Annotated in this window: 103 protein-coding genes, 2 tRNA genes, 1 other RNA gene, 1 pseudogene and 1 other annotated feature (1 of these 108 running past the window's edge); of the genes and pseudogenes, 18 read left to right on the top strand and 89 right to left on the bottom strand. The window is 28.6% G+C overall.

From position 1 onward, the window contains the following. Positions 1-390, bottom strand: the 5' portion of a protein-coding gene (locus ACRCYC_RS07765; RefSeq protein ID WP_438618574.1) for a DUF2156 domain-containing protein. Its footprint begins 516 nt before the window's first position; 390 of the gene's 906 nt are visible here — the first part of the coding sequence; it begins with the start codon at positions 388-390; its stop codon lies off the left edge, out of view. 171 nt (positions 391-561) lie between these two features. Between ACRCYC_RS07765 and ACRCYC_RS07760 the strand changes: the two genes are divergently transcribed. Then, a complete protein-coding gene (locus ACRCYC_RS07760; RefSeq protein WP_438618573.1) occupies positions 562-1,389 on the top strand; it encodes a ComEC/Rec2 family competence protein in 828 nt (275 codons plus the stop codon). Positions 1,390-1,540: 151 nt separating this feature from the next. On the opposite strand, the gene ACRCYC_RS07755 is transcribed toward ACRCYC_RS07760, so the two are convergent. Further along, on the bottom strand, positions 1,541-2,245 hold the full coding sequence (locus ACRCYC_RS07755) for a tRNA threonylcarbamoyladenosine dehydratase (RefSeq protein ID WP_438618572.1): 705 nt from the start codon (positions 2,243-2,245) through the stop codon (positions 1,541-1,543). 78 nt (positions 2,246-2,323) lie between these two features. Here ACRCYC_RS07755 and ACRCYC_RS07750 point away from each other — a divergent pair, with 78 nt between their 5' ends. Continuing rightward, the gene (locus tag ACRCYC_RS07750) at positions 2,324-3,043 is read left to right on the top strand and encodes a hypothetical protein (protein ID WP_438618571.1); all 720 of its coding nucleotides are present in this window, start codon (positions 2,324-2,326) and stop codon (positions 3,041-3,043) included. Between the two features lie 38 nt (positions 3,044-3,081). On the opposite strand, the gene ACRCYC_RS07745 is transcribed toward ACRCYC_RS07750, so the two are convergent. The 4 genes from ACRCYC_RS07745 to ACRCYC_RS07730 all read right to left on the bottom strand — a co-directional run bounded on the left by ACRCYC_RS07745 (position 3,082) and on the right by ACRCYC_RS07730 (position 4,467). Then, a tRNA-Sec gene (locus ACRCYC_RS07745) sits at positions 3,082-3,178 on the bottom strand. A 102-nt stretch (positions 3,179-3,280) separates the two neighbouring features. Beyond that, entirely contained in the window at positions 3,281-3,409 is a 129-nt protein-coding gene (locus ACRCYC_RS07740; RefSeq protein WP_438618570.1) for a hypothetical protein, read from the bottom strand. 3 nt (positions 3,410-3,412) lie between these two features. Beyond that, positions 3,413-4,087: a uracil-DNA glycosylase gene (locus ACRCYC_RS07735; RefSeq protein ID WP_438618569.1), complete on the bottom strand. Its 675-nt coding sequence runs from the start codon at positions 4,085-4,087 to the stop codon at positions 3,413-3,415. Positions 4,088-4,101: 14 nt separating this feature from the next. After that, the gene (locus ACRCYC_RS07730; RefSeq protein WP_438618568.1) at positions 4,102-4,467 is read right to left on the bottom strand and encodes a NusG domain II-containing protein; all 366 of its coding nucleotides are present in this window, start codon (positions 4,465-4,467) and stop codon (positions 4,102-4,104) included. A 60-nt stretch (positions 4,468-4,527) separates the two neighbouring features. Here ACRCYC_RS07730 and ACRCYC_RS07725 point away from each other — a divergent pair, with 60 nt between their 5' ends. Next, positions 4,528-5,574, top strand: coding sequence for an FAD:protein FMN transferase (locus ACRCYC_RS07725; RefSeq protein WP_438618566.1), 1,047 nt, complete (start codon positions 4,528-4,530; stop codon positions 5,572-5,574). Positions 5,575-5,697: 123 nt separating this feature from the next. On the opposite strand, the gene selB is transcribed toward ACRCYC_RS07725, so the two are convergent. The 4 genes from selB to ACRCYC_RS07705 all read right to left on the bottom strand — a co-directional run bounded on the left by selB (position 5,698) and on the right by ACRCYC_RS07705 (position 10,862). Further along, the gene (selB, locus tag ACRCYC_RS07720) at positions 5,698-7,581 is read right to left on the bottom strand and encodes a selenocysteine-specific translation elongation factor (RefSeq protein WP_438618565.1); all 1,884 of its coding nucleotides are present in this window, start codon (positions 7,579-7,581) and stop codon (positions 5,698-5,700) included. A gap of 2 nt (positions 7,582-7,583) precedes the next feature. Further along, entirely contained in the window at positions 7,584-8,993 is a 1,410-nt protein-coding gene (gene selA, locus ACRCYC_RS07715; protein WP_438618564.1) for an L-seryl-tRNA(Sec) selenium transferase, read from the bottom strand. Between the two features lie 26 nt (positions 8,994-9,019). Continuing rightward, positions 9,020-10,066 (bottom strand): selenide, water dikinase SelD, encoded by a 1,047-nt coding sequence (gene selD / locus ACRCYC_RS07710; protein WP_438618563.1) that lies wholly within the window; start codon positions 10,064-10,066, stop codon positions 9,020-9,022. Between the two features lie 61 nt (positions 10,067-10,127). Further along, the gene (locus ACRCYC_RS07705; protein ID WP_438618562.1) at positions 10,128-10,862 is read right to left on the bottom strand and encodes a helix-hairpin-helix domain-containing protein; all 735 of its coding nucleotides are present in this window, start codon (positions 10,860-10,862) and stop codon (positions 10,128-10,130) included. 77 nt (positions 10,863-10,939) lie between these two features. On the opposite strand from ACRCYC_RS07705, the gene ACRCYC_RS07700 reads away from it, so the two are divergent. Next, entirely contained in the window at positions 10,940-12,331 is a 1,392-nt protein-coding gene (locus tag ACRCYC_RS07700; RefSeq protein ID WP_438618560.1) for a D-alanyl-D-alanine carboxypeptidase family protein, read from the top strand. Positions 12,332-12,360: 29 nt separating this feature from the next. Here ACRCYC_RS07700 and sdaAA read toward each other — a convergent pair whose 3' ends face one another. The 6 genes from sdaAA to ACRCYC_RS07670 form a co-directional block, all read right to left on the bottom strand. Next, on the bottom strand, positions 12,361-13,239 hold the full coding sequence (gene sdaAA / locus ACRCYC_RS07695) for an L-serine ammonia-lyase, iron-sulfur-dependent, subunit alpha (protein WP_438618559.1): 879 nt from the start codon (positions 13,237-13,239) through the stop codon (positions 12,361-12,363). A 23-nt stretch (positions 13,240-13,262) separates the two neighbouring features. Next, positions 13,263-13,937 (bottom strand): L-serine ammonia-lyase, iron-sulfur-dependent subunit beta, encoded by a 675-nt coding sequence (gene sdaAB, locus ACRCYC_RS07690; RefSeq protein ID WP_438618557.1) that lies wholly within the window; start codon positions 13,935-13,937, stop codon positions 13,263-13,265. 120 nt (positions 13,938-14,057) lie between these two features. Further along, a complete protein-coding gene (locus ACRCYC_RS07685; protein WP_438618555.1) occupies positions 14,058-14,438 on the bottom strand; it encodes a RidA family protein in 381 nt (126 codons plus the stop codon). 167 nt (positions 14,439-14,605) lie between these two features. Further along, on the bottom strand, positions 14,606-15,817 hold the full coding sequence (gene ilvA / locus ACRCYC_RS07680; protein WP_438618554.1) for a threonine ammonia-lyase: 1,212 nt from the start codon (positions 15,815-15,817) through the stop codon (positions 14,606-14,608). A gap of 277 nt (positions 15,818-16,094) precedes the next feature. After that, entirely contained in the window at positions 16,095-18,668 is a 2,574-nt protein-coding gene (locus ACRCYC_RS07675; protein WP_438618553.1) for an FAD-dependent oxidoreductase, read from the bottom strand. Between the two features lie 118 nt (positions 18,669-18,786). Then, positions 18,787-19,758: a DMT family transporter gene (locus tag ACRCYC_RS07670; protein ID WP_438618551.1), complete on the bottom strand. Its 972-nt coding sequence runs from the start codon at positions 19,756-19,758 to the stop codon at positions 18,787-18,789. A 382-nt stretch (positions 19,759-20,140) separates the two neighbouring features. Here ACRCYC_RS07670 and ACRCYC_RS07665 point away from each other — a divergent pair, with 382 nt between their 5' ends. Beyond that, positions 20,141-21,160 (top strand): sigma-54 interaction domain-containing protein, encoded by a 1,020-nt coding sequence (locus ACRCYC_RS07665; protein WP_438618550.1) that lies wholly within the window; start codon positions 20,141-20,143, stop codon positions 21,158-21,160. Positions 21,161-21,203: 43 nt separating this feature from the next. On the opposite strand, the gene leuS is transcribed toward ACRCYC_RS07665, so the two are convergent. The 4 genes from leuS to nadD all read right to left on the bottom strand — a co-directional run bounded on the left by leuS (position 21,204) and on the right by nadD (position 25,883). Continuing rightward, positions 21,204-23,624, bottom strand: a complete 2,421-nt coding sequence (gene leuS / locus ACRCYC_RS07660; protein WP_438618549.1) for a leucine--tRNA ligase — start codon at positions 23,622-23,624, stop codon at positions 21,204-21,206. Positions 23,625-23,794: 170 nt separating this feature from the next. Beyond that, positions 23,795-23,990: a binding site (T-box leader), on the bottom strand. A gap of 30 nt (positions 23,991-24,020) precedes the next feature. After that, positions 24,021-24,374 (bottom strand): ribosome silencing factor, encoded by a 354-nt coding sequence (gene rsfS / locus ACRCYC_RS07655; protein WP_438618548.1) that lies wholly within the window; start codon positions 24,372-24,374, stop codon positions 24,021-24,023. Positions 24,375-24,622: 248 nt separating this feature from the next. Beyond that, on the bottom strand, positions 24,623-25,228 hold the full coding sequence (gene yqeK / locus ACRCYC_RS07650) for a bis(5'-nucleosyl)-tetraphosphatase (symmetrical) YqeK (protein ID WP_438618546.1): 606 nt from the start codon (positions 25,226-25,228) through the stop codon (positions 24,623-24,625). Continuing rightward, positions 25,194-25,883, bottom strand: a complete 690-nt coding sequence (gene nadD, locus ACRCYC_RS07645; RefSeq protein WP_438618545.1) for a nicotinate-nucleotide adenylyltransferase — start codon at positions 25,881-25,883, stop codon at positions 25,194-25,196. The genes yqeK and nadD overlap by 35 nt, the downstream gene beginning before the upstream one ends. Positions 25,884-26,029: 146 nt before the next feature. Between nadD and recX the strand changes: the two genes are divergently transcribed. Beyond that, positions 26,030-26,668 carry a recombination regulator RecX gene (gene recX / locus ACRCYC_RS07640; protein ID WP_438618544.1) on the top strand — a complete coding sequence of 213 codons (639 nt, stop codon included), beginning with the start codon at positions 26,030-26,032 and terminating at the stop codon, positions 26,666-26,668. A gap of 131 nt (positions 26,669-26,799) precedes the next feature. Here recX and ACRCYC_RS07635 read toward each other — a convergent pair whose 3' ends face one another. From ACRCYC_RS07635 to ACRCYC_RS07565, 15 genes are all read right to left on the bottom strand, one after another. Then, positions 26,800-29,184 carry an ABC transporter permease gene (locus ACRCYC_RS07635; RefSeq protein ID WP_438618543.1) on the bottom strand — a complete coding sequence of 795 codons (2,385 nt, stop codon included), beginning with the start codon at positions 29,182-29,184 and terminating at the stop codon, positions 26,800-26,802. Continuing rightward, positions 29,177-29,860, bottom strand: a complete 684-nt coding sequence (locus ACRCYC_RS07630; protein WP_438618542.1) for an ABC transporter ATP-binding protein — start codon at positions 29,858-29,860, stop codon at positions 29,177-29,179. Before ACRCYC_RS07630 ends, ACRCYC_RS07635 begins: the two co-directional genes overlap by 8 nt. 74 nt (positions 29,861-29,934) lie before the next feature. Beyond that, positions 29,935-31,176 carry a sensor histidine kinase gene (locus ACRCYC_RS07625; RefSeq protein ID WP_438618540.1) on the bottom strand — a complete coding sequence of 414 codons (1,242 nt, stop codon included), beginning with the start codon at positions 31,174-31,176 and terminating at the stop codon, positions 29,935-29,937. Next, entirely contained in the window at positions 31,173-31,865 is a 693-nt protein-coding gene (locus ACRCYC_RS07620; protein ID WP_438618539.1) for a response regulator transcription factor, read from the bottom strand. The genes ACRCYC_RS07625 and ACRCYC_RS07620 overlap by 4 nt, the downstream gene beginning before the upstream one ends. Before the next feature lie 187 nt (positions 31,866-32,052). Beyond that, complete coding sequence (locus tag ACRCYC_RS07615) at positions 32,053-33,996, bottom strand: KUP/HAK/KT family potassium transporter (RefSeq protein ID WP_438618538.1); 1,944 nt, start codon at positions 33,994-33,996, stop codon at positions 32,053-32,055. A gap of 228 nt (positions 33,997-34,224) precedes the next feature. Further along, positions 34,225-34,983: a MerR family transcriptional regulator gene (locus tag ACRCYC_RS07610; RefSeq protein ID WP_438618537.1), complete on the bottom strand. Its 759-nt coding sequence runs from the start codon at positions 34,981-34,983 to the stop codon at positions 34,225-34,227. Positions 34,984-35,090: 107 nt separating this feature from the next. Next, positions 35,091-36,425, bottom strand: a complete 1,335-nt coding sequence (locus ACRCYC_RS07605) for a CoA-disulfide reductase (protein ID WP_438618536.1) — start codon at positions 36,423-36,425, stop codon at positions 35,091-35,093. Positions 36,426-36,651: 226 nt separating this feature from the next. Next, positions 36,652-37,026: a YhbY family RNA-binding protein gene (locus tag ACRCYC_RS07600; RefSeq protein ID WP_438618535.1), complete on the bottom strand. Its 375-nt coding sequence runs from the start codon at positions 37,024-37,026 to the stop codon at positions 36,652-36,654. A gap of 30 nt (positions 37,027-37,056) precedes the next feature. After that, the gene (gene obgE, locus ACRCYC_RS07595) at positions 37,057-38,334 is read right to left on the bottom strand and encodes a GTPase ObgE (RefSeq protein WP_438618534.1); all 1,278 of its coding nucleotides are present in this window, start codon (positions 38,332-38,334) and stop codon (positions 37,057-37,059) included. A 189-nt stretch (positions 38,335-38,523) separates the two neighbouring features. Continuing rightward, complete coding sequence (gene rpmA, locus ACRCYC_RS07590; protein ID WP_021428632.1) at positions 38,524-38,808, bottom strand: 50S ribosomal protein L27; 285 nt, start codon at positions 38,806-38,808, stop codon at positions 38,524-38,526. Positions 38,809-38,822: 14 nt separating this feature from the next. Next, positions 38,823-39,140 (bottom strand): ribosomal-processing cysteine protease Prp, encoded by a 318-nt coding sequence (locus ACRCYC_RS07585; protein ID WP_438618533.1) that lies wholly within the window; start codon positions 39,138-39,140, stop codon positions 38,823-38,825. Positions 39,141-39,151: 11 nt separating this feature from the next. Beyond that, on the bottom strand, positions 39,152-39,463 hold the full coding sequence (rplU, locus tag ACRCYC_RS07580; RefSeq protein ID WP_438618532.1) for a 50S ribosomal protein L21: 312 nt from the start codon (positions 39,461-39,463) through the stop codon (positions 39,152-39,154). Between the two features lie 117 nt (positions 39,464-39,580). Continuing rightward, positions 39,581-40,984, bottom strand: a complete 1,404-nt coding sequence (locus ACRCYC_RS07575) for an Rne/Rng family ribonuclease (RefSeq protein ID WP_438618531.1) — start codon at positions 40,982-40,984, stop codon at positions 39,581-39,583. Positions 40,985-41,167: 183 nt separating this feature from the next. Continuing rightward, a complete protein-coding gene (locus tag ACRCYC_RS07570) occupies positions 41,168-41,866 on the bottom strand; it encodes a TIGR03936 family radical SAM-associated protein (protein WP_438618530.1) in 699 nt (232 codons plus the stop codon). Positions 41,867-41,868: 2 nt separating this feature from the next. Continuing rightward, positions 41,869-43,716, bottom strand: a complete 1,848-nt coding sequence (locus ACRCYC_RS07565) for a TIGR03960 family B12-binding radical SAM protein (RefSeq protein WP_438618529.1) — start codon at positions 43,714-43,716, stop codon at positions 41,869-41,871. Between the two features lie 278 nt (positions 43,717-43,994). On the opposite strand from ACRCYC_RS07565, the gene ACRCYC_RS07560 reads away from it, so the two are divergent. Further along, positions 43,995-45,188, top strand: coding sequence for an FprA family A-type flavoprotein (locus ACRCYC_RS07560; RefSeq protein WP_438618528.1), 1,194 nt, complete (start codon positions 43,995-43,997; stop codon positions 45,186-45,188). A 48-nt stretch (positions 45,189-45,236) separates the two neighbouring features. On the opposite strand, the gene mgsA is transcribed toward ACRCYC_RS07560, so the two are convergent. From mgsA to ACRCYC_RS07460, 20 genes are all read right to left on the bottom strand, one after another. Beyond that, positions 45,237-45,650 carry a methylglyoxal synthase gene (gene mgsA / locus ACRCYC_RS07555; RefSeq protein WP_438618527.1) on the bottom strand — a complete coding sequence of 138 codons (414 nt, stop codon included), beginning with the start codon at positions 45,648-45,650 and terminating at the stop codon, positions 45,237-45,239. A 19-nt stretch (positions 45,651-45,669) separates the two neighbouring features. Then, positions 45,670-46,788: a rod shape-determining protein RodA gene (rodA, locus tag ACRCYC_RS07550; protein WP_438618526.1), complete on the bottom strand. Its 1,119-nt coding sequence runs from the start codon at positions 46,786-46,788 to the stop codon at positions 45,670-45,672. 89 nt (positions 46,789-46,877) lie between these two features. Then, positions 46,878-47,162, bottom strand: a complete 285-nt coding sequence (minE, locus tag ACRCYC_RS07545; protein ID WP_438618525.1) for a cell division topological specificity factor MinE — start codon at positions 47,160-47,162, stop codon at positions 46,878-46,880. Positions 47,163-47,179: 17 nt separating this feature from the next. After that, entirely contained in the window at positions 47,180-47,977 is a 798-nt protein-coding gene (gene minD, locus ACRCYC_RS07540; protein ID WP_438618523.1) for a septum site-determining protein MinD, read from the bottom strand. Positions 47,978-48,003: 26 nt separating this feature from the next. Further along, complete coding sequence (locus tag ACRCYC_RS07535; RefSeq protein ID WP_438618522.1) at positions 48,004-48,684, bottom strand: septum site-determining protein MinC; 681 nt, start codon at positions 48,682-48,684, stop codon at positions 48,004-48,006. A gap of 59 nt (positions 48,685-48,743) precedes the next feature. Next, complete coding sequence (locus tag ACRCYC_RS07530) at positions 48,744-51,758, bottom strand: penicillin-binding transpeptidase domain-containing protein (protein WP_438618520.1); 3,015 nt, start codon at positions 51,756-51,758, stop codon at positions 48,744-48,746. A 10-nt stretch (positions 51,759-51,768) separates the two neighbouring features. After that, positions 51,769-52,257: a rod shape-determining protein MreD gene (gene mreD / locus ACRCYC_RS07525; protein WP_438618519.1), complete on the bottom strand. Its 489-nt coding sequence runs from the start codon at positions 52,255-52,257 to the stop codon at positions 51,769-51,771. 15 nt (positions 52,258-52,272) lie between these two features. Then, positions 52,273-53,154 (bottom strand): rod shape-determining protein MreC, encoded by an 882-nt coding sequence (gene mreC / locus ACRCYC_RS07520; protein WP_438618518.1) that lies wholly within the window; start codon positions 53,152-53,154, stop codon positions 52,273-52,275. A gap of 18 nt (positions 53,155-53,172) precedes the next feature. Next, the gene (locus tag ACRCYC_RS07515) at positions 53,173-54,243 is read right to left on the bottom strand and encodes a rod shape-determining protein (protein ID WP_438618517.1); all 1,071 of its coding nucleotides are present in this window, start codon (positions 54,241-54,243) and stop codon (positions 53,173-53,175) included. 28 nt (positions 54,244-54,271) lie between these two features. Next, on the bottom strand, positions 54,272-54,931 hold the full coding sequence (gene radC, locus ACRCYC_RS07510) for a RadC family protein (RefSeq protein WP_438618578.1): 660 nt from the start codon (positions 54,929-54,931) through the stop codon (positions 54,272-54,274). A 42-nt stretch (positions 54,932-54,973) separates the two neighbouring features. Beyond that, on the bottom strand, positions 54,974-55,567 hold the full coding sequence (locus tag ACRCYC_RS07505) for a Maf family protein (protein ID WP_438618516.1): 594 nt from the start codon (positions 55,565-55,567) through the stop codon (positions 54,974-54,976). A 157-nt stretch (positions 55,568-55,724) separates the two neighbouring features. Continuing rightward, positions 55,725-56,696 carry an RnfABCDGE type electron transport complex subunit B gene (locus ACRCYC_RS07500; RefSeq protein WP_438618515.1) on the bottom strand — a complete coding sequence of 324 codons (972 nt, stop codon included), beginning with the start codon at positions 56,694-56,696 and terminating at the stop codon, positions 55,725-55,727. A 16-nt stretch (positions 56,697-56,712) separates the two neighbouring features. Continuing rightward, the gene (gene rsxA / locus ACRCYC_RS07495) at positions 56,713-57,288 is read right to left on the bottom strand and encodes an electron transport complex subunit RsxA (RefSeq protein ID WP_021125019.1); all 576 of its coding nucleotides are present in this window, start codon (positions 57,286-57,288) and stop codon (positions 56,713-56,715) included. Between the two features lie 11 nt (positions 57,289-57,299). Beyond that, positions 57,300-57,896 (bottom strand): electron transport complex subunit RsxE, encoded by a 597-nt coding sequence (gene rsxE / locus ACRCYC_RS07490; RefSeq protein WP_438618514.1) that lies wholly within the window; start codon positions 57,894-57,896, stop codon positions 57,300-57,302. A 3-nt stretch (positions 57,897-57,899) separates the two neighbouring features. Beyond that, positions 57,900-58,550, bottom strand: a complete 651-nt coding sequence (locus tag ACRCYC_RS07485) for an RnfABCDGE type electron transport complex subunit G (RefSeq protein ID WP_438618513.1) — start codon at positions 58,548-58,550, stop codon at positions 57,900-57,902. Continuing rightward, positions 58,551-59,531: an RnfABCDGE type electron transport complex subunit D gene (locus tag ACRCYC_RS07480; protein WP_438618512.1), complete on the bottom strand. Its 981-nt coding sequence runs from the start codon at positions 59,529-59,531 to the stop codon at positions 58,551-58,553. Between the two features lie 21 nt (positions 59,532-59,552). Then, the gene (gene rsxC / locus ACRCYC_RS07475) at positions 59,553-60,890 is read right to left on the bottom strand and encodes an electron transport complex subunit RsxC (protein ID WP_438618511.1); all 1,338 of its coding nucleotides are present in this window, start codon (positions 60,888-60,890) and stop codon (positions 59,553-59,555) included. A gap of 174 nt (positions 60,891-61,064) precedes the next feature. Beyond that, complete coding sequence (locus tag ACRCYC_RS07470; RefSeq protein ID WP_438618510.1) at positions 61,065-61,958, bottom strand: hypothetical protein; 894 nt, start codon at positions 61,956-61,958, stop codon at positions 61,065-61,067. A gap of 66 nt (positions 61,959-62,024) precedes the next feature. After that, positions 62,025-62,777: an endonuclease/exonuclease/phosphatase family protein gene (locus ACRCYC_RS07465; RefSeq protein ID WP_438618509.1), complete on the bottom strand. Its 753-nt coding sequence runs from the start codon at positions 62,775-62,777 to the stop codon at positions 62,025-62,027. Positions 62,778-62,849: 72 nt separating this feature from the next. Next, positions 62,850-63,458, bottom strand: coding sequence for a hypothetical protein (locus ACRCYC_RS07460; protein ID WP_438618508.1), 609 nt, complete (start codon positions 63,456-63,458; stop codon positions 62,850-62,852). Between the two features lie 340 nt (positions 63,459-63,798). Between ACRCYC_RS07460 and rocF the strand changes: the two genes are divergently transcribed. Next, entirely contained in the window at positions 63,799-64,701 is a 903-nt protein-coding gene (rocF, locus tag ACRCYC_RS07455; RefSeq protein WP_438618506.1) for an arginase, read from the top strand. A gap of 41 nt (positions 64,702-64,742) precedes the next feature. Here the strand turns inward: rocF and ACRCYC_RS07450 are convergent, their stop codons facing one another. Genes ACRCYC_RS07450 through polA form a run of 5 tightly spaced genes read right to left on the bottom strand, consistent with a single transcriptional unit; the run spans position 64,743 to position 70,466 of the window. Continuing rightward, positions 64,743-64,955, bottom strand: coding sequence for a heavy-metal-associated domain-containing protein (locus ACRCYC_RS07450; RefSeq protein ID WP_438618505.1), 213 nt, complete (start codon positions 64,953-64,955; stop codon positions 64,743-64,745). A gap of 17 nt (positions 64,956-64,972) precedes the next feature. Next, positions 64,973-66,664 carry an ABC transporter substrate-binding protein gene (locus ACRCYC_RS07445; protein ID WP_438618504.1) on the bottom strand — a complete coding sequence of 564 codons (1,692 nt, stop codon included), beginning with the start codon at positions 66,662-66,664 and terminating at the stop codon, positions 64,973-64,975. Beyond that, positions 66,651-67,220 carry a lytic transglycosylase domain-containing protein gene (locus ACRCYC_RS07440; RefSeq protein WP_438618503.1) on the bottom strand — a complete coding sequence of 190 codons (570 nt, stop codon included), beginning with the start codon at positions 67,218-67,220 and terminating at the stop codon, positions 66,651-66,653. Before ACRCYC_RS07440 ends, ACRCYC_RS07445 begins: the two co-directional genes overlap by 14 nt. After that, the gene (gene coaE / locus ACRCYC_RS07435; RefSeq protein WP_438618502.1) at positions 67,213-67,815 is read right to left on the bottom strand and encodes a dephospho-CoA kinase; all 603 of its coding nucleotides are present in this window, start codon (positions 67,813-67,815) and stop codon (positions 67,213-67,215) included. The genes ACRCYC_RS07440 and coaE overlap by 8 nt, the downstream gene beginning before the upstream one ends. A gap of 8 nt (positions 67,816-67,823) precedes the next feature. Further along, positions 67,824-70,466, bottom strand: coding sequence for a DNA polymerase I (gene polA, locus ACRCYC_RS07430; protein WP_438618501.1), 2,643 nt, complete (start codon positions 70,464-70,466; stop codon positions 67,824-67,826). A gap of 138 nt (positions 70,467-70,604) precedes the next feature. Between polA and ACRCYC_RS07425 the strand changes: the two genes are divergently transcribed. Continuing rightward, a tRNA-Leu gene (locus ACRCYC_RS07425) sits at positions 70,605-70,691 on the top strand. A 42-nt stretch (positions 70,692-70,733) separates the two neighbouring features. On the opposite strand, the gene nifJ is transcribed toward ACRCYC_RS07425, so the two are convergent. Next, on the bottom strand, positions 70,734-74,264 hold the full coding sequence (gene nifJ / locus ACRCYC_RS07420; protein WP_438618500.1) for a pyruvate:ferredoxin (flavodoxin) oxidoreductase: 3,531 nt from the start codon (positions 74,262-74,264) through the stop codon (positions 70,734-70,736). A gap of 141 nt (positions 74,265-74,405) precedes the next feature. Beyond that, positions 74,406-75,134 (bottom strand): hypothetical protein, encoded by a 729-nt coding sequence (locus ACRCYC_RS07415; RefSeq protein WP_438618499.1) that lies wholly within the window; start codon positions 75,132-75,134, stop codon positions 74,406-74,408. A gap of 190 nt (positions 75,135-75,324) precedes the next feature. Here ACRCYC_RS07415 and ACRCYC_RS07410 point away from each other — a divergent pair, with 190 nt between their 5' ends. Continuing rightward, a complete protein-coding gene (locus tag ACRCYC_RS07410) occupies positions 75,325-76,245 on the top strand; it encodes a selenium metabolism-associated LysR family transcriptional regulator (RefSeq protein ID WP_438618498.1) in 921 nt (306 codons plus the stop codon). 20 nt (positions 76,246-76,265) lie between these two features. Here the strand turns inward: ACRCYC_RS07410 and ACRCYC_RS07405 are convergent, their stop codons facing one another. The 3 genes from ACRCYC_RS07405 to ACRCYC_RS07395 all read right to left on the bottom strand — a co-directional run bounded on the left by ACRCYC_RS07405 (position 76,266) and on the right by ACRCYC_RS07395 (position 79,393). Then, positions 76,266-77,660, bottom strand: coding sequence for an aminopeptidase (locus ACRCYC_RS07405; RefSeq protein ID WP_438618497.1), 1,395 nt, complete (start codon positions 77,658-77,660; stop codon positions 76,266-76,268). A gap of 76 nt (positions 77,661-77,736) precedes the next feature. After that, on the bottom strand, positions 77,737-77,955 hold the full coding sequence (locus ACRCYC_RS07400) for a DUF896 domain-containing protein (RefSeq protein ID WP_438618496.1): 219 nt from the start codon (positions 77,953-77,955) through the stop codon (positions 77,737-77,739). A gap of 13 nt (positions 77,956-77,968) precedes the next feature. Further along, entirely contained in the window at positions 77,969-79,393 is a 1,425-nt protein-coding gene (locus ACRCYC_RS07395; RefSeq protein ID WP_438618494.1) for a PLP-dependent aminotransferase family protein, read from the bottom strand. A gap of 116 nt (positions 79,394-79,509) precedes the next feature. Here ACRCYC_RS07395 and ACRCYC_RS07390 point away from each other — a divergent pair, with 116 nt between their 5' ends. The 3 genes from ACRCYC_RS07390 (at position 79,510) to ACRCYC_RS07380 (ending at position 82,341) form a co-directional block, all read left to right on the top strand. Further along, positions 79,510-80,316 (top strand): histidinol-phosphatase HisJ family protein, encoded by an 807-nt coding sequence (locus ACRCYC_RS07390; protein ID WP_438618493.1) that lies wholly within the window; start codon positions 79,510-79,512, stop codon positions 80,314-80,316. 92 nt (positions 80,317-80,408) lie between these two features. Beyond that, positions 80,409-81,731 (top strand): oligosaccharide flippase family protein, encoded by a 1,323-nt coding sequence (locus tag ACRCYC_RS07385; protein WP_438618492.1) that lies wholly within the window; start codon positions 80,409-80,411, stop codon positions 81,729-81,731. Between the two features lie 13 nt (positions 81,732-81,744). Continuing rightward, the gene (locus tag ACRCYC_RS07380; RefSeq protein WP_438618491.1) at positions 81,745-82,341 is read left to right on the top strand and encodes a hypothetical protein; all 597 of its coding nucleotides are present in this window, start codon (positions 81,745-81,747) and stop codon (positions 82,339-82,341) included. 67 nt (positions 82,342-82,408) lie between these two features. On the opposite strand, the gene ACRCYC_RS07375 is transcribed toward ACRCYC_RS07380, so the two are convergent. Further along, complete coding sequence (locus ACRCYC_RS07375) at positions 82,409-83,581, bottom strand: exosporium morphogenetic protein CdeC (RefSeq protein ID WP_438618490.1); 1,173 nt, start codon at positions 83,579-83,581, stop codon at positions 82,409-82,411. A gap of 183 nt (positions 83,582-83,764) precedes the next feature. On the opposite strand from ACRCYC_RS07375, the gene ACRCYC_RS07370 reads away from it, so the two are divergent. Beyond that, positions 83,765-84,778 (top strand): hypothetical protein, encoded by a 1,014-nt coding sequence (locus ACRCYC_RS07370; protein ID WP_438618489.1) that lies wholly within the window; start codon positions 83,765-83,767, stop codon positions 84,776-84,778. Positions 84,779-84,810: 32 nt separating this feature from the next. Here the strand turns inward: ACRCYC_RS07370 and ssrS are convergent. Both ssrS and ACRCYC_RS07360 read right to left on the bottom strand, forming a co-directional pair. After that, positions 84,811-84,997: non-coding RNA, 6S RNA (ssrS, locus tag ACRCYC_RS07365), on the bottom strand. A gap of 85 nt (positions 84,998-85,082) precedes the next feature. Further along, complete coding sequence (locus ACRCYC_RS07360) at positions 85,083-85,985, bottom strand: hypothetical protein (protein ID WP_438618488.1); 903 nt, start codon at positions 85,983-85,985, stop codon at positions 85,083-85,085. A 202-nt stretch (positions 85,986-86,187) separates the two neighbouring features. Here ACRCYC_RS07360 and ACRCYC_RS07355 point away from each other — a divergent pair, with 202 nt between their 5' ends. Beyond that, entirely contained in the window at positions 86,188-86,634 is a 447-nt protein-coding gene (locus ACRCYC_RS07355) for a hypothetical protein (protein WP_438618487.1), read from the top strand. A 45-nt stretch (positions 86,635-86,679) separates the two neighbouring features. On the opposite strand, the gene ACRCYC_RS07350 is transcribed toward ACRCYC_RS07355, so the two are convergent. From ACRCYC_RS07350 to ACRCYC_RS07295, 12 genes are all read right to left on the bottom strand, one after another. Next, positions 86,680-87,333, bottom strand: a complete 654-nt coding sequence (locus ACRCYC_RS07350) for a cyclodeaminase/cyclohydrolase family protein (protein WP_438618486.1) — start codon at positions 87,331-87,333, stop codon at positions 86,680-86,682. Positions 87,334-87,425: 92 nt separating this feature from the next. After that, on the bottom strand, positions 87,426-88,715 hold the full coding sequence (gene hutI / locus ACRCYC_RS07345) for an imidazolonepropionase (RefSeq protein ID WP_438618485.1): 1,290 nt from the start codon (positions 88,713-88,715) through the stop codon (positions 87,426-87,428). A 5-nt stretch (positions 88,716-88,720) separates the two neighbouring features. Further along, complete coding sequence (ftcD, locus tag ACRCYC_RS07340) at positions 88,721-89,614, bottom strand: glutamate formimidoyltransferase (RefSeq protein ID WP_438618484.1); 894 nt, start codon at positions 89,612-89,614, stop codon at positions 88,721-88,723. A gap of 36 nt (positions 89,615-89,650) precedes the next feature. Then, entirely contained in the window at positions 89,651-91,696 is a 2,046-nt protein-coding gene (locus tag ACRCYC_RS07335) for a urocanate hydratase (protein ID WP_438618483.1), read from the bottom strand. Positions 91,697-91,719: 23 nt separating this feature from the next. Then, complete coding sequence (gene hutH / locus ACRCYC_RS07330; RefSeq protein ID WP_438618481.1) at positions 91,720-93,285, bottom strand: histidine ammonia-lyase; 1,566 nt, start codon at positions 93,283-93,285, stop codon at positions 91,720-91,722. A gap of 206 nt (positions 93,286-93,491) precedes the next feature. Next, entirely contained in the window at positions 93,492-94,505 is a 1,014-nt protein-coding gene (locus tag ACRCYC_RS07325) for a LacI family DNA-binding transcriptional regulator (protein ID WP_438618480.1), read from the bottom strand. A gap of 173 nt (positions 94,506-94,678) precedes the next feature. Next, on the bottom strand, positions 94,679-94,879 hold the full coding sequence (locus ACRCYC_RS07320; protein ID WP_438618479.1) for a hypothetical protein: 201 nt from the start codon (positions 94,877-94,879) through the stop codon (positions 94,679-94,681). Positions 94,880-95,019: 140 nt separating this feature from the next. After that, entirely contained in the window at positions 95,020-95,205 is a 186-nt protein-coding gene (locus tag ACRCYC_RS07315) for a hypothetical protein (protein ID WP_438618478.1), read from the bottom strand. Between the two features lie 46 nt (positions 95,206-95,251). After that, positions 95,252-95,428 carry a hypothetical protein gene (locus ACRCYC_RS07310; RefSeq protein WP_021125081.1) on the bottom strand — a complete coding sequence of 59 codons (177 nt, stop codon included), beginning with the start codon at positions 95,426-95,428 and terminating at the stop codon, positions 95,252-95,254. Between the two features lie 311 nt (positions 95,429-95,739). Continuing rightward, the gene (locus ACRCYC_RS07305; RefSeq protein WP_438618477.1) at positions 95,740-95,949 is read right to left on the bottom strand and encodes a hypothetical protein; all 210 of its coding nucleotides are present in this window, start codon (positions 95,947-95,949) and stop codon (positions 95,740-95,742) included. 217 nt (positions 95,950-96,166) lie between these two features. Further along, on the bottom strand, positions 96,167-96,373 hold the full coding sequence (locus ACRCYC_RS07300; RefSeq protein WP_438618476.1) for a hypothetical protein: 207 nt from the start codon (positions 96,371-96,373) through the stop codon (positions 96,167-96,169). Positions 96,374-96,418: 45 nt separating this feature from the next. Continuing rightward, on the bottom strand, positions 96,419-96,850 hold the full coding sequence (locus ACRCYC_RS07295; protein ID WP_438618475.1) for a hypothetical protein: 432 nt from the start codon (positions 96,848-96,850) through the stop codon (positions 96,419-96,421). 143 nt (positions 96,851-96,993) lie between these two features. Between ACRCYC_RS07295 and acpP the strand changes: the two genes are divergently transcribed. Further along, positions 96,994-97,221: an acyl carrier protein gene (gene acpP, locus ACRCYC_RS07290; protein WP_438618474.1), complete on the top strand. Its 228-nt coding sequence runs from the start codon at positions 96,994-96,996 to the stop codon at positions 97,219-97,221. A 28-nt stretch (positions 97,222-97,249) separates the two neighbouring features. Here acpP and ACRCYC_RS07285 read toward each other — a convergent pair whose 3' ends face one another. Together ACRCYC_RS07285 and ACRCYC_RS07280 are read right to left on the bottom strand one after the other, a co-directional pair. Continuing rightward, positions 97,250-98,254: a nucleoid-associated protein gene (locus ACRCYC_RS07285; RefSeq protein ID WP_438618473.1), complete on the bottom strand. Its 1,005-nt coding sequence runs from the start codon at positions 98,252-98,254 to the stop codon at positions 97,250-97,252. A 10-nt stretch (positions 98,255-98,264) separates the two neighbouring features. After that, positions 98,265-99,167 carry an RluA family pseudouridine synthase gene (locus ACRCYC_RS07280; protein WP_438618472.1) on the bottom strand — a complete coding sequence of 301 codons (903 nt, stop codon included), beginning with the start codon at positions 99,165-99,167 and terminating at the stop codon, positions 98,265-98,267. Positions 99,168-99,316: 149 nt separating this feature from the next. Between ACRCYC_RS07280 and ACRCYC_RS07275 the strand changes: the two genes are divergently transcribed. Beyond that, the gene (locus ACRCYC_RS07275; RefSeq protein WP_438618471.1) at positions 99,317-100,117 is read left to right on the top strand and encodes an NAD(+)/NADH kinase; all 801 of its coding nucleotides are present in this window, start codon (positions 99,317-99,319) and stop codon (positions 100,115-100,117) included. Positions 100,118-100,135: 18 nt separating this feature from the next. Then, positions 100,136-100,693: a phosphodiesterase gene (yfcE, locus tag ACRCYC_RS07270; protein ID WP_438618470.1), complete on the top strand. Its 558-nt coding sequence runs from the start codon at positions 100,136-100,138 to the stop codon at positions 100,691-100,693. 38 nt (positions 100,694-100,731) lie between these two features. Here yfcE and pepT read toward each other — a convergent pair whose 3' ends face one another. The 7 genes and pseudogenes from pepT to ACRCYC_RS07235 all read right to left on the bottom strand — a co-directional run. After that, on the bottom strand, positions 100,732-101,958 hold the full coding sequence (gene pepT / locus ACRCYC_RS07265; RefSeq protein WP_438618469.1) for a peptidase T: 1,227 nt from the start codon (positions 101,956-101,958) through the stop codon (positions 100,732-100,734). Positions 101,959-102,144: 186 nt separating this feature from the next. Beyond that, complete coding sequence (locus ACRCYC_RS07260; protein ID WP_438618468.1) at positions 102,145-103,404, bottom strand: HlyC/CorC family transporter; 1,260 nt, start codon at positions 103,402-103,404, stop codon at positions 102,145-102,147. 612 nt (positions 103,405-104,016) lie between these two features. Then, a complete protein-coding gene (gene addA, locus ACRCYC_RS07255; protein WP_438618467.1) occupies positions 104,017-107,760 on the bottom strand; it encodes a helicase-exonuclease AddAB subunit AddA in 3,744 nt (1,247 codons plus the stop codon). Then, the gene (addB, locus tag ACRCYC_RS07250) at positions 107,761-111,207 is read right to left on the bottom strand and encodes a helicase-exonuclease AddAB subunit AddB (protein ID WP_438618466.1); all 3,447 of its coding nucleotides are present in this window, start codon (positions 111,205-111,207) and stop codon (positions 107,761-107,763) included. It lies immediately after the preceding gene. Then, entirely contained in the window at positions 111,197-111,958 is a 762-nt protein-coding gene (locus tag ACRCYC_RS07245; RefSeq protein WP_438618465.1) for a PD-(D/E)XK nuclease family protein, read from the bottom strand. The genes addB and ACRCYC_RS07245 overlap by 11 nt, the downstream gene beginning before the upstream one ends. Further along, a complete protein-coding gene (locus ACRCYC_RS07240) occupies positions 111,951-114,164 on the bottom strand; it encodes an ATP-dependent helicase (protein ID WP_438618464.1) in 2,214 nt (737 codons plus the stop codon). The genes ACRCYC_RS07245 and ACRCYC_RS07240 overlap by 8 nt, the downstream gene beginning before the upstream one ends. Next, positions 114,157-115,343: pseudogene (locus ACRCYC_RS07235) on the bottom strand (hypothetical protein); the annotation flags it as partial. The gene ACRCYC_RS07240 and the pseudogene ACRCYC_RS07235, both read right to left, overlap by 8 nt.

The following is a 115,343-nucleotide window of genomic DNA, read 5'->3' as shown; positions in this document are numbered from 1 at the left end:
TAATGCTTCTGCATCATATACATAGTCAAAGTAATCTCTTTCTTCTATATATTTAAACTTTCCTGGATAATCAGTTTGTAAAAGTTCAACTACTTCTTTAGTTACAGCTCTTAAATATATTTGATGATCTTCATTTTTAAAATACTCTAACATAAAAGCTAAAGCTTTATGTATTTTATCTTTTTTCGCAAGTGGTAATACTGAGAATCTATCTCCTTCATATTCTCCAACTATTATAGCAAAATCATCTTCTATATAATAACTAGTTTTATACATATCTCTCCACATATATAAGGTCGTAAAACAGTACTCGCAAGCTTCATAATCTACAGAATTAAAAAACGGTCTTAATTCTTCATATGAATTTATGTCAATCTCTTTAAAAATCATAGTAAATTCTCCTTTTAAATCTTTTTATATATTACATTTCACACTTTATTTAATTACCCTATATTATTTGAATTAAGTTTTAAATAAAAGTCTAAACTATTAAATAAATCTTTTATTAATTAATATTGTCCTTATAAGTACAATATAAACAGGTAATGATTGGAGCGTAAAATGAAAAAAATCATATTTTTAACATTTATTATAATAACACTTTTGGTAGGCTGTGGCAAAAACCCATTACTATCAATCCATATCATAGATATAGGACAAGGTGATAGTATTTTAATACAAACTCCAAATGACAAAAACATATTAGTCGATGGAGGCCACGAAGACAGTTCACTTATCATAAAAAAATTTCTCAAAGCTAAAAAAGTAAAAAACATAGATTTTATAATAGCAACACATCCAGATACTGATCACATAGGTAGTTTAGATGAAATTATAGATAAATTTAAAGTTTCAAAACTTTATCTTCCAAACAAAAAAACTAATAGTGATGCATACTATAACTTAATACAATCTTGCAATAAGAAAAATATCAAACCTCAATATCTATCTAGAGGCGATAAATTTAATTTAGATGATAATATAAAATTAACCGTTCTAAATCCTTCTTATACCCATATAGATAATAACTCAAACTCTATAGTATTCAAATTAGACTATGAAAATAAATCATTTTTGTTTACAGGAGATGCTACTTCAGAAAATGAAATGGATATAATTAACAACTTCAACCTAAAAGACATAGACTTTTTAAAAGTAGCTCACCATGGAAGTAAAAACTCCTCAAGTGAAGAATTTTTAAAGTCAATAACTCCAGATGTAGCTGCAATATCTAGCGGATACAACAACACCTATGGTCATCCTCACAAAGACACACTATTGAGGCTAACTCAAACAGATACAAAAGTCTACCGAACTGACAAACAAGGCCATATATCCTTTTACAGCGACGGAAACACCATAACAACTACCGCTCCACCTAAAAAATAAAATAAATTACATTAAAAATGGGGCCCCGTATTGTCTAGCAAAATATTAATATATAATTTAGCCCACATTTACAGACCGCCTTATCAGCCTGTATGGATGTAAATTTCATATTAATACTAAGCGCCAACCAGGGTCACCCATTTTTATCAACTTATTTTATTAAATCATTTACGACTACAGAAGCTATTATTAGTCCGCCAACTGAAGGTACAAAAGATATGCTTCCAGGAGTTATCTTCTTCCCATTCATAATTTTTTCTTTTAACTCAACAGGTTGCTCCGTTGAATAAACAACTTTTAATTTCTTTATTTTTCTATCCCTTAACTCTTTTCTCATAACTTTAGCTAATGGACACATCTGAGTTTTATGAATATCAGTAACAACAATCTTAGTAGGATCTAATTTATTCCCCATACCCATAGAACTTATTATTCTTAAATTTTTCTTAACACAACTTTCAATTAAATGAATCTTTGAAGTTACCATATCTATAGCATCAACCACATAATCATAATTCTCACATAACAATTCATCACTATTGTCTGAAGTATACTTAGCTTTTACTGCACGTATATCTATATCTGGATTTATATCTAAAATTCTTTCCTTCATAACATCTACCTTATCTCTTCCAACCGTTGAATGTAGTGCTGGTAATTGTCTATTTATATTAGTTATATCAACATCATCAAAATCTACAATAGTCATTTTACCAACCCCAGCTCTTGCTATAGCCTCAGCTGCAAAACTTCCTACTCCTCCAACTCCAAATACTATAACATTTGAATTTTTTAATTTATCTAGCCCTTCATTTCCAACTATAAGACCCGTTCTAGTTCTAAAATTTTTATCCATGCTTATTGTTTCTCCTTATGTAATTTTTTTTATGTATACGAATATAATTTAATATCAGCTTAAAATAGGGGTGATACTTTGAAAAAATTAGTAACTTTTCTATTATACATTTTAATGGTAAATATGCTAGTTTCATTATTATTAATTATAGATCTCAACTCTACTAATGGAAATATAGAAGAGTCAGCTATAATAGAGGCTATATCTAACAATGATAATTATAATTTAATCGTTCAAATTTTAAAAGATACTCATAAAGAAGATTTTATAAAATATATAGATTATATGCAACTTGAAATTCATAAAACAATCGAGAATGATAAAAATAATTTCATAGCCTTTACTATAACATTGCCTCAAAACAAATGTTTTATAGCTTTTTATAAAAAAAATAGCGACAGCACTTATTCTTTCAATTGTATAGTTGATAATTTAGATTATGTTGATGATTTCTATTTTTACAAAGATTTTTTAGTAGTTGAACAAAATTCACAGGATAGAGATAATTATTTAAATAATAAAAAGTTTATAGAAATATTTCATAAAGAAAAGTTTACATACGTATCTAAGTTAAAAAAAGATTTATATGTAGAAATAGTAAATCTAGAAAACAATAATAAAAATATATTATCTGGTAGTGTAGATTTTTTAGATGATAATCCTCCTAAAATACTTTATGTAGCTACTACTTCAAATCAAGAAAATCAATTTAACAAAGAAATTTCAAAAGAAATATATACCTGGGATGAAGCTTTAAATCAATTTACAATGAAAGAAAATAGTAATTTATGCAAATAAAAAAGTAACTTCAAAAATGAAGTTACTTTTTTGTTTATTGGCGGGAGTGCGTGGGAATCGAACCCACCCAAGAAGCTCTTAACCCCTCATACTAGTTTTGAAGACTAGAGGGCACACCAGCACCCATCCACCCCCATATGGGATGTCCTCTTACTTATGAATTTATATTATCATATCTATAAAATTTTTTCAACTATTTTTAGCAAACATTTTCACATTTTTACATTAAATTTTAAGTTATGCTTCAAAAATATTTTTTCTGTGATTTTTTGACATGAAAATCCATCCAAAAATCATTATAACTATAATAAATCTATGAACTTTAAGTATGCACTTAACTTTAAGTTCATAGATTATTTGAATCATATTTTATATATTAGGAATTTGCCAATCTATAGGAGCTTTACCTAAACTAACTAATATTTCATTAGTCTTTGAAAAAGGTTTCGATCCAAAGAATCCACGGCTTGCAGATAAAGGGCTTGGATGGGCTGACTCTATTATATAATGTTTTTCTGTATCAATTAACTTCTTCTTATTTCTTGCATTATTACCCCAAAGAACAAATATAACAGGTTCATTTCTTAAATTTAATAATTTTATTATATTATCAGTAAATATCTCCCACCCTTTGCCTTTATGAGAATTAGCTTCATGAGCTCTAACTGTAAGTGCTGTATTTAATAATAATACGCCTTGCTTAGTCCAAGGAACTAAATAACCATTGTTTGGTATACAATAGTCGTACTCAGTTTTTAATTCTTTATACATATTAAGTAAAGATGGTGGCGTTTTAACTCCAGGCTTTACAGAGAAAGCAAGTCCATGTGCTTGATTTTCTCCATGATATGGATCTTGTCCTAAAATTAAAACCTTAGTGTCTTTATATGAAGTGTATTTTAATGCATTAAATATATCATCCATATCAGGAAATATAGTTTGTGTGCTATACTCATTTTTTAAAAACTCTCTTAACTCTAAATAATAAGGCTTTTCAAATTCGCCTTCTAAAATTTCGTCCCAGTCATTTCCTATCTTAACCATAATTTCACCTACTCTTAATTTGATATTATATCTATATCATTTTTTTCATCACTAATTATTTTTATACTAACTTTATTAGGTATGCAAACAATACTTTTGTTAGATTTATTTATAAATCCAGTTTTTACACATACTTCATCTGGACATGAAGCTTGTGTAACTTCTACACCTTTGTCATGTATCTTGACTTTATTATATCCATTTTCAGTTTTTATAGTTAGTTCCTCATTTTTATCTAGAGGTACTTCCTTATAAACTTTATTATCTACATATATAACAACCTTATCAGCTTTACCTGATTCTTTAAAATGATTAAAAACTAAAAATGCACATACAACGACAATTATAGATAAAATAAGAAAAAAATCGTTTTTCTTCATTTTTCTCCTCCAAACATTTATAATATAATTAAATATATCATAAATACAAAGGGGAACACCATGAAAAATAAAAAACTTATATTTTGTATAGCTATAATAATATTATTAGCTGTATCCATTTTTTTCATATTTAGCAAAAAAGTCAATACCTATTCTAAAACCATGTATTACCTAGGAACTGTTAATGAAGTTACACTATATACTAAATTTGATGAAAAAAAAGCCGAAGAAATATTATCTAAGTGTGAAGAAATGGTAAAAGACATAGATAATAAAATGAATCCATCTACCTTATCTAGTGATATTTATAAAATCAATGAAAATGCAGGTAAATCTTTTACAAAAGTATCAAAAGATACCTTTGATGTTATAAAAACATCTATCCATTTTTCCCATGTATCCGGTGGCAACTTTGATGTTTCAATTGGTTCTTTAGTACAGCTTTGGAATATTGGAAATGAAAAAGCAAAAGTTCCTACACAATCAGAAATTAATGAAGTTTTACCAACTATAAATTATAAAAATATAGTTTTAGATGATAAAAATACTAGCATTATGTTAAAACACAAGGGCACTAAATTAGACTTAGGTGGAATAGGTAAAGGATATGCAGCAGATAAAGTAGTTTCATATCTAAAAGAACAAAAAATTGAAGGCGCTATTGTAAACCTTGGAGGTAACATATATACATTAGGAACAAAAGACGGTAAAAATAAGTTCAATATAGGAATACAAGATCCAACTAAACCTAGAGGTAACTCTATAGGTAGTTTAAGTACAACAAACAACTCAGTAGTTACATCAGGAATATACGAACGATATATAGAAAAAGACGGCAAGATTTATCACCACATTTTAAGCCCTAAAACAGGTTATCCTGTAGAAAACGAACTTAGCAGTGTAACAATAATCTCAGACAACTCCATGAACTGTGATGCACTATCTACAACAACATTTTCACTAGGAACAAAAGAAGGACTTAAATTAATAGAATCAATGCCAAACACAGAGGCAATATTTATAACTAAAAACAAAGAAATATACCTAACTCCAGGACTTAAAGATTCATTTAATCTTTCAGATCCAACATTCACCATCAAAAACTAAAAAAGTGAGTATATAGGCTAAGTTAGAGTTAATAGTTGTTGACGCAACACTTAAAGTACCTCTTTACCGTACTTTGTGTGAAGGAAACAACTATAACTCTAACGAGCCACCCACTACTCACTTCTAAAATAACACTCTTTTATTTTCAACTCTCTTAGTTACTTTATTTCTATCAAAGTCTTCAAGTATTATCATACAGTTCTTTCTACTTGAATTAACTAAATCCCTATAATCACCTAAAGTTATCTCTTTATTCTCTTTTAGATACTTAATAAGTTTATTCTTAGCATCCTCATAAACCGTAGCAGCCATTATATAGTTATCTTCAAGTCTAACTACAGTATTACCTAATAAAGACTCAAAAACCTCTTCATACTCTTTTTTATTGTTAGTTATATCTTCAATAGTATATATATTATTAAGCCCAGCTGAAGTTAATGTTTTTTCTATTTCATTTTTTATCTTTAATTGTTTCTCATTTAAAACTACATTAAATTCCTTTAAAGAAACAATATTTCCATCAACCTTTATAAGCCCATCATTTACAAACATATCTAATAAAACATCAAACTCCCTAGTTTTAAACTTAATTTCTATTTTAGACCTTACTTCTTCTTTTAACATACCTTTTCTAAGTCTAAACTTTTTATGATATGCTTTTAATTCAGTTTCTGAATTTTCTTTTAACAAGTTATATTGATTTATATGCATATACATATTATTTACACATACAACTTTATTGGCTTCAATAAGCTTTTCTAGTGCTTTTTTTATGTTTTCTTCACTATCACCACTATAACTCATTATTTCTTTGAAGTTAGGATAATTTCTAGAATTATTTTTTAAATACTCTTCAAGTATATCTGTAAGCTCGCCTTTTTCTTTAACCTTTAGAGCAGATATTATAGTCTCATCAAATCTCTTATGTTTTCTTGGATTAGTATCTATTACAATACCCCCACCTATAGTTTCCATAGGAGAATATCTTCTAACAACAAACTTATCACCTTTTTTAGCAACTATGCTTTCTTCAAGTCTAAGTTGTACTAGTCCACTTTCTCCAGGATTTATTTCCTCAACTTCTAGAGGAACTGCTCTACAAAGTATTTCTCTAGTCCCATGATACAGTCTTAATCTATCCCAGTGCTTAAGACCTGAGTCCATATGCTTAACTATACTTAATCTAACATCTAACATCATAGCTTCTTCTAATGAATGTATAGATGCTAATACATCACCTCTATCAATTTCATCAACTTTAACATTAGATATATTTATAGCCGTTCTTTGCCCTGCATAAGCAGTATCTACACTTTCACCATGAACTTGTATACTTCTTATCTTAGTTTTAAGTTCCTTTGGATATATAACTAAATCATCATCTATACTTATCTTACCTTCTATTAAAGTTCCTGTTACAACCGTACCAAATCCTTTTATAGAAAATACTCTATCTATATTAAGTCTAGCTGGAGCTTCTAAATTTTTATCTTCTATTTCATCTGTCATTTTATCTATCTTAGCTATAAGTTCATCCATACCACGTTTTGATATAGAATCAACTTCTATAATTTCTGCATCTTCTAAAAAAGTTCCTTGAACTTTCTCACGTACATCTTCTTTCACTAACTCTCTAAAATCATCATCAACAGTATCACTCTTAGTTAAAACAATCATACCTTTTTTTATATTTAAGAAAGTTAATATATCCATATGTTCAACAGTTTGAGGCATAACTCCCTCATCAGCAGCCACAACTAATAAAACCATATCAAGTCCAGATGCTCCTGCAAGCATATTTTTTATAAACTTTTCATGCCCAGGTACATCAACTATCCCAGCCCTTTTATTGCTTGGCAAGTCAAAGTAAGTAAATCCTAAATTTATCGAAATACCTCTTTTCTTTTCTTCTGCTAAGGTATCTGTTTCTCTTCCTGTAAGAGCTTTTATAAGAGTTGTTTTACCATGGTCTATATGTCCAGCTGTTCCTATTATTACATTTTTCATGATTAACCTCCTATTAAAGCTTTTTCTAATTCATTTTTAACTATTTCAAATTCATCTTCAAAAATAGTTCTAGTATCTAATACATATTTATCATCATATACTCTTGCTATTATATGAGCATCACTTAATCTTAATTTCTTTTCTAACATAGCAACATTCATATCATTTGGAGTTATAGCTATAACCTTAGAATCTATAGTCTCTAATGGCATAGATCCTCCTCCAACTTGAGATAATCCATTTTCAATACTTATACTAGCATATTTATTCAAATACTCTATAGTTGAATATAAGCTATTTGCTTTTTCATCTAATTCTTCCATAGAATAAGTTAACATTCTAAGTGTTGGTATTTCTTTTCTTGCTTTTTCTTCATCTAAATACATTCTTAATGTAGCCTCTAGCGCACATATCGTAAGTTTATCTACTCTTAAAGCTCTTGTAAGTTGGTTTTTCTTCATTTTCTCTATATACTCTTTTTTCCCAACTATAATCCCAGCCTGTGGTCCGCCTAGCATCTTGTCCCCACTAAAAGTAACTATATCAGCACCTTTTCTAATAGAGTCAAGCACTGTTGGCTCATAGCTTAATCCATACTTAGATACATCTAAGAAAACACCACTACCTAAATCTTCTATAACTGGAAGGTCATGTTTTTTACCTAATTCACAAAGTTCATCTACTTCTATGCTTTGTGTAAATCCAAGTATTCTATAGTTACTTGTGTGAACTTTCATTAACACTTTAGTATTTTCCGTTATAGCTTCTTCATAATCTTTTAAATGAGTTTTATTAGTAGACCCTATCTCTACTAAATCAGCTCCACTTAAAGCCATTATACTTGGTATTCTAAAAGAACCACCAACTTCTACTAATTCACCTCTAGAAACTATAGCCTCACCACCTTTTGCCATAGTGCTAAGTACTAATAATACAGCTGCTGCATTGTTGTTTACTACTAAAACATCTTCAGCACCTGTTAATCTTTTTATAGTTTCTGTTAAGTGAGTATATCTTGAACCTCTTTGACCTTTATCTATATCATATTCTAAGTTTGAGTATCTAGATGCAGCTTCCCACAGCTCCTCCTTTATACTCTCACTTAAAAGTGAACGCCCTAAATTTGTATGAAGCACTGTTCCTGTTCCATTTATAACTTTTTTTAATGATAGCGAATATTTTAAATTACATTTATTTATAGTATTTTGTACTATTTTTTCTACTGATACACCAAATTTATCAAAATCTGATTGATTTAAATCAACTATAGCTCTTCTTTTTTCTTCAATAGCTTCTCTTATAGATTCAAGTAATATAGTTCTTGGATATTCATCTAGTGCAGCTATTATTCTTTCTTGATTTAACATTTCATCTACTGATGGTAATTGAGCAAATAATTCTCTTTTCTTCATTAAAATCACACTCCCCTTATAAGTCCTTACTTAACTGTTATATAATGCTTTTGTTTTTCTACAACAGTTCCTATTATTTTGGCTTCTATAGAACCATTTTTTTTCATGTCATTTACTAATTCCTCTGCTAGTTCTTCTGGTACTGATACTAGTAAGCCTCCAGATGTTTGAGGATCATATAATATATCTTCTGTAGCTTCATCTATATTCTCTAAATATACATCTTTTGATATATATTGTTTATTTCTATACATACCAGCTGGTATTATACCCATCTTAGCCATATCAATAGCTCCATTTAAAATAGGTATTTCATTAACTTCTAATTCTATACTAACTTCTGATGCTTTAGCCATTTCTGCCGTATGCCCTAAAAGTCCAAATCCAGTTATGTCTGTAACTGAGTTTACTTTTATATTGTCAAAACTTTTAGCTGCATATTTATTTAAATGAACCATTGTTTCAACTACAATCTTAGAAGTTTCTTCATCTACTAAACCTTCTTTCATAGCAGTATTTAAAATACCTACTCCTATAGGTTTAGTAATAACTAACTTATCTCCTGGTTTAGCTGTTGCATTAGATAATACTTTATCTGGATGTACAGTTCCTGATACAGATAAACCATATTTAGGTTCTTTATCATCAACTGTATGTCCTCCTACTAATAAAGCTCCACTTTCCTTAACTTTGTCCATTCCACCCTTTAATATTTCTGCTAAAACATTCATATCGTGACAAGAAGGAAAACATACAATATTCATAGCAACCAAAGGCTTTCCTCCCATTGCATAAACATCTGATAATGAATTAGATGCCGCTATTTGTCCAAAAACATATGGATCATCTATCATAGGTGTGAAAAAATCTAACGTTTGTATAAGTGCTGTATCTTCATTTAATTTATATACTGCTGCATCGTCTGCTGTTTCAAGCCCCACTAATAAATTCTCTTTTTTATCCGATGTATTTTTAGGTAATTGAGCTAATACTGATGCCAGAACCTCTGGCCCAATTTTTGCAGCTCATCCTCCTGATGTAGTCATATCTGTAAGCTTTTTCATTATTTCCATAATATACGTCTCCTTCCCTAGCAAGTCTTACATTATTAATAATAACATAATTTTAAATTTATTAAATACTAATATAATCTTTCAGATCGTTAAATTTATTTTCGCCTATACCCTTAACATTTTTTATTTCCTCTATTGATTTAAAATTCATATTTTCTTCTCTATAATCTATAATTTTTTGCGCTGTAACTTCCCCAACTCCAGGCAATGAATCTAGTTCTACAATAGAGGCGCTATTAATATTAATTTTATCGACATCACTATTAGAATTTTCATTATTACTAACGTTTATATTTTTATCTGTAGTTTCATTTGTGTTTGGATCTTTTACTTCATTACTACTATTTATAACCTCTTCTCCTATTTTAGGTATTATGTAGTGTCCTTCATCAACTATTTTCATAGCAAGATTTATTCTATTCATATCAGCTTCTTCTGTAACTCCTCCACAAAGATTTACTCCATCCATAAGCCTATTTGTACTATTTAATTCTACCACCCCTGGAGATTTAACAGCTCCACTTATAAATATAGTTATTTTTTTATTTATAGATTCATTAGCTTTTACATTTGAGTTAATATCAGTATCATTACTTATTTTTTCTTCATTATAATTTTCATCTTCCTTAACAATTTCCATATCTTTTTCATTATTATCCTTAAATTCTTTTTCATTTTCAATTTCGCTAACAACATACATGTCTTTGTTTGATGTAAATAATGTATTTTTCATCACAAATATAGAACTTATAATAATTATAATTATTATGGGTAAAAAGACTTTTATTTTATCCATTTTATCACTCCTTCAAATTTGATTATTGACATAAATATGTTATACTAAAATATAAGTTTATAATCGGAGGACAAAAAATGATAAAAAAAGTTTCAATATTATTAGCATTCGCATTAACTTTTGTTAATCTATTTGCATTTAATAATGTTTCATTCGCTGAAACTCCCCAACCAAATATATCTGCTCAGTATGCAGTATTGATGGATTATACAAGCGGAAAAATTTTATATGAGAAAAATCCACATCAAAAGATGTACCCTGCTTCTACCACTAAGGTTTGGACAGCTTATGTTACTTTAAAGCATATTAAGAACCTTGATGAAGTAATAACTGTAGGTAATATAGGCAATATAGAAGGTTCTAGTATGTATTTAGTTCCTGGGGAAAAGCTAACAGTTAGACAACTTCTTGAAGGTTTACTAATAGTTTCAGCAAATGATGCTGCTGTAGTTTTAGCAGAACGTGTAAGTGGATCTGTTCCAGAGTTTGCAAAACTTATGAATGAGGAAGCAAAAAAAATCGGCGCAGTAGATACACACTTTAACAATGCAAATGGATTACCAGATCTTGACCATTATACTTCAGCTTATGATATGGCTTTAATGGCTAGAGAAGCAATGAGTAATGAAGTATTTAGAGAAATAGTAAGTACTAAGATGTTAAGAATTCCAGCTACAGGACTTTATCCTGAAAGATTTATGAAAAACAGCAACAAATTTTTAACTGGAGGAGATGCCAAAATGCCTTATAAAGGGCAAATGGTAGACATTCAATACGATATAGTAGATGGTATTAAAACGGGATTTACAGATGATGCTGGAAAATGCCTATTATCTAGTGCTAAAAAAGATGATATGAGATTAATCTCCGCAGTTTTCAAGGCCAATGGAGATGTTATGTACGTTGATAGTCGTACTCTTTTAGATTATGGATTTGATAATTTTAGATCCGAAAAATCTATAGATAATAATGATCTTTTAGATTCTAAGTCTATTTGGTATTCTAAGGAAAGAAAATTGAACTTCATGCCTAAATATAGTTATTATACTGTTATTAGCAAAACTGAAACTAATCCAACTTATACCACTAAAACTAAATTAAATGATATAAAATTACCTATCAAAAAAGGTGCTACTGTGGGAACATTAGAAGTTTACAAAGATGGAGAGTCTAAAGCTGTAGCACATATACCTTTAATTGCACAAAATGATGTGCACAACTTATTTAAAGTTATATTAAACAATAAGATAGTTAAAACTATATTATCAATACTAGCAGCAGGTCTTGGACTAGTTATACTGTTTGTAGTTTTAGTTTTAGCTAGAAAAAAAGCTAGAAGAAATAAAAGAAAGCAATTAATGTATAATAAAAGAAAAAATATCTACTCAGGTAAGAATAAAAAGATATATTCAAATAAAAAGAAAAATATTTATTCAAATAAAAAGAGTGCTAAAAGAAGAAGAAGATAAAAAAAAAGAGGCTAAAGCCTCTTTTTTTATTATCCAAATATTTTTTTAGTTAAGCAGTTTCCTGTGCAAGTTGCAGCAACTCCACCTAATGCAGTTTCTCTTAACTCCATAGGAAGACCTCTACCAACTTTGTACATTGCTTCAACAGTTTCATCAAATGGTATTATGTTTAATATTCCTGATAAACAAAGTTCTGCAGATATTAAAGCATTTGCAACACCTATAGCATTTCTTCCTTGACATGGAACTTCAACAAGTCCAGCTATTGGGTCACATACTAATCCCATTACGTTTTGTAAACAGTGAGATGCAGCAGAAACAGCAGCTTCTACACTTCCACCCATTAATTCAACTATACCAGCAGCACTCATTGCAGCAGCAGCACCTGTTTCAGCTTGGCATCCACCTTCAGCACCAGCAACAGTTGCATTTCTAGTTATTATAGCTCCTATAGCTGAAGCTGTGAATAATGCATCTATCATTTCTTCATCACTAAATCCGTACTCTTTACCTATAGTAACTATAGCTCCTGGTAATATACCACAAGAACCAGCTGTTGGTGCAGCAACTATAAGACCCATAGAAGCATTAACTTCCATTGTTCCCATTGCAGCAGCTAAAGCTTTGTTCATTAATCCACCACAAACAGATTTTTGAGTGTTTCTGTGGTTTTCTAATTTCTTAGCTTCTCCACCTATAAGACCTCCAACAGATTTTATATCTTCTGTTACAGCTCTTTCAACACCGTTTTTCATTATATCTAAGCTTATAGCCATTTTTTCTCTTACTTCTTCTTTAGAGATTCCTGTTAATTCAGCTTCTCTCTCTATACATATCTGACTTATAGTCATGTTTAATTCATTACATTTTTCTATTAATTCTGCTCCGCTTGTAAAGTTATATTTCATATTCTGTCACCCTTCCTCATTAATTAGAATTTGTCTAAAACTACAGCCTTAGCTATAACTTCAAATTTTCTTAATTGATCTAATACAACTGTGTCTAAAGCTTCGTCTGTCTCTATAGTAACAAATGTATACTCAGATCCAGCTGGCTTGTTTGTAGACATGTTAGCTATATTTTTATTATTATGAGCAAGAAGTCCAGTTACGAAAGATACAGCTCCTGGTATATCTTTTATCTCAAGTATAACTGCTGGTCTAGATCCATTAAAGTCTAATGGTAATCCATCCATTTCAGTAAGTTTTATGTTTCCTCCACCTATTGAAGCACCTTTTACTTCAGCAGTAGATCCATCTTCTAAAGTCATTTCCATCTTAACAGTGTTAGGATGCTCATTATCTCCTAAATTAGCTTTTATAAATTCAAACTCAACACCGTTTTCTTTAGCTATATCAAAAGAATTTCTTATTCTAGCGTCGTCTGGTTGGAATCCTAACATTCCTCCAACTAATGCCTTATCTGTTCCGTGCCCTTTATATGTCTCAGCGAATGATCCATGTAAATAGAACTTAACACTCTTAACAGGTTGTCCTGCTATTTTTAGTGCCATCTTTCCTAATCTAGCAGCACCTGCAGTATGCGAACTCGATGGACCTATCATGTTTGGTCCTACGACATCAAATACACTATAATCTTTAGCCATTAATAATACCTCTTTTCATTAAATTGTCTTTTTTCTTTTGTGTATGGAAATGATTTCCAATTAGTGTGTAACTTACAAAATGACCATACTCAATGGGCATGGTCATTTTAAAGTCATTTATTATTTTACTATAGCTATAGCTTCTATTTCAACCTTAACATCTCTTGGAAGTCTAGCAACTTCTACACAAGATCTAGCTGGTTTGTTTTCACCGAAGAAAGAAGCGTATACTTCATTTATTTCAGCAAAATCATTCATATCGCTTATAAAAACTGTAGTCTTAACTACATCAGCAAAACTTGCTCCAGATGCAGCTAATATTTCTTTTAAACTTTCTAATGATCTAGCAGCTTGCTCTTTAGCTCCACCTTCTACTATTTCCATAGTTTCTGGGTTAAATGGAACTTGTCCTGATACGAATACCATATTTCCATTTTTTATAGCTTGAGAGTATGGTCCTATTGCTTTAGGAGCCTTTTCAGTATGTATTACTTGTTTCATGTCCAATCTCTCCTTCTCTTATTTAGCTTTGTTTTTATAATATACTTTTTTCAGTAATATTATACTACTAAACCGTACACACTGTATACAATTTTGTAGTAAAAAGTGAAAATTATGTTTATCCCATAAATTTCCACTTTTTATTTATATACCCATTATATCACAAATTAATCTTCTATTACAAATCCTGCTGCTTCCACAGCTTCTTTTATTTGATCTTTATGAGCTTGGTTAAATGTTTCTAATTCTATTTCAAGATATAAACTTCCAAGAGATTCTTTTGGAGGTCTAGTCATATTTGCACTTAATATATTTGCGTTTAATCCACTTATTATTTGAGTTAATTCTGCTAATCCGCCTGGCTTATCTTGTATCTTAGTTTTGAATACGTATCTTCTACCATCTGTAGTTAATGCAGTTCCTATAACTCTGTATAGAGTATTAACATCTACATTTCCTCCTGATATTATACATACAACGTTTTCACCTTTAGCTGGAGTGTATTTTCCACTTAATAAAGCTGCAGTTGATACTGCTCCTGAACCTTCAGATACTAATTTTTGGTTTTCTAATAAGAATAACATAGCTTGAGCTATTTCAGATTCTTCAACAACTATAACTTCATCAACTAAATCTTTTATTATTTCAAAAGTGTGATCTCCAGGAGTTTTAACTGCTATACCGTCTGCTATTGTAGTAGCTTTGAATGCAGTTGTAACATGTCCTTGTTCTATAGATTCTTTCATTGATGGTATATTTGCAGTTTGAACACCTATTACTTTAACGTTTGGATTTAAAGCTTTAGCAGCAGTTGCTATACCAGCTATAATTCCTCCACCACCGATTGGGCATATTATGGTGTCAACTTTATCATTTAATTGTTCGAATACTTCTAAAGCTATTGTTCCTTGTCCAGCCATAACGTATTTGTCATTGAATGGATGTAAGAAAGTTGCTCCAGATTCTTTTTGTATTTCAACAGCTTTTGCATATGCATCATCATATACTAAACCTTCTAATACTACTTCTGCTCCATATCCTTTAGTTGCAGTAACTTTTGCAAGTGGTGCAGTAGCTGGCATTACTATTGTAGCTTTTATTCCGCTTAACTTAGCTCCTAATGCAACCCCTTGTGCATGGTTTCCAGCACTTGATGCTATAACACCGTTTGCCTTCTCTTGCTCAGTTAAACTTGCTATCTTGTTACAAGCCCCTCTTACTTTAAAAGAACCAGTCTTTTGTAAGTTTTCACATTTATAGTATACGTTTGCCCCTGTCTTCTCACTAAGCTTAACGCTTTCTAATAGATCAGTTGTCTTAACTATATCTTTTATAGTTTCTCTAGCATTTTGAACGTCTTGTAATGTAACTCTAGTCATTTTTGTTCACTCCCATAATGTGTATATTTGATTTGTTTATTTATTTGACATCTTTATTGTATATATTTTTCCAACAAAAATCAACAGGAAAACATTTTTTGAAATTTTTCAATTTGTCAAAAAATTTATAAATACATTGATTTTGCTACTTTCCTTTATATTTTCCTAATCAAAAATTTTTAATTTTTTTAAATCATATTTTATTTTTGATCAGTTTTCCACTTTAAAATACAAAAAAAGCCATCTTTTTTAGTTAGATAGCTTACTTTTTTGTTGATTATTTATTCATTTTATTTAATCTATTTTTGGTTTCTAATCTATTTGACCACATCTCTTTTTCAGATGTGTATCCTCTCTTTTTAGCCATGCTTTTAGTATATACTTCTTCATGTAGTAAATTTAGTATATGAAGCGAATCTTTTCCGGCTGATTCCATAGTTGCCCTGCAAGACCCACAGTAAGTTATTATATTTTCTTGAGTACAGTCATTAGCTCTTCTAGTGTAGATTTTTTCATATAGTTCTGGATTTGAGCTACAAACCATACCTCCAACACCGCAGCATCTAGTATTTTCTCTGTTATTTTGCATTTCTTCATACTTATAACCTAATTCTTCTAATATCCATCTAACATTTTCATGATGAGATACTACATTTCTAGTTACACATGAATCGTGAATATTAAATATTACATCCGAATTAATCCCTATTTTTCTTTGATTTTTAGGTATCCCTATTTGTTCTTTCATTAAATCCCAGTAAGATATGACTTTTTTATCAGATGTTTCCTTATACACATTGTAACAAGATGGGCATATTGTAACGATAACATCTGCATTAGTTTCATTTATAGCATCTATAGCCATTTTATTTCTTCTTTTAAAATTTTCTTCTTCTCCAACTAACTTAGTTACTTTACCACAACATTGAAGCAATACACCAACTTCTCCATCTAAAGTATCTCTTAAATGTCTAAATGTTTTTTCTATAACTGATGGGCTATAAGCTGGAACTGTACATCCTGGTACAAATAAGTACTTAGTTTTTTTATTTTCACTTAAAACTGTTGTTGAGTATTCTTTACTACATTCCATTTCCTGAGATTTATCAAATGGTATTAATGAGTCTATAACCTGTTCATTATTATTATCTTCTATATATTGTTCTTTTATAGCTATGAAATTTTCTCTCAAATTTAAATCTTTAGGACACTTTATACTACATTGACTACAATCATTACACGAAAATGCTATCATTTTATCCATATTTTCATAGCCTTCACTCAAATATCTTTTGAATAAAGTCTTTGGACAATCTGTATAATCATTCATCATTATACATTCTTGCATGCATAGTTTGCATGCGCATTGTCTACATCTATTTGCTTCTTTTAAAGCTTCTTCTTTTGTATATCCAAGTGCTACTTCATCAAATGATTTAACTCTCTCCTCTACATTAAGTTCTTCCATAGAATATCTTCTTTCACTAATATTAGACCAGTCAACTTTCCTTTTTAACTTACTTTCATAACTTGAAGTATCTTCTATTTTTCTACCTTCTGTTAATGATTGTTTATTTAAAAATCTTTTTACAGATTCTGCTGCCCTTTTACCTGTTGCCATAGCTTGTATAACTATTACAGACTCTCCAGACGCATCACCTGCTATAAATATTTTTTCATTAGATAATGATTGAAGTGTTAATCTGTCACATTCAAAATTAGTATTAGGTTTTTGAGTTAATATATCTTTTGCAAATTCACCTTCAACTCCTTGTCCTATAGCAAATACTATAGTATCTACTTCTAATTCACATGTTTTATTTTCATCAAACTTAGGGCTAAACATTCCATCTTCATTAAATATAGATAAACACTTTTTAAGTATAACTTTGCTTACTCTATTATTTTCATCAACTATTATTTGTTTTATAGCCTGTCCATGATTAAAGTTTATACCTTCAGCTATAGCTCCTTGTATTTCATGTTTAGAAGACATCATAGTATCAAAGCTATCTTCTAAACATATAGAGTATACTTCTTCAACTTGATTAAGTCTTCTAGAAATTCTAGCACAATCCATAGCTACATCTCCACCACCAACTACTAAAACTTTATTACCAGCTTGTGCTACACTTTTATTAAGTGCAACTTCCTTAGTATATTGTGCTGCTGAGAATATTCCTTTAGCATCACAGTTTATTAAACTTCTATCTACACGTCCTTGATGTTTACCAACTGCAACTATAACACTATCATAAGAATCTACTATTTTTTTAAATTCTATATCTTTTCCAATCTCACAATTCAACTTAAATTCTACTCCAAGTTTATCTAAATAACTTATTTCTTTTTCTAATACATTCCTAGGTAATCTATATTCAGGTATACCTACTGCCATCATCCCACCCCTAACAGGTAGCTTTTCAAATACAGTAACTTTGAATCCTTCTCTTTGAAGTTCAAGTGCCGCTTGAAGCCCTGATGGTCCAGCACCTATAACCGCAACAGTCTTTCCATTAACTTCTTTTGTGCTTATATCCCAATCTTCTGATTTATCAAAGTTGTCTGCTATATATCTTTTTAATGATGCAATAGCCATAGGAGAATTTATTTCATTAACTTTACATTTTTTTTCACAAGGATGAGCACATATTCTACCTAATGTGCCTGGTATAAATAGCTTTTCTCTTATAACTTTTATAGCTTCTAGTCCTCTATCTTCTTTTATTAACCTTACATATTCCTTAACATCTGTATGCATAGGACACGTGGCTACACACCCTGGATCTGCATCTCCCATGCATTCTTCAACTATATTTTTAATATTTTTAATTACATTTTCTTTTAACATTTAAATCCTCCTAAATTAACTTGTTATTATGTCTTGATTCTAAATTTCATTGCAACAAAGACGCATATGCAAAATCAATAACATATACGCCTTAATTTATTTTTAATAAAAAAATTATTTATACATTTTTCTTTTTCTTCAAAGATTTTGGGTCTATTGCAAATATAAATACTCCCGATACAATTATGAATCCCCAAAATCCTAAACTTGGAGTTATTTTATCTCCAAATAATATAGCACTAAAAATTATAGACCAAAGTGCAGCTGTAGAATTTAATGCTGTACCCATTGCAGCCCCTATTAAATCAACAGCCTTGTACCAACAAAGATAAGTAGTTGCTCCAAGTATTGCTATACCTGCATAAGCTACTACAGTACCGCTAGTAATAACATCTGTCACAACTGAGTAACCACCAATAAGAGGTAATACTACTATTCCATATGAAAACATAGATATTAAATATCTTAAACATAAAAACTGCTGAGGTGTTGGCTGAACATCATCTTCCCCTTTTATATGCTTCATTGCGAATCCGATTATTACCCCTTCTAAAGCCCAACCTAAAACTGCTATTCCTGCAAATCCGATTCCCATAAAAAATGTATCTGGTGCATTTCCTGATGGTTTAAATCCTAGCATAAATGATCCTAGTAAACTTACACCTATACCAATTATTGCTCTTAAAGATAATTTTTCTTTAAGTATAAAGTATGAAAGTATAGCTCCAATACCTGGGTAGATAACAGATATACTTGATGCATAAGGTGCAGTTGCATATTTTATACCTAATAAATACGCACTCATTCCTATAGGAGCTCCAACTATTGCAGCAAGCGCTGTTGCTTTACCTTTTTTTGTTTTTAAAAGTCCAAATACAGGTATTAGCTGTTTACTAAATAATAAAACTAATGCAATCCACATAAAACAAAAACTATCATGGAAAAATGCTGACACAAGTGGCGAAAGCTCAAATGTTGTAAATATACTACTTCCTCCAACTTTTCCCATTAAAACTGAATCTAGTCCCCACGCAAGACCTACTGTGATTCCTAGTAATAATCCTTTTTTCATATTTTTATTGTTTTCCATAATGCCAATTCCTTTCTTAATAAATAGTAGTATCTTTTTAATTTCTTATTTTACTTGTTTTAAATTTAACACTTTTATTTATAATTTCTTAATATTTTATATAAGCAATTACCATGCCAATTATTTTCATCTTCGTTAGTTAAGTATCTATCTATCTTTTAAATACAGTGTAAATATTTTCACTCTTATTTTTGTTAATTTTAAAAACACAAAAGTGTAATTATTAATTACACTGTAATCATTAGTTACACTTTTATTTAATATGTTTAAATGTATTTCGTTAATTTAATTTCAAATAAAACTATATATTTTATAAATACTACTTATATGTTAAAATATTTAACATCATTGTATTTATTTAAGTTGAAAGGACTTGATATTAATGAGCAATTACGAAATTAATAAAAAAAATTATACCTTTGACGATATAATTGGTGAAAGTGAACAAATAAAAAAAGTTATAGCTGAGTGTAAATCTATATCAAACAGTCCCTCTACAGTTTTACTACTTGGTGAAAGCGGATGTGGAAAAGAATTGTTAGCTCAAGCTATTCATAGTAACAGTGATAGAAAAGATGGTCCTTTCATAGCTGTTAACTGTGGGGCTATTCCTAGTAATTTAATAGAAAGTGAATTATTCGGATATGAAGGTGGCTCTTTTACAGGCTCTAATAAAAAAGGAAGTTTAGGAAAATTTGAACTTGCTAATAACGGAACAATATTTTTAGATGAAATAGGCGAAATGCCTATAGAAATGCAAGTTACTTTGCTTAGAGTCTTACAAGAAGGTGTTATAACAAAAATAGGTGGAAAAGATATGGTGCCTGTTAATGTTCGAGTTATAGCAGCTACTAATAAAGATCTTAAACAAGAAATTAAAAATCATAGATTTAGGAGTGATCTATATTATAGACTAAATGTATTACCTATAAAAGTACCTCCTTTAAAAAATAGAATTGGAGATGTTCCAATACTTTTAGACTATTTTTTAGAAATAAAAAGTAAAAAATTAAATAAGCCTATCCCTAAAATATCTAAGTCTTTATTTAAAAGAATGATATCTTATTGTTGGCCTGGAAACATACGAGAATTAGAAAATTTCGTTGAAAATATAGTAGCTTTAAATGGTTCTACAACATGTGAAATTGATTTAGATGAATGTCATTGCTTAACTCATGATAATCTAGGTAATCCAATAAAATCTTCAAATTCTGAAGATGCATTTACTTTGTGTGAAGAAAATGATAATACAATTATTCCTCTATTAATACTAGAACAAATTGAAATTAAAAAAGCTATCAGAATATGTAATGGAAATATAAGCCAGGCCGCTAATAAACTTGGTATAAGTAGAAATGCGCTTTATAACAAAATGAAAAGATACGATATTCATAATATATAATTACAAAACAAAAGAAGGTCTTAATTAAGACCTTCTTTTATTATTATTTAACAACTATATTAACAAGTTTTTTAGGAACAGCGACTACTTTAACTATAGTCTTTCCTTCAACTAAAGCTTTTATCTTTTCATCATTCATTGCAGCTTCTTGCATATCTTCTCTTGATATATTAGCAGCTACACTTAATTTACCTCTTACTTTACCATTTACTTGAACTACAACTTCAACTTCATCCTTAACTAAAGCAGATTCATCAAATGTTGGCCAAGCTATATCAAATATACTTCCATCTTTACCTATCATAGTCCATAATTCTTCACCTATATGAGGAGCAAAAGGAGCAATGATTGTAACTATAGTTTCTATAGCTTCTTTTATAACTGCATCATTTCTAGTTTCTAACTCTTTGTATTTGTACATTTCGTTTATTAATTCCATTAATGCAGATATAGCAGTATTGAAACCAAATTTCTCATTTAAATCTTCAGTTACTTTCTTTAAAGTAGCATTTATAGTAAATCTCATAGCCTTGTCTTCTTTAGTTAATTCACCCATAGTAGAATCTGATTTAACCTTGTCAGCTAATTCATCAACTAATCTATAAACTCTATTTAAGAATCTAAAGCATCCTTCAACACCTTGCTCTGACCACTCTAAATCTCTTTCTGGTGGTGCTGCAAATAATACGAATAATCTAGCAGTATCTGCTCCATACTCATCTATTATTTCAAGTGGAGATACAACATTTCCTTTAGACTTACTCATCTTAGTTCCATCTTTTAAAACCATACCTTGAGTTAATAAGTTTTTGAATGGTTCTTTAAAATCTAACATTCCCATTTCATTGAATGCTTTAACAAAGAATCTAGCATAAAGTAAATGCATTATAGCGTGCTCTACTCCACCTATATATTGATCAACTGGCATCCAATTATTAACTGCATCTTTACTAAATGGCTCATTAGTATTTTGAGCATCTATATATCTTAAGAAATACCAAGAAGAATCAACAAAAGTATCCATTGTATCTACTTCTCTTCTAGCTGGCTTTCCACAACATGGGCAAGTAGCATTCATAAACTCTTTTGAAGTAGTAAGTGGTGATTCACCTTTACCTGTAAACTCTATATCAGTTGGTAATAATACCGGTAAGTTTTCTTTCTTCTCAGGTACTAATCCACACTCATCACAGTATACTACAGGTATTGGACATCCCCAATATCTTTGTCTAGAAAGTAACCAGTCTCTTAATCTATAGTTAACTGTTTTCTTTCCTCTTCCCATTTCTTCTATTTTCTCTATTATTGCATCAAATGCGTTTGAAGCTTCCATTCCGTCAAACTCACCAGAGTTTACCATTATGTTATCTTCATTTATAACTTCAACTACGTTTAAGTTATATTTAGCTGCAAATTCAGCATCTCTTTCGTCATGAGCTGGAACTGCCATAACCGCACCTGTTCCATAATCAACTAATACATAGTTTGCTATCCATAACTCAACTTTTTCTCCATTTAATGGATTTATAACATGCTTTCCTATGAACATTCCTTCTTTTTCTAAGTCGCTTGAAGTTCTTTCTATTTCAGTCATAGTATACATTTTAGTTATAAACTTCTCTACAGCTTCTTCATACTCTGTTCCAGCAACTAATTCTTTAACTAAATCATGTTCTGGAGCTAAAACCATATATGAAACTCCATGTACTGTATCTGGTCTAGTTGTAAATACTGTTACTGATTTATCACTTCCATCTATATCGAAAGTTATTTCAGCTCCTGTACTTTTTCCTATCCAGTTTCTTTGCATTGTTTTAACTTTGTCTGGCCATCCAGGTAAAGTATCTAAATCTTGAAGTAATTCTTCTGCAAAGTGAGTAGTTTTAAAATACCATTGCTCTAAGTCTTTTTTAACTACTACTGAATCACATCTTTCACATTCACCTTGAACAACTTGCTCATTTGCTAAAACTGTTTCACAAGATGGACACCAGTTAACAAAAGATTTTTTCTTGTATGCTAATCCATGTTCTAAGAACTTTAAGAATATTTCTTGAGTAAACTTGTAGTACTCTGGAGTAGATGTTGCTATTTCTCTATCCCAATCATAGCTAAGTCCTAATAATTTTAATTGCCCCTTCATGTCTTCTATGTTTTCCATAGTCCACTTGTGAGGATGTATCCCATGCTTTATAGCTGCATTTTCTGCTGGAAGTCCGAATGAATCCCATCCCATTGGATGAAGAACATTATATCCTTGCATTTTTTTAAATCTAGCTATAACATCACCTATAGAATAGTTTCTAACGTGTCCCATGTGTATTTTTCCTGATGGGTATGGTAGCATTTCTAGTGTGTAGTATTTTGGTTTTGTTGTGTCATTAGTATCAGTTTTGTATTGATCATTTTGATCCCAAGTTTTTTGCCATTTAGCTTCAACTTCATTTGGTTTATAAACGTTCATTGTTTACCTCCTATTTTTTGTTTCGTGTAGGTCGCTCGTCATTGTATTATTTGTTTCCGTTGCTCAAAGCACTAAAAAGATGTGCTTTAAGTGTTTCGTCAACAAACAACACAACAACTTCGCTAACCGATATACACGTATAAAAAAATCCCCGTCACTAAACATTGCTGTTTAGGGACGAGGATATTACTCGCGGTACCACCCTAATTGGTTATTTATATAAAATAACCCTCTTGGAATAGTTTTTATACCAACTACGGTTAATAGATTTTATCTAGCAAGTTCAAATTAATTTTATACTAGTTCTCACCATCCACTAGCTCTCTGAAATCAAAATTTAATTTTACTACTCTAGTCTATTTTAATTTTTAGTTATAATGTTAAATTATATAATTATTATGCTAATGTGTCAACATCAACATTTGGAGCATCTTTCCACATTTTCTCTAGGTTATAGTATGCTCTATTTTCTTCATTAAATACGTGAACCATTACATCACCAAAATCTAGTAATATCCACTCTTGAGTCTCGTATCCTTCTTTACCTCTTGATTCTATTCCTAACTTAGTAAGTTCATCTTCTATATTATCAGCTATAGCCTTTACTTGTCTTGTAGATCCAGCTGTTGCTATTACAAAGTAATCACATAAGCTTGATACTGCTCCTACATTTATTATAGATATATCTTTACCTAATTTATCGTCCATAGCATCATATATAACTTTAACCATTTGTTCTACTGTTGTCATGTTAAATTCCTACCTTCCTTATTTTTCACGTTTTTATATTATACCACAAAAAAGCTTGCTTCTAATATTAATTTATATCATTAGTATTAACTTATTAACTAAAATATTTCACTTTTAATACATAATAATTTATATTTATTGTAAATCTCATTTTTAATAGCTTAATTTTAATTAAAAAACTAATTAGTTTAATATAATAGTATATTACTATTTGTTTTAATATGTTGTGCTTTATTTTATAAATATTTTTATTTTATATTTTTCAAAATATAATTTCTAGCTTCTACTGTTCTTGGATGTATTATTTGTTTTCTATCTATCACTAATTTTATAGTGTTGTCAAAAGATTTTAAAAGTGCCTCATCCATTTTTTTATTATAAGCTAATTCTCTTAACTCTTCTACTCCTGGATATTTTCTATTCTCTTCTATTAAGTCAGCTATGTATATTATTTTTTCTAGCATATCCATATTAGCCTTACCTGTTGTATGATATCTTACTGATGTTATTATATCTATATCATCTATATCAAATTCATGTCTAACAATAACTGAACCTATCATACTGTGAGAAAGTGCTAAGTTATCTTTTTCATATTCATCTAAGTAAATTTGATACTTATCTACAAAATATTGAACTTGTTCATGATTTAAGTATTTTGCACAATCATGAAGTATACCAGCTAAGTATGCTTTTTCTTTGTCATATCCATAGATTTCACTTAGTTTAACCGCGCAATTAGCCACGCCTTGCGAATGTAGCATTCTATTTTTAGGCAACATTTTATTTAACTCAACTATTATATCTTTCAAATCCAACTTACTCATCTCCATTTGTATATATTTTTTTTTCATATATATAAGCTTCCACATCTTCAGGTATTAAATATTTTATAGATTTACCTTCATTTATATGTTCTCTTATATATGTGGATGATATATCCAATGACGGAACATTTACAGATCTTATTTTAGCACCATATTTCACTTTTAAACTTTCTATTTTTTCTTTAGCTTCATTAGTGCTTATCCCCGGTCTATTCGCAGCTATAAATGTAGCTAGTTCAAAATTTTGTCCAACATTTCTCCAGGTTTCCATATCACAAATTGTATCAGCTCCAGTAATAAAATAGATATTAGCATTTTTATATATTTTATGTAATTCATTTAATGTATCTATAGTATAAGTCCTAGTATTTCTATTTATTTCAATATCTGAAACTACAAAATTATCATTATTGTTAGTTGCTAATAATACCATATTATATCTATCTTTTTTGTCTGTTCTTAATTTTGATTTATGAGGTGGGTTACCTGTTGGTATAAAAAGTATTTTATCAAGATTATAAGTTTCTCTTATATATTCTGCTGTTGCTAAATGTGCGTAGTGTATAGGATCGAAAGTTCCTCCCATTATCCCTATGTTAATTTTCTCATTTCCCGTTTTATGAAAATTTGATTTTATGTTGTTTTTATTCTTAGCTTTTAAAACTAATTCATCAATTCTCATTCATTATCTCCTTTTGTCCTTTATATTTCTATTGTATCATTAATTTTTGTTTATTAGATACACTTATTCTACATTTTACTGTATAATTTTGTACATATTTAGAAATATTTTTCATATGAAACTTTTTAAAATAAAGGAGGATATTTATGCCTACAATCACCAAGATAGAAGTTCAACAAAAAAATGAAGACAGAGTTAATATATATTTAGATGAACAATTTTTTATGGGTATTTATGCAGAATTAGTTTATACTTTAAACCTAAAAAAAGGGATGGAAATAGATGAGTCTGTTCTACGAGGTTTACTTAGAGATGAAATGTATATAAAAGCTAAAAATAAAGCTTTAACAATACTTTCTAAAGCACCTCAATCTGAAAAAAATATAATAAAGAAATTATCTAATGACTTTGAAGAAGATGTTATTGAAGATGTGCTTGTATTTTTAAGAAAATATAATTTTGTAAATGATGAAGATCTAGCTCAAAGAATAACTAATACAAACTTAAAAGTAAATAAATGTGGTAAAAATAGAATTAAGCAAAATTTATATAATAAAGGTATAGATAGAAGTACTATAGATTCTGTAGTTTCTGATATCGATTCTGATGTTGAGTTTGAAAATGCTATGCATTTAGCTAAAAAAAGATATGAACGCGTTAAAAATGAAGATAGAAATAAGATATACCAAAAAATTTCTCAACATCTAGCTTATAAAGGTTTTGATTACAGTGTTATTAAAAGAGTTTTATCTCAGCTATTAAATGTAGATGAATCTGAGTATTAAAAAATAGTATTTAAAGCAAGCTAGCGAAGGGTTAATATATAAGTTTTGCTCCATGAAAGCATATTTTCCGCTTTCATGGAGCAAAACTTATATATTAACTCTTAGCGTCCCTTGTATAAAACCCAATTTACTTATTCACTGTACCTAACTCTATCAATTAATGACTCTTTATTAAAATGCTTGCTTATTAAATAAGTTAAGGTTAATTGAGCAATAATTATGCATACAGTCATAATAACTATTTGAACTAAAGGGAATGTATATGATGCATAAGATCCCCCAAATCTTCTAAATACTTGAACTGCAATATATCCTAATCCACTACCTAACGTTAAAGATGTAAATAACATAGTTCCTGTATAAAACATAGCTTCTGTATTTAACATCTTAATTAATTGCTCATCAGTTAAACCTATTGCTTGTAACATACCTAGTTCTTTCTTTCTAGTAATTATACTTGTAACCATAGAATTTATTAAATTCATAAAACCAATTACCCCTATAATGGAAACTAAACTATATCCCATTACCTTGGTAGATTTTAGCTGTAATTCAAAAGATTTTATATTTTCATCTATAAAACTAGCCCTCATATAATCATTAGATTTATCTAAATTTTCAATTCCCTCTTTTACACTTTCATATTTATTTTCATCTACATACATACCTACACCTGTTGTTACATCAGTATTTAATATTTTATTAAATGAATCGGCATGCATAGCAAACGTTCCAGACCCTAAACTGATAGCTTGTACTTTAAACTCTTTTTCTATTTTCTTATCTCCATCGTATAAAACTAAAGTTACTTTATCTCCAGCATTTATACCCAATTCTTTTGCTAACTCAGGATAATTCAAAATAATTTCTTCACCTGATTTTAATTTTTCTAAGTCAATTTTTCCTTCTTCTAAATATAGCTCTAAGTTTTCTAAATCATTTTCATCAATACTAGCTAAATTACAATATTTCTCTTCTGTCTTATATCCTTTTAACTCAGCCTTTACACTGTAATTCCTATCTATCGCCCTAACTCCATCAATATTTATAATCTGATTTCTAAAATTTTCTCCTAATGGATTTTTAATTTGTATCATATTTAACTCAGTGCTTGGACTATCATCTTCTCCCCAAGTGTATCCATCTAAAGATATGTGAATATCTTGTGGAAAATGTACTCTAGCTCTTTTTTCTGCATCTATACTATTCATGACACTTGCCATAACAATAAATATTATCCCACTTAATGATAATGATATTATAGTTACATAAGTACGCTTTTTATTTCTGTGTAGGTTTGCATTTGAAAGTTTTTTCACATTTATACTTTCATATCCTTTTCTAGTTTTCTCATTATTTTTATCTTCTCCATTGTATCTAATTGCATCTATTATAGATACTTTAGATGCTACCTTCATAGGCTTTAATAATGATATAAATACAGTTAAAAAGCTTACTGCCATAACTAATATTGCTATTTGTAGCTTTGATACACTTGTATAACTTACAAGTAATTTACCTATTATAAATGTATTTATTGTATATCCTAACAAAACTCCCATAGGTATAGCTATTAAAGATAAAAATATACCTTCTTTAAGTACTATAGATTTTATTTGTTTCTTAGTTGCTCCTATAGCTCTAAGTTTGCCAAATTCTTGTACTTTCGTTACTATTGATAAATAAAATATATTATAAATTACTAATATACTAGACAATATAACCACTATGCTTATTATAACTCCCCACATTATAACTTCTGAATCTGGTTTTAATGTATTTATATAATCTTCATTTATAATAACTCTTCCTTTAGGTATTTCTAAATCATTAGCTATTTCTGCAATTTTGACTTTTATCTCTTCTCCTGATAAACTATCTGCATCTCTAATTGTAATAAGTGCGTTAAAATTCTCTTTATCCATATCTTTAGTTTCTATCATATATTCATTAGAAACTGCTCCTGCAAATATCTTTTTAAGTCTACCCATTTCAGTAGCTTCCATTACTCCAGTTAATATAAATTCTTCATTTACTATTTCACGATTTGAGTAATCTTCATACTCAAATACTATTTTTTGACCTACATCTTTACTGTATCCTAATTTTTTTAAAGCTAATTCATCTAACATTATTTCATTTTTTTTAATAGGTGCTCTACCTTTTATTATATTTGTTTGACTAAAGCTTTGAGCAATATCATCTATATATGATATTGCTATCTTTGTTTCATCATCATATTTTTTAACACCTATTCCATTTATCCTACCTATATTTTCAATATCTGCATGTGCTTTTATCTCTTCTATATTTTTTTCATTCATATTACTATAAATAGCATGTTGAGTTCCTGAATCTTTTCTAACTCTTTCTTTATTAGATGCATTCCAATCAACACATACCATCCCAACTGTTGCTAATAAAGTGGTAGATAATAATATTGTTATTATAATCAATATGCATTTAGATTTATTTTGTTTTAAATTATTTTTAGCAATTTTAGTGGTATTAATCATTTACTACACCACCTTTTATTACCTTACCATCTTCAATATATATTACTCTATCTGCCATTTGAGCTATAGCTTCATCATGAGTTATCATAACTAGTGTTTGATTATATTTTTTTATCATAGATTTTAATAAACTCATAACTTCATCCGAAGTTTTAGAATCTAAGTTTCCAGTTGGTTCATCTGCTAATATTATTGAGGGTCTACTAACCAAAGCTCTTGCTATTGCCACTCTTTGTTGTTGACCTCCTGATAATGTATTAGGTAGTGACTCCTTCTTCATTTCTAATCCTAAAGTATTTACAACGTCATTTACAAAATCTTTATCTACAACTTTATTGTCAAGTCCTATTGGTAAAACTATATTTTCCCAAACATTAAGCGATGGTATTAAATTATAATATTGAAATATAAATCCTATTTTTCTTCTTCTAAATATAGCAAGTTGCTCATCCTTTAGTGAAAATATATCTTTGCTATCTATAATTACCTTACCTTCTGTTGGTCTATCTAGTCCCCCTATCATATGTAATAAAGTACTTTTACCTGAGCCTGATTTTCCAACTATAGCTACAAATTCCCCTTCTTTAATGTCTATATCTGTGTTATCTATTGCCTTTACTAAATTTTCATTTTTTCCATAATATTTCTTTAAGCTCTTTGTTTTTAATATACTCATCTCTCATTTCTCCCTATTTCTTATTTATACTTTAATAATAAGATGTAAGCCTTACAAAACACTTTCATATGCGCTTACAATTTTGTAAGAAATAAAGAAAATTTACTTCCATCACCTTTCCTTGAATCTACAACTATATTCCCCCCTTGGCTTTCTATTATTTTTCTACTTAAATAAAGTCCTACTCCAGAACCTTCAATTTCTTCAACTTCTTCACTTCTATAAAATCTTTTAAATATATTATTGAACTCATTTTTATCTATCCCTATCCCGTTATCGTGAATATTTATCTTCACAAAATTAATAGTATCTTCTACAGAAATATTTACTTTACCATTTTCATTAGTATATTTAACTGCGTTTTCTAAAATATTGAATATACTTTCTTCTGTCCATTTAGAGTCATGTGGTATTATTTTTTCTTCAAAATTTTCAACATCAATCTTTATATTTTTCAAACCAGCTTTAACTTTCACACTGTTTATAGCCTTAGTCAAAGTTTCTTTTATGCATTTATTTTCCTTTTTAATACTTATCATCTTAGCTTCTAATCTAGATATATTTACCAACGAATCTATAAGATTATGTAATTTGTTTATAGACATTTCATTTGTTTGTAAAAATTCTATTTTATCTTCTTCATCAAGTTCTTCTTCAAGTAACAATGAATTGTATAATTTTAGAGATGCTAATGGGGTTTTTAACTGATGAGATATATCTGTAACTAATTCCTTTATACTTTCTTTTTCTTTGTCTAATGTACTTACTTTTAAGTTTAAACTTCTTGATAATTTATTTAAATCTGAGTAAATCCTATTAAATATACCTTCTTCTTTAAAATCATCTTCTACTATATATTTATTGTGTATTATATTGCCAATATCTCTATTTATATTTTCTAGCCTTCTAAATACATATTTCACCAAATTAGAAACTATGCATATTATAACTCCTATTAATATTACAAAAACAATCAAATTATTTACCAGGAAATATTTTAAATGTTGTTGAAAATTTATATTCCTGTTCATATCATATTCTTCACTATATCCAAACTTATTTAAAATTTTGTTTCCTAAGTCTTCATATTCATCATTTTCACTATATATAGAATTGACTATGTCAACTTCACTTTCTGGATATTTACTAACTAATACTCCTATTAACCGTTCATTTATATTATTTTGTTCTAAATATATACCTTTTAAGTTCTTATATTGAAATATAGTAAAGAAAGAAAAAATAAAAACCACGCTTATTACACTAACAATAACTATCTTACTTAATACAGGTTCCTCTTTTAAAATACTTATCATTTCTTAATACACCTCTTTTCAAAGGTATATCCTAATCCTCTAATATTTTTTATAAATTCAGGTTCGGATGGATTTTCTTCTACTTTTTGTCTTAATCTTCTAATGTTAACTGCTACTGTGTTTTCATCAACAAAGTTTCCATCAATATCCCAAAGAGCTTCTATTAATTGCTCCTTTGTAACTATTTGACAAGAATTTTCCATTAAGTATTTAAGTAATTTGCCTTCCGTTTTACTAAGTACTGTTTCGTTACCCCCCTTAGTGATTTTGCTGTCTACATAATTAAAACTTAAATCACTACAACTAATTAAATTTTCACTTTCTATATTCCCAATTCTTTTCATAATTGCATTTATCTTAGATATTAATATAATCAAACTAAAGGGTTTAGTTATATAATCATCTGCTCCCACATCATATCCTGTAACTATATCCACTTCTTGATCTAGTGCAGTTAACATTATTATATGTACATTACTTATAGTTCTTATATACTCACAAAATTCAAATCCATCTCCATCAGGAAGACCTATATCTGATATTATTAAGTCTATTTTGTTTTCTATAAACAATTTTTTTGCCTGTTTTATATTAAAAGCAGTATGAACTTTATATCCTTCTTTTTTTAACTTAAAGCTTATTCCCCTATTTAAAGATTTATCATCTTCTATAAGTAGTATTTCCCCCATAAATGCCTCCATTAACTTATTTTATTATGTATATTCTACTATGATATCATTTTTTATAAACCTTATAAATCTCAATTTTGAATCTAACTTAAATAAAATATTTATTTAAGTTAGATTCAGCAACTTTTCTTATTGCTAAAAAAGCACCTCAAAATAATTTTTTAAAATTACTTTAAGGTGCTTATATTTAGTTTGCTCTAGTCAATTTAACTTTATTTTTTTTGCCTATAACTATAGGAACTTTCTCTATTTCAACAATACTAGTATCTATTCCAAACCATTTTTCTGGTGACACTGTTATTTTCTTCATAAATACTTTAAAACTCATTATAAGATTGTCCCATTTCGAAAGATTACTTTCATTAGATAATATTTCTTCTAATATTACAAATCTAAAATCACCTACATTTTTATCACAACTATTATTTATCATGTAGTCCTTAGGAGTGAAATCTAATTCCCCTGTAGCTATTAAATCTTGAATTACTTCACGTAAAAATACATTTACCTTTTGGCTTACCCTAAATCCTAGTTCAAACTCTATACTAAATATTTTATTTGGTTTTATTGTGTATACCTTATAACTCATTGTATATGGTTCGTCAGTTACTTTAACATGTATGAACCAATAATATTTTGAGCGTTTTGGTCTTTTATTAAATATAGAATGTAGTATTTTATTTTCAACATACTTTCTATTATTTGATTGAGTTAAATATACTGTGTGTGTTGAATATATAGGTAATTCAGTGTCTTCTTCTATAGCTTTAAATTTATCTATATAATCTGATATTTTACTATATTGATTATATTTTTGTTTTATATGTGCTCCATGAATCCATGTGTACATAATAAATATTATTAGTAATCCTATCATTAATGTTATATATCCACCTCTGAAGAATTTAAATAAATTTGCATATAAAAAGCTTAATTCTATACTTCCAAAAACAATTAAAACAACTATACCTAAGATAGGTTTTCTTCTATTATACTTTTCATATTGTGATAACAATATAGTTGTCATAAGCATAGTTACAGTAATTGCTAATCCATATGCAGCTTCCATGTTTTCAGATTTTTTAAAATATAAAACTAGTAATATACATCCAATCCCTAAAATATAATTTATTGCTGGTATATATATCTGCCCTTTTTCTTCATTTGGATATCTAACTTTAAGTCTTGGAAATAAATTCAATTTTATAGCTTCTGATATCAACGTAAATGATCCAGAAATAAGAGCTTGACTGGCTATAATAGCTGCCATCGTTGCAATTACTACTCCTGGTATAACAAACCATTTTGGCATTATTAAGAAAAATGGATTATCATTTATAACTTCTCCATTTCTTGAAATAAGCCACGCTCCTTGACCCAGATAGTTAAGCACTAAGCATATTTTTACAAATACCCAAGTATAATAAATATTTTTTCTTCCACAATGCCCTAAGTCAGAGTATAGTGCCTCAGCTCCTGTTGTACAAAGGAAAACAGCACCTAAAATATAAGAACTTTCAGGACTTGTAATTAATAAATTTATTGCATAATAAGGATTTATTGCTTTAATTATTTGAGGATATGCTGTTATTTGTGATACTCCAAGTATAGCTAACATAGAAAACCAAATAAACATCATAGGCCCAAATAATCTACCAATTTTGGTAGTCCCAAATTTTTGGAAAGAAAATAAAAATATTAGTATGCATATAACTAATATTATTACCATTTTTGTACTCAATGGAAATATTAAATTTAATCCTTCTATAGATGATGTAACTGTAACTGGTGGTGTTATCATTCCATCTGCTAAAAGAGCTGCTCCACCTATAACTGCTGGTACTATTAACCACTTAGCTCTTTTTCTTACTAATGTATATAAAGAAAATATTCCACCTTCTCCATTATTATCAGCTTTAAGTGTTAGTATTACATACTTTATAGTTGTCTGAAGCGTTAGTGTCCAAAAAACAAGTGATACTCCTCCTAATACTAAATCAGTAGACGCGCGACCTCCATTTGTTGCTAATATTGCTTTCATAACATAAAGCGGGGAGGTACCTATATCTCCATATACAATTCCTAATGCTACTAATAATGATGCCACACTTATTTTTTTACTACTACTCATGATGAGGTCCCTTTCTTACTAAAATAATTAATATTTCTAAATTATATTGATTATAGACTATAATGTCTAACCTCATATAATCCAATTTATACTGTTATTTATCTAAATAAGATTATATTATTTGTTAATATGTATATTATTGTTGTATTTCATTATTATTCCAATTTATTTTTTGAATATCTATTAAACAAAAAGACCCTAGGTTTTAAAATTTACCTAGGGTCTTTTTTATTTATTTTTATCGCAATAAATATTCATTGCATCACTTAGAAATTGAGCTAGCCCTTCACCATATTCATCTATATTTTTAGCAAATCTTTCATCTGCAACATACATAAGTGATAAACCTCTAAATATTTCTATCTTACAATCGTAAAAATTATTAGTTATATGATCTCTCCAGTTTTGAACTAATTTTTGAACTTCTTTATCACCAGGATCTTTATCCATCAATTTACTTAATTGCAAATAAATATTGTTAGCTTCTTTTGAAATATTCTCCCAATCACTTTTAACATAGCTAGCAGTTTTTTCATTACATTCTTTATAAGCACCACTGTCTCCATATCTTTTTTTCGTTTCTTCATCATACTTTTCTTTATGTGATTTAATTTGTTCATAATTAAATCCTTCAAAATTTTCTTTGCTCATCTTCTCATTCCCTCCCATATTATCTACAACTTCATCTATAGATGTTATTATTTTTTCCATTCTATTTTTCTTCTTAACTATTAATTCTCTTTGTAATTTTAAAGCTTTTTCTCTATCAAAGTCTTCATCATCTAATATATTTTTTATATCTTTAAGTGAAAACTCTAATTCTTTAAATATTAATATTTGATATAACCTTTTAATATCTTCTTCACTATATAATCTATAATTTTTTTCAGTTTTTTTACTAGGAACCAAAATACCAATCTTATCATAGTGATGAAGCATTCTAATACTTATACCACTTAATTTAGAAACTTCATTTACTTTATACATATCTACCTCCTAAAATAATACTAAACTATTACATAGTGTGAGAGTCAATACACTTTTTATTTTTTATAAAAAAAGAAGTTACTAATATAGTAACTTCTTATAATTTATTATTTAGATACATTTCCAGCTACGTTTAATATATCCCAAGTTCTAGCAAACGGTGGTGCATAACATAAGTCTAGCATACCTAATTGACTAGTAGTTAACTTTCCAAATACACAAGCTGCTATCACGTTAGTTCTTTGAACAGCGTCTTTAAACCCTGCAACCTGTCCTCCTAATATAACCTTAGTGTTTGCATCGTAAACAAGCTTTACATACATTTTGTTTCTTCCTGGATAATAATTAGTTTGATTGAAATCTGATATAAACTTAGCTTTAACTTCTATTCCTAATTTTTCAGCTTGAGCTTCTGTAATTCCAGTTGCCGCAGCTTCCATATCCATAACTTTTATACAACTTGAACCTAATGACCCTTGGAAACTATTATTAGCTCCTGCTAAATTTTCTCCAACTATTCTTCCTAGTTTATTAGCTCCTGTAGCAAGTGGTACATATGAATCTTGGCCTGTCACTATATTGTGTATAGTAGCACAATCTCCAGCTGCATATATATCATCTATTGAAGTTTTACCAAAATCATCAACTATTATAGCTCCATTTGGCAACATATTTATTTTAGTATCTTTTAAGAATGATGTGTTTGGTCTAACCCCAGTAGCTACTATAACCAAATCAACTTCATATTCACCTTTATTAGTTATAACTTTTTCTACCTTAGTTTCTCCAACTAATTCATTAACTATTTCTTCTAAGTGTAAATCAACATCATGATTTCTTATTTCTTCTTCTAATACATCAGTTATTTCTTTATCGAAAACTTGTGGTAATATCCTATCTTCTAATTGAAATACAACTACATCTTTTCCTAACTTTTTAGCAGCCTCTACAGCTTCAAGACCTATAAACCCAGCACCTATTATAGCTACCTTTTTTACATCTTCTTTATTCATTAATTCTTTTACTCTTACTCCATCTTCTAAACTTTTTAATGTCGATACATTTTCAAGTTTAACATTTTTAATTGGAGGTATTATACTACTTGCTCCAGTAGCAATCATTAATTTATCATAAGAGTCTACAAATATATCTCCTGTAGCTACGTTTTTAACATTTAACTTTCTAGATTCTGTATCAACAGAAACTACTTCATGGAATATATTTAAATCTATTCCACTTTCTCTAAACTTTTCAGGTGCTCTAGCAATCATATTTTTAGGATCATCAAAGAATCCCCCAACAAAATAAGGAAGCCCACATGCTCCAAATGATACTACATCTGTTTTTTCATAAACTACAACTTCATAATCTGGTTTACTTCTTTTTAGTTTAGCAGCAGCACTCATACCTGCAGCTACCCCGCCGATTATTATAACTCTCATGTCTTTTCTCCTTAATAGTACTTTGTATAAATTTTATAATTTTCAATATAAAAATAATTCCACCCTAGTATATCGTTTACCCATTACTGAAAATATCTTAACATATTTTAATTGTTTTTTCTACATTTTTTGAAATTTTAAAATATTAAGTAAATAATAGTTTATTTAGTTTTAATTAAAATAAAAAAAGATGCCTTCAAATATTTCTAGGCATCTAATTATATAATTATCTAGCAGATCTCTTAGTTGGTTTCCCTTTTTTAGTTAAAGTTACTTTTTCATTTACTTTTTTAGCCTTAGCTTGCTCATGGCCTGGGAATATTATCTTTGGATCTTCGTCATTTTTCTTATATATAGTAAATTTAAATCCTATAGCTTGAACGAATTCCGCTCTTATAGCTTCACATATAGCATTTGCAGTTTCTTTTGTATCTAATCCTGCATTTTCTAATATTGAAACCTTAACTATTTCTCTAGATTTTAACATACCTTCTAATTGCTCTAAGAAACTTTCAGTAACACCTTCTTTACCTATTTGAGTTATAGGTTTTAAAGTGTTAGCTACAGATCTTAAATATGCTCTTTGCTTTCCTTTTAACATGTGTACACCTCTTTACGTCTTTAATTAATTTTAGTTATAGAACTCGAATTCTATATCGTATATCTTAACAGTATCTCCATCTTCTATGCCCATTTCTCTTAGTTTATCAAACACACCTTGAGATTCCATAGATTTTTGGAAGAACTGAACTGATTCCATATCTTCAAAGTTAACAGAGTACATTATTCTTCTTAGTGCTTTACCAGTAACAACAAATACTCCATCTTCTATTTCTACTTGTAGTCCTTCTTCAGTATCTTGAACTAATTCAGGTCTATACATTTCTTCTTCTGATACTAACTCTATGTCTTCAACTTCTTTTAATAATTGAGAAACATAAGCTATAACATCATCAATACCTTCTCTTGTTGCAGCAGACATTTTAAATACTTTGTATCCTCTTGACTCTAATTCATTTTTAAAGTCTTCAAAGTTACTAGCATCTTCCATTATATCTATCTTATTAGCAACAACAACTTGTGGTCTACTTGATAATTTTTCATTGTATAATTTTAACTCATCATTTATCTTATCAAAGTCTTCTAGAGCATCTCTACCCTCTATACCTGATATATCAACTACATGTATTAATACTTTTGTTCTTTCAACATGTCTTAAGAAGTCATGTCCTAAACCGATACCTTCAGCAGCACCTTCTATAAGTCCTGGTATATCAGCAAGTACAAAACTATCTCCAAACTTAGTTTGAACAACACCTAAGTTAGGTGTTAAAGTTGTGAAATGATAGTTAGCTATCTTTGGTTTAGCTTTAGTTACAACTGATAAGAATGTTGATTTTCCTACATTAGGGAATCCTAATAAACCAACATCAGCTATCATTTTTAACTCTAGCACAATCCATTTTTCATCTCCATCAGTTCCTGATTTTGCAAATGCAGGAGCTTGTCTTACTGCATTGGCGAAGTTTTGGTTTCCTTTTCCACCTCTTCCGCCTCTTGCAACTACAGCTTCATCGCCTTCTTCTTTTAAGTCAGCAATTATAAGACCTGTAGCTTCATCTCTTATTATTGTTCCTGGAGGAACTGATAACACTAAGTCTTCACCGTTTTTACCAGCTTGTCTTCTCTTAGTTCCATCACCACCAGCTTGAGCAGCGTATTTAGTTTGATATTTAAAGTCCATTAATGTTCTTAATCCTTCATCAACCTTAAATATTATGCTTGCTCCACGTCCACCATCGCCACCGTCTGGGCCTCCTGCTGGAACGTATTTTTCTTTTCTAAAAGATACTGCTCCATTACCACCGTTTCCAGCTTTCACAAATATCCTAGCCTTATCTATAAACATAATTATTCACCTTCTTACTTTAAAGCTTTTTTCTTTATATTTGCCATAATCTATAATATAAATTCTATCCGAGCCATATTTAAAATATAAACCTAATATTAAATATACAAATGCATAAAATTAATATTAGGTTTATATTAATCCTTATATTTAAAAAAGGAGTGTATGAACACTCCTTTCTTTAGTATATTACTCAGCAACTGGGTATACACTTACTTTCTTTCTTTTCTTGTCTTTTCTTTCGAATTTAACAGCACCGTCAACTAATGCGAATAAAGTGTCATCTCCACCTTTACCTACGTTAGTACCTGGATGTATCTTAGTTCCTCTTTGTCTAACTATTATACTTCCAGCAGTTACAACTTGTCCATCAAATCTCTTAACACCTAATCTTTTAGAAACAGAATCTCTACCGTTCTTTGAAGATCCTACCCCTTTTTTAGATGCAAGTAATTGTAAGTTCATTTTTAACATTCTGGAGTCACCTCCTACTTTTTTAGAATTTTTATATTTTTTGGGTATTCCCTTTTAATTTCATTAATAGCTAATTGAAAATGTTGTAATAACAATTGAGCCTTGTCTAGATCTTTATCTTTTACAATACACTCAATATGACCTTCTTGGCCTATTACTTTATCAAATTCAATTTTTTGCAATATACTTAAAGAATTTATAACTGATACTGCATTTGACGTGACCGCCGCACATACAATGTCAGAACCTAGTTCTGCGTAATCAGCATGTCCTTTTAGACAAAAACCTTTAAGCTTGAAATCGTCGTTTTGATAATATTTAACCTTTATCATGGTTCTTACAATTAAGCGTTTATCTTTTCAACTACTAACTTAGTGTAAGCTTGACGATGTCCGTTCTTTCTTCTGTAGTCTTTCTTAGCTTTATACTTGAAAACTACAACTTTCTTAGCTTTTCCTTGCTCAACAACTTTAGCAGAAACAGTCGCACCTTCAACAACAGGGCTTCCTACTACTAAGTTTCCGTCTTTAGAACAAGCTAATACTTCGTTTAAAGTAACAACGTCACCTTCGTTAGCTTCTAACTTTTCTACGAAGATTACATCTCCTTCAGCAACTTTGTATTGCTTTCCTCCAGTTTTAACTATAGCGTACATTAAATACACCTCCTCGGTCTTAAACTCGCCAATCAAAGGTACTCCAAAGAGATTTCCAAACCTTTATTGAGCGGCACTACATTTATAAATAATACTATAATTTATAGTAACTGTCAACTAACTATTAAAAATAATATTCATTTTTTCATGCCCTATTTCTGTTTTTTTACTCAAGTCTATTTTTATATTATATTTTTGACTTATGCTATCTATTTTAGATTTATAATATTTATTAATATCATCTACAACCTTTTCATTTAGCTGAATTTCAATATTATCATAAGATGTATGCTCTCTAACTCTCATAACTTCTTTTTCAATTTCATCTATCAATCTTTTTATAGATTTTATGCTTTCTCCACTTTTACATATATCACATTCTTTAAGATAGTAACTATCTATAGAGTCCTTTTCTCTTCTTCTAGCTATTTCAACTAATCCTAGCTTAGTCATTCCCATAACATTTATTTTTCTTTTATCTTTTAAAGTTTCTTTATTTAAAATTTCTAAAAGGTTTTTTTTGTATTCATTTTTTTGCATATCTATAAAGTCTACAATTATTATCCCAGCCATATCTCTTATTCTTAAAAGTCTAGCAACTTCAACAGCCGCTTCTAAATTTGTTTTATAAACTGTTTCATCTAAATTAGAGTTTCCTGTAAACTTGCCTGTATTAACATCTATAACTGTAAGAGCTTCTGTTTTATCTATTATTAAATATCCCCCACTCTTTAACCATACTTTCCTACTTAAACACTTGTCTATTTGAGTTTGAACAGAATGTAAATCAAAAACGTCTTTATTATTTTCTAATACTAATTTATCCTTATACTCTTTATTTACTATAGATAAAATAGCCTTTAATTCTTCATACTTATCATTGTTATTAACAACTATTTTTTCAACATTGTCATTAACATTATCCTTAACATACTTAGATGCAAAATCTAAATCTTTATATAAAAGCTTTGGTCCCATACCTAACTTAAATTCCTTCAATACATAATCATACTTCGTCTTTAAATCAGCTATATCTTTTTCAATTTCTTCTTTAGAACATCCAACAGCTTCAGTTCTTATAATTCCAGTAAATTCTTCATCTATATCTTGAACAATCTTCTTTATCCTAAAGCGTTCCTTCTCAGATTTAATCTTATTAGACATAGTTAACCTATTATTAGAAGGAATATAAACTAAATGCCTACCAGCAAAACTAATCTCTGTATTAAGCTTTGCACCCTTAGTGCCTATAGCTTCCTTATTAATCTGAACTAAAATATCCTGCCCACACTTAATACTTTCATTACTCTTCATACTCAAATACCCAAGTTTCTCAGTTCCAATATCAACAAAATAAGCCTCAATTCCCTTTAAAGCTTTCTTCACAACACCTCTATAAATATTAGAAACTGTCTTACAATTTAAATTATCCTCTATCAAAAGCTCACTCAACTTACCATCCTCTAAAACAGCAACCTTTTGAGAAGTAACTAACGACTCTATAACAATACTCTTCAACAAAAATTCACTTCCTCTTCTCTCTTCTTCCAATATCCAAAATTATTATCTAAATCGGCATTAGCAAAGAGTGTAGTATGTATGTTGACGAAACACTTAACGTGCACAGCACGTCGTGTGAAGAAAACATACATACTACACTCGCGCGTCCCTATATCAGAAAAGAGGTGGATATCCACCTCTTTCCTACATTGGAGTTACTAGTTCTCCATCTTTAACTACATATAATTCTCTTCTTAGTATATCAACATCTAAAGGATCTATATCCATTTCAAATATTTCTAACATCTTAGGAATAAATATATTAGTATTTAAATTTGACTTAGACCCTGTAGATACAGTCGCTTCTAAAGTTATAACCTTATCTTCAACATCCATAACATCGAAGTTTTTTATCATAGGTCTTATATCAACTTCTACAGTTTTACCTTTTTTATTTTTCTTAGTTATTATTATTTCTTCAGTATTCATTAAGTCAGCTACTTTAGTCTTAACATATTCCTTAGATAATGGCTTCTCTACTTCTATAGTAAACACATATTCACCATATTCTATAGTAGATGCTAACGAAGGAACATCTTTAGTTATTTCCATAGCCTTTGTAAAAGCTACCCCTTTTGGCATAGTAGCATTTATTCTTGTTAAAAACTCTTCTGGACTTAAATTGTCCTCTATTTCAACATCTACATACTCTCCTTGACTTTCTGTACCTAATGCAAGTGCGTGTCCATAACTCATCTTAGGGTGAGGATTATATCCTTGAGAATATGATAATTCTATATCAGCTCTTCTAAAAGCTCTTTGTAATAATCTTTGTAAATCAAGATGTGATGTATATATCATATCATCTTCTTTTTTAAACTTACATCTTAATATTTTGCTCATAATTAGCACATCCCCTTTCCTATAGTATGTGTATTTATTCCACAACCATTACATTTATGTCTGCAGTCAACAGTTATAGCATCTTGCTTTGACTTTTCATTTTCTCTCATTAAGAATTTTTTATTAACTCCAACATCTAAATGATCCCATGGGAATACTTCTTCATAATCTCTTTCTCTGTTAGCATAAAATGCTATATCAAGATTGTTATTATTCATAGCTTCTTCCCATATCTCTAACTTAAAGTGTTCAGCCCATCCATCAAACTTAGCTCCAGCTTTATATGCATCATATATAACTTTACCTAATTTTCTATCGCCTCTAGCTACAACAGCTTCCATTAAACTAGTTTTTGAGTCATGGTAGTTATATTTTATATTTCCATTTCTTAACTTTTTAACTAAGTGTCTTTGCTTTTCTCTTATTTCTTCAGTTGTATCTTGTCCATGCCATTGGAATGGAGTAAATGGTTTAGGTACAAAAGTTGATGTACTTACTGTAACTCCAAATGCTCTCTTTATCTTTCCATTGTGAACATCTCTATACATATCTATAACTTTATAAGCAAGATCTGCTATACCATCTAAGTCTTCATAAGTTTCTGTCGGAAGACCTATCATGAAGTATAACTTAACACTATTCCATCCCATTTCAAATGCTTTTCTTGTAGCATTTTCTAAATCTTCTTCAGTTACGCCTTTGTTTATAACATCCCTCATTCTTTGAGTTCCTGCTTCTGGTGCAAATGTAAGACCTGATTTTCTTACTTGCTGTATTTTCTCGGCTATTTCCATAGAGAAGTTATCTAATCTTAGTGAAGGTAGTGATATACCAATATTTTGAGATGCATACTCATTAACTAGATAATCAGTAAGCTCTGATAATTGACTGTAATCACTTGTACTTAATGAAGATAAAGATATCTCATCGTAGCCTGTATTTTTAACTAATTTTTCAAGTATTTCTTTTAGTCTATCTAAACTTTTTTCTCTTATCGGTCTGTATATCATACCAGCTTGGCAGAATCTACATCCTCTTGTACATCCTCTAAATAATTCTAATACTATTCTATCGTGAACAGTATCTATAAATGGAACTATTAATTTTTCAGGATAAAAAACTTCATCCATATCCTTTATAATTCTCTTATGTGGATTTTGCGGTACCCCGTCTACATTAGGTTTTACTTCTTTTATAGTACCATCTTCATTGTAACTTACATCATAAAACTTAGGTATATAAACACCTTCTATATTAGCTATATCTAATAAAAACTCATCTCTTGTAGTTTTATTTTTCTTCCATGCTTTATATCTATTTACTATTTCTAAGTTAACTTCTTCTCCTTCACCTAAAACAACTATATCAACAAAGTCAGCCATAGGTTCTGGATTATAAGCACATGGACCTCCAACTAATACAAATGGAGCATCTATATTTCTATCTTTAGCTAATATTTCAACTTTAGCTAAATCTAACATGTTTAATATGTTAGTATAAGATAGCTCATATTGAAGTGTAAAAGCTAAAAAATCAAAATTAGTTATAGCTTGTCTTGATTCTAATGCAAATAAAGGAATATTATTTTCGCGCATTTTTTCTTCCATATCTACACTAGGTGCATACACTCTTTCACAAAATACTTCTTCATCTCTATTTATAACATCATATAATATATGGCTACCTAAGTGACTCATTCCTACCTCATAAAGGTCAGGGAAACAATGAGCATATCTTATTAGGTTTTCATTTGATGTGTCTTTATGTATCGAGTTTACTTCATTACCTAAATATCTAGCAGGTTTTTCAACCTTTTTAAGAATCCTTTTTAAGTCTATTTTTTTATTCATAAAAATCCTCCGTAAGTTTATTTCTTTATATAAACATAAGTATTATTATACACGATATACTAAAATCTATCAAAATATAATTACTTATAATATTTGCAAATTACTAATTATTCTATTCAAAATAATAGCATTTTTTGTTAATATAGTAATTAAAGCATATACAAATTTTAAGAATTTTTAAAGTCTTTTGTATACAATGTGTTTTAATGCTTTATTATTGGGTATATTTTAAATATAATTACGTATTTTATTAATTAGGGTTCTAGGAGGATTTTCTTATGAAAAAAGCGTTCGAAATTAAAAATGATATTTATTGGACTGGTGTTATAGATAAAGACTTAAAAGTCTTTGACATCATAATGGAAACTGAATTTGGTACAACTTATAATGCTTATTTTATAGATGATGAAAAAAAAGTATTATTCGATACTGTAAAACCAAACTTTAAAGATGAATTTATTGAAAAATTATCATCATTAACAAAAATAGAAGAATTAGATTATGTTGTTGTACATCATACTGAGCCAGATCACGCTGGAAGCTTAAAATATATATTAGATATAAATCCAGATGTAGAAGTTATATGTACAAATGCTGCTAAAATGTATTTAGCTGAACAAGTTAATAGACCATTTAAATGTCATGTTATAAAAGATGGTGAAACTTTAAATATTGGTAAAAGAACTTTAAAATTCATATCTGCACCTTTCCTACATTGGGCAGATACAATGTTTACTTATATAGAAGAAGATAAAACTTTACTTACTTGTGATGCTTTTGGATGTCACTTTGCAAGTGTAGATCCTGAAATCGTAAATAACGAAGATTACTTAAAATCATCTAAGCATTACTTTGACTGCATAGTTAAACCATTCTCTAAGCATGTTTTAAAAGCTGTAAATAAAGTTATTGAATTAGGATTAGATTTCGATACTATATTAACATCTCATGGTCCACTGTTAACAAAAGATCCTATGGCTCAAGTTAAGAGATATGTAGATTGGTCTACTGAGACAGTTAATTCTACTAACCAAGATCAAGTAGCTATATTATACTTATCAGCTTATACTAACACTAAGGTTATGGCTGAAAAAATATATGATGGTATAATATCTACTGGTGAAGCTGCTGCTTTATATGATATAGAAGAAATGGATTTAGCAGAACTTCATGATGTTATGGTAATGTCTAAAGGTATATTATTCGGTTCTCCAACAATAAACAGAACTATGGTTAAACCTATGTGGGATGCTTTTTCTTTAATAGATCCTATGGCTAATCAAGGTAAATTTGCTGGAGTATTTGGTTCTTATGGATGGAGTGGTGAAGGTATAACAATGGCTGAACTACTTGTTAAAAACATGGGATTCAAAATGCCAGTTGAAACACTTAAGAAGAAATTCTTCCCAAGTGATGAAACTTTACAAGAATGTTTCGATTTCGGTGTAAACTTCGCCGAATCAATTAAATAATAAATAAAAAATGCTATCTCTTCGAGATAGCATTTTTGTTATATTTCATTATATACGTTGAGTTGAAGTCTTTCTAACTTCCCTCCAAGAAAATTCCCCTCTATCAATAGCCTTAATAAAAATCTCAGCTGATGCAAGATTAGTAGCAACGGGAACATGATAAACATCACAAAGTCTAATCAAAGCTTGTATATCTGGTTCATGAGCTTGAGCTGTCATTGGATCTCTAAGGAAAATTACTAAATCAATATCTTGAGAAACTACTAAAGATCCTATCTGTTGATCGCCTCCAAGAGGTCCAGATGCTAACCTCTTAATATTAAGTCCTGTTTCATCTTCTATTCTCTTTCCAGTAGTTCCTGTAGCGTATAAACCATATTGACTAAGTATAGATTCATAACCTATACAAAATCCAACCATCGTGTTTTTCATCTCATCATGTGCTATTAATGCTATATTCATTTAAGTCACCCCTAATATATTAGAAATTTATTTTCTTTCTTCTCATACCTACATTTAAAACTAAACCTAAGTTAGCAAGTGATGTCATTAATGAACTTCCTCCATAACTAACAAAAGGTAATGTTACTCCTGTAACCGGTATAACAGCAACAGTCATTCCTATATTTTGTATAATCTGATATGCAAACATACAGGTAACTCCTATTACAATAAGTGTTCCATAAAAATCTTTTGCTTCTCTAGCTATAACAATCATTCTTATCAAAAACATTGCGTATAGTAATATTATAACAAACATTCCTATAAGCCCTAATTCTTCACCTATAACTGCAAATATAAAATCACTATCTTGAACTGGTAAGAAATTATTTTGATTTTGAGTACCTTCATATAATCCTTTACCTGTAACTCCTCCTGAACCTATCGCAATCATCGACTGCATTACTTGGTAGTTACCAGGTAGTGTAATATCTTCTGGATTTAAGTAGGCATCTATTCTTATTCTTTGGTGCGGAGCCATTACCATATACATAAGTGGCATTGCTATTACTACTAACATAAGCCCTCTTTTAATAATTTTATCATTAAGGCCTGCAGTAAATAACATTCCCCCTATTATACAACAAAATACTATAGTAGTCCCTAAGTCTGGTTGTATAAGTAAAAGTAATATTATAGGTGCCGCATATAACACTAAAGGTATCAAGTCCTTTATAGTATTTAACTTACCTTTTTTCTCTTCTACTATCTTTGCATAACTTAGTATAAATGTTAACTTAACTAACTCAGATGTTTGAAAATCTAAAACTCCAAGGTTAAGCCACGACCTAGCTCCTCCCATATCCTTACCTAGTCCAGGTATCCATACTAATACCAATAACACTATACTAAATACATATAACCCTTTATAGTGTTTACCTAAAAAATTATAATCAAATAGCAATATAAGAAATACAAGCCCCATACCTACCATAAAAGCTATACCTTGCTTTGTTATCTGAAAGTAATTACCTGTTGTAGTGGCATGAGTCGCACTACTCAATATAACTAAACCAAAAGCAAATATACAAGTAACTATAGCTATAAGCTTCCAATCAAGTTCTTTTATTAATTTTAATTTCGATTTTAAATCAAACATGTCATCACCATCTTTCTTATTAAGACCATACCTAAGTAGCACAGTTGTTTTAATACAAAAAGGGGACCGACTAATAAGCCCCCCCTTTTTTATCTACTTCTTTCTCTTATATTCTTTAATGGTATATTAGCAACTAACGCTGATATTGGACCATCTTCTTCATCACTTCTAGATTTAGCCATCTTTATTTCTAATCCGTCTTCTTCTATCTCAGCATAATTTGCAATAACTTTTAAAATATCCGACTTAATTAAGTCTAGAAGTTGTGGAGAACAGTCTATTCTATCATGTACTAAAACTAGCTTTAGCCTTTCTTTAGCTACATTTTTGCTAGTTTTAGATTCATTAGAGAATATCTTAAATAAATCTAACATGAATTTATCCCCCTTCACTACTTAGCCATTCCAAACATCTTTTTGATTTTAGTTAATATATTAGTTTCTGTTTCTATTTGCATAAGAGGTATATCTTCTCCTAATATTCTCTTTGCAACATTTTTGTAAGCTTGCCCTGCATTTGATTTTGTATCTAAAATAGCAGGCTCACCCTTATTAGTAGAAACTATTATACATTCATCATCAGGAACTAATCCAATTAAGTCTATAGCAAGTATCTCAACTATATCTTGCTTGTCCATCATATCTCCACGTTTAACCATTTCATTTCTAATTCTATTTATAACTAAACGTATATCCTTAACTTCATTAGCTTCTAATAATCCTATTATTCTATCTGCATCTCTAACAGCAGATATTTCTGGATTAGTCACAACTATGGCTCTATCAGCTCCAGCTATAGCATTTTTAAATCCTTGTTCAATTCCTGCAGGACAGTCAATTATTACATAATCAAATGACTCTCTTAATTTATCGCATAAACTTTTCATTTGATCTACTGACAATGCATTTTTATCTCTAGTTTGTGCTGCTGGTAGTAAATATAAATTATCAAATCTCTTGTCTTTTATAAGAGCTTGTTTAAGTCTACAAGTTCCTTCCACAACATCAACAATATCATACACTATTCTATTTTCAAGACCCATTACAACGTCTAAATTTCTAAGGCCTATATCAGCATCCACTACAACAGTTTTCTTATTTTCTAAACTTAGAGCCGTTCCTAAGTTCGCTGTAGTTGTAGTTTTTCCAACTCCACCTTTACCTGATGTTATAACTATAACTTCACTCATAATACTACCCCCTCCTACTAAATTATCTATTTATTTTTTTTGGGTAAATAATTTTCAATCACAATCATCTCATTACTAGTAAATGCTATTTCTGGATTTATAGCATCGCTTTGTATATAATCTTCATCTGGTGCTTCTGCAATATATTTTGCAATTTTCAAAACCTTAGGGTTTAGATTATTAGCAACTATATATGCATTTTTATTTCCATTCGCTCCTGCATGTATAAATCCTTCTACTCTACCCATTACAACTACATTACCATATGAAATAACTTTTGCTCCAGGACTTATATCTCCCATTACAACCACACTACCAGTAGCCATAACTTGACATCCTGGTTTCATATCTGCCATTACAACTACATCTCCTTCAAATTCAATGTTATCTCCAGAGCGCATACCATTTACGTATTTAGTTTCATAGCGATCATATGGTAATTTTACTGATTCTTCTTCTATAAATTCGATATCAAATTTAGAAGTTATATCTTCTTTAAGTTCAAGTAATTCTACATCACTTAAATATTTATAATTTATAGAACAAATTTTAGCTCCATTGAAAAAACCTACAGAAGATTCTATTTTATCTATGATGCTTTGCTTTATTTCTTCAAAAGGTGCTTTTTTCTTCACATTTACAACGATGCCTCTTTTATTTCCTTTGAACTCTACTAGTTCTTCATTAGCTGCTGCTTTAAAAGACATTTCATACCTCCAAAGCTGTATCTCACTTTATATATTCTTCAAATTTTTTCTAAATCCTCTTATTTTTTTAATTGTGATGCAAAATTCATTTCGTTTTCATCCTTAGGTTTTACAACTTCTGCATCTTTATTTGAATTATTATCATCTTTATTTGGATTATTAAGTTCTTCTTGCTGTTTTTTTGTTAATCCAAAATATTCTCCCATTATTTCTCTAATAGGTAGTAATGCTAAACTACTTGAATCTCCTTTAGGTAATACTGTAACTACTGCTATTTCAGGATTATCTGCTGGAGCAAAAGCTACTGACCATGCAAATGCTGGATAGTCTTGTTTATAACTATCTATTTGTTCATCTGTTAATTTATGGTTTAACTCTTTAATTGCTTTTCTTAAATATGCAGCTTTCGTGCTTTCACTATTATCTGGAACAAACTCTGCTTTTGTTGTTTTTTCTTCTTTATCGTCACTTCCAAATAATTTTTTGCTATCTTTTTCTTGTTTTTCTTGAGATTCTTTTTGTTCTTTTTCAAATTCTTTTTTAGCTTTTTCATTAGCTTCCTTTTGCATCTTTTCAGCTAATTTAACAGCTTCATCTTTTGATACTCCATAAGATCCCATATGATCCATTAAATATTTATATTCATCTGCTGTACGTACCTTACCACTTTTCTCTGCTGTACCTGTTTTAGCAGCAACTGATACTGGGAAGTTTCCAAACACAGCCTTAGCTCCACCAATAGTAGCCACCTGTTTCATACCTTGAGTTAAATCTTTCAAGTGATCTGGATCTTTAAATGGTATAACTTCAACTTTATTTTCATCTATATCTATATTTTTATAATCACTAGATATAGTTTTATCTACTACAGAAGCTTCTACTAATTTACCACCATTAGCTATTGCTGCAACATATCTTGCAATTTGGGCTGGCGTATATGCATTTTCCCCTTGCCCTATAGCTAAGTTGAATGTATCTGCATCACTCCAGTTACCAAAGTTGAAATAGTTAAACTTGGCTAAATCTGCAATTTCAGTAACTTTATCTTCCTTTACATGAAGTTTTGCCAGTCTATTCATAGTTTCATTTCTTGATGGATTTTCTTTAGTCCAACTTACAATTTCTTCTATTCTTTTATTATATTCATCTGGATTTTTTTCTTTTGTTATATCTGTAAACGCATTTCTCATTTGTTTATCTAAAACTGTTCTTAATGAGTTTTCAGTATTTTTAAGTTTATCTTCTTTGTTTGGAACATTTCCTTTAGTCTCTCCAATTTCTTTGTCAAGACCTGTATTTTTGTCTAATCCAAATAGTTTTGCATATTCTAATATTTTTTCAGGTCCCATATCTATACCTGGATCTTCTCCTCCATACCAGTTCTTTCCTGTTCCAATGGTATAGAAGTAAATATTACAAGATTCTTGTAATGCTTTATATAGATTTGTATATCCATGGTTTGATCTACCGTGGTGCCATACATAATCGGCAAAAGGTCTATTACCTAAGTAAATAACACCTTGGTCATTTATTCCATAAGTAGGACTTAACCCTTGCTCTAATGCCGCCATACCTGTTATCATTTTGAATGTAGAACCTGGCTGGAATGCTCCTCTTGTAACTAAGTTACTCAACGGACTAGCCGCTAAAACATCATTAGGATTTTTAGGTTGTAACTTCTTATAGTCATCTCCCGAAATTCCAGTAGCAAATAAATTAGGATCATAATTTGGATAACTAGACATTGCTAAAACATCTCCAGTTTTTACATCTATAGTTATAGTAGCTCCTGAATCTAAGTATGGAGCAGTCTTTCCAGCTGTACTATAATCTCCAAATTCACTTTTAAAAGTACTTCCGCTTCTAGCAGCTTTGATTATTCTCTCTAATGAATCATCAGATACTTTTTGGATGTCTTTATCTAAGCTAAGGTATACAGTATCTCCTGATTTAGGTTCTTCTGATGATAACTCTTTACTCACCCTACCTGCAGAGTCTACTTCAACCTTCTTATATCCATCTGTTCCTCTTAATTTATCTTCATAAAAAGCTTCAATACCAGTTTTACCTATAATATCATTTTTAGTATATCTGTTATCTCCATTTTCTTGTCTTTTAGCTAACTCAGCTTCATCTATTCTTCCCATAGTTCCTAAAGTATGAGCTGCAAGAGTTTTTTCTGGATAGTCTCTAACTGGCTCTACAGCTATAGACACACCTGGTAACTCAATAGCTCTTTCTTCTATTTGAGATATGGTATCTGGTTTTACGTCTTTTGCTATAGTTACTGGTTTATACTGAACATATCCTTGAGATTTAAGCATGTCTCTTACCAACATTATTTTTCTAGCATCAGTATTAGATAAATCTCCAGGTATTTTATAATATTTTCTAATCTCTCTAAAAGCATCTTTTGCATTAGTATTTACATTATCTATTTTATACGACTTTAACCAGTCTTCTTTATTTCTTTGTTCTGTAAATTTCCAATCTGAAACTAAAATAGGAGGGTATATACCTGCCGAATTTAATTTAGCTTGCATTTCAGTTGGCTCTAAATCTCTAACTGATGCATCTACCTTCTTTTCTTTTATCGCTTCATCTAGCATATAATAAAAACACTGTTTAGCATTAAATTCTAAAGGTATTTTATTTTCTAATTTGAAGTCCCTTATTTTTTTATCAAAAGTATAGAAGTACTTTCCATTTTCAACATAAATAGGAAATTCATCTAAATACTCTTCTTTGTTCTTTTGTAATAAATTTATTAATTCTAATGAAATTTCATTAGCTTTTGTTTTTCCCTTTTCATATTCTCTCTCTATTCCATCTTTAGCTACGTGAACAGTGAAAGAATTTCTATTTGTAGCTATAGTACGACCATATCTATCTTTTATTTCTCCTCTTGGAGCTTTTACTGGTATCTCTTTATATGTTTTGTTTGTTGCCAATTCGCCATAATGCTCATGTCTAAATGTTGTCATGTATGCTATTTTTATAAAAATAACACATAATAATCCTATTATTATAAACTTGATTGTATCAAATCTATCAAACTTTGTATTTTTCTCCATTTAATCACCACTAATCTTTTTTTAGTTTAAGGATTGATCCCTTAAAAGCAAAATAAAAAATTAAACTTCCTATACTATTAACAAGTGGCACTGTACAGATACCTTTTATAAAAATATTTAAGATATCATATGTTTGATATACCATGCCTAAAAGAATTATATTTGCAATAGAATCTATTAAGCTAGTTATAAAAACTAAAGCAAAAATAGTTATATAACTATTTTTATATATCTTATCTTTTAATTTACTTATTCCAAACGCTACTACCCCTAGTACTAAAGCATTAACCCCAAAGATACTGCCTATTGCAATATCTTTGGTAAATCCTAATAAAATAGCTATAATACTTGCTTCTACATCTTCTAAATATAGAGAAATTATAGTTATATAAATTAAAAGGAAGTTTATACTTACTCCTAAAAAACTTATATGGTTAGTAATACTGCCCTCTATTATCACTACTAGCACACCTATAAGAAAAAGTATTATTCTTTTCATTTGTAGTTTCTCCTTTTACTTTATATTTCTTGGTTCAATAACTACAACGTCATCAATGTCTTTGAAATTAGCATAAGGCTTTACAATTACATTTTTCAAGCCTCTGTTTTTATCATCAACAACTTTTTCTATTTTTCCTATAGGTATTGATTCAGGATATAAACCTAACCCAGATGTTACTAAAACATCGCCTGGAAGTACATCATAAGAAGTCTCAAACATATATCCTTCTAATAAACCTTCCGCTTTATAGTTTTCATTTTCATTTGCAGTTTGACTTATTACACCTTTGAATTCTTTGTTTTTTAATAATTGGAAGCTTACTGAGGACTTTGTATCTAACAATGATATAGCTTTGCTATAATGATCTGATACCTCGTATACAATTCCAACTAAACCTTTCCCATTTGCAACAATACTATCTTTTTTAACACCGTCTGCTTTTCCTGCTCCTATTACAAAAGATTGATACCAATTTCCATCATTTTTACTAACAACCTTGGCACTAATCATATTTTTCTTGTAATTTTCAGGTATAAAGTTTAAAGATTTCTTTAAATCTTCTAATGACTTAGAACTTTGTACTTCTTCTTTTAAATTAATTACTTCTTTTTTTAACTTATCATTTTCTTTTTCTAACTGCTCCACTTTTTTAGCATTTTCTCTGTATTTAAATATATTTGAGGTACTTTTCTTTAAAAATGAAAATCCATCATTTAAACTACCTTCGATTGAAGATACTACATTTAAAACAATTCCACTTTTAGAATTTTCATCTTTTGAATATCTTCCTATAGATATTCCTACAATTCCAATTAAAGTGATAGCAACTCCTATAGTTGCTATCACTTTAACGTTGTATTTTTTATTATCTTTTTTACTTTTACCGAATTTCACCCTATCACCAACTTTATATTATCTTCTAGTATTCATCATTAATACTTTTTCAAATATTTCTTGATCTTCTACAGATTTACCCGTACCTAAAGCAACACAGTCTAGTGGATTCTCAGCTATGTGAACAGGCATTCCTGTATGTTCTTTAACTAATTTGTCAAGCCCTCTAAGTAAAGCTCCTCCTCCAGTTAACATAATTCCGTTCTCCATTATATCTGAAGCTAATTCTGGTGGAGTTTTTTCTAAAGTTGATTTTATTCCATCTACTATTGATGTCATAGGCTCTCTTAAAGCCTCTCTTACTTGAGATGATGATATATGCTCAGTTTTAGGAAGTCCAGATATTAAATCTCTACCTCTTATTTGCATAGTTTCTTCTGGATCATCTTTGAATGTTGATCCTATTTGTATCTTAACATCTTCAGCTGTTCTTTCACCAATCATTAAGTTGTATTCTTTCTTAACGTAACTAACTATAGACTCGTCAAACTCGTCTCCACCTATTCTTATAGACTTAGCAGTAACTATACCACCTAAAGATATTACAGCTATCTCTGTAGTACCCCCACCTATATCAACTACCATGTTTCCTTCTGGCTCTTCAACTCTAAGGTCTGCACCTATAGCAGCTGCCATTGGTTCTTCTATAAGATATGCATCTCTCGCTCCTGCTTGTCTAGCAGCTTCTTCTATAGCTCTTTTTTCTACTTCTGTTACTCCGAAAGGTACACATATTGCTATTCTTGGACTAACAACGCCTTTGTTTGAAGCTGCTTTTTTTATGAAATAACTTAACATTGCTTGCGTTATATCAAAATCAGCTATAACTCCGTCTTTCATAGGTCTTATTGCAACTATATTACCAGGCGTTCTACCTATCATTTTCTTAGCTTCCTCACCTACTGCTAAAACAGATTTACTATCATCTCTTATTGCCACAACAGATGGTTCCCTTACTACTATTCCTTGACCTTTTATATAAACTAATGTATTTGCTGTTCCTAAGTCTATTCCCATATCTTTAGACATTTTATTAAATCCAAATAAAGATTTTAATCCTTTTTTCTCTTTTTTCTCTTTCTTCGCCATAATTTCAAGCTCCTTTCACATATATCCATTAAATTATCATATTTTCCTTAAAACTGTAATAAAGCCCATCGCCTATAATTATATGATCAATGACTTCAATTCCAATTAATTCGCCACATTTTATTAATCTAGATGTTACTTTTTTATCTTCATTAGATGGATCTATATTTCCAGATGGATGGTTATGCATAAGAATAATTTTATTACTACTTCTTTTAATCGCTTCTCTAAATACTTCTCTAGGATGAACTACAGACATATTAAGAGTACCTACTGATATATCAACATCACAAATTATCTCATTTTTAGTATTTAAAAGAATTATTTTAAATATTTCTTTATTTAAATACCGAAGACCTTCCATGTAGAATTTATAAATATCCCATGGATTTGTTACTTTGTATCTTGTAGGTTTTGCACTAGATATTCTTATACCAAGCTCTAAAGCAGCCTTTATTTGTGATGCTTTAGATAATCCTATTCCATCTATTTCACACAACTCTTGTATCGTTATGTCATTTAACCATCTTATTCCTTGAATATCTTTATTTAATATATAATTTGCCAATTCTAAAACACTTTGCTTTTTAGTTCCGGTTCTTAAAATAATTGCCAATAATTCAGCATTAGATAAGCTTTTTTCTCCATTAGTAAGCATTTTTTCTCTAGGTCTCTCTTCTAATGCCATCTCCTTTACACTTACACATAAACTCGATGACTCCATAAAAATTTAACCCTCCATAGACTTAACAAAAAGATTTATATCAAAGTTTTCTTTAAGAATATCACTTAATCTAGATATAGGTAATCCTACTATATTAAAGTAATCTCCTTGTATTTCCTGTACTAATAAAGCCCCATACCCTTGTATTCCATATGACCCAGCTTTATCTAGACATTCTCCTGTACTTATGTAATCTTTTATATCTTTGTCGCTTAAATTTTTAAATCTAACATTACTTATAACATAATCAACTATTTTTTTGCCCATGTCTAAGTTTATTATGCTAATACCTGTTATAACTTGATGATCTCTATTTGATAGCTTGCTTAACATATCAAAAGCTTCTTTTTCATTTTTAGGTTTACCTAATATTTCATTATCTAAAACAACAATAGTGTCAGCTCCAATAACCAATTCTTTTGGATTATTGATAGCTATATCCATACACTTTTCAAATGCTAGTCTTGATACTAGCTGTGTAGGTTCCTCAAAATCAAATATTTTTTCATCTATATCGCTAGTTAAAACATCAAATTTAACATTTGTATTAGCTAAAATTTCTTTTCTTCTAGGCGATGCTGATGCCAATATTATATTCATTAATTCACCTCTTTTTTGATACTTAATTAGTTTATCATTATATTGTAAAAAATTCAACGTTAATGTCGAACGTTTTTGTTACACTATAGTTACAATTTCAATTTTATTAACAAAATAAAGAAGATATGGAAAACTCCATATCTCTATAATATCCATATTATAAAATTTTAATAGCCTTTTTAGGACATTTTTGAACACATGCATGGCATCCCACGCATTTGCTTGCATCTACTTTATGCTTTTCTTTAAGTTCACCTGATATAGCATCAAATTTACATTGCTTTTTACAGATAGTACATCCTATACATTTATCTTCTTCTATCTCTACTTTTCTTCTTTGGCTTAAATTCCCTTTTATAGCATTAGTCGGACATTTTTCTACACAAACCATGCATTGTACACATTTATCATAATCTATTTTAGCTAATTTATCTTCTATTACTATAGCATCAAACGGACATGCTTTAGCACATATTCCACAGCCTATACATCCTACACTACATTTTTCTTTTACATTTTTACCAAAGTCTTTACTATTACACTCTACAACAACTTGATTCTTAACTGGCTTTTCCTGTATCAATCCTTTCGGACATACTTCCATACATTTTCCACAAAGAACACATTTTTCTTCATCAATGATTGCTACTCCATCAATTATTTTTATAGCATCAAAGTTGCAAGCACTAACGCAAGTTCCAAGACCTAAGCATCCATATTTACAAGACTTAGCTCCTCCATTTAAAGCATTAGCAGCTTTACAATCTACCATTCCTTCATATGTATATTTGTCCTTAGCTACCGAACAATTCCCTTTACAAATAACTTTAGCTACTTTCTTTTCTCCAGCTCCTGCTGATACTCCCATTATTTCTCCTATCTTAGCTGCACAGTCACTACCTCCAACTGGACATCCATTAACAGAAGCACTTCCTTCTACTATTGCACTTGCTAATCCTCCACATCCTGGGAATCCACAACCTCCACAGTTTGCTCCTGGCAATACTTCTAATATAGCTTCTACTCTTTCATCTACCTCTACAGCAAATTTTTTAGCAGCATATGCAAGTATTGCACCAAAGATTAAGCCCATTATACCTAAAACTAAAATTGATTTAATTATAGCCAATTATCTCACCCCCAACTTATAGTTGTATCAGTCCTGCAAACCCTAAGAATGCTATAGACATCAAACTTGCTGATATTAAAGTTATCGGAAATCCCTTAAAACTCTCAGGTATATCTGCTAGTTCTAATCTTTCTCTTATTCCAGCAAATAAAACTATCGCTAAAGTAAATCCTACTCCTGCTCCAAATCCATTTACCATAGTCTCAACTAAGTTATATCCATTTTGAACATTAACTAAAGCTATACCTAATACGGCACAGTTTGTAGTTATAAGTGGCAAGAATACACCTAGTGCTTGATATAATGATGGACTCATTTTTTGTATAACCATTTCAACAAATTGAACTATAGATGCGATTACTAATATAAATGCTATAGTCTGTAAAAATTGATTATTAGTTATTTCTAATATTTTCTGTACAAAATATGTTATAAATGATGCTAATGTTAAAACAAATGTAACAGCAACTCCCATACCTACCGCTGTGTCTACTTTCTTTGAAACCCCTAAGAATGGACAAATCCCTAAGAATTGAGATGTTATAACATTGTTAACTAACACAACACTTAAAAATAAAAGTATTAAATTCATGTCTATCCCTCCTAATTAGCTTTTTTAGCTTTTAATTTATTAAATCCTGCAAGTAAAAATCCTAAAGTTAGGAAAGCTCCTGGAGGTAATATAAATAATAAAGCTGGTTGGAAAGATGCACCGAATAAAGACCATCCAAATAAACTACCATTTCCAAGTATCTCTCTTATAGCCCCTAATACTGTTAACGATAATGCAAATCCAAGTCCCATACCTATTCCATCAAATGCTGATTCTAAAGGTTTATTTTTAGACGCAAAACTCTCTGCACGCGCTAGTATTAAACAGTTAACAACTATTAACGGTATAAATAAACCTAAGTTTTTATCAAGTGCAGGCATATAAGCTTTTAAAAGCATTCCTACCATAGTAACGAACGTTGCTATGACAACTACAAATGCTGGTATTCTTATTTTTGATGGTATTACTTTTCGCATCATAGATATAGCTACGTTAGAACATATTAAAACTGCTGTAGTTGAAAGTCCCATACCTAATCCATTCATAGCCGATGTTGTTACAGCTAGCGTTGGACACATACCTATTACTTGAACAAGTGTTGGGTTTTCATCTATTAATCCATTTTTAATTATTTTTCCTAAACCCATTTTCTATACCCCCGTTCCATTTGAGTCTTTTAATTCTTTTTCATCATATATTTTAATCATAGGCTCATTCTTTATAGAATCATTACCACTAGTTTTAGAATTTGCAAGTTCATTTACATATACATCCATAGCTGCGTTAACTCCTGATGTAACTGCTTTGGAAGTTATTGTAGCTCCTGATATAGCTGATATATCATTATCATTACTAGCATTACCTTTTACAACTGTTAATGATTTTTCTGTGTTTTTACCCTTGAACTGATCTTTAAATGCTGGTTCAGAAGCCTTTGACCCTAGTCCTGGAGTTTCTGAATGGTTACCTATTTTCACACCTGAAATTTCTCCATTTTGAGATATTCCAACCATAACTTCAACTTGTCCACCATATCCTTTTGGCGTAGTTTTTATAGTATATCCAACTACTTCTCCACCTTTTGATCCTTGATATACTTCTTCCACTAAATCGCCTTTAATATCTTCTAACTGCTTAAATTCCTCAGCTTCTTGAAGAACTTCTTTTCTAGATTCATTATTTGCTTGTATATTTATCTTCTCTATAACAGGTGACGTTACATTATTAGTTACAGTCAACATAAGCGCTGCTACTGCACATATCAAAAATAATATAGTTCCTAATTTAAATATATCTTTCATCTATTTCGCCACCTCCCCAAATACTTTAGTTTTCGTGTATTTATCTATAAGAGGTGTCATTACATTCACAAATAATATAGAATATGATACTCCTTCTGGGTATCCTCCATATAGTCTTATAACTGTCGTTATTATACCAGCTGTAATAGCATATATAATTTGACCCTTTTTAGTCATTGGAGATGTTGTATAATCTGTTAGCATGAAAAATGCCCCTAACATAAGTCCTCCAGCTACCATTTGATACATAACAAATTCAAAGTTGAATCCACCTAGTACAAACATTAATACAGCTACTGTACCTATATAAAATACTGGTATTATATAATTAATAATACCTTTATACATTAAATATATTCCACCTAATATAAGTAATATAGCTGAAGTTTCTCCTATACATCCTCCTATATTACCAATAAACATATCAAACAAACTAGTTCCACTATCACTTAAAGTTTGGATTCCTTGAGTTCCTGCTTTTAAAAATGATAATGGAGTAGCTGTTGTAACTGCATCTATATTACCTGAACTAACCCAGTTTTCTCCTGTTTTTGTCCAAGCTGTCATTGCTACTGGAAATGATGCTAATAAAAATGCTCTCGCTGCTAATGCAGGGTTTACAAAGTTATTACCAATTCCTCCAAATACCATCTTAACAACTATTATTGCAAATGCTGATCCTGCTAGGCACATCCACCAAGGAAGTGATGCAGGAACATTAAATGCTAATAATAATCCTGTTACAACCGCTGAAAAATCTCCTATTGTAGACTCTTGTTTGCTAATCTTTTGACATAACCATTCGAATCCTACAGATCCTAATATACACCAAAACATTACATTTATAGCGCTTAATCTAAAAAAGTATACTCCTGCTAGCGCTGCAGGTAAAAGAGCTATTATAACTTGTTTCATTATATATGATGTGTCTTCATTACTTCTCACATGTGGAGAAGATGAAACTATTAGTTTGTTATCCATCATATTTCCCCCTAACTTTACTTATTTACTTGCTGATTGTTTTCTTTTTAATGTAATTATTTCTTTTTTTGCTACTCTTATTGATTGAAGAAGAGGTCTTCTCGCAGGACAGATAAATGAACATGAGCCACATTCTATACAATCTAGTGCTCTGTATTTTTCTGCTGCTTCATAATCGCCTTTCAATCCATATGCACTGATATATAGTGGCTGTAAAAATGCAGGACATACATCTAAACATTTTCCACATCTTAAACAATTTTTAGGTTTTGGAGTAGTAGATTCGACTTCATCCAAACATAAAATTCCAGATGTACCTTTATTTGTTGGTATATTAGTAGTGTACTGAGCCATACCCATCATAGGTCCACCCATTATAACTTTTCCTAATATTTTGTCTTTTTTAAATCCACCACATTCTTCTATTATTTCTGAAAATAAAGTACCTACTTTAGTTACAAGATTTTTTGGTTCTTGTATACAATTTCCGGTTACAGTTGTTATTCTTTCTACTAATGGCATACCTGTTTTTATAGTTTTTGCTATTTGTGCCGCAGTACCTACATTGTTAACAACAGCTCCTGTATCCATTGGCAACCCACCAGATGGAACTTCTCTCTTTGTGCATGCATATATAAGTTGTTTTTCTGCTCCTTGAGGATACTTAACTTCTAACCCTACAACCTCTATATTAGAATATTCTTTAGCTACTTTTGTTACAGCTTCAATAGCATCTGGCTTGTTTACTTCTATTCCTATGTATCCTTTTTCTACATTTAATGCTTTCATAAGTACTCTTAATCCAAATACAACATCTTCTGGATTTTCAATCATAAGTCTGTGGTCAGCCGTTAAATATGGCTCACACTCTGCTCCATTTAATATTACAAATTCTATTTTTTTATCAGGAGGAGGTGATATCTTTACATGAGTAGGAAATGTAGCTCCTCCCATACCTACTATACCGGCTTCCTTAATAAATTCTACTATATCTTCTTTTTTTAAATCTTCTAAACTACCTTTTGGTTTGACACTTTCATGAACTGAATTTTTGAAATCGTTTTCAATAATAACACATGGACTTGTTCCTCCAGGTACTTCCATATCTTTTATGCTGGTTACTTTTCCTGATACTGATGAGTGAATATTAGCAGATACAAATCCTTGCATCTCTCCAATCTTTTGTCCTACTTTCACTTCATCTCCAACTTTTACTATAGCCTTAGCTGGTGCCCCTATGTGTTGCTGCATAGAAATGTATACTATTTTAGGTTCTTTAGCGTTTTCCAATGGTTTATTGTTAGTATACTCTTTTCTATACGGAGGATGTATTCCTCCTTTGAAAGTTAAGAGTTTCATGCTTTTACCCCCTTATGACTTAATTTAAACTATTTACTACTATAAGTATACTATAACAACAGTAAAATATTAACTATCGTTAAAAAAATATCTTATTTTAAAACAAATTATAACTTTTTGCGACTTATTTTTTGAAATTAATTCCAAAATAAAAAAGTTGTTATACAACAACTTTTAAATAGTTTTTATAGAATTAACAAAACTATAATAACCTTGCATAGATGATATAAATAAACTTTCTCCCATATAATTTTTATCTTGTTCTACTTTCTTTAAACTTTCCTTGGATTTATCTTCTATAGATTTAGTATATGTAAGTAAGTTTTCTTTAAATCCCTTCATACCTTCATAGTTTATAGATTTTGCATGTTTTTCTAATTTTGATAAAGTTTCTAGTCTACTATTAATTATATTTTTATATTTTTCTTTATCTATTCCTTCGTCCCCTTTATCCCAAATTTTAGATTCTTCTTTAAAATTAGTTATTAAATTATTTATCTCTTTGCAAATGTCTTCCACGTATACATACTTTTCGGTATATTGTAATCCTAATAGAGGCACTTCTAATTTGCTTATAAATGCATCTTCAAAATCTTTTTTTATAGAATCTAAATGCTTTCTACTTTCTTCTTCAGTAAAAGATGCATAAGTTTGAACTTTCTTTATACTATCTATTTCTACTATAGAAAATGGAACTTTTAATTCATTTAGTTTATTTTCTATCTTATCCAACTCAGCTTGATTATCTATAGCTGCAATCTGAATCGAATATATATCAAAATTTTCTACTGTTGCTACTTTAGCATCTTCATTTTTAACTTCAGCTTGTTTATCTTTTGACTTGTTATTTTTATCTACTACATCATCATAGGAAAACTCTTGAATACTTGTATTTTTTTTACTTAAAAAGTTTAAGTTGCTTATTTTTTCAGCTATACTAAAATCTGATTTTTTAACAAATATAACCCCTCCTGCAATACAAGCTATAACTAGTCCTAAGCTAATAACCTTAGCTGTATTATTTCTTCTTCTATTCATACCTCTGTATATATTTTTTCTTTTATTCATTAGTTTGTCCCCCCATATAAATACTATATTTAATAAATATATATTCAGTAAGTATAGTATTTATTCCTATATTTTCAACTTAGCTACTATAGGATAATGGTCAGACATATTTTTCATTAATACATCGTAATATTTAACTTCAATTTCAGGAGAAACAAGCATATAATCAATTCTATCTAACCCCGTTGCATAAGTTAATATGTTATTTTTATTAGTGCTAGCAGCAGCATCTTTAAATATTTTTTGATTTATATTCATATTACCTTGGTTAAAATCTCCAACAACTATATAAGGATCTTCTAAATTTTCAACAAACTTCTCTACCTCATTTATTTGTTTTTCCCTTTCTTTATTGTCTAATCCTAAATGTAGATTTATAATATTTAATTTTCTTCCAGCTCCTATTTTTACAACTGTATGCAACATTCCCCTTTGCTCAGTTTCACTACTTAAATATATATGATCTTGACTCTTTATTTTATATTTAGAGTATGTTGCAAGTCCATAATTAGACCCTAGTTTTACTACATTTGCACCAAAATGAGAGTACATATCTAAGTCTTCTTTTAAACTACTTACTTGAAACCCTGCCTTTGCTGATTCATTAACTTCTTGCAAACATATTATATCTGCATTTTCAATTCTTAAAAAATCAATTATATCAAATAGACTAGGAAACATATCTTTATTTAAACCACTATGTATATTATAACTTACTATTTTTATTTCTTTTCTAGGCGGAAATTCATTTATTTCTAAAAAGTAACTTCCTACAATTATAGTAATTATACTAATTATGATACATAACTTTTTTATCACCGTTTTGACCATCTCCTACCTCTAAAAATCTAATAGGCCTGTAAAAAATTAAGACGCTAAAATTATAGCGCCTTAATTTTTTGTTTTACTTAGTTTATCCTTTATTATACAGTTTATAACTTTTTTTCTTATATCTTCTGCACCTTCATCTTCATTAGTTTCTATATTTAATATTCTTGCAATAGACTTCATATCATTTCTAGCCCTTGACTTATAAGTTTCTATTAACTGTATTTTTATATTCTCAGGCTCAAGCACATATTCTTTGTCATCTTTAAAGTAATAAGCATACCTTTTATTATATTCATCTTTATTTAAATATATATGATTTGCAAGTTTTTTAATTATTAATTTATATGATTGTTTATTATTAATTCCTAAATTTAAATATCTAGCGAATTTTATAAGTTCTGCTTTAGATTTAAATAATTCTTCACTTTTAATTATTTTACCTACTTCTGTGATATTTTCTTGACATGCACCTTTCTTTATCACTTTTTTATATACTTGTACATTTACTTTTTCATCATTAAACTCATCTAAATTTTCATCTATAATTGAGCTTACTTTTCCTTCAATGTATCTAAATGACCCTTTATTTGATAGAGATTTTTGAAGTTCTTCTTGGGTCATATCAAGTATAATTTTTTTCAAGTCATCATTATACTTTCTAGATTCCATGATATCCCCCCTCTTAGTTACTTTTATTATATTCTATAGGTATATAAAAGTGACCTCCTTTAATAGTTTTGAATAAAATTTCCCTATTTTATAATTTATATTATGTTTTAACTATGTTTTATATTATATTTTCTTCAAATTTTAATTTATTTTTTCAATCATGGTATATATTATATTTTTTAGTAAATACTATAAATGTAAATCAAACATACTCAATCTCCCCATTAGACTTCTATTATTCCCCATAATAGAAGTCTTTTTTTACTATATTTTACATTTTTCTCTCTACTGTGTTAAAATATTATTAAGGGCGAGATTATATTAAACAGGAGGGTAAATCATGAATATAAACATTATAGGGGTACCTACTTTTTATGGATGTGACAAATTAGGACCACAATTTGGTCCAGATAAGTTGCGTGAAAAACAAGTAATTTCTAAAATAAAGCAGTATAACCATAACGTATTTGATCTTGGAAACATATATGTTAAGGAAGTTAGTGCAGAAGATAAATTTTCTTCAAATCCAAATATGAAATATTTTAATGAGTTAGTAGAAATAAATACTAACCTTGCTCATATAGTTAATTGTTCATTAACTTCTAACTGTTTTCCTTTTATAATTGGAGGAGATCATTCTATAGCACTTGGTAGTATTTCTGGTGTTAGTAAATTTTTCAAGAAAAATTTTGCAATTGTTTGGTTTGATGCACATGGAGATATCAATACATTTGAAACATCAGACTCTAAAAATGTCCACGGCATGCCTTTAGCTTCTTTGATGGGATATGGTGACTCTACACTTAAAAATTTATATTTTAATGATACAAAAATAGCCGAAGATAGTGTATATCACATAGGGGGACGTGATATTGATCCAGGCGAAAAAGAATTTATACAAAATACAGATATGAATATGTATTATCCTGATGATTTAAAAACCAAAGGACTTGATTCAATAATAGATGATATATTGCATAGTGTTCATAATCAAAACATAGATGCTATTCATATAAGTTTTGATTTAGACTTTATAGATTCGAAATATGTTCCTGGAACTGGAACTAGAGTCTCTAATGGATTTACAGTTGATGAGTCAAAACACTTACTAACTAAATTAGTAAAATCTGGATTAGTTAAATCTATGGATTTAGTCGAACTTAATCCTAATTTAGATGTAGATGATGCTACAGCTGATATAGCAATGGATATAGTTGATACTGTCTTTAAAAACTTAAAATAAATAAAAAAATACCAGTAAATTAACTTACTGGTATTTTTTATTTATTCTATTCCTTTTAACTCATATCCTAAATCTAATATAACATCTTTTATCATTTTATCTGTTACATTCTCTTCAATTTCAATCAAAGCATATTTATTTTCTAAACTAATTTCGATTACTTCAACTCCAATTATATCTTCTTGAAGAGCATCTTTTAAATGTTTTACACAATTCATGCAACTCATTCCATCTACTAATAATTTTTTTCTCATACTATTTACACCCCTTTTTATTTTTCTAAATTAAGATGATATATGCCTTCATATATGTCAAAATCATTAGGCTTTAAATTTCCTTCTATCCTTTTATTTGTGACTAAATAATCATCAGTTATACCTAAACTTATAAATGCAGCTTTATCTCTAGTATATTCTTGAATAGATTTATATATTTTTTTAGTAGTATCTACATTAGTTGAATTCTTTAATGAATTTAAATAGCCAGATAATTTTTCATCTGTATAACCACTATAATTAATTATATCTGTGGCGTCTGGAACTGGAGACATTTCCCATCCTACTAATGCTAAATCGTAATCTTTACTATCTAGTGCAGTTGATAATTCATTGCCTTCTAACTCTGTTACTGTAGATTTTATTCCTATTTCATTTAAATTATCTTTTATTGTATATGCAGATTTTACTCTTTCCGTATTCTCTTTATTTACAAGAATTTTTAAGTTCAATCTTTTTATTTCTTCTTTTATGTTATTGTTTTTTTCAGCTTCCTTAGCTGTTTTATCTTCTTTATTTTCTTCAGTTTTTTTTGTTTCTTCCTTCTCTTTAGCTTCTTTTTTAACATCTTTAGTTTCTTCTTTTTTAACATCTACATTATTAGTATCAGTATTATTAATTTTATCAATATCAATTTTACCTAAGTATTTTTTAGCACTATCAACATTGAAATCTAATGGTTTTATGCTTTCATCATAATATTTTGATTTTGAATGGAGTGGAAAATTCACCATAGATGCTTTTCCTAAATAAGATTCATCTATAATTTGTTTTCTATTTATAGCATGTGTAATAGCTTTTCTAAAATTAAGATCTTTCATTATAGGTCTATCATAGTTAAAGATTATATATTCATATCCTCGACCTTCGTAATTTGTTATTTTAAATTGATTTTCTTGGAACTGGCTTAAATCACTTAGCCCAACTTTTGTTATATCACTTGATAGCGCTAAAGTCATAGCTACTTGTGCTTCTGCATCAGGTACCATCATTACATTAATTTCTTTTTTAGCATCTTTTATTTTATCTTTATCGTAATAGTCTTCATTTAGAGTAAGTATCATATTAGATCTCTGATCATATTTAGAAATTTTATAAGCTCCAGTTCCTACCATATTTTTTCTATAGTTGTCTAAATCCTTGCTACTCAAATTACTCAATTCAGCTTTACTTACTATTGGAAATACTAAGGTATCTACTGAAAAAGCATAAGGTTCACTAAAGTTTATTTTAAGGTTTTTACTGTCTATACTTGATACAGATGAAATTTTTTCTACCAATGGCTTATATGGACTTGTTTGAGATCTTTTTATTGATTCTACCGTAAATTCTACATCTGAAGAAGTTACAGGTTTTCCATCATGCCAATTAGCATCTTTTAATTTTATATTTACACTTTTACCATCTGATGAAACAGAATAGCTATCTACTAGTTGTGGAACGACATTATAATTACTATCTATTGTAAATAAACTATCATATACTAAATCTAATACATATCCAACAGATTCATCAGTATTATTTATAGGATTTATTGTTTTTGGATTTATCATCGATAAATGTATGTATTTCGAGTCATTAGATGTTTCGTAGTTTCCTGAATTTTCTTCTTTTTTATCGCTATTATTACATCCAGAAATACTAAGCACGACCATCATAATAATTGCCAATATTTTAATTTTCTTCATTAGTTTCTTCCTCTCTATATAATGACTTGTAAATAATGTAGTTTTCTTTTACCTTTTTTAAATAATTTTTAGTTTCATTAAATGGTATATCATGTAATTGGCTACCATCATAACTATATTCAGTATTACTTAACCACTTATTTACATTTCCTGAGCCTCCATTATATGCTGCTATTACCAAATTTACATCTTTAAATTCCTTGTATAGTTTACTTAGATACCAACATCCTATTTTTATATTTGTCTCAGGATCAAATATATCTACTTTATCTAATTTCAACTCATCCGTTGCCCATTTTTGCGTTATATCACTTATTTGCATTAATCCTTTAGCATTTCTTCTAGATACAGCTTTTTTATTAAACTTGCTTTCTACTTTCATTATGCTGTAAACTAGATTTTCATCAACATCAAATTCTTCAGAATAAGTCTGTACATATTCTGAATAGAATCTTGGATGAAATAACTTCAATACTACTTTATTTTCAAAACATAACCACCCTAAAACTAACAACACAAAGACTATAAATACAATTATAAATCTTTTTTTATTCACACCAATTCTCCTTTATATATGTTATTAGTTTACTAGCTTTATAGTTTAACAACTCTAAGTTTCCTGAGTTATCTATTATGTAATCTCCAAACTTTATTTTTTCATCTTGACTCATTTGAGAATTAATACGTTTTAAAGCCTCTACTCTTGTAGTGTTGTCTCTTTTTATAATCCTATTTATTTGTATTTTCTCATCACAAGTTACAACAATTAATTTATCAACTAAGTCTAGAAATTCACCTTCTATTAATAAAGCTGCATCAACTACTACTATATTTCTATTACTGATTTCTATATCCTTTATTCTTTTTTTTATCTCTTTTTTTATAGCTGGGTGAGTTATATTATTTAATTTTATCAACTTATTATCATCACTAAAAACTATAGATCCTAATTTTTTTCTGTTTAATGATCCATCTATGTTTTTTATTCGATTTCCAAATACTTCAAATACTTCTTTTAATATTTCTTTATTGTTCATAATATCTCTAGATATAATATCAGCATCAATTATATCTAGAGAATTTTGTTTTAATATTTCAGATAAACTACTTTTTCCACATCCAATATTTCCAGTTAGTCCTATTACTAACATTTAACCACCTACTTCGTTTCATACCAAGAATATCCAATATTTAAATCTACATCCAAATTAACATCCATAGCTACAGCATGTTCCATTTCATCTTTAACTATTCTTGATACTATTTCTACTTCATCTTCACAAGTCTCTATTATAAGTTCATCGTGTACTTGAAGTATTAATTTTGATTTCAAATTATTTTCTTCTAACTTTTTATATACATTAACCATGGCTATTTTTATTATATCTGCAGCACTTCCTTGTATCGGTGCGTTCATAGCTAACCTTTTTCCTAAATTTCTTAAAATTACATTTCCTGAGTTTATTTCAGGTATATATCTTCTTCTATTTAATATAGTTTTTACATATCCATCATTTTTAGCTTCTTCTATTGTACTATCCATATACGTTTTTATATCCTCGTATGTATTTAAGTAGTTATCTATATATGTTTTAGCTTCTTTTACTGATATTTTAAGATTTTGCGATAACCCAAAATCACTTATACCATATACTATACCAAAATTAACTGCTTTTGCAGCACTTCTTTGTTCACTTTTAACATCTTTTATTTCTATTCCAAAAACTTGAGATGCTGTTTTTGTATGTATATCCACATCATGATTAAATGCATCTATCATATGTTCATCCTGACTCATATGAGCTAATACCCTTAACTCTATCTGAGAGTAATCTGCATCAACTAGTTTATATCCATTATCTGCAATAAATACTTTTCTTATATTTCTTCCTAGCTCTAATCTTACTGGTATATTTTGAAGATTAGGCTCTGTAGATGAAATTCTTCCTGTAGTTGTTATTGTTTGATTAAAAGAAGAATGAATTCTATTACTTATAGGATTTATTATATTTATAAGTCCATCTACATATGTTGATTTCAATTTTACAATTTGTCTATACTCAGTTATCTTATCTATTATCTCATGCTTATCTCTTAACTTTTCTAATACTTCAGCATTAGTTGAGTATCCTGTTTTAGTTTTCTTTATAACTGGCAATTGTAATTTTTCAAATAGTATAACCCCTAATTGTTTTGGTGAATTTATATTGAACTCTTCATCAGCAAGTTCATATATTTCTTGTTCTAGTTTTTCTATAGACAATTTAAATTCTGCACCTAACTCAACTAATTTATCTTTATCTACCTTTACACCTTCATATTCCATATAACCTAAAACTTCAACTAATGGCATTTCAACATGATAAAATAATCCATCCATATCCATATCATTTAGCTTTTCTTCCATCTTAGGGCTTACTTTTTCAACAAGATTTATTATGCTACTTATATGTATATCAATCTCTTCTTTATCTAAATCTTCATATTGTTTAGCTTTCACACCTTTTCCTAACAATTCTTCTCTAGATTTTATTTTCTGTCCAAAATAATTCATAGCTATAGAATCATAAGTATAATCAGAACTTCCAGAGTCTATAAGATATTCAGCTATAGATATATCAAAATGCATATTATTCAAAAGTATTTTATATGGTCTTAATGATATATAATCTTCTTTTAACTCATAACCATATTTTCTTATTTCTTCACATTTTAATACTTCTTCTAATTCATGTATTTGTTCTTCATTTATGTAGTATATATCGTCTCCATTAACACTTAAATATATTTTCATTATATTTTTTTCAAGTATATTTCCGCTTTTTCTAATTGTTTTTAATATCAATTTTTTCTTATTTTTTACTTCTTTGATAAATTCAGATAAATCTTCAAGTTTACTTAAGTTCACATCTAACTCTTTAGTTTCACCATCATCATTTAAATCTCCACCTAATCTTGATATCAAGCTATTAAATCCTAATTCATTGAAAACTTCAATTAACTTAGACTTATCATAATCTCCAAACTCTAAATTTTCTAATTTACAATCTACCGGAACATCCCTTATTATTGTAGCTAACCTTTTACTCATTACCGCTAAGTCTTTATTTTCTTCTATCTTTTTCTTTGGACTCCCTTTTACTGAATCTATGTTTTCTATTATACTTTCAATACTTCCAAATTCTTTTATAAGCTTTATACCAGTTACTTCTCCAATTCCTGGCACTCCAGGTATATTGTCAGACTTATCTCCCATAAGACCTTTTAAATCTATAAATTGGGTAGGTGTCATTTGATATTTTTTCATAACTTCATCAAAAGTGTACTCATCCACTTCTCCTACACCTTTTTTTGTTATAAGTGTAGTTGTAGTATGAGATGCTAACTGTATAGCATCTTTGTCCCCAGTAACTATATATACTTTATATCCTTCTTTTTCTGCCTCTAATGATACAGTACCTATTATATCATCTGCTTCGTATCCTTCTAGTTCTAATCTATTTATATTAAACGCATCTAATAATTTTTTTAATGGTTCTATCTGTTGCTTTAATTCATCTGGCATTTTCTTTCTTCCAGCTTTATATTCCTTGTATTCTAAATGTCTAAAAGTAGGTGCTTTTTTATCAAATGCTACACTTATATGTGTAGGTTTATATGTTTCTATTATTTTAAACAACATAGTCGTAAATCCATATATAGCATTCGTATGTAATCCTTGTTTATTTGTCAAGTCAGGTAGTGCATAAAAAGCCCTATTAACTATTGAGTTTCCATCTATTATAACCAAAGTTTTTTCCAAGTATATCACTCCTAATTATTTATCCTTTGTATTATTACCAATTTGTATTATATTTAATATTACCATATTATTGAAAGTATATTAAGGGAAAATATATTGCTAAACACTTTTATTACTGTTATAATAAAGTTATAACAAGCCGGTTTGCTGGAATAGGCAGACGGGGCGGACTCAAAATCCGTTGCTAGCAATAGCGTGTGGGTTCAAGTCCCACAACCGGCACCAATGAAAAAAGAGAATAGATTAATCTATTCTCTTTTTTATTTATTATAATTGTTGAGATAACATTTTATATATTTCATATCTTTCTTTAGCATTTTCTTCTGTTATTTCAAATAATTCTTCAGCTACATCAGGGAATTGCTTAACTATAGCAGAATATCTCACCTGTCCCATTAAGAAATCCCTAAAACTTTCTGTAGGTTCTTTAGAATCTAGTATAAACGGATTTTTTCCTTCTTGTTTCAGATTCGGATTATATCTATATAAATGCCAATATCCACATTTTACAGCTTGTTCCTCATTTGCAATAGTTCTTCCCATACCTTCTTTTAATCCATGTGATATACATGGCGCATAACATATTATAAGTGATGGACCATCATAATTTTCAGCTTCTATTACAGCTTTTATCAATTGATTTTTATCCGCACCTAATGATACTTGAGCTACATATACATTACCATATGTCATAGCCATTCTTCCTAAATCTTTTTTCTTAGTTCTTTTTCCTGCTGCTGCAAATTTAGCCATAGCTGCAACTGGCGTAGCCTTAGATGCCTGCCCTCCAGTATTTGAATATATTTCTGTGTCAAATACTAATACATTTACATCCTCTCCTGATGCAAGTACATGGTCTAGCCCACCATATCCTATATCATACGCCCAACCATCTCCTCCAAGTATCCATTGGGATCTCTTTACTAAATAATCCTCAACTTCTTTTATTTTGTTTACTATACTAGATACTTTTTCATCAGAATAGTTAATATTTTCGATTGCTTTTTGAACGCCTTCTGATGCACACTTAGACTCTTGTCCATTATTTTTATTTTCTAACCAATAATTAAATGCTTTTTTGATTTCATCATCTATATTCATATCTACTAATTCACTTAGTAAGTTTTGTATTCTATTTCTAATTTGTTTAACGCCTAGATACATACCATATCCATACTCTGCATTATCCTCAAACAAAGAATTTGCCCATGATGGTCCTCTTCCTTCATGATTTATAGTATATGGAGTTGATGGAGCTGATCCTCCCCAAATTGAAGAACATCCGGTTGCATTTGCAATCATCATTCTATCTCCAAATAGTTGGGTTACTAGCTTTATATACGGAGTTTCTCCACATCCTGCACAAGCTCCTGAAAATTCTATAAGTGGCTGTCTAAACTGACTTCCCTTAACAGTATTTGGGCTAACTATATCTCCCTTACATGATACTTTAGATACTGCAAACTCCCAGTTTGGAACTTCATTCCCAGTTTGAGTTTCTAAAGGCTCCATAACTAAAGCTTTTTCTTTTGCAGGACATATATCAGCACAATTTCCACAACCTGTACAATCCATTGTGTCAACTTGCATTCTATATTTTAAATTTTCAAACCCTTTACCTATAGCTTTTTTAACTGTAAATGTTTCGGGAGCTTGAGTTACTTCTTCTTCATTTAATAAAAATGGTCTTATACAAGCATGTGGGCATACATAAGCACATTGGTTACATTGAATGCAATTTTCTAATATCCATTCAGGAACATTAATTCCTACGCCTCTCTTTTCATACGCTGCCGTTCCATTAGGGAATGTTCCATCTTCTATACCATTAAATGCACTTACTGGTAAATCATCCCCTTCTTGCGCATTCATCGGTCTTAGTATATTCTTTATAAATTCCGGTTCATTTACAGTTTTATCTTTATCTTTTGCCATTTTCCATGAATCTAAAATCTCTATTTTAACAATAGAATTCATTCCTTTTTCAACAGCTTCGTAGTTCATATTTACTACTTTTTCACCTTTTTTACCATAAGCTTTTTTTATAGAATCTTTTAAATGTTCTTTAGCTTCTTCTGTTGGTATTATTTCGGCTAATTTAAAGAACGCAGACTGCATTATCATATTTATCCTATTTCCAAGACCTATTTCCTGAGCTATTTTAGTTGCATTGACAGTATAGAACTCTATATTATTTTCAGCTATATAGTTCTTAATTCTATCTGGTAGATGACTCTCTAATTCTTTTTGGTCCCAGATACAGTTAAGTACAAATACTCCGCCTTTTTTAAGTCCTTTTAATAAATCATATTCATTTACATAAGATTGATTATGACAAGCTATATAATCAGCTTCATCTATTAAATATGTTGATTTTATAGGTTGTTTTCCAAATCTTAGATGAGACATAGTTATTCCACCAGATTTTTTAGAATCATAAGCAAAATATGCTTGTGCAAACATATCTGTATTATTTCCAATTATCTTTATTGCTTGTTTATTAGCTCCTACAGTACCATCTGATCCTAATCCCCAAAACTTACATCTTATAGTTCCATCTTGACTTATTTTAAAACTTCTATCTACTTCTATTGATCTATTAGTTACATCATCATCTATTCCTACTGTAAAATTATTTTTAGAGTTTTCGCATTTTAAATTATCATATACAGCTTTTATGTCCGCAGGTGTTGTATCTTTTGATCCTAATCCATATATTCCACCTATTATCTTTGGAGAGTTTTCACATTCATAAAAAGCTGATTTTACATCTAAATATAGTGGTTCGCCTATAGAACCCGGTTCTTTAGTCCTATCTAATACACAAATTTTTTCTACACCTTCTGGTATAACCTTCATAAAGTGTTTTACTGAAAATGGTCTATATAAATGAACTTTCACTAATCCATATTTTTCTCCTTGAGAATTTAAATATGTTATAGTTTCTTCTATCGTTTCTGTTACAGAACCCATAGCTATTAATATATATTTGGCATCTTCTGGTCCAAAATAGTCAAATAAACCATGTGGTCTCCCTGTTAAACTACTCATTTTATCCATATAATCTTCAACTATAGGTACAATATCTTCATAATACTTATTAGAAGCTTCTCTAGTTTGGAAATATATATCAGGATTTTGTGCTGTCCCTCTTGTAACTGGATGATTAGGAGATAAAGCTCTGTTTCTAAACTCTTGTAATGCTTTTTTATCTATTAATTTTTCATAATCTTCATAATCTAAAACTTCTACTTTTTGAATTTCATGTGATGTCCTAAAGCCGTCAAAAAAGTGAATAACTGGCAATCTTCCCTTTATGGCCGCTAAATGAGCTACAGGCGCTATGTCAGCTACTTCTTGAACTGAACTTGATGCTAATAAAATACAACCAGTCTGTCTTGCAGCCATAACGTCTTGATGATCTCCAAATATAGATAAGGCCTGTGATGCTATTGCTCTAGCGCTTACATGAAACACTCCAGGTAATAATTCTCCTGCTACCTTATACATATTTGGTATCATAAGTAATAACCCTTGAGATGCTGTAAATGTAGTTGTCAATGCTCCAGATTGAAGTGACCCATGGAAAGCACCTGCTGCACCTGCTTCTGATTGCATTTCAACTACACTAACTTTTTGACCAAATATATTTTTTCTACCTTGAGCTGACCATTCATCTACAACCTCTGCCATCGTAGATGATGGTGTTATTGGATATATTGACGCAACGTCAGTAAAGGCATACGCAACATGTGCAGCAGCCGTATTTCCATCTATAGTAATTATTTGTTTACCCATCTATTAAACCTCCTAATTTACCTTTATTAGCATATGTATTTTAAGCTCTACTCACCTTTAAGTATTATTTACAATATTTAATTTATATATACTAATACAAATAAACTAAAAAATACTCTCTATAAATATAGAGAGTATTTTTTAATTTGATAGATTTACTAATGAATTTACTAATGATGCTTCTGAAACTTGTGCTATATCAGTAATTTTTCTATTTTGCTCAGTTATTGAAATGATATATTTTAAATTTTCTTTAGTGTTATCTAAAATATAATAATTTATAATTTTAGATTTATCTTTATTATAAGCTACTGCATTTGGAATATCTAAAGCAGTGTTTTGAATAAGATTTTCAATATTTTTGCCTTTATAGTCTTTTAGTTCATTCTCTTTTATGTTTTCTGTATTTATATACCCTTGATTATTATATAAATCTACTACAATATCAGCTGATTTTAAAGATTCTGGAACATCTTCAAATCCAGATGATGTTCCTACAAATTCATTACTTTCAACATCAACTACTTTATTTTTTTCTATATCTATATATAGAGCACTACTTTCATAACCTTCCTTTGGATAAACCAGCTCTAAGTTTAATTCACTTAAAAGTTGTTGTGAATCTAAACCTTTGTAATTTTTATAATCCTCAGTATTTATATAATATGTTGTCAAGTATGGTTTCCCCATGTTATTTATCACATATTCGTAATCTTTTCCCATTATCTCACTTATATCATTTTGAACTTTTGTTATATTTTTTTGTTGAGTTGCTTTATCTATCTCTTTATCTTTTTTGTTGTTCATACTGCATCCTGAGAATATTAGTATGGAAATTAGCACAATGCTAATTATCTTAAAATTCTTCATACACTAATCCTCCTAAATTTACTTATACTTAATTATATATTATTTTGCATCTTTAAATAACACATATTATCATATTGTAATATTTTTGTAAAACTTCTTATTTGAAATTAAGTTGGCTTTATATTTTTTATAACTATGAATTAGTATGATATAATAAATAATGATAAATTTAGGGGGAGGACATTTTTTTATGGATTTAAAACAACTTGAAGTTTTTGTAGCAGTTGCAAAATATAATAGTTTTTCTAAGGCTGCCAAAGAACTATTTCTTACACAACCTACAGTTAGTGCCCATATTCAAAATCTTGAAAAAAATCTTGATACAGTATTAGTAAATAGAAATAATAAAGTAATAACTCTTACGAAAGCTGGTGAAATTTTATATGAACATGCTATTTATATATTAAATAATTGTAAAAAAGCAGTTTATGATATAAAGGAATATAGTGGTAAGATAGAAGGTGTGATAGATATAGCCTGCAGTTCTATCCCCGAAACATATATACTTCCTGATTTTTTAAAAAACTTCTATGGTGCTTATCCTAATGTACAATTTAGTATAAGCCGTTACGATTCTCAAGATGCTATATCAGAAATTTTAAACGAACGTATTAGTTTTGGTTTTGTGGGTTCTAAGGTTAATAACAAACAAATTGAATATGTAGACTTAATTGATGATGAACTTGTTTTAATAACTCCAATTGATTTAATTATAGAAAATGAAAATAATTATATTGATATAGAAAAGCTTAACAATTTAAAATTTATAATGAGAAAAGACGGTTCTGGAACTCAAAGTATTGTAATTAACAAACTTAAGTCTCACAAAATTCCAGTTAATAATTTAGATACTATAGCTTATGTAGAATCTAATGAATCTATAAAAGAAATGGTTAAATTAGGTCTAGGTGTATCTTTTGTATCTTATAATTCTGTTATAGACTATGTAAACTTACACAAAGTAAGATTTTATAAAATTAAAAATATAGACTTTGACCGAAAATTTTATTTTATATATTCAAAAAAGAAAGCTTTTACCCCTTTAGAATATAAGTTTTTAGATGGAATATGTGATTATTTTAATATAAATATACAAAAAAAAGATAAGTGATTTCTCACTTATCTTTTTTTTTATGCTTCTAATGTATAAAAAGCCTTATATCCTTTATACATTTCATATATATCTGCTTTAGATACTATTTCGTATGGAGCATGCATATTTAATACTCCCACTCCACAGTCTATTACTTCTGCACCATATTCAGCTAATATATAAGCGATTGTTCCACCGCCACCTTGGTCTACTTTACCAAGTTCTGATATTTGCCAAACAACATTAGCTTTATCAAATATTCTTCTTACTTCTGCTGCAAACTCTGCATTAGCATCATTGCATCCACCTTTTCCTCTTACACCTGTGTATTTAGTTAATGCAACTCCATGTCCCATAAAACATGAATTTCTCTTATCTAAAACATCTGGGTATGTTGGATCAAATCCAGCTGAAACATCAGCTGATAATACCTTTGAATTAGCCATCGCTCTTCTAACTTTAAGTTCACAGTAGTTTCCTTCTAAATTTATAAGTTCAGCTACTGTATTTTCAAAGAATTTTGAATGCATTCCTGTATTACCTTGAGATCCTACTTCTTCTTTATCTACACATAATGCAACAGCTGTATATTTTGGATTTTCAATATCAAATATAGATTTTACTGCAGCATAAGAACATACTCTGTCATCATGTCCATAAGCCATAACCATAGCTTTATCAAATCCTAAATGTCTAGCTTTTCCAGCTGGTATAATTTCTATCTCAGCAGTTAAAAAATCTTTTTCAGTCATGTTGTATTTTTCATTTAATAATCTTAATACATTAGCTGAAACTGCGTCCTTTTCTTCACCTTCTAGAGGCATATGTCCTATTAAAAGATTCAATCCTTCACCAGTTACACCTTCGCCTAATTTCTTTTGCATTTGATCAGCTGCTAAATGTATTAGCAAATCTGTTATACAAAATACTGGATCATTGTCATCTTCACCTATGCATATATCAACTTTTGTTCCATCTTTTAATATAACAACTCCATGTATTGCAAGTGGTAATGCTGTCCATTGATATTTTTTAATTCCACCATAGTAATGAGTCTTTAAAAGAGCCATATTTCCATCTTCATATAATGGATTTGGTTTTAAATCTATTCTAGGAGCATCTATATGACCTCCAACTATTCTCATTCCATTTTGTAATTCTTCTTGTCCTATTACAAATAATGCTACACCTTTATCTTTATTACCTGCATATATTTTGTCCCCTGCAGCTATACTTCCTTTTGACATAGCTTCTTCTACTGATATGTATCCATTTTCTTTAGCTTGTCTTATTATTTCTCTAGCTGAAGTTCTTTCAGTTTTTCCTGCATCTAAAAACTTCATATACTCATTTGCATAATTCATAACTGTGTCTAGCTCTTTGTTTTCATTAATTTGATTCCACGCATTTTTAAATTCATGTCTTAAACTCATATTAAATACACCCTTTCTTGTAAAAATTCCCTTGTGATAATTATAGCACAATTATATAAATAGATTAGTAAATTTTCTAGTTCTTTTTGTTTTTCATTGCTTCTTCATATTCTTCTGGTGAAACAACTTTTATATTCTCAAGTCTTGATCTAAAATGACCTCTAAAATGCTCTAGGTATTCTTTTCTTAAATTTTCTCTTTCTTTGTGTTCTTCTTCATTTAGACCTTCACCTTTGTGTTTTTTTGCTAACTCATTTATTCTGTTTAGTTTATCTTTATCAAATTCATTGTTCATTTTATAATCACTCCTAAAAAAATAATTTATTTTCTTTAAATTCTTCTATATTTTTATAATCTCTTAAAAATTCATCTAAACTTTCGTATATTATATTTATTCCCTTTTCTATTTCATATAAACTAGGTTGTGCTATATTTATTCTAAAAAATCTATCATCTATTGCGGTATCAAAAAAATGACTGCCTGATAAAACAGATACTCCTTTTTTTAACATAAAAGAACTAAACTCCTTAGATGAATAACCTCTAGGCAACTCTAAAAAGAAATTTATACCTCCTGATGGTAGTTTTAATTTTAATTTATTACATAGTTTTTCATCTATACACTTTGATGCTAATTTAAATTTTTCAGTATATGCGAATTCTATTTTTTTTATATAATCATTCCAATCAAAATTTTTCATATAATGATACATTGACCTTTGAATAATTCCTGATGTTGAAATATCTGAAGAATATTTAGCCCATAAAATTTTTTTTAAAATTTCACAAGGCATCTCAACTAGTCCTATTCTAAGACCTGGCATAAGTATTTTAGAAAAACTTTTAATATAAATCACTCTACCTTTATCATCATAACTCCTAAGTGGATAGTGCTCATATGAATCAAATTTCAAATCACTCATAAAATCATCCTCTAGTATATAAAAATCATATTCTTCAGCTAATTCTATAAGCTTTTTCTTTTTATACGATGAGTAAGTTATTCCTGTTGGATTTTGATAATTAGGCATTGTGTAAAATATTTTAGGTCTTAACTTTTCAAGCTTTAACCTTAGTATGCCTATATCTATTCCATCTTCTAACATCGGTACACTTATTATTTTAGCACCTCTATTTTTAAATACCTCTAAGGCTCCACTATATGTAGGCTCTTCAACGAAAACTAAATCTGAATAATTGATTATTCCTTTACACACGATGTCTATACCTTGTTGAGCTCCAGAAATTATTTGTATATTATCTTTTTCAGTTTTTATATTTAGATTTTCTAAATAATTCACTAGCATTTCTCTTAATTTTATAAATCCTAATCCATCGTCATATTCAAATATTGAGTGTCCTTCTTGTTCTAAAGCCATATTTATAGATTCTTTAAAATCATCAATAGGAAACATATCTATAGCTGGATTTCCATTATCAAACCTTATAACCCCATCCATAGAAATTTTTCTGTCCTTATTAACATTTCGCTTCGAATCAGATACAAAGGTTCCACTACCTATATTTTTATATACATAACCTTCTTTTTCTAATAACTCATATGCTTTTACAATAGTAGTATTGTTAACTTCTAATTCTTTCGCTATTGTTCTTATTGGTGGAAGTTTTTTATTTTCTTTTATATCCGCTTCTATAATCATACGTTTTATATGATTATAAATTTGTAAATATTTAGGACTGTCTTGACTTATCTTAAATTTATAATTATCCATTTTATCCCCACTTAAAACGATATTGTTAGTACATACCTTTATTGATGCACGTAAATATATTTGATATTATTATGTATATATAATACCAAAATTTATAAAAAAAGGGGATAGTAATTATGTATTACGACTATCATATGCATTCAAATTTCTCTGGAGATAGTAAAACAGACATGGAGGACATGATAAAAAGGTCTATAGATTTAAATTTAAAAGAAATATGTTTTACAGATCATGTAGACTACGACATAATAAGCGATGTTGAATTTGAAACTGATTATAATGCTTATTTTGAAAAAATCAATATGCTTAAAAGCAAATATAATGGTGATATAATTATAAAAAAAGGCATTGAAATGGGTGTTCAGCCTCATATACTAAAAAAGTGCTCTGATGATATAAATAGTTACCCTTTTGATTTTGTTATTTGTTCTATGCATGCAATTGATAAAGTTGATTTATATAATGGAACTTTTTTCAATGATAAAAGTCAATTCCAAGCTTATGAAAAGTACTATGAAACATTATATAGCATAGTTAAAAACTACAATGATTATTCTGTTTTAGGACACTTAGACTTAATAAAACGCTACGGAGACTTTAAATCAGAACTTGATGATAAGCTTTTTTATGATATTTTAGAAGCTATATTAAAAGAAACCATTTATAATGGAAAAGGTATTGAAATAAATGCATCTTGCTTTAGATACGGACTTAAAGATTTAACTCCATCTACTAAAATACTTAAAATGTATAAAGAACTAGGCGGCGAAATCATAACAACTGGTTCAGATTCTCATATTCCATCTCAAGTTGCATATAATTTTAACTATATTTACAATAAGTTAAATGAACTTGGTTTTAAATATATAACTAAATTCGATTCAATGAATCCAAGTTTTATAAGTATCGAAAATTTAATTTAAAAATGAAAAAATAACTTCTATAAATTTATAGAAGTTATTTTTTCATTTTTAGAACTTAATTTGAATATAACTTAAGATAGGAGGTGCTGTAATTGAAAATTCCTAATCTTGTATATTCAACATTGATACTTTTTATATCTAATTTTATAGTTAGAATAATCGGATTTTTATATAAGATTTTTTTATCAAATAATTTATCTGAAATTCACTTAGGTATTTATCATCTTGTGTTTAATATTTTAATGATTTGTATAGCAGTTACTACAACAGGAATTCCTACTGCGCTTAGTTGCTTAGTTGCTAGAAAAAAAGCATTTAATGATAAACATAGCACCAATACACTCTTTATCTCCGCAATATATATATCCTTTTTTATAGCAGCTTTAATTTCAATATTTATAGGTGTTAATTCTAATTATTTATCCTCTACAGTTTTACATAGCAATGACATGTCTATATTTATATTAGCCATATGCCCTGCTATAATAGCTATAACTTTATCAAACGTAGTTAGAGGCTACTATTATGGCATTAAGAAAGTTAATACACCTGCTATATCTCAAATATTAGAACAAATTTCTAAAATTTTATTTGTTTATTTAATAGTTAAAAATTTTAGAGATCCTAACTTAATTTGCTTATCCGCTATAATAGGTATATCCATAGGTGAATGTATTAGTTTAGTTTTTTTAACTTTCAACTTAGCGAAAAAACCTTATATAGATAATAAATACACTATAAATATAAAAGAATTTGTATCAGCATCTTATAATACCGTTAAAATGTCTTTACCTATAACTTGTAATCGTATGTCTAATATTATACTTAACTCAGTTAGTTCGATGATAATTCCATCTAGATTAACACTTTCTGGAATTACCTATTCTAATGCTTTAGGCATTTACGGTACAATATCTGGAATGGTATTTCCATTTATTTATCTTCCATTTATGCTAGTTTCTGCTCTTGTAGTAAATATAATTCCAAATATATCTTTAGATGTATCTAGAAAAAATATATCTGCTATTAAAAGTAAAATATGCTTCTCTATTGTACTTACGCTAGCCATGGGAATTTTTTGTTCCTTTTTATTTTATTTTTTCGGACAAAAATTATGTATTACTGTATTTAATAATGAACTTGCAGGTATTTATCTGAAATATATGTGTTTAGTTCCACTTTTCTTAAGCTTAAATCACATACTTTCAGGAATTTTACATTCTATAGGTAAAGAGTATCTGTCTAGTCTCATAGGTATCTCTTATATGATTGTTCAGACTATCTGCCTTTACTTTATATTACCTATCCCTAATATAGGCTTAGGCGGTTATATAATAATCTTAACAGTTATTCCTTTTTTAGCTTCTTTAAGTAATATATATGTGTTACTTAAATATTTAAAATCATTAAAATAAGGTGGTTATAAATATGATTATTTTAAATTCTACATATAATTCTTGTTTTTGCTTTTTTAATAAAAATAATTGTTTATATATTAAAAATGATTCTGGAGATATGAAAAAATTGTCTAGCAATATATATACTTACTCAGCTACCATAGACAATATCAATGTTATTCATATATGCTTTATAGATTTGAAAGGTTTTTTTAATTATTGTATATATGAAGATAATAATTTATTAAGTATATCAAAATTAAAATTAAACGGTGCTGTAAAAAAAAATAAAAATCTATCTTTGTATATTTTAAATAATTCATTGAATGTATTTTTTGCTAAACACTTAAATCATAATACTTATAATATACATCATCTACATTATAATTTAAAAACTTATGATTTATCATATAATATAATCAATGATGTTTATAAATCTAATAATTCAATTTATAAAGTTAAAATTTCTAATAATGAAATTATATGTTCTTACAATAACACTCCAACAGGTGAAGTTAACATTCAATCTGTAATCTTTGATAACTTAAGCAAATCTTGGTTAAAATTCTCAAATACGAAAATTAATAATCTTTTGTTTAATTATTACGATAGCATAAAATATGAATAACGATAAAAAGAGCATTGATTTTATCAATGCTCTTTTTATCGTTATTCATATAAGTGTATATAATTTACTACTTGCACTTATGATCGTTGTCATCACATTTGCCTGTAAATTGTGAAAAATCACAAACACTACCAAATGTATCTACTAATCTAGGTTTTATTCTTGTTGGATCACCTAGAACTACGATTTGTTCTTCTATTAATGCACTAACTACACTTTGTAAGCAAAGTACAAGGTCTATTCCATTAGGTATTTCTAATTCATAGCAAGGCTTGTTATTTACTATTTCTTGAGTTATTATCCCTTTACCTATACAGTCAACTGTTAACTGTGTTTGGAAATCTTGTCTCAACGTAAATCCTCTTCCGTCTGCTGGTACTACTAAGTCGCTAGATAAAGTATTGAAGTAGAATACTACACAATTTGAATCATCACATTTTGAATCACACTTACTACATGGTGTAGCTATAGCTGTGAATTCAGAACATCCAAATCGTCCTGTTAATTCTATTTCTAAGTCATAAACAATTACACTTAATCCTTTTTGTTTATATGCTACATTTTGACCCAAACACTTTTCATTGCAACATCTATTTAATTGACCACAAACATTGTATTCAAAAACTGATTTACATTTCTCTGGCTTATTATCAACTTTTTCAACCTTTAATTGCTCTAATGATGTCGTTCCTGGATTTATTTTTATAGTTGAATAGTTTATACATACTTTTTCTATTGTTACATTAGTTTGAGTAGTTCTTGGTAATGGACCACATAAGTTTCCTAATTCATATTTAAAGTTTAAATCATCGCCGTTTAATTTTTTACCATCTGTAAATACTCTAAACATTATAGTATCGTATATTCTATTTGTTTCTATAGGATATAGCATTGCTTGTGATATTGAAAACTTAGGTGGAGTTAAAGGATGACTACATTCTTCTTGACAAGGGTTTGGGAAGCAATTTTCTGTACAATCATCTTCTTTGCAGTTACAGCAACCTGTGTTACCTCCGCAATTGTGTTGATGTTCATTACAATCGCATTTACACTCACATTCACACTCACATTGTATATATGGGTTGCATTGTGGCTTGTTACATCCATTTGGTTTACATCCTCTGTTTAAATCATCTTCTATTTCATTAGTGTCTATATAGCTACTACTATTTTCTATATTTTGAGTAGGCTTTATTACTCTTTTGCTAACAACTTTCTTAGCTCTCATTAAATCCTTCATTCAGTTTTGTCCTCCCCTTTGATTGTCTTCTTAAAATACAGGCTCTTGATTATGCCTAATTAATAATATGCATGTATTTTATTAATTGTTACTTAATTACTCTTATATTAATTAATTCTTGATAGAATAAATTTTTCTTCGATTAATATACATTTATTAAGCAATTATTTTAAGGAGGTTCTTATGGGGTTTTTTAATGAATGCACCTACATATTAAGAAAAACTAATAAAGATATGATACTTGTCAAATCTGAAGATAAATTAACTTATAGTTATTTTAAAAATAGCGATTCTTGCACTTTTTCTGAAAATCTTACTCTTTTTCCAATAGATTTTTCTAATTATCATTTTGATATAGATGCTAACGATGTAGCCTATGGAATATTTGTAGACAGTTCAATAAATATTTTAAAATTTAACAATAATAACAATAAATTTTCACTTATTCATAAAATTAGCTATGACAATAAAAACTTCGCTATAAATTTTCCATACATTAAATATGTAAACGATCAAATACATATTATTTACTACTTAACCAGTAGAAATCATCCTACTACTATACTATTTCATCATTACAACGATGGTTATAAGTGGATTGAAAATAAAATAGATTTTATAAATCTCCCTCTACTCGATAACTTTGTAGTTTGTTTTAACAATAGTATTGCAAATATATTTTACTTTAAAGAAAGTAAAGATTTCCCACAAATATATACTTCATCTTTTTGCTTAAATAGTCTAAGTTGGAATAAACCCTTACAAATTACAAATTCTTATACAAATAAAATTTACTTATCAATTTTAAAAGATAAGCTAAATTTTTATCATCTTGCGTTTTGCGATAAAAGTGATGGTAAATATTTCATAAGATATTTAAATGGATATTTAAATAATAATAATTTTGAAGAAATGATAAATACAACTATAAATACGCCATCTATATATTTATTTCCATCTATAGTAAAGTATAATTCTGATATATTTATATCTTATGTTAATGAAAATATACTTTATACTCGCTCTTCTAAAGATTTAGGTGAGACTTGGAGTGATAGTATAGAAGATTGTAATAGTATTAATGATAAGTTTATTAGAGGATATCTAAGATCAAACTACTGTAATGACTTAGATTATACTTCTAGTTGCTTATTTATAAGCAAAAATCCATTTGGTATATTAGGTAATTTTGTATAATAAAAAAAGTATTGTGAAAACACAATACTTTTTTTATTCCCAAAACACCGATGGCCCTCTAAATTCAGACCCGAGAATCTCCCAGGTGGGTGTACTACTAGCAGTTTTTAACTTCCCCCATAATTATGAAGGGGCATGTTATACACCACTAGACTCATACTCCCATTCAAACTTTGTCGGTTGAATTTAAATAAGCACTGTCGCATGCCTCAGGATTTCATATTTTTATTATATAATAAATTTTCAAATTTTGAAAGGATTTTTATTTAGCAAATTAATCATTTTTTTTCTCTTTTTCAACTTTTTACTTGTTTATTCTCACATAATCATCATCAATATACTCATCTGACTCATCTTCAATCTCATAATACTCTTCATTTTCGAAGTATTCTTCTTCAAAATCATCATATATATCTTCTTTTATATCAGTGTAACAATTTTTATTATTTTTTACACTTTTATTACTTTTATTATCAGTTCTTAAAAGTCCACCTAAAAGTTTTAAATTACTTAAACTCCCCAAATTATTTATACTAGCTAGTGAGCTTAAGCTAAATCCAGTTCCACTTTCCTCTCCTATATCATCTGGCAAAAATAATTCTGCAAAAAGCTCTATTTTCTTTTTCATATCCATAGCTTTTTCTACTGACTCTTTTTTACTTTCTGGAAAAACTTCTAATATTTCTTTTATCATCATATTTTTCTTATCAGCTTCTTCCATACTTCTAAAAAAATCTGATTCATCTTCATCATCTATCATATCTACATTGCTAAGTTTTTTTATTCCTCTAACTAAATCTAATACACTTTCCATTTTTACAAGAACTTTTTTTTCATCTCTATCCATATATTTTTTAGTTCTCGTTATGATTTCTAATCCTCTATCTAAATCATCATCACTTAATTCTAACATTTTCATGCCTTTATCCAAATCATTAATACTAAAACTAGATATATCTTCTATAGTTTCTTCAATGTCTACTATGTTTTTTTCATCTTCTATATTATCATTTTCATCTGATTTTTTAGGTCTCAACTTATTTTTCAATTTTATTTTATTATTTTTATTTAATCCTTTAGACCTCATATAACCATCTTCTGTATTCATATCTATATCACTATATTTACTTTTATTATTATCTAACAAAGATATATTACCATTGCTAAGCGCGATCATCCCTAATATAAATAGTAAATTGTTCACCATTAGTCACCCCTTACTATATACTACTCCTAATATATAAACTATGTTTTATTTACTATTGTTGTTACTTTTTTTATAAGTTTGCATATATATTATTTATAAGTATTTTTTATTTTTCATATTATTAATCATAATTTAACTTCTACTTGCTATATATAAATAATATGAATTTAATTAAATATATATTATTGAAAGAGGTGTTTTTATGAAAAAAATAGATAAAGAAGCTATGGAAAAATTTGCACAGGATAAAAACATAGATAAAAACAAAATTGAAGAAATAGCAAATGGTTATAAAGATAAATCTGAAGATGAACTTATGGATGAGCTTGTTAAGATAGGAAAGACACTTCAAGGAAAAGAAGAAGTTGTTGAAAAATTCAAGGCTTTCTTAGATGAAAATCAGAGAAAAAAAGTTGATAGCATAATGAATAAAATATCTAATTCTGAAGCTCAAGAAAAAATCAGCAATAAAAAATCTAAAAAATCTAAATCTGATCAAACAAAAAAAGAGTCTTCTAATAAAAAATCAAATAAATCAGAACATCAAAAAACTTCTAAGTCTCCTAAATCAGAACATGTCGATGAGTCAAATAAACCTAATAAAAAAATGAAAAAAATAATAAAAAAGGTTAAGAAAAATGAAGCTTAATTAATTTTATAATAAAAAATGTAACCTATAAATAGGTTACATTTTTTATGCCTTTACAGGTTCAAGCTTATTATGTATTTCTTGAATAATACTTTCCTTTAAAAATCTTGCTCTATCTAATAATTGATTACACTTCATAAAATATTCATTTACCATTACTTCATCTTCTAATCCTAATAGATTAACTTTAACATTTAATATAGCACCTTCAATTCCACTATACATCAGTAATGTTCCCACTCCAATATCTGTTATAGCATTTTGATTACCATATCTAGATATATAACTTATTAGCTCTAAGGCTTCTAAAGATACTGTAGCTGTTTTAAATGGAACTTCTATAGAAAATCCAGTTGCACATTTTATAGCTACTTTTCTTGATTCCTTTTCTTCTTCTGTTTCTTTAGGCATTTTTAAAGCTTTCATATATTCTTCAAATGATTCAGTATCCTTATCTACTAACAACATTAGTTCTTCTCTTATATCACCTAATTTATTAAATTTTTCTGTAAATTCTATCCTTATTGTTTCATCTAAATTTTCATATTTTTTCTTTCCAAAGCTTAAATTCGCCATCATTCTCGCCAAACTCACACCAATATTTGAAGCTAATGCCGCGACGGACCCCCCACCTGGAGCAGGTGAATTTGAGTCTACCTCTTTAGAGAAATCCTCTACTGTCATTTCAACTAATTTCATATATTCTCCCCCTTTGTAAATGTATATTTATTAATTATATAAACTTTTAAATTAAGTACATATAATTCCATATAAAAATATGTTTATATAAATTAATTTAATACATATTCGCAATCTTGATCTCTTAAAATTTGTTTATTAGAAACAACTAACTTTCCACATTTATAAACATCCGATGTGTGATTTATTCCAAAGTGATACATTAAATATTCTATATTTGGTGCATCAAATATTACTAAGTCAGCTTTCTTACCGATTTCTATAGATCCAATACTCTCTTGTCTATCTATTGAATATGCGGCATTTATAGTAACTGCACTCAATACTTCACTAGGTGTCATTTTAAGTCCTAGACATCCTAATTGCATTACAAATTGCAAATTTTCACTTGGGCAACTCCCTGGATTATAATCACTAGATAACGAAACAGCTACTCCTGAATCTATCATTTTTCTACTATTTGCATATGCTTTATTCAAATTAAAAGATGTTCCAGGAAGTATATTAGCTATTACCCCACTTTGAGCCATTTCTTTAATTCCATCTTCACTAGCTGCCATTAAATGATCAGCTGATATACATCCAACTTCTGCTGAAAGTTCAGCTCCACCTAATGATACAATTTCATCTGCATGTATTTTTAATTTATAACCTAACTCTTTAGCTTTTAAAAATATCTTTCTAGTTTGATTAATATTGAATACTGCATCTTCACAAAATACATCACAAAATTCAGCTAAATCTAATTCTTTAATTTTTGGCATCATATCATTTATTATTATATCTACAAATTCATCAGAATTTTCTTTATACTTCATAGGAACAGCATGAGCTCCTAAAAAAGTATTCACTATATCTATGTAGTGATTTTTATTTAACTCTTTAGCTACTTCTAACTGTTTTATCTCTGTTTCTAACTCTAAACCATACCCACTTTTAGCCTCTACAGTAGTCACTCCAAATTCTAACATTCTGTCTAAGCTTTTATTAGCTTTATTATATAAATCTTCAAAACTAGCATTTTTTGTTGATGTTACTGTACTTAAAATTCCTCCACCGCTTTTTAATATATCTAAGTATGGAACTCCATCTAGCTTTTTAGCAAATTCATTTTCTCTACTACCACCATGTACTAAGTGAGTATGGGAATCAATAAGCCCAGGTGTAACTAATCTGCCATTCGCATCATGTATTTGTGTTTCTTCATTTACTAAATGATTATATCCATCTCCAACTCCTATATCGTAAAATTTACCATCTTTTATTGCTACATATGCATTTTCTATTATTTCTATATTATTCATAGCCTCACCTATGAAAGGCGAATCGCCTTTCATAGTAGCTAGTTTACCTATATTTTTTATAATTAAATTAACATTCATAGTTTCTACTCCATTAAACTAGTCTCTAGAACTTTATCTAAAGAGAAATTTTCAAGCCCTAAGTAATAAGATGCGCAATCAACTAAAGCTTCCATAGGACAAAGACCTACTATCTCACTTCCTGTAATATTTACACCATATCTTCTCGCTTCCATTTTTACAGCTTCATACGCTCTATACATAGCAGTCTTTGTATAATCAGTTAAGTTCATAGTAACTTGAGTTATTCCTCTTTCTGGTATTTCTACTGGACCTGCCTTTATAAATCTATAGCCTCCACTAGACTGTCTTATAGTTTTTGCTATATTCGTAGCAATTTCTATATTAGGAGTATCTAAGTTTATATTGTAAGCTATTAATGGTTTTCTAGCCCCTATAGCTATTGCCCCTGCTGTTTTATGCTTTTTAGCTTGTCCAAAATCTGGTGCCCAATTCGAATCTTCAAACTTTTGATCTAGTCCTTCATACTCACCCTTTCTTACCTTTGCCAAATTCTCTCTTTCTGGATTTGATGCAGCACTCTCATACAAAAATACTGGTATATCATATAATTTAGCTACTTCATCACCTAATTCTTTTGCTAGTTCTACAGCTTCATCCATAGACATTCCTTTTATAGGTATAAATGGACAAACATCAGTAGCTCCAAATCTAGAATGTTGCCCTTTGTGAGTATTCATATCTATAACATCTCTAGCTACCCCTATAGCTTCTAAAACTGCTTTTTTAACTGCTTTAGGTTCTCCTATAACTGTAACTACAACTCTATTGTAATCTTTATCTGCTTCATAATTTAAAAGTTTAACGCCTTCTTTTCCTCTAAGCGGTGAAACTATTTTCTCTATTTTCTCTAAATCTCTACCTTCACTAAAATTTGGTACACATTGTACTATAGCCATATTAATATTCCCCCTATAAACTACATATTTAATAATTTATTTATTAACTTCCATAACTTTATTTATTAAATCTTCATCAACTATATACGGTAAAGTTATATGATCTTGTCCTTTGCATAGCTTGTTATATTCCATAACTGTAGTTATAGAATTTTCATTTCTAGACCATGCACGTCTAGCAACTCCACCCATAACATCCCAAGGCATAGCAGTTCTTAGTATCTCATCTACTCTATGAGAGCCATCAAGCACCATTCCAAACCCTCCATTAATAGATTTACCTATACCAACTCCTCCTCCATTGTGAAGTGCTATTAAGCTCATTCCTCTAGCTGCATTTCCTGCAAAACAATGTGTAGCCATATCAGCCATTATATTACTTCCATCTTTTATATTAGATGTTTCTCTAAATGGAGAATCCGTTCCTGATACATCATGATGATCTCTTCCTAACATTACAGGACCTATCTCTCCTGTTCTTACCATCTCATTAAATTTAAGAGCTATATTAGTTCTTCCCATAGCATCTTGGTAAAGTATTCTCGCCTGTGATCCTACCACTAAACCATTTTTTTCTGCATCCCTTATCCATATCCAGTTGTCTCTATCTTGATATCTTCTATTTGGATCAATACAATCCATAGCAGCTTTATCAGTTTTTATTAAATCCTCTCTTTTCCCACTCAAACAAACCCATCTAAAAGGTCCGTATCCGTAGTCAAATAATTGAGGTCCTAATATATCCTCTACATATGAAGGGAATATAAATCCATCTTTTTCATCTATTCCATTTTTAGATATTTCTTTGCATCCTGCATCATATATAGCTTTCATAAAGCTATTTCCATAATCAAAGAAGTAGCTTCCTTTACTAGTTAACTCTTTAATTACTTTAAAGTGATTTTTTAAAGTTTGATCTACCAACTGTACAAATTTGTCTTTATTTTTAGCTAAAAGCTCTGTTCTTTCCTCAAAACTTATTCCTTGAGGGCAATATCCTCCATCATATACAGCATGACAAGAGGTTTGATCTGATAATAAGTCTATATGTATATTATTTTTGGCAGCATATTGAAGTAAATCCACTATATTACCATGATAAGCTATTGCACATGCCTCTTTTTTATCCATAAATTCATTTGCTAATTCAAATGCTTCTTCACAACTTTTAGCAACTTTGCTTACCCATCCTTGAGTATACCTAGTTTCTATTCTCGAATAATCAACCTCAGCTATGATTCCTACTCCACCAGCTATTTCTACTGCCTTACCTTGTGCTCCACTCATTCCTCCAAGTCCTGAAGTTATAAATAGTTTTCCAGATAAATCTGCTTCTTCTGGTAATCCCAGTATTAACCTACCTGCATTCAATAACGTTGAATAAGTACCATGAACTATCCCTTGTGGTCCTATGTACATCCATCCTCCAGCTGTCATTTGTCCATAGTTGGATACTCCTATAGCTGCCGCTCGTTTCCAATCTTCTTGATTGTCAAATAATCCTATCATTAATCCATTAGTTATTATAACTCTAGGTGCATCTGGCTTTGACTTAAATAGACCCACAGGATGACCTGATTGTATAACTAGAGTTTGATCTTGATTCATTACTTGTAAATATTTTTTTATCAATAAATATTGCATCCAATTTTGAAGTACTTGTCCGGTCTCCCCATATGTAACAAGCTCATATGGATAAAGTGCTATGTCAAAATCTAAATTATTATCTATCATTACCTGAAATGCTTTAGCCTCTGTACATTTAGCACTATATTCATCTATCGGCTTAGCTTTTATATTTCCTTGTGGTCTAAATCTATAACCATATATTCTTCCAGTATTCATAAGTTCAGTTAAAAATTCTGGCGCTAATTGTTCATGGTATTCTTCCGGTATATATCTTAATGCATTATTTAATGCTAGTTTTATATCAGATTGAGATAATTTGGCTTCTCTTTTAGGTGCTCGTCTTATTCCTTCTATAAAGTTAGGAATCTTATTTGGTATATAATCTAATTTTATAGTCATCGCATCTTTTATATCTTCATTTGTAACATTCATAGTTTTTTCTAAAGTAATCATAGCCTATATCCCCCTTATATTTCCTATATTTCACTTACAGCAATTTCTTCATTTATTAAAATTTCCAAATTTAAAACTTTTTCCACAGCTTCTACAATTAAATTTTTCTTTATTATTTCCTCACATTTATTTATTTCTTTATACATAACTAAATCTTCTTCTATAAATTTAGTATGATTTCTTATAACATTGTATGCAGCTTCAGTTCCTAATCCTAATTTTTTCTTTCCTCTTAAATCTATAGCTTGTGCTGCCGCTAATATTTCCATAGCTAATACATTTCTTGTATTTTCCATTATTTCTTTTGCTTTCCTCGCTGCTATAGTTCCCATAGATACATGATCTTCTTGATTTGCTGATGATGGTATTGAGTCTACACTCGCTGGATGTGATAATACTTTATTTTCTGAAACTAAGGATGCCGCACTATATTGAACTATCATAAAACCTGAGTTTACTCCACCATTTTTAGTTAAAAATGCCGGTAGTCCATTACTTAAAGCTGGATTAACTAATCTTTCTAATCTTCTTTCTGATATATTGGCTATTTCTGATAATGCTATTCCCAAGAAATCGAAACTAAGAGCCATAGGTTGTCCATGGAAGTTTCCTCCTGATATTACATCTTCTTGCTCTAGGAATATTATTGGATTGTCTGTTACTGAATTGATTTCTATATTTATTTTATTTTTAACATATTCTATAGCATCTTTACTTGCTCCATGTATTTGAGGTGAACATCTAAGTGAATATGCGTCTTGTACTCTTAAATCTCCTTGCTTTGTTGTCATTTCACTTCCATTTAATATTTCTAATACATTTCTTGCTGTATTTATCTGTCCTCGGTGAGCTCTCACTAAATGTACTCTCTCATCCATTGCACAGGTAATTCCATTTAAGGACTCCATAGTTAATGATAATGCTATATCTGCTGTTTTTAATAAGTTCATTGCATCATAGGTAGTAAGTGCTCCAATTGCAGTCATAACCTGAGTTCCATTTATAAGTGCTAATCCTTCTTTTGAAGATAACTCCGGTAAAATCTCAACTCCTGCAAGATTCATAGCCTCTACTGATGACATCTTTTTTCCATTATAAAATGCTTCCCCTTCACCTATCATAGTAAGAACCATATGTGATAGTGGTGCTAAATCTCCCGATGCACCTAATGACCCTTTCTCTGGTATAACTGGATGAACATTATGGTTTACCATATTTACTAATGTATTTAAAGTCTCTACCCTTACCCCTGAATATCCTTGTGATAAATTATTTATCCTAAGTAGCATTATAGCTCTTACAATATCTTCTTCTAATGGGTCTCCTACTCCGCATGCATGGCTTATAATTAAGTTTCTTTGCAATGAATGAGTTTCTTCTTTGGATATTACTACATCTGAAAACTTTCCAAATCCAGTAGTTATTCCATATACAACTTTTTGTTCATCTACAAACTTATCTACTAAATCTCTCGATAGTTTAACCTTTTTTATTATATCTTCACTTAACTCTATTTCATACCCATTTCTAGATACATTAACTATATCTTCTATAGTTAAATCTCTTCCATCTATAATTATTTTATTCATTTGTTTTCCCCCTATATAAAAAATAAAAATTTATTTAATATTAAATAAAAAATCCACGTATTTAAATAGCTTCTACAAAGCATATTCATATCCTTTGTTTCAAATATATAATATTATTTTTTTATATATTTTTTAATTTTCATATATTATATACTCTTAAGCATAATAAAAAGGCATGTTACCTTTTTAGATAACATGCCTTTTTATTATGGTCTCTGTATAACACTTTCTCTTTCAACTATTCTATATGGAAGTTCTACTTTTTTATTTTCTAAAACTTCTTTATCGATCATCTTTATTACCATTCTTATTGCTACAGCTCCCATATCATATAATGGTTGGTGAACTGTAGTTAACTTAGGTCTATATATAGCAGCTATTTTAGCATCATTAAATCCAGCTACCGATATATCTTCTGGAACTCTGTATCCTGCATCACATATAGCATTTAAAGCACCTATAGCCGCTTCATCACCTGTAACAAATACAGCTTCTGGTATATTTCCTTCATCTAGCATTTCTTTCATTTTTTCATATCCATAATCATATGTAGTTCCTGCATTTTTAACTAATGCTTTATTTATTTCCAAATTACCATCTTTCATAGCTTTTTCGAAACCTACATATCTTTCAGTCTCTAAAACAGTATCATCTTCACTAGTCATTATAAATGCTATTTTTTTATGGCCTTTGTCTATAAGATACTTTGTCATGTCATAAGTAGCATCTGTATTACTTATACTTACAGAATAAACATCATAGTTTCTAGCTGTTTTACTTACATATACTGCAGGTATTCCACAGTTTTGTATATAATTTAAGTGTTCTTCATCAACTTTCCAAGACATCAAAACGATACCCTCTACTTGCTTAGCTCTTAATAAATTTATACTCTTTAATTCTTGATCTTTATCTGAATATGTATTAGCTAATAATATATCATAGTTGTACATCTTCGCAACTTCTTCAATTCCATTTACTAATTCACTTACAAAAGAATCAGATACCTCTGGAATTATAACACCTATTAATTGGCTTTTTTTAGTTACTAAACTTCTCGCTAATGGATTTGGAACATATCCAGTTTCCTTTATAACATCTAATACCTTTTGTTTTACTTCATCTGTAACTGGCTTAGAATCATTTATTACTCTTGATACTGTAGATATAGAAACGCCTGCTTTCTTAGCTACATCTTTTATTGTTACATTTGTTCTCATTTAGCATTCCTCCTTATCTTAATTCTTACTATATTTAATGAAATATATTCTTTAGTCTGTGTAAAAATTAATTTTATCATAATTTTGTAACTATTTAAATATATTTCGACAAAAAATAACACGCCAGCATATACTGGCGTGTTATTTTTGTGTATTTTATTATGCTTTAATTATTAGCATCCGCAGCCATCGTCTCCATCAAAGAACCCTGAACAAGAACATGCTATTAATAATAATATTAAGAAAGGTATCCATGCCATTATATCAATGTCTACCCAAGTTTCTCCGAATGCTAGGAATAAGAAGAATAGTACTATTATCCACCATGCTCCTCCACCGAAACATCCGCCTTCGCCGAAAAATCTTGTTAACATATACTTACCTCCTATTTTAACTTATAATTACTTATAAACTTAGTTAACTTTATTAGCTAACTATTTTATATGATATGAATCTATATATATTTTTGTTCCTCTTATTTTTTTATCTGTTGGTTATAACAAACAAATACGGTTTATTCGAATCCACCTTCACAACAAATTATTATTAATAATAATATTAAGAAAGGTATCCATGCACATATATCTAATTCTGCCCAACAATCTCCAAATGCTAAGAATAGGAAAAATAATACTATTATTATCCATCCACATCCTCCTCCATCAAAACATCCATCATTACCAAATAGTCTATCTAACATTTTAATTTCCTCCTGATGTCAATTTACTTTAGTGTCTATTTTTAAATTAAAAACATCCACCACAACTACATAATATTAATAAAACTATTAAGAAAGGTATCCATGCACATATGTCTAACTCTTCCCAACAGTCTCCAAATGCTAAGAATAGGAAGAATAATACTATTATCCACCATGCTCCTCCACCAAAACATCCATCATTACCAAATAGTCTATCTAACATTGTGTTACCTCCTGCTGCTGATAAATTTTTGAGCTTTCGCTCTTAAAACATACTATGCAGTTTAAATAGTTTTTGATAATAATTTTATAAATTTAAAAATTATTTTTTTATAATTTTCATTTAACCAAATTTAAAAATGAAAAATTCAATTCATCTATGACTTCACCCATTTAATACATCACTAAATTCATTTTAAATCTTAAAAACAACTCAACTATATATATTTAATAACTTATGTAAAATTATTAAGTAAATTTAATTTACTTAACCTAAAAAAAAGCTACCTAAAAGGTAGCCTTTTTATACCTTGATTAGCATCCACACTCGTAATCATCACCAGCGCCATCTAATCCACATGAACAAACTATAAGAAGTAGTATTAAAAATGGAATCCAGTCAGTTATACATATGTCTGCCCAACACTCTTGGAATGCTAAGAATAAGAAAAATAGTACTATTATCCACCATGCTCCTCCACCAAAACATCCATCTCCACCAAATATTCTACTTAAAGTGCCCATATATACCCCCTATTTTTTTGGATTGCTAAAATATTTTCCCCTTATTTAGCTAACCCATATTTAAAAAATATTTTTAGAAGTCATATCTCAAATGTTCATACTCTTAATTTATACTATGGGATTTTTAAAAAATGGTTACTATATTATTATTTTTTTTATAAATTTAATATTTTATTATTAATCAAATAAAAAAAAGCTCTTATACAGAGCTTTTTTTTTAACAACAACCATCATCGAAATTGAATAATAAAAGTATTATAAGTATTATCCATATCCATGAATTATCATCACAAAAGAAATCATCAAGTAAATCTGTTCCTAATAATAAAAAAACTACTACAGCTATTATTAATAAACTTGACCCTCCAAATGATGAATCACATCCACATCCAAAACTTCTTAAAAGTTTATCTAGTTTTGACATATGGTTACCCCCTTTAAGTGTTGGAAAACCCATAGTTTTCCTTAATTATTCATATGCACGGGTAGATAAATATGTTACTTGCAATAAATTTTTGTCTAACAAACTATTTAGTTCTTTTTCTGATAAATCATTATATTTTTTTACTAACTCTATGCTGTTATCTTTATCATTTTTATTAGATATACTGATTGCTAAATTTTCTATAGACTTTATTTTATATTTTTTGTATTTACTTGTAAAAAAAGACGTCTTAGAATCTTTTATACACTCTTTAAGATTTAGCAGTCTAGATATATACTCCTCATCATTTTTCAAAACTAATTCTTTTTTAGTTATAAAATCTTCTAGTATCATGTTGCTTTCTATTACATATGAACTCATCTTTTGAATATCTAAGTTTATAATGTTGTAATATGAGTTTATTAATAAAACCACCACTACACATATAGATGATGCTAATAAACCTATATACTTCATAACCATTCCTCCTATGCTTTGTTTATATAAAAATATATGCTTGTTTAAATATATTATTCTAAATTTTATATAATTTAATATTGAAAAATTCCATAGCTTATATTAAACTACAATTAAATTATGAATTTTTTAGGAGGTCCATTATGTTTGAAAGAGTTAGAGAAATAATAGCTGAACAATTAGGCGTTGATGACCTGAATACAATAACTTTAAATACATCTTTAACTGAAGATTTAGAAGCTGATTCTTTAGATGCTGTAGAGGTTATTATGGCTTTAGAGGATGAGTATGGTATAGAAATACCTGATGAAGAAACTGAAAACTTCAAATGTATAGGTGATATATGCACTTTTATAGAAGAGCATAAATAAAAAAGACCGAGTTAATAACTCGGTCTTTTTATTTTTCCTCATAAAATTTTACATTTTTTATAGTTATATCTATACTTCCATCTGAATTTTGTTTAACACTATACTTCATAGGGTCTTCAAAGTTGCTTAATTCTCCTTTTACATCAAATCCTGTATCTGTCTTTATACTTCTTCTTTTAAGTTTCTTCTCTACCCATTGTTTATCTATGCTAAATGATTCATCTAATCCTTTATCTTCCATATGTTCTTTAAAACTTTCTTTTAAGTTAGAATCATCTATAGATTTTTCAACAAATTCATTTAAATCTATTTCTTCCTTTTCTTTTAAAGTATAATTTAATACACTTCTTATGTCTTCTGCTTGCTTAATGTCATTAGTAAGAGCATTAGTTATCCATGTTTCTGCACTACTTTTAAATACCTTAGTTTTATGTTTATCATCAACTATTTTTTCTGCATTTAAAAATTCACTTATAAATTTTGATTCTAAGTCTTCTTTTTCTGCATTTTTATCCAACAGTCTTAAATGATATTCATCATTCATTCCTGTTAACCCCACAATTGCACATTGCTTTTGTCTTTGAGTTTCAGGTATTCCTATTTCATTAGGTACCATTTGTATATTAAATTTATCATCAATAAATTCTATTGAGTGTGTATATAATTTCTTATAATCTAATTTTAATATACCTACATATTTTTCATCTTTTATTGTATATAAACATATTGCTAAATCACAAGATTCTAATTCAGCATTAATTTTCATAACATCAAATAAATATGCAGCTATTTCTTTTGAGTTTTCTAAAAATGTACTTTCATCATATATTATTTGTTCGCAGCAATTTTTAATTGTATTATTTTCATAATCTTTAAATATTCCTTTTCTCAAATCATCATCTTTAGTAACTCTTTTTATTATTTTTTGGAAAAACTTATCAACTTCTTGGCTTATTTTTCCCTCAAAATCATTTAGAATAGGAACTTCACTATTTTTATCTAGTACATGCACTATAAACTTATGTATTATCATTTTTACACCTCTATTTTAATTTTTCTATTAATATTTTCATATCTGCTGGTATTTCAGCTTTAAACTCTAATTGTTCTTTCGTTCTCGGTTGTTCAAATTTCAAACTATAGGCATGTAGAGCTTGTCTATTTATTAAAGTTTCATCTACATATCCATATAGTTCATCACCTATTATCCCATGTCCAATATAATCCATATGAACTCTTATCTGATGGGTTCTGCCCGTTTCCAATTTAACTTCTAGTATAGTTGCATCATTTAGTCTCTCAATGACCTTATAATGGGTAACAGAAGCTTGACCCCTATCATCTACTACCCTTTTTATACTATCTTCTGTTGGTCTATATATAGGTTCATCTATAGTTCCAGAATCATTTTCTACAACACCTTTAACAATAGTTATATACTTTTTTTCTACCTTATCATCACTCATATCTTTAGATAGAGTATGATGTGCGTATGCATTTTTAGCTACTATTACAAGTCCTGATGTATTCATGTCTAATCTATTTACAAATCTTATTTTAACCTTTTCATTTTGATTAATTATATAATCTGTAACTCCGTTAGCAATTGTATTTTCATTATGACTTTTAGTTGGATGTACTACCATAAATGGAGGTTTGTTTACCATTATTAAATCAAAATCATCATACATTATATCTAGATTTAAATTTTGTGGTGTGAAGTTAGCTATATCTTCATCTATTTTAACTTCAATTAAATCACCTATCTTTATTTCGGTACTAGGCTTTTTAAACTTTCCATTTACTAAAACAGTTTGCTCTCTTTTCATTTTAGATAAAGACCTTACTGAAAAATTTAACTTATCTAGTAAAATCTCTTTTAATGTTGAGTTTTCCTGACTTGTGTAAGATATTGTATCATATCTTTGTTCTTCTTTTTTGAACAAATTTACACCTACTTTCATTTATAATAACATTATCTATTTTATACTATTTTTAAGGAATACATAAGTCCCTTTATTTCTATAGTCATCTTTACTAGGGTATCAATTACTTTTTAAATTATGTTATAATACAAATGTAAAGAGGTGGGGATATGAAAAGAACGATAACAATAAATTCAAATTCATTGGATATATCTATAAAAACTAGAGAAATATTAACTAATAAGCTTATTGAATACGGCTTTAATGTAACTTATACTTTTGATCCTAGCTCAGAACTTATAATATCTATCGGGGGAGATGGTTCTTTTTTAAAAACTGTTCATGACTTTGATTATCCTGAAATTCCCATTCTAGGTATAAATACTGGGCATCTAGGTTTTTTTACAGATGTTTATCCTGACTTTATTGATGATTTTATTAATGATTACAAAAATAATAACTTTATATTGCAAGAAATTCCACTTATACAAGCTACAGTTTGTACAATGGGAAGTTGTATAGATATGTATGCAGTTAACGACGTTGTAATAAAGGGAGACAAATCTCGAACTATACACCTTGACTTAAATGTTAATAACAAGCATATACAAAACTTTAGCGGAGATGGTTTATTAATTTCCACTCCTACAGGTTCTACTGCATACAACTATGCTGCTGGAGGTAGTATAGTTGATCCTAGCTTAAAACTTATGCAATTAACGCCTCTTCATCCTATAAATACTAATGCATATAGATGTTTTACTTCAAGTATTATATTCCCACATGATGCAATCATTGACATCTTCCCTGAATATAGATTTGAAGATGCATTATTAATAGTAGTTGATGGAGTTGAATATAGACTTGAAAAAATAACAAGTATTTCAATTACAACATCAGATGTATATGTTCAACTTGTACGGCTTAGAAATTATGAATTTTGGAGTAGAGTTTCAGACAAGTTTTTATAATATTTTGGAGGTGCTTTTATGAAAATTGGTATAATGAGTGATACTCATGGTAGTTTAATCTATTTAGAAAAAGCTTTAGATACTTTATCAGAGTGCGATATTTTACTTCATGCAGGTGATGTACTATATCATGGTCCTAGAAATGATTTACCTGAAGGATATAATCCAAAAGGTGTCATAAATAAAATAAATGAATTGGATAATATTCTTATAGCTAGGGGTAATTGTGATGCTGATGTTGACCAAATGGTTATAAATCATCCTATCCAAGCACCTTATGTTTTAAGTCAATTTGGAGAAACTAGAATATTAACAAATCATGGATATATAGATTCTAAAGAGGAAACTATAAAAAAAGCTAAATCTATGGGCGCTGATATTTTAATACTTGGGCATACCCATGTCAAAGAATTGTATATTGATGAAAACCTAATAGTTATAAATCCGGGAAGTACTTCTATCCCTAAGGATGGTTCTCATTCAGTTGCAATAATAGATATAGTTGAAACACACGAAGAATTAGATTTAGATATCAATTTAATAGATATTAACACAAAAGAAATAATTAACTTATAATAAAAATGAACTCTAAATGTTTAGAGTTCATTTTTTTATTATTTTAACTTTGTATATTTTTCAGCTATCTTAACAATTAAGTTAGCTCCTTTTTCCATTGATGAAACTGGTATACACTCGTTTTTACTATGGAAGTTTAATCCTCCAGTGAATATGTTTGGACAAGGTAATCCCATAAATGATAATCTAGCTCCATCTGTACCACCTCTTATCGGTACTATTATTGGAGTTATATCAGTCTCCTTCATAGCCTCTTCAACTAAATCAACTACAAATTTAACTGGTTCTACTTTTTCTTTCATATTGTAGTATTGATCATTTAATTCTAGAGTTATTCTTCCATTATATTTAGCATTTATTTTTTCTATTACATCTTTCATAAATGCTTTTCTTTCTTCAAATTTAGCATTATTATGATCTCTTATTATATAAACCATAGAAGCTTTTTCAACATTTCCATTTATATCATTTAAATGATAGAATCCTTCATATCCTTCAGTTGTTTCAGGTCTTTCACTAGCTGGGAACATTTCAGATATTTCTGCTGCTATATGTAGTGCATTAACTAATTTGTTCTTAGCACTACCTGGATGTACATTTCTACCTTGTATAGTTATAGTAGCTCCTGCTGCATTGAAGTTTTCATATTGAAGTTCTCCAAGTATTCCACCATCTATAGTGTATGCATATTTTGCTCCAAACTTTTCAACGTTGAATAAGTTTGCTCCTCTACCAACTTCTTCATCTGGAGTAAATCCTATTTTTATATCACCATGTTTTATTTCTGGATGATTTACTAAGTATTCTATAGCTGTAACTATTTCAGCTACACCAGCTTTATCATCTGCTCCTAATAAAGTTGTTCCATCTGTAACTATTACATCTTCTCCTATTAAAGTTTCCATTTCTGGGTAATCTTTAGGAGATGTTACTATATTTAACTCATCATTTAATATAATATCTTTTCCATCATAGTTTTTAACTATTCTAGGTTTAACATCTTTTCCTGTTACATCTGGAGCCGTATCTAAATGAGATATAAATCCTATAGTAGGAACTCCTTCTACGTTTCCTTTTAATGTAGCCATCACATAGCTATTTTCATCAACATTAGCATCTTCAAGGCCTAATCCTTTTAATTCTTCAACTAAGTATTTAGCAAATACTCTTTGTCCTTCACTTGATGGACAGTTTGAGTTTTTAGGGTCTGCTGTTGTATCAAATGTTACATATTTTAAAAATCTTTCAAGTACTCTTTCTTTCATAGCAAAAGTTCCTCCATATATTTCTTAATTTAATTATTTTTGTCCTTTGTATATCCATCTTTTACAAATAAAGGAATACGCTTTAATTATAATACTTTATGCTGAATTTATCAAACAAAGTGTTGTAATTATTTTTTAAAGTTGAAAATTTTATTTTAATGTAAAATAAGGTGCTAAAATAGCACCTTATGTAAACACTCTTATTTTCTTTATTCTATTTTTATCTAAACTTTCTATACACAATTTCACATTATCAACTTCAATAACTTCATGTTCTTCTGGTAATCTTTTTAAATGTCCTATAATAAAACCACCTATAGAATCAAACTCTTCTGATTCTAAATTTGTTCCTATAAGTTCATTAACCTCTGATATTTTTTTACTACCATCAATTACATATTCATCTTCTTTTATTACTTGTATATCTTCATCTTCGTCATCATATTCATCTTCTATCTCACCAACAATTTCTTCAACTAAATCTTCAATAGTTATAAGACCGGAAGTTCCTCCATATTCATCAACAACTATAGCCATTTGACTTTTATCTTTTTTCATTTCTTCAAGTAATTCAGTTATCTTTTTAAATTCATATGTGAAAAATGGTTCTCTCACATAATTTTTTATATCAAAATTTTCTATTTCTTCATCAGTTAAAAATACTACATCCTTTATATTAACTATCCCAATTATATCATCCACAGACTCTTCATAAACTGGCATTCTACTAAATTGCTCTTCTTTAAAAAGATTTATTACCTCTTCATAATTACCTTGAGCATCTATACACACCATATCTAATCTTTGCACCATAGCTTCTTTAGCCTGCATATCTCCAAATTGGAATACATTATTTATTATTTGTCTTTCTTCTATTTCTAGAACCCCTTCTTCATGACTTACATTAACCATTGTTCTTAACTCTTCTTCAGTTATATATGGCTGACCTATATTAGTTTTTATTCCAAATAATTTAAATATAATATTTGTAATAATATTAAATATCCATACTACTGGCGTTAATATAAATAATATTACTTTTATAGGTTTAGAAACTAATATAGCTACTTTTTCTGAATTATTCGCAGCTATAGTCTTTGGTGTTATTTCTCCAAATATTAATACTAAAATAGTCATTACTGCAGTAGCAACTGGAACTCCTTCTGGCCCATTTAATATTGTTATAAACAATGATGTAGATAAAGATGTTGCCGCTATGTTAACTATATTATTCCCCACTAATATAGAACTTAATAACTTTCCTGAGTCTTCAGTCAATTTTCCTACTAACTTAGCTCCCTTAATTCCTTCATCTTGCATATGTCTAATTCTTATTTTACTAAGTGACATTAAAGCTGTTTCAGATGCTGAGAAGAAACCTGAAGACATTAGCAATACTACTAATATCACTACTTGAATAATAATACTACCCTCGGTCGAACCCAATTTTTACCACACTCCTAGTTTTATTTTTATTTTAATTATATCATAGTCTTTTTAAATTTGGAAATAGCTTGGTAAATTCTAGTTTTAAAGCATTATAAGCGTTTTTCATATAAATTAACCATTATATATATATTGTTCACTTATCTGTAAAATATCATATATATAATATATTTTTTCAATCTACATATAATAAAATCAACTTATTTTTAGAACTTATTTTATTAAAGATTTATAAATGAAGTCATCTGTTAGTATCTCTCCTAACAGATATCCTAATAATCATACTATATAATTATTATGGCTCTAACTAAAGTTTAAACGCTTATGTTTATAGAATTTATTGAAAAAATTTCCTTGTACTTTTGATTTAAGTAAATATAAAAACTAAATACTAAGAATTTTATTAATTTATGTTGAAAAGAGTAACAAATTTTATTTTCATTCATATAATGACATTAAGAAAGGTAAATACTTATCTTTCTTAACCGACAAACTTTAATTCTTATAAATAAGATTAAAATACTTGTTAATAATTGAAATATGATCGGATAATAAATAATTTCTATCCCCCCTATTTATCACCTATACCCCCCTTGTATAGGTGATTTTTTTCTAAAACTTATAACATATTTCCTCTTCACTACCAAATAAATATATATATGCTTCTTTTACAAGCTTTCCTGTTAATTGATTTAGAGCTTTACTATATATTTCAAGTTGTTTTGTATATCTATTTATAACATCTTCTCTATTTTCTTCATTCACAAAGTCGGTTTTATAATCTATTATAACTATTTCATCATTTTCTTCAAAGTATGCATCTATTATTCCCCTTACCATTAAAGTATCATCATTCTCCAATTTTTTCTCATCATCTTCAAAGTCAAATACATCTTTTATATTAAGTTGTAAATAAAATGCTTGCTCTCTTTTTAAAAAATGAGATGTTGTCATTCTTTTTCCTAAGTTAGATTTAAAGAACTTCAATACTTTATACGGATTTATAGCATCCGCTTGAGTTTGAGTTAAAATATTTTTTTTAATAGCTAATTCTATTTCATCTTTTATATCATTTATATTATCAACTTTATTCAAATCTATAATTTGCATAAATAAGTGCATTATAGTACCCTTTTGAGCACCTGTCATCTTATTAGATGTTTCACTTTCTTGTATAAATAATGGTTTTTTTATTTCTGTTGGTTTTTTTATTAATTCTTGAACTATATAGTCGTCTTCTCTTCTATTTTCTAATTGTTTTATTTCTGTAACAGATATTGTTGCAGCCCTATTTACAGATTCCATAAATGGATATTTAAAATCTAACTTATCATTTATTAAATTATAGTAATCACTATTATCTTTCTTTAAATCCATATTTACCAATATAGAATCTATACTTTCATTTTCTTGTATATTATCTTTATTTACTAATATATCAGATCTATCCCAAATTCTAGTTTTCCACTTAGAATCATGTTCTGTAAAACCATTATACTCAAGTTCGACTAATTCCCTTATGTCATTTAAATCTTTATGCTTTAATACGGCAGGCATTATCCAATCCAAGAAATTTTTTCCCTTTAATATTTGATATTCTGAAATTGGCCCTGCATCAGCTATACTCTCTCCCCATTTTTTCACACTAGATTGTATATCTCTTACTGATCCTGTTATAATTAACTTTTCTTTAGGTCTTGTAAATGCAACATATAAAACTCTCATTTCCTCTGATAAGTTTTCCATATTTATAGTTGTTTTTAATGCTTCTTTAGCTATACTTGGATAAGATATTTTTCTATTGTAATCTACAAGTTGAGGACCATATCCTAATTTATGATGATATAAAATGTCTTTTCTAAAATCTTGATTATTAAAGTTTTTACCCATACCTGCACATATAACTATAGGAAACTCTAATCCTTTACTTTTATGTATACTCATTATTCTTACAACATTAGCATTTTCTCCTAATGTTTTTGCACTTCCCATATCTGAGTTTGAGCGCTTTAGCTTTTTTACAAAATTTATAAAATTAAATAAACCTTTAAAACTTGTAGCTTCAAACTGTTTTGCTCTCTCAAATAAAACTTTTAAGTTGGCTTGTCTTTGAATTCCAGCTGGAAGAGCACCTACATAAGCATAGTATCCAGTCTCGACATATAAGTACCATAAAAATTCATCAGTGCTCATATACATAGATTTAACTTTAAAATTATCTAACTTTTCTATAAAATATCTTACTTTTTCACTTAATTCATTTTCTTTTTCACAAGATATTTGCAATACTTCATAAAAGCTCTTATTTCTATCCTCAATTCTTATATCTATAAGTTCCTCTGGTGTAAATCCAAACATTGGAGATTTTAATACTGCAATAAGCGGTATATCTTGCATAGGATTGTCTATTATTTGAAGCAGTGCTAATATCGTTTTTATTTCAACAGTATCAAAATATCCAATTCCAGTATCCGCATATGTTGGTATATCCATATTCATAAGTTCATCAACAAATACTGGTGCCCAACTTGAAGTAGCTCTTAATAAAATTACTATGTCTTTAAAGTCCACATTTCTGTATTTATCTACTCTTTTATCATATACTTTCATTATCTTACCATTTTCATCAGGCTTCATAATGTTTTTTATGATTTTTCCCAACATCCTAGCTTCTAATTGTATATTGTCTATTTCTTCTTGTTCTTCCTCCTCTTCATCTGATAGCTCTTCTGATTTACTATTTTTTTGTATTAAATGTATTTCAGTTGATCCACCAACTATAGCATTTTCTTCTTCGCATTCTTTAAAACTTGCACCTAGATTTAGTCGTTCATCTTGATTGTATTCAATTTCACCAATATTTCTACTCATTATGTTTTCAAATATATAATTTGCAGAATCTACTACTTCTTTTCTACTTCTAAAATTTTTATACAGCATTATTTTTCTATTTGCACTACCTTTTTTAGTATCATAATTTGCATATTTTTCAAGAAATATTTCTGGCTTAGCTTGTCTAAACCTATATATACTTTGCTTTACATCTCCAACCATAAATCTATTTGGATTTTCAACTTTAGCAATAGTACTTAATAAAACTTCTTGAACTAAATTACTATCTTGATATTCATCTATAAATATTTCTGAAAATTTTTCAATATATACCTTAGCCGCATCTGATGGTATTATGTTTCCATTATCATCAGTATCTGTTAATATAGCTAATGCAAAATGCTCTATATCATTAAAATCTATAATTCCTTTTTCTCTTTTCTTTTCTTGATATCTTTTTTCAAAATTTACTATTAAATCAGAAATAGATTTTACTACTGGATATAAATATTTTATTTCATTATAAACTTGACTATTACTTTTATAAAAAGTAGCACCTATTATACTTTCTAGAGATTTTTTATTTTTATCTCTTATATTTTTAGCATTTTCTCTAGCCTGTTTTATATACTCAGGTGCATCTTTTGAAAGTCGCTTTACTCCCTTTGCAAAGTTTTCAAATTTCATATTGCTCATATAGTAGTATGTACTATCCCATCCATTATCACAAGCCTTTACTATATCTACTATTTTAGAATATTCTATACTTAGTTTTTCCTTATAGCTTTCTAGTTCTTCTAATCCATCTACACAAGCTATAGCTTTTCTCATACTAGCTTCTATTCCATTCATCTCTATTTTTACAGTATCTAGTATAGCTTGTGCCCATATAGAACTTGAAAAATCAAAATCATCATCTATATTAAAAAGTTCAGCAGAGTCGTATAGCCATTTTTCAGGATATGGAGATGCCATAGAAAAATTATATATAGATAAAATAATTTCTTGTAACTCTTTATCTCCTCTTTTTTCAGCATAACTTTCTACCAAGCTTAGAAACTCTATATTTTTAGCTTCATAGTAATCTTCAAAAACTTCTTCTATACATTCCTGTTTTAATAAAGTACATTCAGTTTGATCTCCTATTCTGAAATTGGGATCTATATTTATCTTATGAAAATTAGATTTTATAACATCTAAACAGAATGAATGTATAGTAGTTATACTCGCTCTGTTTAAAAGTATTAATTGATTTTGTAAATGACTATTTTCAGGATTTTCATCTAAAGCTTTAGCTATAGCATCACCAACACGCTCTCTCATTTCTGAAGCAGCTGCATTTGTAAATGTAACTACTAATAATTTATCTATATCTATGGGATTTGTTGTATCTGTAATTATTTTTATAATACGTTCAACTAATACTGCTGTTTTTCCTGAACCTGCAGCTGCTGCTACAAGCAAATTGCAATTTCTACTATCTATAACTGCTTGTTGTTCTTCTGTCCATTTAGGAGAACTCATTTACTCAACATCTCCTCTCATTTTATTAATTATTTCATCCTGACTTTTTTTATTTATAATTCTATAATTATTATCCTTAAATGTACTATCAAATTGACATATTGTTGAGAAACTACAGAAATCACAAGATGTTGACTCTTTAGTTTTATATGGAGTAATTCCTATATTACCATTAAGCATATCTTCACTTAATTCCTTTATAGTATATTTCACATATTTTCTAAGTACATTGAATTCATCTTGATTTACTCCAGAAGTCGTCTTCGATATTGTTCCATCCTTGTTTATTGAAGCTGGAACTACTAATGAGGTTGCTTTCTCTCCTTCTGGCAAAGTATTATCCATTTTCCTAATTATATTTGTATCTTTTAATACTAACCCCTTCATTTTAAGTTTTTTAAGTATTTCTTCTCTTATGCTATCATCTTCTTTATCTTCATTTGATTTTATTATAGGATCATCTATTTTAAAGTAAAGTATTGCTGCCGGATTTATATTTCCTCCATTAATATTTGAACTTTCTAATATAGCATCTAAGTACACTAATAACTGAAGTTGTAACCCATGATAAACATCAGTAAGGCTTATATCTTTGTTACCAGACTTATAATCTACTATTCTTATATATTTTTGTGAATCTTCTTCTAGCATATCAACTCTGTCTATTTGACCTATTAAATTGATTTCTTCTCCATTATTTAAAATAATTTTTATTGGAGGATACTTCCCTTTTCCTCCAAACTCAACTTCATAATCTGTTGGATCAAAAGAACCTTTTTTAATTTGATCACTAATTATTGATATTGCCGATACAAGCATATTTTTTAATCTATATGCCAAATATTTATATCTTGCTGAACTTTCTAATATATAACCAGGTATCTTAGACACTAATTCCTCTACTATTATAGTAACTTTATCAACAATATACTCTGGAGTAATGTCTCTCCAGTCCAAATTATCCTTAGATAATTGATTTGAAAATTTATCTAATATATTATGAACAAAAGTTCCAAAATCAGGTGGTGTAAATTCAAATTCCTTTCTTTCTTTGGCTTTAAGTCCATACTGAATAAAGTATGCAAACGGACACTGAGCATATTTTTCTAGTCTAGATACACTAAATAAATTATTATTATACAGCTCTCTTATTTTTTCACTTTCTATCTTTTTAACTTGATTCGTATAATTTAATCCTTCAACTATATTTTTAGCCCTAATATGATAATCTTTGTTTTGAATATAGTATTTGTACATATCTAACCATACTGAATCTATATATCTTTCTTCTTCAAAATTTTTTATTGATTTTATAAGTTCATTAAACATAGGTGATTTAGAAGTTATATTTCCTACTATTTCTTCACTAGAACTGTACTCTATATCACTTAAATAACTTTCATTTTTTATGTTTGGAAATAGCTTTTTTATCCTCGAAACTATTGCTGATGGTCTTAACGTTTTGCCTTCATGATCAGCTATAGGATAAGTTATAGTTAATGCCATTGATGTTGATGTTAATGCCCTATATACCAAAAACTGTTCTTCAAAAGTTTTAGTCTTACTATCAATATCAACTTCAATTCCATTCTCCCCTAAGCTGTCTCTATCTCTATCGTTTAATATTCCATCATCTTTTGATATCAATGGGAATATACCATCTGTAGTTCCTATTAAATATAAATGTTTTGTATTTGGGTTTTTCATTCTATCAACACTACTTACTAATACTTGATCTAAACTTGGAGGTACTGTTGCAAGCTCATATTCATCAAATCCTATACTTATTACTTTGATAAATTTGTCTAAACTAATCATATCCTCACCCATAATTTCAACAATTTGGTCTAATATATCAATTACAATCTCCCAAACTTGAGCATATTGATTGGCTAAATTTATCTCATTGTTAGCTTTGAAGTTATCAATCATAATTTGTATTGTATTTGGTATATTTATATCTAATAAAAATTCATATATATATTTACATATATCTTTAGCTTTATTTTGACCTTTTATTTTTTCTTGTAGTGTCACTATAGGATCTATAATTAACTTTCTTATTTTATTAACTTTTTCTATAATTTCTAATTCATATTCATTTTCATCTTCATTAAGCTTATGGTATACTCTATAATTCCATCTTTCTTCAAACCACTTTTTACCTCTTATTCCATTGGCTAAAACATAATTTTCAATTAAACTTATATCATCTATACTCAAACCTAATAATCCACTCTTTAAATATCTAAACATAGTCTCGTAGTTATATCTTCTACTTTGCATTTCTAATGCAGCTATTATTAGAACTATAATAGGATTACTTTTTGCTTCTTTTTTATTATCAATAAATTTTGGTATTTCATATTCATTAAATATAGAGTTAACTAAAAAATCATATCTATTTAAATCTCTAGTTGCCACAGTTATATCTCTATATCTTAATCCTTTTTCTCTTACCAAAAAAACTATCTCTTTAGCTATTTGTTCTACTTCTGAATAAAGATTAGTAAATTCCTTTATAGCTATGCTTTCTGTTTTATCTTCATAAATCTTATATGTATATGAATAATAATTTTTTTCTAAATGTTCTAATTCTTCATTACCATTAAATCTTTTTATCTTAGTTGAATTTAAACTTATTTCTGGCTTTATTATAACTCCAGATTCCATACATAATTTTTTTAATTTTTCTTCTGTAAACTTAGTACGAGAAAATACATCTTTTTTATTATAAGTTTTTACTAAATTATTGTCTAAAGTTAATGTTATATTAACTTCAGATGCTTTAGATAATAAGCTACGTATTACCTTATATTGATTAGGTGTAAAACCTGTAAATTCATCTATATATATTTTTGCATTATCAAAATAGTTACATAGCTCTATTTTATCCGCTAATGATGCTAATAAATCTTGTGTATCTACATAGTTTTCATGAAGTATTTTTTCATAATTGTTATAAATTTTACTTATATCTTGTAACTTTAACTTAAGAGTTTCACTTTGAACCTCTCCAGCTATATTTTCTAAAGCTTGAGATGTTATACTATATTGCTTAAACTCAGATATCATATCTGATATGGTACCTATAAATCCAGGTTGTGTAGATGCCTTTGAGAATATTTCTAGCTCACTACTTACGCCATCTAATGCCTTATATATCATCATAGATCTACCACTATCATTTATATTTATATCTGTAAGCCCTCCAACCTGAGAAAATACTATATTACTTAATGTTTTAAAACTAAGAACCCTAGCTCTAAGATAAGGATCTGTATCTATATATTTACTTAATTTTTTTTCACTTTCAAAAGTATACTGTTCCGGAACTAGTAGTATTATAGGTGAAGTTTCATTGTCATTTACTTGCTTAGAAATTGCTTCCAAACAATATGTTGTTTTTCCACTTCCACCCCTTCCGAATATAAACCTAAGACTCATATATTTCATCCTCCAATATGCTGTAGTTTATATCTTTATTATTACATAATTTATTAAACTCACAAAATTTGCAATGCTTAATGTTTTTTATACTACTCTCATCATCATAGTTTGTTTTTCTTATATTATTTATATATAATTCTATCTGATTTTTAATATTATTATGTTTTTCTTCGTTATATTTAATTGTTATTGGTTCATTAGAGTACTCTGGCTGATAATAATTTATACTTATATTTTCATAATCTATATTTAAATTATTTACTTTATTTACAACTTCTCCAGCTAAAAGCAAATATACCAGTGTTTGCATTCTATTTTCGATATTTCTATATTCTATCTTTCGATTTTCCGTTTTCCAATCCCATATACTAATACTGTAATTATCTAAAATTACTAAATCATACTTTGCTTGTATATTAATATCTTTATTTCTGTATCTTACTTCATACTCTGGCAAATATATTTTATCTTCTTTTATTGGTATTAACCTTTTTATTTTTTCTAACCATATATTAAAATCTTTATTCTCTGCATATTCTATACCTACAGGTATATTACTAAAATATCTTTCACAGATTAAATGAAAATCTGTACCTAGCCTAAGATTTTCATAATAATCTCTACTATTTTCGTCATCTTGCTTCCAATTTATCTTATCTATATATTTATATTTAAACTTTAAAGGACAACTTTTATATGTATTTATAGAGTTTTGACTATATAAAAAATTTTCTAATTTTTTATTCAACTAACTCACCCCTCTTTTCTTTTATGAATTTACCTAAAGAATTAAAATAAAAAGATGGCTTTTGTTGTTGTTTTTTATTTGAAGAATTATCCTTATACGTATATCCAGATAACATTAACATTTCTTTTGCTCTAGTTATACCTACATATAATAATCTTATCTTTTCATTTATTATATCAACTTTGTGTTTATACATAAAATCTTTAGGTTTATCTCCTGTTATAATAGCGTCTACCTCTGACTTAGCTATTGCTACAGGGTTTTTGTACTTATCTTTTAGATACCATAACTCCCCTTGGAATTTTTGCTTTATATCTGCAGGAAACTTGAATTCAGTTAAATCAAGTAAAAATACTACATCCCATTCCATCCCCTTAGATTTATGATAGGTACATACTGTTATTCCACCTGGTTTAGGTTCATATCCATTTATTTCATATATAATTTCACTTATGTAATTAAAAACTCGATTCCTATCATCTAATAATATTTTTCCTATATCATATAAACTAGTATTAGGATTATCTAAAATTAAATATCTTACATAAAAAGCTATATAATCTACCATAGATTTTTCTTCATCACTTATATCTATATTTTCCCCTATCAGTAGAATTAGTTCATCCATCTTTATTGATGTGTAATCTAGTACTTGTTTTAAACTAGTTATACCATTTAAGAAACTTATATATATTTCATCACTATTATCAATTACAATATCTGTAATTACATTATCTGTATTATATATAATATCTTCAACATCATACCTCTTTAATTTTAATAAAAATTCATCTTTTCCTAGCTTATTATCAGTATTTATATATATTTTTTCTAATACATTTACTAATTTATCTACGTCATCACATTGTGCTAAAAACTCAATTATATAACCTATATTGTTTATAACTTTTCTTTTATGAGATGAATTTGGTCCTAACTCATCAAATTCTATATTATGTACTTCTAAAACTTGAGCTACTTCTCTTACTTGATTATTAAATGGAACCAATATTCCTATGCTTTTATCTGGTGTAGTTTTCTTTATATACTCCACAAATTTAACAGTTTGTGATATTTCCTTTTCCCAAGTTTCATACCACTTTGCATTTAATAAATATTTTTCTGACTTCGGATTTTCTTTATAGCCCCTACCTTCTGGAACTGTTCTAATTTCCATTTTCTCCAAAGCACTTTTACAATCATCTAAATAAAAATCTTGTGTTATTAATCCTACTAACTCATTTGCTAATTCTATAATCTCTTTAGAGCTTCTATTAGACATGTCCATCTTGTAGCAGTTATCTGCTTCTTCCATAAACTCTTTAAAAAATATTGGATCCGAAGAAGAAAATGTTCCATTTATACTTTGGTTTACATCTCCAACCCTTACTAAATTATTATTATTTTCTGATAGTAATTTTATTATTTTGCCTTGAAGTTCATTAGAATCTTGACATTCATCTTCAAATATATATGAGTATCTATTTTGAAATTTAATTTTTAGATCTTCATCTTCACTAAGAGCTTTATAAGCTAAGATTAAAATATCATCATAGTCTAAAAGTCCATTATTTTTAAGCCTTTTTTCATATTCTTTGTATATAGGCAAGATACACTTTAATATACCTCTATGCCCATTTAATATAATATTTTCTAGTTTTTTTGTTGATATATCTTTATACTTCAATTCACTTATAGCATTTACAGCTAAATCAAAAAATCCTTGATTCCATGATTCCAAACATCTATTTCTCCATTCTTCATCTTTTTGTTCTTTAACAAAAAAATTAAAAGCCTTTTCTCCACCATTATTTTTAAAGTTATTTATACATTCATTTAGTATTATACTTTTCTTTAAATCATCTACTATGCTAAATTCTTCATTTAGCATAACCAATTCTGGCTTTTCTTTTATTATCTTTACAGCTAAACTATGTATAGTCATAACCTCATAGGCATTACTTTCTTTTATATTATTTTCTTCTAATAGCTTTCCAATCCTTCCCTTAAAATTATTTACAGCACTATTCATATATGTAAGAATTAATATTTTTCCGGGTTTACTCTTACCTTCTTTTATTAGCTTTGCTACTAAATTTGTAACTATGAAAGTTTTTCCAGCTCCTGGTACTGCTGGAACTGCCATTGTTCCACCTTCATAATTTATTATAGGTATTTGGTCTTCCCTGTAATTTATTTTATTCATTTGAATCACCTTTATCTATTAACTTTAAAAGTAAACTGTATAAAATGCCCTCTTGTATGTATCCATTTACAGTGTATTCACTTTTAAAAGCATATACCTTCTTTGTATTTATGAGTAAATTATATATAGTATTATATAAATAATATTCCCTATAAAATTCTTCTTTGTCTTCAGTGTAAATTTCATCATCTTTGAAAGATTTTTTAAGAACATGGACATTACTAATTTCTTTTTCAGATTTCATACTCCACATATTACTACCTATATCTAACCATATTTGTATAGGTGTTTTCATATTTTGAGATATATAAGCATATGGTGTTGTCAATACCACAGAATCTAATTGTTTAAATTCTTCTATATCCCATAAAGAATAGTAATCTTTAATATTAGTTTTCAATGCCTCTATAAATATTTTTTCTTTAGTCTTTTTAGAGTCTAAGCCTAACAATTTTATGCTTTCAGTAAAATTTTCACTTTCTTGAATTATCCTTTTGCATATTTTAACATTTTCTTTTCCATTTTTTAATTTTAATAATTTATCTATATAAAATTTAATTAAAAACTCGTATATATTTATATCTTGAGATTTTTTATCTTCTATGTAATTAAGTAGATTTACATAACCTTCATTATTATATTTATCTTTGAATATTTTAGTTGCCTTAATTTTATTAACATCTAATAAAAGGCTTATACAATTTATATAGTCTTCATTATTTAATAATTCTTCGCATTCATAAAATATACATGAAGCTACCATTAGTGCATGTGCATATGGATAATCAATAACTCGCTTATCTTGTTTTGTATTATAAATATTTATATTGTTTTTTGATAACATATTTTTAATTTGATAATCTAGTATAGTATCATTTATAGGAGATATAATAGCTATATCTTTTGGTTTGTGTCCTATTTTCATAAGGTCTATAACTTTTTTTGATACCTCTATAATCATCTCACTATATAATTGGCTACTTTGATTTAAGTCAATATCTACATTCAAATTTATTAAGTCTTTAAGATATATATTTTCAATGTTACTATTATCTATAACCTTACATTTTGCAAATAATTTTGACTTTATATAACTTATGTCTATATTATTAAAACTTGCATAGTCTTTTGTTTCATTTATATACATGTATGAATCACTTACACTGTCTAATAAATTAT

Origin of the sequence: Paraclostridium sp., assembly GCF_051657365.1 — a bacterium.
GTDB lineage: Bacteria > Bacillota > Clostridia > Peptostreptococcales > Peptostreptococcaceae > Paraclostridium.
This window is presented reverse-complemented; position numbering and strand designations above follow the sequence as displayed.

Excerpts from the sequence above, each read along its gene's own strand:
- ACRCYC_RS07760 (WP_438618573.1), top strand. The coding sequence starts at position 562 with ATGAAAAAAATCATATTTTTAACATTTATTATAATAACACTTTTGGTA.
- ACRCYC_RS07755 (WP_438618572.1), bottom strand. The coding sequence starts at position 2,245 with ATGGATAAAAATTTTAGAACTAGAACGGGTCTTATAGTTGGAAATGAA.
- ACRCYC_RS07740 (WP_438618570.1), bottom strand. The coding sequence starts at position 3,409 with ATGATTCAAATAATCTATGAACTTAAAGTTAAGTGCATACTTAAAGTT.
- ACRCYC_RS07735 (WP_438618569.1), bottom strand. The coding sequence starts at position 4,087 with ATGGTTAAGATAGGAAATGACTGGGACGAAATTTTAGAAGGCGAATTT.
- ACRCYC_RS07730 (WP_438618568.1), bottom strand. The coding sequence starts at position 4,467 with ATGAAGAAAAACGATTTTTTTCTTATTTTATCTATAATTGTCGTTGTA.
- ACRCYC_RS07725 (WP_438618566.1), top strand. The coding sequence starts at position 4,528 with ATGAAAAATAAAAAACTTATATTTTGTATAGCTATAATAATATTATTA.
- selB (WP_438618565.1), bottom strand. The coding sequence starts at position 7,581 with ATGAAAAATGTAATAATAGGAACAGCTGGACATATAGACCATGGTAAA.
- selA (WP_438618564.1), bottom strand. The coding sequence starts at position 8,993 with ATGAAGAAAAGAGAATTATTTGCTCAATTACCATCAGTAGATGAAATG.
- ACRCYC_RS07705 (WP_438618562.1), bottom strand. The coding sequence starts at position 10,862 with ATGGATAAAATAAAAGTCTTTTTACCCATAATAATTATAATTATTATA.
- ACRCYC_RS07700 (WP_438618560.1), top strand. The coding sequence starts at position 10,940 with ATGATAAAAAAAGTTTCAATATTATTAGCATTCGCATTAACTTTTGTT.
- sdaAA (WP_438618559.1), bottom strand. The coding sequence starts at position 13,239 with ATGAAATATAACTTTACAAGCGGAGCAGAATTAATAGAAAAATGTAAT.
- sdaAB (WP_438618557.1), bottom strand. The coding sequence starts at position 13,937 with ATGGCTAAAGATTATAGTGTATTTGATGTCGTAGGACCAAACATGATA.
- ACRCYC_RS07685 (WP_438618555.1), bottom strand. The coding sequence starts at position 14,438 with ATGAAACAAGTAATACATACTGAAAAGGCTCCTAAAGCAATAGGACCA.
- ilvA (WP_438618554.1), bottom strand. The coding sequence starts at position 15,817 with ATGACTAGAGTTACATTACAAGACGTTCAAAATGCTAGAGAAACTATA.
- ACRCYC_RS07675 (WP_438618553.1), bottom strand. The coding sequence starts at position 18,668 with ATGTTAAAAGAAAATGTAATTAAAAATATTAAAAATATAGTTGAAGAA.
- ACRCYC_RS07670 (WP_438618551.1), bottom strand. The coding sequence starts at position 19,758 with ATGGAAAACAATAAAAATATGAAAAAAGGATTATTACTAGGAATCACA.
- ACRCYC_RS07665 (WP_438618550.1), top strand. The coding sequence starts at position 20,141 with ATGAGCAATTACGAAATTAATAAAAAAAATTATACCTTTGACGATATA.
- leuS (WP_438618549.1), bottom strand. The coding sequence starts at position 23,624 with ATGAACGTTTATAAACCAAATGAAGTTGAAGCTAAATGGCAAAAAACT.
- rsfS (WP_438618548.1), bottom strand. The coding sequence starts at position 24,374 with ATGACAACAGTAGAACAAATGGTTAAAGTTATATATGATGCTATGGAC.
- yqeK (WP_438618546.1), bottom strand. The coding sequence starts at position 25,228 with ATGAAAAAAAAATATATACAAATGGAGATGAGTAAGTTGGATTTGAAA.
- nadD (WP_438618545.1), bottom strand. The coding sequence starts at position 25,883 with ATGAGAATTGATGAATTAGTTTTAAAAGCTAAGAATAAAAACAACATA.
- recX (WP_438618544.1), top strand. The coding sequence starts at position 26,030 with ATGCCTACAATCACCAAGATAGAAGTTCAACAAAAAAATGAAGACAGA.
- ACRCYC_RS07635 (WP_438618543.1), bottom strand. The coding sequence starts at position 29,184 with ATGATTAATACCACTAAAATTGCTAAAAATAATTTAAAACAAAATAAA.
- ACRCYC_RS07630 (WP_438618542.1), bottom strand. The coding sequence starts at position 29,860 with ATGAGTATATTAAAAACAAAGAGCTTAAAGAAATATTATGGAAAAAAT.
- ACRCYC_RS07625 (WP_438618540.1), bottom strand. The coding sequence starts at position 31,176 with ATGATAAGTATTTTAAAAGAGGAACCTGTATTAAGTAAGATAGTTATT.
- ACRCYC_RS07620 (WP_438618539.1), bottom strand. The coding sequence starts at position 31,865 with ATGGGGGAAATACTACTTATAGAAGATGATAAATCTTTAAATAGGGGA.
- ACRCYC_RS07615 (WP_438618538.1), bottom strand. The coding sequence starts at position 33,996 with ATGAGTAGTAGTAAAAAAATAAGTGTGGCATCATTATTAGTAGCATTA.
- ACRCYC_RS07610 (WP_438618537.1), bottom strand. The coding sequence starts at position 34,983 with ATGTATAAAGTAAATGAAGTTTCTAAATTAAGTGGTATAAGTATTAGA.
- ACRCYC_RS07605 (WP_438618536.1), bottom strand. The coding sequence starts at position 36,425 with ATGAGAGTTATAATAATCGGCGGGGTAGCTGCAGGTATGAGTGCTGCT.
- ACRCYC_RS07600 (WP_438618535.1), bottom strand. The coding sequence starts at position 37,026 with ATGTTAAAAGGAAAGCAAAGAGCATATTTAAGATCTGTAGCTAACACT.
- obgE (WP_438618534.1), bottom strand. The coding sequence starts at position 38,334 with ATGTTTATAGATAAGGCTAGGATATTTGTGAAAGCTGGAAACGGTGGT.
- rpmA (WP_021428632.1), bottom strand. The coding sequence starts at position 38,808 with ATGTTAAAAATGAACTTACAATTACTTGCATCTAAAAAAGGGGTAGGA.
- ACRCYC_RS07585 (WP_438618533.1), bottom strand. The coding sequence starts at position 39,140 with ATGATAAAGGTTAAATATTATCAAAACGACGATTTCAAGCTTAAAGGT.
- rplU (WP_438618532.1), bottom strand. The coding sequence starts at position 39,463 with ATGTACGCTATAGTTAAAACTGGAGGAAAGCAATACAAAGTTGCTGAA.
- ACRCYC_RS07570 (WP_438618530.1), bottom strand. The coding sequence starts at position 41,866 with ATGAGCAAAATATTAAGATGTAAGTTTAAAAAAGAAGATGATATGATA.
- ACRCYC_RS07565 (WP_438618529.1), bottom strand. The coding sequence starts at position 43,716 with ATGAATAAAAAAATAGACTTAAAAAGGATTCTTAAAAAGGTTGAAAAA.
- ACRCYC_RS07560 (WP_438618528.1), top strand. The coding sequence starts at position 43,995 with ATGAAAAAAGCGTTCGAAATTAAAAATGATATTTATTGGACTGGTGTT.
- mgsA (WP_438618527.1), bottom strand. The coding sequence starts at position 45,650 with ATGAATATAGCATTAATAGCACATGATGAGATGAAAAACACGATGGTT.
- rodA (WP_438618526.1), bottom strand. The coding sequence starts at position 46,788 with ATGTTTGATTTAAAATCGAAATTAAAATTAATAAAAGAACTTGATTGG.
- minE (WP_438618525.1), bottom strand. The coding sequence starts at position 47,162 with ATGTTAGATTTATTTAAGATATTCTCTAATGAATCTAAAACTAGCAAA.
- minD (WP_438618523.1), bottom strand. The coding sequence starts at position 47,977 with ATGAGTGAAGTTATAGTTATAACATCAGGTAAAGGTGGAGTTGGAAAA.
- ACRCYC_RS07535 (WP_438618522.1), bottom strand. The coding sequence starts at position 48,684 with ATGTCTTTTAAAGCAGCAGCTAATGAAGAACTAGTAGAGTTCAAAGGA.
- ACRCYC_RS07530 (WP_438618520.1), bottom strand. The coding sequence starts at position 51,758 with ATGGAGAAAAATACAAAGTTTGATAGATTTGATACAATCAAGTTTATA.
- mreD (WP_438618519.1), bottom strand. The coding sequence starts at position 52,257 with ATGAAAAGAATAATACTTTTTCTTATAGGTGTGCTAGTAGTGATAATA.
- ACRCYC_RS07515 (WP_438618517.1), bottom strand. The coding sequence starts at position 54,243 with ATGGCGAAGAAAGAGAAAAAAGAGAAAAAAGGATTAAAATCTTTATTT.
- radC (WP_438618578.1), bottom strand. The coding sequence starts at position 54,931 with ATGGCATTAGAAGAGAGACCTAGAGAAAAAATGCTTACTAATGGAGAA.
- ACRCYC_RS07505 (WP_438618516.1), bottom strand. The coding sequence starts at position 55,567 with ATGAATATAATATTGGCATCAGCATCGCCTAGAAGAAAAGAAATTTTA.
- rsxA (WP_021125019.1), bottom strand. The coding sequence starts at position 57,288 with ATGAATTTAATACTTTTATTTTTAAGTGTTGTGTTAGTTAACAATGTT.
- rsxE (WP_438618514.1), bottom strand. The coding sequence starts at position 57,896 with ATGGGTTTAGGAAAAATAATTAAAAATGGATTAATAGATGAAAACCCA.
- ACRCYC_RS07485 (WP_438618513.1), bottom strand. The coding sequence starts at position 58,550 with ATGAAAGATATATTTAAATTAGGAACTATATTATTTTTGATATGTGCA.
- ACRCYC_RS07480 (WP_438618512.1), bottom strand. The coding sequence starts at position 59,531 with ATGGATAACAAACTAATAGTTTCATCTTCTCCACATGTGAGAAGTAAT.
- rsxC (WP_438618511.1), bottom strand. The coding sequence starts at position 60,890 with ATGAAACTCTTAACTTTCAAAGGAGGAATACATCCTCCGTATAGAAAA.
- ACRCYC_RS07470 (WP_438618510.1), bottom strand. The coding sequence starts at position 61,958 with ATGAATAAAAGAAAAAATATATACAGAGGTATGAATAGAAGAAGAAAT.
- ACRCYC_RS07460 (WP_438618508.1), bottom strand. The coding sequence starts at position 63,458 with ATGGAATCTAGAAAGTATAATGATGACTTGAAAAAAATTATACTTGAT.
- rocF (WP_438618506.1), top strand. The coding sequence starts at position 63,799 with ATGAATATAAACATTATAGGGGTACCTACTTTTTATGGATGTGACAAA.
- ACRCYC_RS07450 (WP_438618505.1), bottom strand. The coding sequence starts at position 64,955 with ATGAGAAAAAAATTATTAGTAGATGGAATGAGTTGCATGAATTGTGTA.
- ACRCYC_RS07445 (WP_438618504.1), bottom strand. The coding sequence starts at position 66,664 with ATGAAGAAAATTAAAATATTGGCAATTATTATGATGGTCGTGCTTAGT.
- coaE (WP_438618502.1), bottom strand. The coding sequence starts at position 67,815 with ATGTTAGTAATAGGACTAACTGGAAATATTGGATGTGGAAAAAGTAGT.
- nifJ (WP_438618500.1), bottom strand. The coding sequence starts at position 74,264 with ATGGGTAAACAAATAATTACTATAGATGGAAATACGGCTGCTGCACAT.
- ACRCYC_RS07415 (WP_438618499.1), bottom strand. The coding sequence starts at position 75,134 with ATGAAGAATTTTAAGATAATTAGCATTGTGCTAATTTCCATACTAATA.
- ACRCYC_RS07410 (WP_438618498.1), top strand. The coding sequence starts at position 75,325 with ATGGATTTAAAACAACTTGAAGTTTTTGTAGCAGTTGCAAAATATAAT.
- ACRCYC_RS07405 (WP_438618497.1), bottom strand. The coding sequence starts at position 77,660 with ATGAGTTTAAGACATGAATTTAAAAATGCGTGGAATCAAATTAATGAA.
- ACRCYC_RS07400 (WP_438618496.1), bottom strand. The coding sequence starts at position 77,955 with ATGAACAATGAATTTGATAAAGATAAACTAAACAGAATAAATGAGTTA.
- ACRCYC_RS07395 (WP_438618494.1), bottom strand. The coding sequence starts at position 79,393 with ATGGATAATTATAAATTTAAGATAAGTCAAGACAGTCCTAAATATTTA.
- ACRCYC_RS07390 (WP_438618493.1), top strand. The coding sequence starts at position 79,510 with ATGTATTACGACTATCATATGCATTCAAATTTCTCTGGAGATAGTAAA.
- ACRCYC_RS07380 (WP_438618491.1), top strand. The coding sequence starts at position 81,745 with ATGATTATTTTAAATTCTACATATAATTCTTGTTTTTGCTTTTTTAAT.
- ACRCYC_RS07375 (WP_438618490.1), bottom strand. The coding sequence starts at position 83,581 with ATGAAGGATTTAATGAGAGCTAAGAAAGTTGTTAGCAAAAGAGTAATA.
- ACRCYC_RS07370 (WP_438618489.1), top strand. The coding sequence starts at position 83,765 with ATGGGGTTTTTTAATGAATGCACCTACATATTAAGAAAAACTAATAAA.
- ACRCYC_RS07360 (WP_438618488.1), bottom strand. The coding sequence starts at position 85,985 with ATGGTGAACAATTTACTATTTATATTAGGGATGATCGCGCTTAGCAAT.
- ACRCYC_RS07355 (WP_438618487.1), top strand. The coding sequence starts at position 86,188 with ATGAAAAAAATAGATAAAGAAGCTATGGAAAAATTTGCACAGGATAAA.
- ACRCYC_RS07350 (WP_438618486.1), bottom strand. The coding sequence starts at position 87,333 with ATGAAATTAGTTGAAATGACAGTAGAGGATTTCTCTAAAGAGGTAGAC.
- hutI (WP_438618485.1), bottom strand. The coding sequence starts at position 88,715 with ATGAATGTTAATTTAATTATAAAAAATATAGGTAAACTAGCTACTATG.
- ftcD (WP_438618484.1), bottom strand. The coding sequence starts at position 89,614 with ATGGCTATAGTACAATGTGTACCAAATTTTAGTGAAGGTAGAGATTTA.
- ACRCYC_RS07335 (WP_438618483.1), bottom strand. The coding sequence starts at position 91,696 with ATGATTACTTTAGAAAAAACTATGAATGTTACAAATGAAGATATAAAA.
- hutH (WP_438618481.1), bottom strand. The coding sequence starts at position 93,285 with ATGAATAAAATAATTATAGATGGAAGAGATTTAACTATAGAAGATATA.
- ACRCYC_RS07325 (WP_438618480.1), bottom strand. The coding sequence starts at position 94,505 with ATGAGAACAAATGTAACAATAAAAGATGTAGCTAAGAAAGCAGGCGTT.
- ACRCYC_RS07320 (WP_438618479.1), bottom strand. The coding sequence starts at position 94,879 with ATGTTAACAAGATTTTTCGGCGAAGGCGGATGTTTCGGTGGAGGAGCA.
- ACRCYC_RS07315 (WP_438618478.1), bottom strand. The coding sequence starts at position 95,205 with ATGTTAGATAGACTATTTGGTAATGATGGATGTTTTGATGGAGGAGGA.
- ACRCYC_RS07310 (WP_021125081.1), bottom strand. The coding sequence starts at position 95,428 with ATGTTAGATAGACTATTTGGTAATGATGGATGTTTTGGTGGAGGAGCA.
- ACRCYC_RS07305 (WP_438618477.1), bottom strand. The coding sequence starts at position 95,949 with ATGGGCACTTTAAGTAGAATATTTGGTGGAGATGGATGTTTTGGTGGA.
- ACRCYC_RS07300 (WP_438618476.1), bottom strand. The coding sequence starts at position 96,373 with ATGTCAAAACTAGATAAACTTTTAAGAAGTTTTGGATGTGGATGTGAT.
- ACRCYC_RS07295 (WP_438618475.1), bottom strand. The coding sequence starts at position 96,850 with ATGAAGTATATAGGTTTATTAGCATCATCTATATGTGTAGTGGTGGTT.
- acpP (WP_438618474.1), top strand. The coding sequence starts at position 96,994 with ATGTTTGAAAGAGTTAGAGAAATAATAGCTGAACAATTAGGCGTTGAT.
- ACRCYC_RS07285 (WP_438618473.1), bottom strand. The coding sequence starts at position 98,254 with ATGATAATACATAAGTTTATAGTGCATGTACTAGATAAAAATAGTGAA.
- ACRCYC_RS07275 (WP_438618471.1), top strand. The coding sequence starts at position 99,317 with ATGAAAAGAACGATAACAATAAATTCAAATTCATTGGATATATCTATA.
- yfcE (WP_438618470.1), top strand. The coding sequence starts at position 100,136 with ATGAAAATTGGTATAATGAGTGATACTCATGGTAGTTTAATCTATTTA.
- pepT (WP_438618469.1), bottom strand. The coding sequence starts at position 101,958 with ATGAAAGAAAGAGTACTTGAAAGATTTTTAAAATATGTAACATTTGAT.
- addA (WP_438618467.1), bottom strand. The coding sequence starts at position 107,760 with ATGAGTTCTCCTAAATGGACAGAAGAACAACAAGCAGTTATAGATAGT.
- addB (WP_438618466.1), bottom strand. The coding sequence starts at position 111,207 with ATGAGTCTTAGGTTTATATTCGGAAGGGGTGGAAGTGGAAAAACAACA.
- ACRCYC_RS07240 (WP_438618464.1), bottom strand. The coding sequence starts at position 114,164 with ATGAATAAAATAAATTACAGGGAAGACCAAATACCTATAATAAATTAT.